Source organism: Mesocryomonas fontinalis (assembly GCF_055730125.2).
The window spans coordinates 1-115,343 of record NZ_JBUZWG020000007.1 but is presented as its reverse complement, the minus strand read 5'-3'; the positions used below and the strand labels follow the sequence as shown (position 1 = coordinate 115,343).

90 protein-coding genes and 5 pseudogenes (1 of these 95 running past the window's edge) are annotated in these 115,343 nt (G+C 66.2%); 42 read left to right on the top strand and 53 right to left on the bottom strand.

Going from position 1 to position 115,343, the window contains the following annotated elements; translation table 11 throughout:
• Together ACZL02_RS17460 and ACZL02_RS17455 are read right to left on the bottom strand one after the other, a co-directional pair.
• Positions 1 to 80, bottom strand: the 5' portion of a protein-coding gene (locus tag ACZL02_RS17460) for a 3'(2'),5'-bisphosphate nucleotidase CysQ (protein WP_472940171.1). Its footprint begins 730 nt before the window's first position; the window shows 80 of its 810 coding nt (coding positions 1-80); it begins with the start codon at positions 78 to 80; its stop codon lies off the left edge, out of view.
• On the bottom strand, positions 80 to 1,417 hold the full coding sequence (locus tag ACZL02_RS17455; protein WP_472940170.1) for a TldD/PmbA family protein: 1,338 nt from the start codon (positions 1,415 to 1,417) through the stop codon (positions 80 to 82). The genes ACZL02_RS17460 and ACZL02_RS17455 overlap by 1 nt, the downstream gene beginning before the upstream one ends.
• Before the next feature lie 138 nt (positions 1,418 to 1,555).
• Between ACZL02_RS17455 and ACZL02_RS17450 the strand changes: the two genes are divergently transcribed.
• Positions 1,556 to 3,415: a monovalent cation:proton antiporter-2 (CPA2) family protein gene (locus tag ACZL02_RS17450; RefSeq protein WP_472940169.1), complete on the top strand. Its 1,860-nt coding sequence runs from the start codon at positions 1,556 to 1,558 to the stop codon at positions 3,413 to 3,415.
• A gap of 43 nt (positions 3,416 to 3,458) precedes the next feature.
• Here the strand turns inward: ACZL02_RS17450 and ACZL02_RS17445 are convergent, their stop codons facing one another.
• Positions 3,459 to 3,674 carry a hypervirulence associated TUDOR domain-containing protein gene (locus ACZL02_RS17445; protein WP_472940168.1) on the bottom strand — a complete coding sequence of 72 codons (216 nt, stop codon included), beginning with the start codon at positions 3,672 to 3,674 and terminating at the stop codon, positions 3,459 to 3,461.
• A gap of 279 nt (positions 3,675 to 3,953) precedes the next feature.
• On the opposite strand from ACZL02_RS17445, the gene ACZL02_RS17440 reads away from it, so the two are divergent.
• Positions 3,954 to 4,991 (top strand): DNA topoisomerase IB, encoded by a 1,038-nt coding sequence (locus ACZL02_RS17440; RefSeq protein WP_472940167.1) that lies wholly within the window; start codon positions 3,954 to 3,956, stop codon positions 4,989 to 4,991.
• 128 nt (positions 4,992 to 5,119) lie between these two features.
• Here ACZL02_RS17440 and ACZL02_RS17435 read toward each other — a convergent pair whose 3' ends face one another.
• The 12 genes from ACZL02_RS17435 to pgi form a co-directional block, all read right to left on the bottom strand.
• A complete protein-coding gene (locus ACZL02_RS17435; RefSeq protein WP_472940166.1) occupies positions 5,120 to 5,506 on the bottom strand; it encodes a DoxX family protein in 387 nt (128 codons plus the stop codon).
• A gap of 120 nt (positions 5,507 to 5,626) precedes the next feature.
• On the bottom strand, positions 5,627 to 7,015 hold the full coding sequence (gene fumC / locus ACZL02_RS17430; protein WP_472940165.1) for a class II fumarate hydratase: 1,389 nt from the start codon (positions 7,013 to 7,015) through the stop codon (positions 5,627 to 5,629).
• A 16-nt stretch (positions 7,016 to 7,031) separates the two neighbouring features.
• Complete coding sequence (locus ACZL02_RS17425; RefSeq protein WP_472940164.1) at positions 7,032 to 7,694, bottom strand: multiheme c-type cytochrome; 663 nt, start codon at positions 7,692 to 7,694, stop codon at positions 7,032 to 7,034.
• An 11-nt stretch (positions 7,695 to 7,705) separates the two neighbouring features.
• Positions 7,706 to 9,862, bottom strand: coding sequence for a xanthine dehydrogenase family protein molybdopterin-binding subunit (locus ACZL02_RS17420; RefSeq protein WP_472940163.1), 2,157 nt, complete (start codon positions 9,860 to 9,862; stop codon positions 7,706 to 7,708).
• A 3-nt stretch (positions 9,863 to 9,865) separates the two neighbouring features.
• Positions 9,866 to 10,324 carry a (2Fe-2S)-binding protein gene (locus ACZL02_RS17415; RefSeq protein ID WP_472940162.1) on the bottom strand — a complete coding sequence of 153 codons (459 nt, stop codon included), beginning with the start codon at positions 10,322 to 10,324 and terminating at the stop codon, positions 9,866 to 9,868.
• 233 nt (positions 10,325 to 10,557) lie between these two features.
• Positions 10,558 to 12,426 (bottom strand): DNA mismatch repair endonuclease MutL, encoded by a 1,869-nt coding sequence (gene mutL, locus ACZL02_RS17410; RefSeq protein ID WP_472940161.1) that lies wholly within the window; start codon positions 12,424 to 12,426, stop codon positions 10,558 to 10,560.
• Positions 12,427 to 12,542: 116 nt separating this feature from the next.
• Complete coding sequence (glgX, locus tag ACZL02_RS17405) at positions 12,543 to 14,612, bottom strand: glycogen debranching protein GlgX (protein WP_472940160.1); 2,070 nt, start codon at positions 14,610 to 14,612, stop codon at positions 12,543 to 12,545.
• 26 nt (positions 14,613 to 14,638) lie between these two features.
• Complete coding sequence (locus tag ACZL02_RS17400) at positions 14,639 to 16,267, bottom strand: alpha-D-glucose phosphate-specific phosphoglucomutase (protein ID WP_472940159.1); 1,629 nt, start codon at positions 16,265 to 16,267, stop codon at positions 14,639 to 14,641.
• On the bottom strand, positions 16,264 to 17,718 hold the full coding sequence (glgA, locus tag ACZL02_RS17395; protein ID WP_472940158.1) for a glycogen synthase GlgA: 1,455 nt from the start codon (positions 17,716 to 17,718) through the stop codon (positions 16,264 to 16,266). Before glgA ends, ACZL02_RS17400 begins: the two co-directional genes overlap by 4 nt.
• Complete coding sequence (glgC, locus tag ACZL02_RS17390) at positions 17,715 to 18,983, bottom strand: glucose-1-phosphate adenylyltransferase (RefSeq protein WP_472932274.1); 1,269 nt, start codon at positions 18,981 to 18,983, stop codon at positions 17,715 to 17,717. Before glgC ends, glgA begins: the two co-directional genes overlap by 4 nt.
• A 320-nt stretch (positions 18,984 to 19,303) precedes the next feature.
• Positions 19,304 to 21,826, bottom strand: coding sequence for a glycogen/starch/alpha-glucan phosphorylase (locus tag ACZL02_RS17385; protein ID WP_472940157.1), 2,523 nt, complete (start codon positions 21,824 to 21,826; stop codon positions 19,304 to 19,306).
• Between the two features lies 1 nt (position 21,827).
• Positions 21,828 to 23,477, bottom strand: coding sequence for a glucose-6-phosphate isomerase (gene pgi, locus ACZL02_RS17380; RefSeq protein ID WP_472940156.1), 1,650 nt, complete (start codon positions 23,475 to 23,477; stop codon positions 21,828 to 21,830).
• Between the two features lie 295 nt (positions 23,478 to 23,772).
• On the opposite strand from pgi, the gene ACZL02_RS17375 reads away from it, so the two are divergent.
• Positions 23,773 to 24,108, top strand: a complete 336-nt coding sequence (locus ACZL02_RS17375) for a hypothetical protein (RefSeq protein WP_472932277.1) — start codon at positions 23,773 to 23,775, stop codon at positions 24,106 to 24,108.
• A 105-nt stretch (positions 24,109 to 24,213) separates the two neighbouring features.
• On the opposite strand, the gene ACZL02_RS17370 is transcribed toward ACZL02_RS17375, so the two are convergent.
• From ACZL02_RS17370 to ACZL02_RS17355, 4 genes are all read right to left on the bottom strand, one after another.
• The gene (locus ACZL02_RS17370) at positions 24,214 to 25,575 is read right to left on the bottom strand and encodes an NAD-dependent succinate-semialdehyde dehydrogenase (RefSeq protein ID WP_472940155.1); all 1,362 of its coding nucleotides are present in this window, start codon (positions 25,573 to 25,575) and stop codon (positions 24,214 to 24,216) included.
• 133 nt (positions 25,576 to 25,708) lie between these two features.
• Entirely contained in the window at positions 25,709 to 31,987 is a 6,279-nt protein-coding gene (locus ACZL02_RS17365) for a translocation/assembly module TamB domain-containing protein (RefSeq protein ID WP_472940154.1), read from the bottom strand.
• Positions 31,988 to 31,989: 2 nt separating this feature from the next.
• Complete coding sequence (locus ACZL02_RS17360) at positions 31,990 to 33,984, bottom strand: autotransporter assembly complex protein TamA (RefSeq protein ID WP_472940152.1); 1,995 nt, start codon at positions 33,982 to 33,984, stop codon at positions 31,990 to 31,992.
• Positions 33,985 to 34,299: 315 nt separating this feature from the next.
• Complete coding sequence (locus ACZL02_RS17355) at positions 34,300 to 34,773, bottom strand: BA14K family protein (protein ID WP_472940151.1); 474 nt, start codon at positions 34,771 to 34,773, stop codon at positions 34,300 to 34,302.
• Positions 34,774 to 34,979: 206 nt separating this feature from the next.
• On the opposite strand from ACZL02_RS17355, the gene ACZL02_RS17350 reads away from it, so the two are divergent.
• Both ACZL02_RS17350 and ACZL02_RS17345 read left to right on the top strand, forming a co-directional pair.
• On the top strand, positions 34,980 to 36,221 hold the full coding sequence (locus tag ACZL02_RS17350; protein WP_472940150.1) for a putative DNA modification/repair radical SAM protein: 1,242 nt from the start codon (positions 34,980 to 34,982) through the stop codon (positions 36,219 to 36,221).
• A gap of 126 nt (positions 36,222 to 36,347) precedes the next feature.
• Positions 36,348 to 37,829: a UdgX family uracil-DNA binding protein gene (locus tag ACZL02_RS17345; protein ID WP_472940149.1), complete on the top strand. Its 1,482-nt coding sequence runs from the start codon at positions 36,348 to 36,350 to the stop codon at positions 37,827 to 37,829.
• 40 nt (positions 37,830 to 37,869) lie between these two features.
• Here the strand turns inward: ACZL02_RS17345 and ACZL02_RS17340 are convergent, their stop codons facing one another.
• On the bottom strand, positions 37,870 to 38,091 hold the full coding sequence (locus tag ACZL02_RS17340) for a hypothetical protein (protein WP_472940148.1): 222 nt from the start codon (positions 38,089 to 38,091) through the stop codon (positions 37,870 to 37,872).
• Between the two features lie 124 nt (positions 38,092 to 38,215).
• Between ACZL02_RS17340 and ACZL02_RS17335 the strand changes: the two genes are divergently transcribed.
• The 4 genes from ACZL02_RS17335 (at position 38,216) to ACZL02_RS17320 (ending at position 42,947) form a co-directional block, all read left to right on the top strand.
• Positions 38,216 to 39,502, top strand: a complete 1,287-nt coding sequence (locus tag ACZL02_RS17335; protein ID WP_472940147.1) for a glycerate kinase type-2 family protein — start codon at positions 38,216 to 38,218, stop codon at positions 39,500 to 39,502.
• A 60-nt stretch (positions 39,503 to 39,562) separates the two neighbouring features.
• Positions 39,563 to 40,249 (top strand): D-lyxose/D-mannose family sugar isomerase, encoded by a 687-nt coding sequence (locus ACZL02_RS17330; protein WP_472940146.1) that lies wholly within the window; start codon positions 39,563 to 39,565, stop codon positions 40,247 to 40,249.
• Entirely contained in the window at positions 40,249 to 41,295 is a 1,047-nt protein-coding gene (locus ACZL02_RS17325) for an alpha/beta hydrolase (RefSeq protein ID WP_472940145.1), read from the top strand. The genes ACZL02_RS17330 and ACZL02_RS17325 overlap by 1 nt, the downstream gene beginning before the upstream one ends.
• A gap of 140 nt (positions 41,296 to 41,435) precedes the next feature.
• Positions 41,436 to 42,947, top strand: coding sequence for a helicase HerA domain-containing protein (locus ACZL02_RS17320; protein ID WP_472940144.1), 1,512 nt, complete (start codon positions 41,436 to 41,438; stop codon positions 42,945 to 42,947).
• A 3-nt stretch (positions 42,948 to 42,950) separates the two neighbouring features.
• On the opposite strand, the gene ACZL02_RS17315 is transcribed toward ACZL02_RS17320, so the two are convergent.
• Together ACZL02_RS17315 and ACZL02_RS17310 are read right to left on the bottom strand one after the other, a co-directional pair.
• Positions 42,951 to 43,244, bottom strand: a complete 294-nt coding sequence (locus ACZL02_RS17315) for a type II toxin-antitoxin system RelE/ParE family toxin (RefSeq protein WP_472940143.1) — start codon at positions 43,242 to 43,244, stop codon at positions 42,951 to 42,953.
• Positions 43,244 to 43,480 carry a CopG family ribbon-helix-helix protein gene (locus ACZL02_RS17310; protein WP_472940142.1) on the bottom strand — a complete coding sequence of 79 codons (237 nt, stop codon included), beginning with the start codon at positions 43,478 to 43,480 and terminating at the stop codon, positions 43,244 to 43,246. The genes ACZL02_RS17315 and ACZL02_RS17310 overlap by 1 nt, the downstream gene beginning before the upstream one ends.
• A 332-nt stretch (positions 43,481 to 43,812) precedes the next feature.
• Between ACZL02_RS17310 and crtY the strand changes: the two genes are divergently transcribed.
• The 3 genes from crtY to ACZL02_RS17295 are packed head-to-tail and all read left to right on the top strand — an operon-like array spanning position 43,813 to position 47,604.
• Positions 43,813 to 44,994: a lycopene beta-cyclase CrtY gene (crtY, locus tag ACZL02_RS17305; RefSeq protein WP_472940141.1), complete on the top strand. Its 1,182-nt coding sequence runs from the start codon at positions 43,813 to 43,815 to the stop codon at positions 44,992 to 44,994.
• Positions 44,994 to 46,496, top strand: coding sequence for a phytoene desaturase (locus tag ACZL02_RS17300; RefSeq protein WP_472940140.1), 1,503 nt, complete (start codon positions 44,994 to 44,996; stop codon positions 46,494 to 46,496). Before crtY ends, ACZL02_RS17300 begins: the two co-directional genes overlap by 1 nt.
• On the top strand, positions 46,489 to 47,604 hold the full coding sequence (locus ACZL02_RS17295) for a phytoene/squalene synthase family protein (protein WP_472940139.1): 1,116 nt from the start codon (positions 46,489 to 46,491) through the stop codon (positions 47,602 to 47,604). The genes ACZL02_RS17300 and ACZL02_RS17295 overlap by 8 nt, the downstream gene beginning before the upstream one ends.
• Before the next feature lie 112 nt (positions 47,605 to 47,716).
• On the opposite strand, the gene ACZL02_RS17290 is transcribed toward ACZL02_RS17295, so the two are convergent.
• Positions 47,717 to 48,670 (bottom strand): polyprenyl synthetase family protein, encoded by a 954-nt coding sequence (locus ACZL02_RS17290; protein WP_472940138.1) that lies wholly within the window; start codon positions 48,668 to 48,670, stop codon positions 47,717 to 47,719.
• A 168-nt stretch (positions 48,671 to 48,838) separates the two neighbouring features.
• Here ACZL02_RS17290 and fni point away from each other — a divergent pair, with 168 nt between their 5' ends.
• Positions 48,839 to 49,900 (top strand): type 2 isopentenyl-diphosphate Delta-isomerase, encoded by a 1,062-nt coding sequence (fni, locus tag ACZL02_RS17285; protein WP_472940137.1) that lies wholly within the window; start codon positions 48,839 to 48,841, stop codon positions 49,898 to 49,900.
• Positions 49,901 to 49,963: 63 nt separating this feature from the next.
• On the opposite strand, the gene ACZL02_RS17280 is transcribed toward fni, so the two are convergent.
• A complete protein-coding gene (locus ACZL02_RS17280; RefSeq protein WP_472940136.1) occupies positions 49,964 to 50,908 on the bottom strand; it encodes a LysR family transcriptional regulator in 945 nt (314 codons plus the stop codon).
• Between the two features lie 129 nt (positions 50,909 to 51,037).
• Between ACZL02_RS17280 and ACZL02_RS17275 the strand changes: the two genes are divergently transcribed.
• The 10 genes from ACZL02_RS17275 to ACZL02_RS17230 all read left to right on the top strand — a co-directional run bounded on the left by ACZL02_RS17275 (position 51,038) and on the right by ACZL02_RS17230 (position 64,227).
• The gene (locus ACZL02_RS17275) at positions 51,038 to 52,072 is read left to right on the top strand and encodes a class 1 fructose-bisphosphatase (protein ID WP_472940135.1); all 1,035 of its coding nucleotides are present in this window, start codon (positions 51,038 to 51,040) and stop codon (positions 52,070 to 52,072) included.
• Between the two features lie 35 nt (positions 52,073 to 52,107).
• Positions 52,108 to 52,983, top strand: a complete 876-nt coding sequence (locus tag ACZL02_RS17270) for a phosphoribulokinase (RefSeq protein WP_472940134.1) — start codon at positions 52,108 to 52,110, stop codon at positions 52,981 to 52,983.
• Positions 52,984 to 52,999: 16 nt separating this feature from the next.
• Complete coding sequence (gene tkt / locus ACZL02_RS17265; protein WP_472940133.1) at positions 53,000 to 55,009, top strand: transketolase; 2,010 nt, start codon at positions 53,000 to 53,002, stop codon at positions 55,007 to 55,009.
• Positions 55,006 to 56,214: a phosphoglycerate kinase gene (locus tag ACZL02_RS17260; RefSeq protein ID WP_472940132.1), complete on the top strand. Its 1,209-nt coding sequence runs from the start codon at positions 55,006 to 55,008 to the stop codon at positions 56,212 to 56,214. Before tkt ends, ACZL02_RS17260 begins: the two co-directional genes overlap by 4 nt.
• Positions 56,215 to 56,231: 17 nt before the next feature.
• Positions 56,232 to 57,314 carry a class II fructose-bisphosphate aldolase gene (gene fba, locus ACZL02_RS17255; RefSeq protein ID WP_472940131.1) on the top strand — a complete coding sequence of 361 codons (1,083 nt, stop codon included), beginning with the start codon at positions 56,232 to 56,234 and terminating at the stop codon, positions 57,312 to 57,314.
• Between the two features lie 138 nt (positions 57,315 to 57,452).
• Positions 57,453 to 58,913, top strand: a complete 1,461-nt coding sequence (locus tag ACZL02_RS17250) for a form I ribulose bisphosphate carboxylase large subunit (RefSeq protein WP_472940130.1) — start codon at positions 57,453 to 57,455, stop codon at positions 58,911 to 58,913.
• 116 nt (positions 58,914 to 59,029) lie between these two features.
• On the top strand, positions 59,030 to 59,452 hold the full coding sequence (locus ACZL02_RS17245) for a ribulose bisphosphate carboxylase small subunit (protein ID WP_472940129.1): 423 nt from the start codon (positions 59,030 to 59,032) through the stop codon (positions 59,450 to 59,452).
• Between the two features lie 179 nt (positions 59,453 to 59,631).
• Entirely contained in the window at positions 59,632 to 60,576 is a 945-nt protein-coding gene (cbbX, locus tag ACZL02_RS17240) for a CbbX protein (RefSeq protein WP_472940128.1), read from the top strand.
• 42 nt (positions 60,577 to 60,618) lie between these two features.
• Positions 60,619 to 61,299 carry a ribulose-phosphate 3-epimerase gene (rpe, locus tag ACZL02_RS17235; protein WP_472940127.1) on the top strand — a complete coding sequence of 227 codons (681 nt, stop codon included), beginning with the start codon at positions 60,619 to 60,621 and terminating at the stop codon, positions 61,297 to 61,299.
• Between the two features lie 435 nt (positions 61,300 to 61,734).
• Positions 61,735 to 64,227, top strand: a complete 2,493-nt coding sequence (locus ACZL02_RS17230) for a heavy metal translocating P-type ATPase (RefSeq protein ID WP_472940126.1) — start codon at positions 61,735 to 61,737, stop codon at positions 64,225 to 64,227.
• Between the two features lie 163 nt (positions 64,228 to 64,390).
• Here ACZL02_RS17230 and ACZL02_RS17225 read toward each other — a convergent pair whose 3' ends face one another.
• The 3 genes from ACZL02_RS17225 to ACZL02_RS17215 all read right to left on the bottom strand — a co-directional run bounded on the left by ACZL02_RS17225 (position 64,391) and on the right by ACZL02_RS17215 (position 68,612).
• Positions 64,391 to 66,445 carry an FAD-dependent oxidoreductase gene (locus ACZL02_RS17225; RefSeq protein WP_472940125.1) on the bottom strand — a complete coding sequence of 685 codons (2,055 nt, stop codon included), beginning with the start codon at positions 66,443 to 66,445 and terminating at the stop codon, positions 64,391 to 64,393.
• 96 nt (positions 66,446 to 66,541) lie between these two features.
• Entirely contained in the window at positions 66,542 to 67,402 is an 861-nt protein-coding gene (gene mmsB, locus ACZL02_RS17220) for a 3-hydroxyisobutyrate dehydrogenase (RefSeq protein WP_472940124.1), read from the bottom strand.
• 70 nt (positions 67,403 to 67,472) lie between these two features.
• Positions 67,473 to 68,612, bottom strand: coding sequence for an acyl-CoA dehydrogenase family protein (locus ACZL02_RS17215; protein ID WP_472940123.1), 1,140 nt, complete (start codon positions 68,610 to 68,612; stop codon positions 67,473 to 67,475).
• A 282-nt stretch (positions 68,613 to 68,894) separates the two neighbouring features.
• On the opposite strand from ACZL02_RS17215, the gene ACZL02_RS17210 reads away from it, so the two are divergent.
• The 3 genes from ACZL02_RS17210 to ACZL02_RS17200 all read left to right on the top strand — a co-directional run bounded on the left by ACZL02_RS17210 (position 68,895) and on the right by ACZL02_RS17200 (position 73,102).
• The gene (locus ACZL02_RS17210; RefSeq protein WP_472940122.1) at positions 68,895 to 70,259 is read left to right on the top strand and encodes an ethanolamine ammonia-lyase subunit EutB; all 1,365 of its coding nucleotides are present in this window, start codon (positions 68,895 to 68,897) and stop codon (positions 70,257 to 70,259) included.
• Entirely contained in the window at positions 70,256 to 71,053 is a 798-nt protein-coding gene (gene eutC, locus ACZL02_RS17205) for an ethanolamine ammonia-lyase subunit EutC (RefSeq protein WP_472940121.1), read from the top strand. The genes ACZL02_RS17210 and eutC overlap by 4 nt, the downstream gene beginning before the upstream one ends.
• A gap of 144 nt (positions 71,054 to 71,197) precedes the next feature.
• Complete coding sequence (locus tag ACZL02_RS17200) at positions 71,198 to 73,102, top strand: CASTOR/POLLUX-related putative ion channel (protein WP_472940120.1); 1,905 nt, start codon at positions 71,198 to 71,200, stop codon at positions 73,100 to 73,102.
• 122 nt (positions 73,103 to 73,224) lie between these two features.
• On the opposite strand, the gene ACZL02_RS17195 is transcribed toward ACZL02_RS17200, so the two are convergent.
• From ACZL02_RS17195 to ACZL02_RS17185, 3 genes are read right to left on the bottom strand one after another with little or no spacing between them, the layout of a single operon-like run.
• Positions 73,225 to 74,325 carry an ABC transporter substrate-binding protein gene (locus tag ACZL02_RS17195; RefSeq protein ID WP_472940119.1) on the bottom strand — a complete coding sequence of 367 codons (1,101 nt, stop codon included), beginning with the start codon at positions 74,323 to 74,325 and terminating at the stop codon, positions 73,225 to 73,227.
• Complete coding sequence (locus tag ACZL02_RS17190; RefSeq protein WP_472940118.1) at positions 74,322 to 75,671, bottom strand: sensor histidine kinase; 1,350 nt, start codon at positions 75,669 to 75,671, stop codon at positions 74,322 to 74,324. Before ACZL02_RS17190 ends, ACZL02_RS17195 begins: the two co-directional genes overlap by 4 nt.
• Entirely contained in the window at positions 75,664 to 76,335 is a 672-nt protein-coding gene (locus ACZL02_RS17185) for a response regulator transcription factor (protein WP_472932312.1), read from the bottom strand. The genes ACZL02_RS17190 and ACZL02_RS17185 overlap by 8 nt, the downstream gene beginning before the upstream one ends.
• Positions 76,336 to 76,560: 225 nt before the next feature.
• Here ACZL02_RS17185 and ACZL02_RS17180 point away from each other — a divergent pair, with 225 nt between their 5' ends.
• Complete coding sequence (locus ACZL02_RS17180) at positions 76,561 to 76,746, top strand: hypothetical protein (protein WP_472940117.1); 186 nt, start codon at positions 76,561 to 76,563, stop codon at positions 76,744 to 76,746.
• A gap of 144 nt (positions 76,747 to 76,890) precedes the next feature.
• Here the strand turns inward: ACZL02_RS17180 and ACZL02_RS17175 are convergent, their stop codons facing one another.
• From ACZL02_RS17175 to ACZL02_RS17145, 7 genes are all read right to left on the bottom strand, one after another.
• Positions 76,891 to 77,541 carry a YjbE family putative metal transport protein gene (locus tag ACZL02_RS17175; protein ID WP_472940116.1) on the bottom strand — a complete coding sequence of 217 codons (651 nt, stop codon included), beginning with the start codon at positions 77,539 to 77,541 and terminating at the stop codon, positions 76,891 to 76,893.
• 117 nt (positions 77,542 to 77,658) lie between these two features.
• Entirely contained in the window at positions 77,659 to 79,266 is a 1,608-nt protein-coding gene (locus ACZL02_RS17170) for a tripartite tricarboxylate transporter permease (protein WP_472940115.1), read from the bottom strand.
• A gap of 12 nt (positions 79,267 to 79,278) precedes the next feature.
• Positions 79,279 to 79,743 carry a tripartite tricarboxylate transporter TctB family protein gene (locus ACZL02_RS17165; protein WP_472940114.1) on the bottom strand — a complete coding sequence of 155 codons (465 nt, stop codon included), beginning with the start codon at positions 79,741 to 79,743 and terminating at the stop codon, positions 79,279 to 79,281.
• Positions 79,744 to 79,760: 17 nt separating this feature from the next.
• Entirely contained in the window at positions 79,761 to 80,714 is a 954-nt protein-coding gene (locus ACZL02_RS17160; protein ID WP_472940113.1) for a Bug family tripartite tricarboxylate transporter substrate binding protein, read from the bottom strand.
• A 360-nt stretch (positions 80,715 to 81,074) separates the two neighbouring features.
• Positions 81,075 to 81,434: a hypothetical protein gene (locus ACZL02_RS17155; RefSeq protein ID WP_472940112.1), complete on the bottom strand. Its 360-nt coding sequence runs from the start codon at positions 81,432 to 81,434 to the stop codon at positions 81,075 to 81,077.
• Between the two features lie 141 nt (positions 81,435 to 81,575).
• Positions 81,576 to 82,490 (bottom strand): sugar kinase, encoded by a 915-nt coding sequence (locus tag ACZL02_RS17150; RefSeq protein WP_472940110.1) that lies wholly within the window; start codon positions 82,488 to 82,490, stop codon positions 81,576 to 81,578.
• Positions 82,483 to 83,208, bottom strand: a complete 726-nt coding sequence (locus ACZL02_RS17145; RefSeq protein ID WP_472940109.1) for a GntR family transcriptional regulator — start codon at positions 83,206 to 83,208, stop codon at positions 82,483 to 82,485. The genes ACZL02_RS17150 and ACZL02_RS17145 overlap by 8 nt, the downstream gene beginning before the upstream one ends.
• Before the next feature lie 107 nt (positions 83,209 to 83,315).
• On the opposite strand from ACZL02_RS17145, the gene ACZL02_RS17140 reads away from it, so the two are divergent.
• From ACZL02_RS17140 to ACZL02_RS17120, 5 genes are all read left to right on the top strand, one after another.
• A complete protein-coding gene (locus ACZL02_RS17140; protein ID WP_472940108.1) occupies positions 83,316 to 84,797 on the top strand; it encodes a mannitol dehydrogenase family protein in 1,482 nt (493 codons plus the stop codon).
• Positions 84,798 to 84,881: 84 nt separating this feature from the next.
• Positions 84,882 to 85,940 (top strand): peptidase M14, encoded by a 1,059-nt coding sequence (locus tag ACZL02_RS17135; RefSeq protein ID WP_472940107.1) that lies wholly within the window; start codon positions 84,882 to 84,884, stop codon positions 85,938 to 85,940.
• A 125-nt stretch (positions 85,941 to 86,065) separates the two neighbouring features.
• Positions 86,066 to 86,971: an oxygen-dependent tRNA uridine(34) hydroxylase TrhO gene (trhO, locus tag ACZL02_RS17130; RefSeq protein ID WP_472940106.1), complete on the top strand. Its 906-nt coding sequence runs from the start codon at positions 86,066 to 86,068 to the stop codon at positions 86,969 to 86,971.
• Positions 86,972 to 87,084: 113 nt separating this feature from the next.
• Positions 87,085 to 87,510: a type II 3-dehydroquinate dehydratase gene (gene aroQ / locus ACZL02_RS17125; protein WP_472940105.1), complete on the top strand. Its 426-nt coding sequence runs from the start codon at positions 87,085 to 87,087 to the stop codon at positions 87,508 to 87,510.
• A gap of 565 nt (positions 87,511 to 88,075) precedes the next feature.
• Positions 88,076 to 88,726: a Crp/Fnr family transcriptional regulator gene (locus ACZL02_RS17120; RefSeq protein ID WP_472940104.1), complete on the top strand. Its 651-nt coding sequence runs from the start codon at positions 88,076 to 88,078 to the stop codon at positions 88,724 to 88,726.
• Positions 88,727 to 88,814: 88 nt separating this feature from the next.
• On the opposite strand, the gene ACZL02_RS17115 is transcribed toward ACZL02_RS17120, so the two are convergent.
• From ACZL02_RS17115 to ku, 3 genes are all read right to left on the bottom strand, one after another.
• Positions 88,815 to 89,318: a MarR family winged helix-turn-helix transcriptional regulator gene (locus ACZL02_RS17115; protein ID WP_472940103.1), complete on the bottom strand. Its 504-nt coding sequence runs from the start codon at positions 89,316 to 89,318 to the stop codon at positions 88,815 to 88,817.
• Positions 89,319 to 89,937: 619 nt separating this feature from the next.
• A complete protein-coding gene (gene ligD / locus ACZL02_RS17110; RefSeq protein ID WP_472940102.1) occupies positions 89,938 to 92,610 on the bottom strand; it encodes a DNA ligase D in 2,673 nt (890 codons plus the stop codon).
• A 1-nt stretch (position 92,611) separates the two neighbouring features.
• Positions 92,612 to 93,580 carry a non-homologous end joining protein Ku gene (ku, locus tag ACZL02_RS17105; protein ID WP_472940101.1) on the bottom strand — a complete coding sequence of 323 codons (969 nt, stop codon included), beginning with the start codon at positions 93,578 to 93,580 and terminating at the stop codon, positions 92,612 to 92,614.
• 228 nt (positions 93,581 to 93,808) lie between these two features.
• Here ku and ACZL02_RS17100 point away from each other — a divergent pair, with 228 nt between their 5' ends.
• Complete coding sequence (locus ACZL02_RS17100; protein WP_472940100.1) at positions 93,809 to 94,255, top strand: MarR family winged helix-turn-helix transcriptional regulator; 447 nt, start codon at positions 93,809 to 93,811, stop codon at positions 94,253 to 94,255.
• 117 nt (positions 94,256 to 94,372) lie between these two features.
• On the top strand, positions 94,373 to 95,791 hold the full coding sequence (locus ACZL02_RS17095; protein WP_472940099.1) for an MFS transporter: 1,419 nt from the start codon (positions 94,373 to 94,375) through the stop codon (positions 95,789 to 95,791).
• Between the two features lie 22 nt (positions 95,792 to 95,813).
• Here the strand turns inward: ACZL02_RS17095 and ACZL02_RS17090 are convergent, their stop codons facing one another.
• The 3 genes from ACZL02_RS17090 to hisN all read right to left on the bottom strand — a co-directional run bounded on the left by ACZL02_RS17090 (position 95,814) and on the right by hisN (position 97,780).
• Entirely contained in the window at positions 95,814 to 96,479 is a 666-nt protein-coding gene (locus ACZL02_RS17090) for a MarC family protein (protein WP_472940098.1), read from the bottom strand.
• A gap of 290 nt (positions 96,480 to 96,769) precedes the next feature.
• Positions 96,770 to 96,937: a DUF2256 domain-containing protein gene (locus tag ACZL02_RS17085; protein ID WP_472940097.1), complete on the bottom strand. Its 168-nt coding sequence runs from the start codon at positions 96,935 to 96,937 to the stop codon at positions 96,770 to 96,772.
• A 42-nt stretch (positions 96,938 to 96,979) separates the two neighbouring features.
• Complete coding sequence (gene hisN, locus ACZL02_RS17080; protein ID WP_472940096.1) at positions 96,980 to 97,780, bottom strand: histidinol-phosphatase; 801 nt, start codon at positions 97,778 to 97,780, stop codon at positions 96,980 to 96,982.
• Here hisN and ACZL02_RS17075 point away from each other — a divergent pair.
• The 3 genes and pseudogenes from ACZL02_RS17075 to ACZL02_RS17065 all read left to right on the top strand — a co-directional run.
• Entirely contained in the window at positions 97,779 to 98,534 is a 756-nt protein-coding gene (locus ACZL02_RS17075; RefSeq protein WP_472940095.1) for a hypothetical protein, read from the top strand. The genes hisN and ACZL02_RS17075 overlap by 2 nt on opposite strands.
• 518 nt (positions 98,535 to 99,052) lie before the next feature.
• Positions 99,053 to 99,190, top strand: a complete 138-nt coding sequence (locus tag ACZL02_RS17070) for a hypothetical protein (protein WP_472940380.1) — start codon at positions 99,053 to 99,055, stop codon at positions 99,188 to 99,190.
• A gap of 39 nt (positions 99,191 to 99,229) precedes the next feature.
• Positions 99,230 to 99,500: pseudogene (locus tag ACZL02_RS17065) on the top strand (DDE-type integrase/transposase/recombinase); the annotation flags it as partial.
• A 57-nt stretch (positions 99,501 to 99,557) separates the two neighbouring features.
• On the opposite strand, the pseudogene ACZL02_RS17060 reads toward ACZL02_RS17065, so the two are convergent.
• A pseudogene (locus tag ACZL02_RS17060) lies at positions 99,558 to 99,853 on the bottom strand (transposase); the annotation flags it as partial.
• A gap of 961 nt (positions 99,854 to 100,814) precedes the next feature.
• Complete coding sequence (locus tag ACZL02_RS17055) at positions 100,815 to 101,327, bottom strand: hypothetical protein (protein WP_472940093.1); 513 nt, start codon at positions 101,325 to 101,327, stop codon at positions 100,815 to 100,817.
• 255 nt (positions 101,328 to 101,582) lie between these two features.
• On the opposite strand from ACZL02_RS17055, the gene ACZL02_RS17050 reads away from it, so the two are divergent.
• Positions 101,583 to 102,419, top strand: coding sequence for an IS5 family transposase (locus tag ACZL02_RS17050; RefSeq protein ID WP_472940371.1), 837 nt, complete (start codon positions 101,583 to 101,585; stop codon positions 102,417 to 102,419).
• Between the two features lie 559 nt (positions 102,420 to 102,978).
• Here the strand turns inward: ACZL02_RS17050 and ACZL02_RS17045 are convergent.
• The 5 genes and pseudogenes from ACZL02_RS17045 to ACZL02_RS17025 form a co-directional block, all read right to left on the bottom strand.
• Positions 102,979 to 103,506, bottom strand: a complete 528-nt coding sequence (locus ACZL02_RS17045) for a PilZ domain-containing protein (RefSeq protein WP_472940092.1) — start codon at positions 103,504 to 103,506, stop codon at positions 102,979 to 102,981.
• 374 nt (positions 103,507 to 103,880) lie between these two features.
• Positions 103,881 to 104,635 (bottom strand): IS5 family transposase gene (locus tag ACZL02_RS17040; RefSeq protein WP_472940091.1). Its coding sequence is split into 2 segments (ribosomal slippage): positions 103,881 to 104,302 and positions 104,302 to 104,635, totalling 756 coding nucleotides; the frame shifts between segments, so codons are not numbered across the junction.
• A gap of 1,301 nt (positions 104,636 to 105,936) precedes the next feature.
• Positions 105,937 to 106,434, bottom strand: a pseudogene (locus ACZL02_RS17035) (transposase); the annotation flags it as partial.
• A gap of 36 nt (positions 106,435 to 106,470) precedes the next feature.
• Positions 106,471 to 107,711 (bottom strand): IS3 family transposase gene (locus ACZL02_RS17030; RefSeq protein WP_472940090.1). Its coding sequence is split into 2 segments (ribosomal slippage): positions 106,471 to 107,351 and positions 107,351 to 107,711, totalling 1,242 coding nucleotides; the frame shifts between segments, so codons are not numbered across the junction.
• A 115-nt stretch (positions 107,712 to 107,826) separates the two neighbouring features.
• The gene (locus ACZL02_RS17025; RefSeq protein WP_472940089.1) at positions 107,827 to 108,006 is read right to left on the bottom strand and encodes a transposase; all 180 of its coding nucleotides are present in this window, start codon (positions 108,004 to 108,006) and stop codon (positions 107,827 to 107,829) included.
• A 238-nt stretch (positions 108,007 to 108,244) separates the two neighbouring features.
• On the opposite strand from ACZL02_RS17025, the gene ACZL02_RS17020 reads away from it, so the two are divergent.
• Together ACZL02_RS17020 and ACZL02_RS17015 are read left to right on the top strand one after the other, a co-directional pair.
• Positions 108,245 to 109,660, top strand: a complete 1,416-nt coding sequence (locus ACZL02_RS17020; protein ID WP_472940088.1) for a phosphomannomutase — start codon at positions 108,245 to 108,247, stop codon at positions 109,658 to 109,660.
• Between the two features lie 543 nt (positions 109,661 to 110,203).
• Positions 110,204 to 110,364: pseudogene (locus ACZL02_RS17015) on the top strand (IS3 family transposase); the annotation flags it as partial.
• 58 nt (positions 110,365 to 110,422) lie between these two features.
• On the opposite strand, the pseudogene ACZL02_RS17010 reads toward ACZL02_RS17015, so the two are convergent.
• Together ACZL02_RS17010 and ACZL02_RS17005 are read right to left on the bottom strand one after the other, a co-directional pair.
• Positions 110,423 to 110,578 (bottom strand): annotated as a pseudogene (locus ACZL02_RS17010) (IS66 family transposase); the annotation flags it as partial.
• A gap of 223 nt (positions 110,579 to 110,801) precedes the next feature.
• Positions 110,802 to 111,053: a hypothetical protein gene (locus tag ACZL02_RS17005; RefSeq protein WP_472940087.1), complete on the bottom strand. Its 252-nt coding sequence runs from the start codon at positions 111,051 to 111,053 to the stop codon at positions 110,802 to 110,804.
• A 1,286-nt stretch (positions 111,054 to 112,339) separates the two neighbouring features.
• On the opposite strand from ACZL02_RS17005, the gene ACZL02_RS17000 reads away from it, so the two are divergent.
• Together ACZL02_RS17000 and ACZL02_RS16995 are read left to right on the top strand one after the other, a co-directional pair.
• Complete coding sequence (locus ACZL02_RS17000; RefSeq protein ID WP_472940086.1) at positions 112,340 to 112,822, top strand: hypothetical protein; 483 nt, start codon at positions 112,340 to 112,342, stop codon at positions 112,820 to 112,822.
• A 595-nt stretch (positions 112,823 to 113,417) separates the two neighbouring features.
• Positions 113,418 to 114,314, top strand: coding sequence for a UTP--glucose-1-phosphate uridylyltransferase (locus tag ACZL02_RS16995; protein WP_472940085.1), 897 nt, complete (start codon positions 113,418 to 113,420; stop codon positions 114,312 to 114,314).
• Positions 114,315 to 114,589: 275 nt separating this feature from the next.
• Here ACZL02_RS16995 and ACZL02_RS16990 read toward each other — a convergent pair whose 3' ends face one another.
• Complete coding sequence (locus ACZL02_RS16990; protein ID WP_472940084.1) at positions 114,590 to 115,180, bottom strand: transglutaminase-like cysteine peptidase; 591 nt, start codon at positions 115,178 to 115,180, stop codon at positions 114,590 to 114,592.
• Between the last annotated feature and the right edge of the window lie 163 nt (positions 115,181 to 115,343).

The following is a 115,343-nucleotide window of genomic DNA, read 5'->3' as shown; positions in this document are numbered from 1 at the left end:
TAGCCGAGCGCGATGCGTCCGGCCTCGCGCGCCGCGGTTGCGAGGAGGGCGAGGTCCTGTTCGGGGCTGGCGAGCGCCATCAGCTCCCCGCGACGGTCAGCGCGCCGAGGCCGAGCGTCGGGGCGACGAGGGAATAGCGCAGGTCTAGATCGTCGGCGGCGACGAGCTGCTTCAGCATGTCACCGAGATTGCCGGCGATGGTGACTTCCGACACCGGGAAGGTCAGCGCGCCGTTCTCGATCATGAAGCCGGAAATGCCGCGGCTGTAGTCGCCGGTCACCATGTTGACGCCCTGGCCGATCAGCTCGGTGACGTAGATGCCGTTGCCGACGTCGCGGATGAGCTCCTCCGGCGTGACGGTGCCCGGCGTCACCACGACATTCGTCGAGGACGGCGAGATGCCGCCGGACGAGCGCGAACCGCGGCCGTTGGTGGCAAGTCCAAGCTCGCGGCCGGTGGCGCTGTCGAGCAGCCAGCTTTTCAAGACGCCGTTCTCGACCAGCGTCAGCGGCGCACCGCGCACACCCTCGCCATCGAAGGCGCGCGAGCCCGGACGCCGGGTAAGCAGCGGCTCGTCGGTGATCGACATCGTGGCCGGCAGGATCGCCTCTCCCATCCGGTCCTTCAGGAAGCTCGTCTTGCGGGCGATGGCGGCGCCGTTGATCGCGCCGATCACATGGCCGATCAGGCCGCGGGCGACGCGCGGATCGAAGACGATCTGATACTTGCCGGTCGGCACCATGCGCGGGCCATGCCGGCGCACGGCGCGTTCACCTGCCCGGCGGCCGATCTCGGCGCAGTCCTCGAGATCGGCCCAGTGGATCCGCGAGTCGAAGTCGTAGTCGCGCTGCATCTTGACGCCTTCGCCGGCGATGACGCTGACCGAGCGCGAGAAGCCCGAACGCATGCGCCAGCCGGAAAAGCCCGACGAGGTCACCAGCACCAGGCCGCTGATGCCGATCGACGCGCCGGCACCGCCCGAATTGGTGACGCCGGCAACCGACCGCGCCGCGTCCTCCAGCGCCATCGCCTCCTCGACCAGCGTCTCGCTGGAGATGTGCGTGTCGTCGTAGAGGTCGAGTTCGATCTCGTCCGTCGCCAGGAGGGCGGGGTCGGCAAGCCCGGCATAGGGATCCTCGGGCGAGACCTTCGCCATCGCGACCGCCCGCTCGACCAGCGGGCCGATGTCGGCGCGGATATCGGCGGAGACGGTCGCGACGCGCCGGCCGACGAAGACCCGGAGCGACACGTCCTCGCTCTCGGCCGACTCGGTGTCCTCGACCTTGCCGAGCCGCACCGAGGCGCCGCGCGAGCGCGAGCGCACGACGGCGGCGTCCGCCGCATCGGCGCCGGACCGCAACGCCTGGTCGATCAACCGCCCCGCCGCGTCGAGGAGCCGCTGCGTCTCGTGATCCATGGGATTGCCTGCTGGGGGATTGCCTGCTGGTTTCTGCATCTGGAACATTTATGGTGCGGCGCGCCGGAAGCCAAGCGGCGGCGGCGGCTTTTCGTCCCGCCGGCGCGGCCAACCGGCGCTCCTTCGCCTCGAAACGAGATGGTCCGTCCCGTGGAAGCCCCGACGTCGATATTTCTGGAAGCCGTCCTGCTGCTCGGCGGCGGCATTCTCGCCGGTACGATCTTCAAGCGCGTCGGTCTTGGGACGGTGCTCGGCTACCTCTTCGCCGGCATCGTCATGGGCCCCATGCTTCGGCTGATCGACGGCGATGGCGAGGAGATCCTGCATGTCGGCGAACTCGGCGTGGTGTTCCTTCTCTTCATCATCGGCCTCGAGCTGAAGGCAAGCAGGCTCTGGGCGTTGCGCCGCCAGATCTTCGGCCTCGGCCTCACCCAGGTCGTCGTCACCGGCGCGCTCCTGATGCTCGCCGCCGTGCTGCTCGGCATCGACTGGCGCGCGGCTTTCGTCATCGGTTTCGGTCTTGCCCTGTCCTCGACCGCTTTCGGCCTGCAGGTGCTGGAGGAGGCGGGGGAAACCAACACGCGGCACGGCCAGGCAGCGTTCTCGGTGCTGCTGTTCCAGGACCTCGCTGTCGTGCCGCTCCTGGCGCTGCTGCCTTTCCTCGCGCCATCGACCGGGGAGGCGGCGCATTTCGACCTTGCACGCTTTGCGCTGTCGATCGGCGCCATCGTCGCGCTGCTCGCCGCCGGACGTTACCTCCTCAACCCGCTGTTCTCGTTCATGGCGCGCTCCGGCGCGCGTGAGGTGATGATCGGGGCGGCACTGTTCGTGGTGCTGGGATCGGCTCTGCTGATGCAGGCGGCGGGCTTCTCGATGGCGATGGGCGCGTTCATGGCGGGCGTCATGCTGGCGGAATCCTCTTACCGGCACGAGCTCGAGGCCGATATCGAGCCGTTCCGCGGCATCCTGCTCGGCCTGTTCTTCATCGGTGTCGGCCTGTCGCTCGATCTCGGCGTGATCCTCCGGCACTGGCCGGCGATCCTCCTCGTCACGCCGGCGCTGCTCCTCGCGAAATCGGCGGTGCTCTATGCCGCCTCGCGCTTTTTCGGCGAGACGCAGGACACCGCCGCGCGGGTTGCCGCCCTCCTGCCGCAAGGCGGCGAGTTCGCCTTCGTGCTGTTCGCCGCCGCGGCCTCGGCCGCAATCTTTCCGCCGGAAACCTCGTCGCTGCTGGTCGCCATCGTCACCCTCTCGATGGCGCTGACGCCGCTGACGGTATGGCTCGGCGGCCGGCTGTCGCCGGAGGCCGAGGCCGAACAGCTCGACGAGGACTTTGCCGGCGCCGGCTCCTCGGTCCTGATGATCGGCTTCTCGCGCTTTGCCCAGATCACCGCGCAGGTGCTTCTGACCAACGGTACCGACGTGACCATCATCGATTCGTCGGCCGAGCGGATCCGCAATGCCGCCCGCTTCGGCTTCCGCATCTACTTCGGCTCGGGCCTCCGCCGCGACGTGCTGGAAGCCGCCGGCATTCGCAAGGCCAAGATCGTCGCCGTCTGCACCAACCATCAGGAGACCACCGACCAGATCGTCGATCTCATCCGGTCGGAGTTTCCGAATGTGCGGCTCTACGTGCGCTCCTACGACCGCAACCATTCGCTGTCGCTGCTGTCGCGCGGCGTCGAGTACGAAATCCGCGAGACGCTGGAGTCGGCGCTGGTGTTCGGCGGGGAGACGCTGCAGGGGCTAGGCGTCAACGACGAGGCAGCCGAGGCGATCGTCGACGACGTCCGCCGCCGGGATATCGAGCGGCTGAAGCTGCAGCAGGCGGAGGGCATCTATGCCGGCGATACCGCTGCTCCCGGACGAAAGGCGACGCCCGAGCCACTGGTGCCGCCGAAGCTCAAATCACCTGCGGGCGAGAGCAAACCCGCCACCCGCCGCCGCCCGCGTTTCACCACGCGCCTCAGCAACCGGCAGGCGGCGAAGAAGCAGTAGAGGCGGCCGGCGTTCCGTCCAGTGGACGCCGGCCGTCCTGTGACTAGGCCTTGTCGAGCTCGGTCTCGCTCTTCAGCGCCTTGCCGCCGTCCTCCTGCTTGACGAGGTAGGCTGGCTTGTCCTCGTCGGCATTGCGGGTGACCTTCTTCCCGTGGATCATCTTCGTCACCTTGTCGGTGAAAGTCTCGGCGACCTCGCCTTCGGCCTTGCCCTTGCCCCAGGACCAGGTGACGTCGTCGCCCTTCTTGAACTCGGTCATGTCGTCTCTCCCTTGGCTGACGTGCCCAGTTGTCGTGCTGGTTGGTGCCGGCTCAATGCACGGTGGACAAAAGCTGTTCCGCCTTGCCAAGGCGCGTGCGCACCTGTCGCAGCCAGCCGCCGGGAACCCCGCCGGAAAACTGCCGTTGACCCCAGAGTATTCTGCGATGGGACGGACTGATCCGATCGAAGAAAGATCTATGTAAGTCAAAGAGATAGAGCGTCGTTTCGTGCGTCCTTCCGGGCGTCCGGCGCTCTCGGACAATGCCTGACGGACGCCATGAACAAGCATCTTTTCCGCCACGCCGAACGGATCGGCCTCCAGATCGTCGACCCGCAGGATTTCGGCATCGAGCGCCTGCACCACGAGGATGGCCCGCGGATCTGCTTTGCCGCTGGCGACGAGGTCGCAGACCCGACGCTGCGGGCGCGCATCGACGCGCTGGTGATCCCGCCGGCCTGGCAGGACGTGAAGATCTGCATCGAGGCGAACGGCCATATCCAGGCGATCGGCCGTGACGAGAAGGGGCGGCTCCAGTACCGCTACCACGACGACTGGGTGAACGTCCGCAACGCGGTGAAGACCGAGCGGCTGCTGCGCTTCGGCAAGGCGCTGCCGAAGCTGCGCCGGCGGATCGACAAGGACATCCGGCGCAAGGACTTTGGCGAGGCCGCCACCGCTGCGACCGCCGCACGGCTGATCGATCTCGCCGCGATGCGCCCGGGGCACGAGAAATACGCCGCCGACGGGGGACGCGGGGTGGCCTCGCTGCGCAAGCAGAACCTGCGCATGACGCCGAAAGCTGCCGTGCTGAATTTCATCGGCAAGTCCAACAAGCCGCACCGCATCGACATCGCCGACCGGCCGGTGCTGCGCTCGCTCGCGCGGCTGCGCAAGCTGAAGGGCCCGCGGCTTTTCGCTTTCCGGAATGGCGGGCTGAAGCCGAAGCTGCTGACCGCGACTCTGCTCAACGGCTATCTTCGCGACGCAGCCGAAGCGCGCGTTTCCGCCAAGGATTTTCGCACCTTCCACGGCTCCGCGGAGGCGCTGCGGTTCTTGATCGAGGAGGCCGGGGTGGAGCAGACCAGCGACACCAAGCGCAAGCGGGCGGTAGCCGCGGCGATGAAGGCGGCGAGCGAACTTCTGCGCAACACGCCGACGGTCGCCCGCGCTTCCTATGTCCACCCCGAGATCGTCAGCGCCTATGAGGAGGAGCGGCTTGATCCAGACCTCCTGAAGGGTCGATCGCGCCAGGGCTTGACCCGCGTCGAGACCGGACTGATGCGGTTCCTCGAGGAAGTCGCGACGCGGCCGTAGGCCGTTGTGCCGCGATTTAAATGCCGCCAGCGGCGCCATCTCGGCTTATGGCCCAGATCATCCAGCAGATAGGCAAAAAGGGCGACCCGAGGGCCGCCCTTTCTTTCGTCGGAGAGATATCCGAAGCGTCAGTAGCGCGAGACGCGGGCCGGCTTCGGGCCGACGGCATAGGCACCGGCGCCATGGGCGGCAAGGACGAGGAAGCCGCCGGCAAGGCCGATGTTCTTCATCAGCGCGGTCGCATCGCCGATATGGGCGATGTAGCCGGTCATCAGGCAGAACAGCGCCAGCAGGATGCCGACGATGCGGACCTGGAAGCCGATGAGGACGCAGACGCCGCCGACTAGTTCGCAGAGGCCGACGAGGTAGGCCATCGCCAGCGGCTGCGGCAGGCCCATGCCGCCGAGCATGCCGGACAGACCCTCGGCGCCACCGGTGAGCTTGCCGAAGCCGGCGACGATGAACAGGATCGACAGGAGAACCCGGCCGATGAGGAGGAGGACATTGGAATTCATGGTGGGTTTCCCGGAAAGTTGATCCGACGTGGATAGCCTAAAAACGCGGCCGCCGCAGGACAATCCCACGGCGACCGATCGTTCACTGAAATCGACGTAAAAGTCTAAGCTTCCTGGCGATCAGCCCGGGCGGGTCATCGCCGCGGGATCGACGATCCGGGCATAGTCCTCGGCGGAGACCAGACCCGAGGCAACCGCCTCCTCGCGCAGCGTGGTGCCGTTGTGGTGCGCCGTCTTGGCGATCTTGGCCGCATTGTCGTAGCCGATGGTCGGCGCCAGCGCCGTCACCAGCATCAGCGACTGCTCCATCAGCGCCTTGATGCGGTCCTCGTTCGCCTTGATGCCGTCGACGCAGTGCTCGCGGAAACTATCCATCGCGTCGCCGAGGAGGCGGATCGACGAAAGCACCGCGTTGGCGATCACCGGCTTGAAGACGTTGAGCTCGAAATGGCCCTGGCTGGAGCCGACGGTGACGGTCGTCTCGTGCCCAAACACCTCTACGGCGACCATGGTCATCGCCTCGGCCTGCGTCGGGTTGACCTTGCCTGGCATGATCGACGAGCCCGGCTCGTTCTCCGGCAGCGACAGTTCGCCAAGGCCCGAGCGCGGTCCCGAGCCGAGGAAGCGGATGTCGTTGGCGATCTTGAAGAGGTCGGTCGCCAGTGCGTTGAGGCTGCCGTGGAAGAAGGTGAGGGCGCCATGCGAGGCCAGCGCCTCGAACTTGTTGCCGGCGGTGCGGAACGGGTGGCCGGTGAGGCTCGCGATCTCCGCGGCGATCGCCGTGTCGAAGCCGACGGGCGCGTTGAGGCCGGTGCCGACGGCGGTGCCGCCCTGTGCCAGCGCGAGCACGTCGCCCAGGGCCTGCTCGATCCGCCGGCGGCCGAGGTGAAGCGCTGCGGCATAGCCGGAGAATTCCTGGCCGAGGGTGATCGGCGTCGCATCCTGGGTGTGGGTGCGGCCGATCTTGATGATGTGGTCGAATTCCTTGGCCTTCGCGTCGAGCGAGGCATGCAGGGCGTCGATCGCCGGGAACACCCGCTTCATCGTCTCCACGACGACGGCGACGTGCATCGCGGTCGGAAACACGTCGTTCGACGACTGGCCCATGTTGACGTGGTCGTTCGGGTGGACCGGCTTCTTCGAGCCCATCTCGCCGCCGAGCATCTCGATCGCCCGGTTCGAGATGACCTCGTTGACGTTCATGTTGGTCTGGGTGCCCGACCCGGTCTGGTAGACGACCAGCGGGAAGTGATCGTCGAGCGCGCCGGAGATCACCTCGTCGGCGGCCTTCTCGATGGTCTCGGCAAGGCTCGAGTCGAGCTTGCCCATGCGGGTGTTGACGCGCGCGGCCGCCTTCTTGACGAGGGCGAGAGCGTGGATCAGCGGCAGCGGCTGGCGGTCGGTGCCGATCTTGAAATTGTGCAGGGAGCGCTCGGTCTGCGCTCCCCAGTAGCGGTCGGTGGCGACCTCGATGGCCCCGATGGAATCGGTCTCGCGGCGTGTCGTCATGTCCCAGCTCTCCGGTTCAGGAGGATGGGCAATGCGCTCCGGTCGCAGCCCAGGCCTCGTACAGCGCGCCGAATTCGGCCTGGGTGCCGGCGACGGGCTCGCGCCCCTTGCCGGGGTTCCAGCCCCATCCGACGAGATCGTCCTTTGCCATGTGCTCGACGAGTTGGGCAAGCGTCTTGCCGCCGTTTCTGTTCTGGTCCTTGATCTGCACGCAGATCTCGGCGAGCGTCTTGCCCTCCCAGGCCATCTCGATCGGCGCGAGGTGCCAGTTGGGATTGCCGGGGATCGACTTGATCGTCGCGGCCTGGCCGACGACGTCGACATTGGCCGGGCCGTGGCAGGTGGTGCACTGCATGCCGGCCATGCCGAAGTTCGCCTCGCCGCGCGACACCGGCGGCTGGTGCTTGACGAGGTTGTTCTGCAGCGGGCTGTCGCCCCTCGGATGGCAGTTGACGCAGCGCGGGTCGAGGAGAACCTTGCCGGTCTCCTCGAAGATCGCGATTGAGCGTTCCTTTTCGTCCTTGATGCTGTCGAAGGCCGAGACCGGCTTCAGCGTCTTGGCCTCGGTGGTCTTAGGCGAGGTGGTCTTCTCCTGAGCATTGGACAGGGTCGGGGCCATCAGCGCGACGGCGATGGCAATGGTCGCGGCAAGGCCCGCCAGCACGAGGATAGGCTTCACGTTACGCACCTTCAGGAGACCACGACATTGACGATCGGCAGCTGCCGCACCGGCGAGCCGGTCAGCTTGCGCCAGGCATTGGCCACGGCCGGGCCGACGGGGGGCACGCCCGGCTCGCCGACGCCGGTCGGCGGTTCGGTCGAGGGGATGATCGAGACCATCACCTCGGGCATCTCGTTGATGCGGATCGAGCGGTAGTCGTGGAAGTTCGACTGGACGATGCGCCCGCCGTCACCCAGCGTCACCGCGTCGAACAGGACGGCACCGAGGCCGTAGCCGACGCCGCCCTCCATCTGCGCGGTGATGACGTTCGGGTTGATCGCGACGCCGCAATCGACGGCGACCCAGACCTTGTGGACGCGCGGCAGCTTGTCCTCGCCGATCGAGGCCTCGACGATCTGCGCGACGAAGGTGCCGAAGCTCTCGACCACGGCGACACCGCGCTCGCGGCCTGCCGGCACCGGGGCGCCGCCCCAGTCGGCCATCTCCGCGACCTTCTTCAGCGTCGCGACGTGGCGCGACTTCGGGTCGAGCAGCGCCAGACGCCCCTCGACGGGATCCTTGCCGACCTTTTCCAGGAGCTCGTCGACGAAGGTCTCGACGGCAAAGCCGGTATGGGTGTGGCCGACCGAGCGCCACCACAGCGCCGGCACCGGCAGCGTGGTGTTGTGCGATTCGACCTTCAGGCTCGGAATGGCATAGGGCAGGTTGGAGGCGCCCTCGACCGAGGTGCTGTCGAGCGTCGCCTTGGCCATGATCGACTGGCCGACGATCACCTGATGCCAGCCGGTGATCTCGCCCGCCCGGCTGACGGAGGCCTTCATGCGGTGGGCGTACATCGGACGGTAGTAGCCGCCGCGGATGTCGTCTTCGCGGGTCCACATGTGCTTGACCGGACGGTTGCCGCCGGACGCCTTGAACACCTCGGCGGCCTCGCGCATGTAGGGCGAGCCGAACTGTGCACGGCGGCCGAAGCTGCCGCCGCCGAGCTGGGTGTTGACGCGGATCTTCGCCTCATCGATGCCGAGCACCTGGGAAAGCGCCTGGCGGTCCTGGCCGGGGAACTGCGCGCCGTTGTAGCAGTCGATCGAGCCATCCTCGTTCTTGACGATGACGGCGTCGAGCGGCTCCATCGGCGCATGCGCAAGGAACGGGAAGACGAGATCGGCTTCCAGCGTCTGGGCGCCCTCGGCGGTGAAAGCCTTCTCGACGTCGCCCTTGTTGGTCGCCTCGAGGCCCTTCTCGGCGAACAGCTTGGTGTAGTCGGCGGTAATCTCGCGGCTCGAGCGGGTCTCGGCCTTGGCGAGGTCCCATTCGATCACCAGCGCATCGCGGCCCTTCAGGGCGGCGAAGGTGTTCTCGCCGTAGACGGCGACGCCCTGCGGGATCTGCTTGACGTCGACGACGCCCGGCACCTTCAACGCGGCTGCGGCATCGAGGGACTTCACCGTCGCGCCAAAATGGTCGGGATGGGCGACGACGGCAACGAGCATGTTGTCGGCATGAACATCAAGCGTGAAGATGGCCTTGCCGGTCGACTTCGCTTGCGTGTCGAGCTTCGGCAGCGCCTGGCCGATCAGGATGAAGTCCTTCGGGTCCTTCAGTGTCGGCTCGGCCGGCGGTGTCTCGGTCGCGGCCTTTTCGGCGAACGCGCCGAAGCCGCTTTCCTTGCCCGAGGCGGCATGCGCGATGCGGCCCTTGGAGACCGTGATCTCGGCAGCGGGAACGCCCCACTCCTTGGCGGCAGCGGCGACCAGCATGGCGCGGGCGGTGGCGCCGGCCTTACGCAGCTGATCGTAGGAATTGAAGATCGCGGTCGAGCCGCCGGTGCCTTGCAGGCCGAAGGCGAGGTTGGCGTAGATCTTGTCGTCGGCCGGCGCGTGCACGGCGCGCATCTGGCTCCAGTCGGCGTCGAGCTCCTCGGCGACGATGGTGGCAAGGCCGGTGAACGGACCCTGGCCGAACTCGATGTGCTTGGAGAGGATCGTCACCGTGTCGTCGGCGGCGATCTTGACGAAGGCGTTGAGCTCGCGGAGCTCAGCCCCGCCGCCGGCCTCGACGCCGTTCGCGGTCATGCCGCGGGCAAAGCCCTTCGGCGCCAGAGCGAGACCAATGACAAGGCCGCTGCCGAGGAGGAAGCTGCGGCGGGTGGTGGTGTGGATGGTCATCGCTCAGCCCTCCAGCGTGCCGGCAGCATTGTGGATCGCCTGGCGGATGCGTTGATAGGTGGCACAGCGGCAGATGTTGCCGGCCATGGCGCCGTCGATATCGGCGTCCGTCGGCTTCGGCACGGTCTGCAGCAGCGAGACGGCGGACATGATCTGCCCGGACTGGCAGTAGCCGCACTGCGGCACGTCGATCGCCACCCAGGCGGCATGCACGGCCTCGGCCTCGGCACCCTCGACGCCCTCGATGGTGATCACCTCGGATCCCTCGACGGTCGAGATCGGGGTAATGCAGGAGCGGCGGGTCATGCCGTCGAGATGCACCGTGCAGGCGCCGCACTGGGCGACGCCGCAGCCGTATTTGGTGCCGGTGAGCTTCTCGGCGTCGCGGATCACCCACAGGAGCGGGGTATCGGGATCGCCGTCGAAGGTCTTTTCCTGGCCGTTCAGCGTGAAGGTGATCAAGGTGCCGCTCCCTCGGAGAGTCCCGGCGCCACGGGGTCGGGCCGCAGGCTGCCGGCGTCTAATTTGGGGCAATTCTAATCTGCGGTGGGAAAAGCGTCTACTGCCCGGCGTGGTCCCTGGGACCGAAACGTACCGTCCGGTAGTCTAAATGCCCTGCGGCGCTTACATTTCGCGGCTGAAAATAAAGTTCGGAAGGGTAAGCACCGACACGGACGCCAGCCCGCTGCAGGCTATCAGCGCCGACCGAAAAGCCGCTCGATATCGGCAAGCTTCAGCTCGATGAAGGTCGGCCGGCCGTGGTTGCAGGTGCCCGAGCCCGGCGTCGCTTCCATCTGGCGCAGGAGCGCGTTCATCTCCGCCGGCCGGAGCGTGCGCCCGGCCCGGACCGAGCCGTGGCAGGCCATGGTGGCGGCGACATGGTCGATCCGCCGCAGCAGGCTCTCGGCGCTGTCGCAATCGGCGAGCTCATCGGCAAGGTCCTGCACCATCCGGGCCGTATCGACCTGGCCGAGCATCGACGGCGTCGCGCGCACCGCGACGGCGCCCGGCCCGAAGCGTTCGAGGAACAGGCCGAAGCGCTCGAACGCCGGGGCATGCTCCGACAGGCGATCGGCGTCCTCCTCCGGCAGATCGACGATCTCCGGCAGCAGCAGATGCTGGGCGGCGAGCGGCTTCTCGTGGATCGCCGTCTTCAGCGCCTCGTAGACCAGGCGCTCGTGCGCCGCGTGCTGGTCGACGATGACGAGGCTGTCCCCGGTCTCGGCGACGATGAAGGCATCGTGCAGCTGCGCCCTTGCCGCGCCGAGCGGGTAGCCGCGGGCGAGATCGTCGCCGTCACCCTCGGTGCGGGGGACAGCGGGGCGGGCATAGGGGGCAAGGCCCTCGAAGCCGCCGGCGCGGTCGGCAAGGCTCTGCGGCGGCGGTGGCGCGCCATCACCGAGCGGGCGGAACGGCGACTGGCCGGGATCATAGGGGGCCTGCGCGCCCTGCGAGAAGCCGCCGCCCCGGTTCGCGCCGCCCCAGGCGGCTGCGGTCATTGCCGGCGCCGCGCCGCCCGGCCGGAAGCTCGACAGCATGGCATCCGCACCCTCGGTGGAGGCGCGCATGCCGGCTGCCGCCAGCGCCTGCCGGATGGCGCCGATGACGAGGCCACGGATCATGCCGGGATCGCGGAAGCGCACATCGGCCTTCGCCGGGTGGACGTTGATGTCGACGAAGGCCGGGTCGATCTCGAGGAAGAGGACGGCGATCGGGTGCCGGTCGCGCGCCATCACGTCGGCATAGGCACCGCGCAGCGCCGAGAGTAGCATCTTGTCCCGCACCGGCCGGCCATTGACGTAGACATACTGGAACTGCGCATTGCCACGGCTATAGGCGGGAATGCCGGCAAAGCCGGTGAGCCTTGCGTTCTCGCGGCCGGCCTCGATCGGCAGGCTGTTTTCAGCGAAATCCTTGCCGACGACCGCCGAGATGCGCCCGATCGGCGTCGCGGGCTCGAATACCAGCTCGCTGCGGTCGCTGCCGGCCAGCGCGAAGCGCACGGCGGGGAAGGCGATGGCGATGCGCCGAATGACATCGGTGACCGCCGCAGCCTCGGCCCGCTCGCTCTTCAGGAACTTCAGCCGGGCCGGCACGGCATGGAAGAGGTCGCGCACCTCGACGACGGTCCCGCGCGACAGCGCCGCGGGCCGGGGGCCCTCGACCTTGCCGCCGTCCACCAAGATTTCATGTGCGCCCTCCGCGCCCTCCGCGCCCTCCGCGCCGTCGCGGCGCGAGCGCAGCGACAGCCGGGCCACCGAGCCGATCGAGGGCAGTGCTTCGCCGCGAAAGCCGAGCGTCTGGATGAGATGGAGATCGTCGACGAGCTTCGACGTGCAGTGGCGGCGGACCGCCAGCGGCAGTTCGCCGACGGGAATGCCGCAGCCGTCGTCGGTGATCCGCAGCAGGCCCTTGCCGCCGGCGGCGGTGACGATCCCGATCCGCGTGGCGCCGGCGTCGAGGGCGTTCTCGACCAGTTCCTTGACGACGCTCGCCGGCCGCTCGACCACCTCGCCGGCGGCGATCTGGTCGATGACGGTCTCGGAGAGCTGGCGGATCGGCATGAAGCGGGGCCCGTAAAACAGAGTCACCCGCCCGGAGCCCGGGCGGGTGACGACGTGATAGTCCTTCGGCCGGACCGGATCAAACCGGCGAGGTCAGGTAGGACTGTGCTGGCCGATCAGGCCGGCGCGCCCTTTTCCTCGAGCATGATGAAGACCGAGCGGCCCTTCACCACGATTTCCTCGGTGTGGTCGACCTTGCGCGGCTCCAGATCCGGCCAGTCGGACTGGATGTAGAGCTGGAAGTGTGAACCGGCGCGGGGCTCCGGCAGCCGCACGTTCGCATCGTCGTGGCTACCGTTGATGTAGATGACGGCGCGTTCGCTGTCGAACTCGTCGCCTTCTTCGCGCGGCGCGTAGACGCTCATGCCGAGGAAGCGGCGCGACCCGTCGTTCCACTCGTCCGGCGAGAGCTCGTTGCCGTCCTCGCGCAGCCACTGCACGTCCGGCATGTCGCCGCCGCGCACCGTGTCGCCCGTCAGGAACGCGTCGGCGTTGAGGGCCGGATGCGCCCGGCGGAGATGCGCGAGCTTGGCGGTGAAGTCCATCAGCAGTTCGTCGGCATGCTCCCAGTCGAGCCAGGTGATCTCGTTGTCCTGGGCATAGCCATTGTTGTTGCCGCCCTGGGTGCGGCCGAACTCGTCGCCGGCGACGATCATCGGGTTGCCGCGGGAGACCATCAGCGTTGCCAGCATGGCGCGGATGTCCTTGCCGCGCGCCTGGATGATGTCGGGATTGTCGGTCAGACCCTCGACGCCGTTGTTCCAGGAGTGGTTGGCATCGTGGCCGTCGCGGTTGTCCTCGCCGTTCGCCTCGTTGTGCTTTTCCTCGTACATCGCGATGTCGGCGAGGGTGAAGCCGTCATGCGCGGCAAGGAAATTGACGCCGACCGACGGCGTGCGGCCGTCATGGTTGTAGAGGTCGGCCGAGCCGGAGAGGCGGGTCGCCAACGCGCCAAGCATGCCGTCCTCGCCTTGCCAGAACTTGCGGATGTCGTCGCGGAACTTGTCCTGCCACTCGAACCAGGGCTTCGGGAAGTTGCCGACCTGATAGCCGCCGGGACCGACATCCCAAGGCTCGGCGACGTGGATGCGGTCCTTCAGGACCTCGTCCTCGGCGACCATCTTGAAGAACGGCGCGTCATGGCTGAATCCGTCCGGCAAGCGGCCGAGCACGGTGCCGAGATCGTAGCGGAAGCCGTCGATGCCGGTGGTCTGGACCCAGGTGCGGAGAACGTCGACGAACATCTTCGCCACCGGCGGCTTGTGCGTCGCGAACGTGTTGCCGGTACCGGTATCGTTGAGGTTGAACTCCGGCTGGCCTTCGGGATGACGGTAGTAGAGGAGGTTGTCGAGGCCGCGGTAGCAGATCGTCGGGCCGACCTCGGAGCCTTCGCCCGAATGGTTGAACACCACATCGAGCAGCACGCGGATGCCGCGCTCGTGCATTGCCTCGACCGCGCGGCGCACCTCGGCCAGACCGCCCGGCGACAGCCGCGGATCGGGCGCCATGTGGGTGATCGGGTTGTAGCCCCACGCATTGGTGAGGTTGTTCAGCATCAGGTGGCCTTCGTCGATCCAGGCGGCGAGCGGCATGAACTCGACGGTGTCGACGCCGATGCGCTCGAGATGGTCGAGGAAATGCGGCTCGGCGAGCGCTGCGACGGTGCCGCGCAGTTCGCTGGAAATGTCCGGATTGCGCTGCGAGAAGGCGCGCACCGACAGCTCATAGGTGAAGCCCGGCGCCTTGAACGGCAGCGGCGAGGCATCGCGCAGCGGATCGATGACGACGGCACGCGGAATGAAGGCGGCGCTATCGAGCTCACGCTCCGGCGGGGCGGTGAGCCCCGGCTGGTAGATGAACGGACGGTCGAGCTGGATCGCATAGGGATCGACCAGAAGCTTCGAGTAGTCGAACCGATGGCCTTCCTTCGGCGCGAAGGGGCCCCTGGCGCGCAAGCCATAGCGGGCGCCGACGGCTAGGCCCGGCACGAAGCCGTAGCGAAAGCCCTCGCCGTCGAGGCCTTCGAGGGTCAGCCTATCGGTTTCCTGCGTGCCGGCCTCGTCGAAGAGGCAGACCTCGATGGCGTCCGCGTTCTCGGAGTAGACGGCGAAGTGCACGCCGTCGGCGTCGATCGTGGCACCCAGCTCAGCCGGCTTGCCACGTTCGGTCGTGATGGTGTTCGACATGGAGGTCCCGCGAGAAGGAGAGAAGATCAGGTAATCACGTCAGGCGCTGTGCGCTTGGTACGTTTGGTGATCTCGCCGATAACATCAGCGGTCTCGATGAGTTCCCGCAGCACGGTTTGCGGTGCAGCATCGAGCTTGGACGGATCCGGCTGGTAGGCCTCGATATAGACCCGCAGCGTGGCGCCCTGGGTGCCGGTGCCCGACAGGCGGTAGACGATGCGCGCCCCGCCGGAGAACAGAATCCGCACGCCCTGGCCGGTGGAGATCGAACCGTCGATCGGATCCTTGTACGAGAAATCGTCGGCTTCCGAGACCACCAGCGTGCCGAAGCGCTGGCCGGACATCGAGGCCAGGCGGTCACGCAAGGAGCCCATCAGCCCGGCGGCGGCCTTGCTGTCGATCTCCTCGTAGTCGTGCCGCTGGTAGTAGGTGCGGCCGAACTCGCGCCAGTGGCTGGAGAGGATCTCGGCGACGCTCTCCTTGCGGACGGCGAGGATGTTCAGCCAGAGCAGCACGGCCCAGAGCCCGTCCTTCTCGCGCACGTGGTCGGAGCCGGTGCCGGCGCTCTCCTCGCCGCAGATCGTCACCTTGCCGGCGTCGAGGAGGTTGCCGAAGAACTTCCAGCCGGTCGGCGTCTCGTAGAGCGGCAGACCGCGCTTGGCGGCGACGCGGTCGGCGGCCTGGCTGGTCGGCATCGAGCGCGCGATGCCGGCGATGCCCCTGGCATAGCTCGGCGCCAGGTGCGCGTTGGCGGCGAGCACCGCGAGCGAATCCGAGGGCGTCACCACGACGCCGCGGCCGACGATCAGGTTGCGGTCGCCATCGCCGTCGGAGGCCGCGCCGAAGTCCGGACCGTCCGGCGCCATCAAGAGCTCGATCAGCTCGTGCGCGTGGACGGCGTTGGGATCGGGATGGCCACCGCCGAAATCCTCCAGCGGCACGCCGTTCATCACCGTGCCCGCGGGGGCACCGAGGAGGCCCTCGATGATCGCCTTGGCGTAGGGGCCGGTGACCGCATGCATGGCGTCGAACTTGATGCGGAAGCCGCCGGCGATCAGCGCGCGGATCGCGTCGAAGTCGAACAGCGTCTGCATCAGCTTGGCGTAGTCGGCGACGGGGTCGACCACCTCGACCACCATGTCCTCGATCGTTGTCTCGCCGAGGACGGAGAGGTCCGGGGAGGGCGCGTCGGAGATCTTGTACTCGGCGATTTCCTTCGAGCGCGTGAAGGTCGCCTCGGTGATCGCCTCGGGGGCCGGGCCGCCATTGGCGATGTTGTATTTGATGCCGAAGTCGCCGTTCGGGCCGCCGGGGTTGTGGCTGGCCGAGAGGATGATGCCGCCGGCGGCCTTGCGCTGGCGGATCATGTTGGAGGCGGCGGGCGTCGAGAGAATGCCGTCCTTGCCGACGACGACGCGGCCGAAGCCGTTGGCGGCGGCCATGCGGATCGCGGTCTGCACCACCTCGCGGTTAAAGAAGCGGCCGTCGCCGCCGATCACCAGCGTCGCGCCGGGCGCGCGCTCGGCGACGTCGAAGATCGACTGGATGAAGTTCTCGGCATAGTGCTTCTGCTGGAAATGCGGGACCTTCTTGCGCAGGCCCGAGGTGCCTGGCTTCTGGTCGTCGAAGGGCCGGGTGGCGATCGTCTCGATCATGGCGTCTGCTCTTTCGTCAGGGACCGGTAGAGTTCGGCGTAACGGGCGGCGCTGGCCGTCCAGCCGACATCGGTGGCCATGCCGCGCTTTTGCATGGCTTGCCAGAGGGGGGGATCGGCGTAAAGCCGGTTGGCCTTGTGCACCGCGTCGAGCAGCGCGTCGCGGTCGACGGGCGAGAAGATCAGCCCGGTGGCGACCGCCGCCGTCATCGCCGCGAAATTGCTGTCGATCACCGTGTCGGCAAGGCCGCCGACGCGGGCGACGATCGGGATGCAGCCATAGCGGAGCGCATAAAGCTGGGTCAGGCCGCAGGGCTCGAAGCGCGAGGGGATCAGCAACGCGTCGGCACCGGCCTGGACCTTGTGCGACAGCGTCTCGCTGTAGCCGATGCGCACGCCGATGCGACCGGGATTCCGGGCATGCGCCGCGTGGAAGGCGCCCTCGATCAACCGGTCGCCGGAACCGACGATCGCCAGCCGCGCGCCGCTGGCGACGATCTCGTCGCAAAGCGCCACGAGCACGTCCATGCCCTTCTGCCAGGTGAGGCGGCTGACCACGGCATAGATCGGGCCTGCCTCGTGCGCGAAGCCGAACTCGGTCTCCAGCGCGCGCTTGTTCTGGGCGCGGGCCTTTAGGGCGCGCAGGCTGTAGGTCTTGGCGATGCTGGCGTCGGTCGCGGGGTTCCAGGTGTCGGTATCGATGCCGTTGACGATGCCGATCAGCCGGTCGCCGCGCCCCCGCAGCAGGCCGTCGAGCCCCATGCCGCCCTCGGCCGTGAGGATCTCCTCGGCATAGGTCGGGCTGACCGTGGTGACGGCGTCGGCGGCATGCAGGCCGCCCTTCAGGAAGCCGACGCTGCCGTAGTATTCGACGCCCTCCAGCGACCAGGCGGACCCGGGCAAGCCGAGCCTGGGGAAGATCTCGAGCGGGTAGCTGCCCTGAAAAGCGAGGTTGTGAACGGTGACGACGGTCTTTGGCCGCCGCCGACCCCGGCCGAAAGCGAGATAGACCGGCGCCAGGGCCGCTTGCCAGTCGTGCGCATGCAGCAAGTCCGGCGCATAGCCGTCGATTGCCCCCTCGCCGACAAGGGCGCCCGCCTTGCCGAGCGCGGCAAAGCGCGCCCAGTTGTCGGCGTGCTCGTGCCCGTCATTGCCGATGTAGGGGCCGCCGGCGCGGTCGTAGAGATGCGGCGCGTCGAGGAGCAGGAGGTCCAGCCCCTCGGCCTTCGCCGCCAGGATCCGCGCCGACCCGCCGAACAGCTCGGGGATGACGAGAACGCTCTCCGCCGGCCCGACCGCCCGCATCACGTCGGGATAGGCCGGCATCAAGGTGCGAACCCCGATGCCGAGCGCGCCGAGCGCCAGCGGCAAGGCGCCGGCGACGTCGGCGAGCCCGCCCGTCTTGATGAAGGGGAAGACCTCCGAGGCGACGGAGAGGACGTTGAGGCTCATCGGTAGTTGAGCCGGTCGATCATCGATTTGGTGACGAGGCAGATGCCGTTCTCGGTGCGGCGGAAACGCTGGGCGTCGAGCTCGGGATCCTCGCCGATGACGAGGCCGTCCGGGATCGCGACGCCGCGGTCGATCACCGCCCTCGTGATGCGCGCGCTCCGGCCGATGGTCGCGTGCGGCAGCACGACGGCATGGTCGAGGCTCGAATAGGATCGCTGACGAACGCCGGTGAACAGCAGCGAGCGCATCAGCGAACCACCGGAGATGATGCAGTCGCCGGACACCAGCGAGGAGATCGCCTGGCCACGGCGGCCATCCTCGTCATGCACGAACTTCGCCGGCGGGGTGATCTCGGAATAGGTCCAGATCGGCCAGTTGCGGTCGTAGATGTCGAGCGGCGGGACGACGTCGGTGAGATCGATGTTGGCCTGCCAGTAGGCGTCGACCGTGCCGACATCGCGCCAGTAGGCGTCGTACTCGTTCTCCGAGCGCACCACCGAGCGGTTGAACGAATGCGCCTGCGCCGTGCCGTGCTTGACGATGTGCGGGATGATGTCCTTGCCGAAGTCGCGGCTCGACTTCGGGTCGGCCGCGTCGCGGCGCAACTGGTCCATCAGGAACTTGGTGTCGAAGACGTAGATGCCCATCGAGGCAAGCGCCGTGTCCGGCCGGCCGGGAATTGCCGGCGGATCGATCGGCTTCTCGACGAAGGCGGTGATGCGGCCGGTATCGTCGACGTGCATGACGCCGAAGCCGACCGCTTCCATGCGCGGGACTTCCAGGCAGCCGACGGTGACGTCGGCGCCGCTGTCGACATGCTGCTGCAGCATGATCTCGTAGTCCATCTTGTAGACGTGGTCGCCTGCCAGGATGACGATGTACTGCGGTGCGTAGTCCTCGATGATATCGATGTTCTGGTAAACGGCGTCTGCGGTGCCGGCATACCACTGGTCCTCCGACACGCGCTGGCTGGCCGGCAGCACGTCGAAGCTCTCGTTGCGCTCGGGCCGCAGGAAGTTCCAGCCGCGCTGCAGGTGGCGGATCAGGCTGTGTGCCTTGTACTGCGTGGCAACGCCAATACGCCGGATGCCGGAATTGATGGCGTTCGACAGCGCGAAGTCGATGATGCGGGTCTTGCCGCCGAAGTACACCGCGGGCTTGGCGCGGTTGTCGGTCATTTCCATCAGCCGGCTGCCGCGGCCACCAGCGAGGACATAGGCCATCGTGTCGCGTGAGATCGGCGCATGGCGCTTGCGGTCGGTCATCGTTCATCCTCCCAGTATGCCATCGGAGGTGCGCGGCCCTCCCAGGCCGCCGCCCTTCCGGAGCGCTTGTTGTCGTCGCGTCTGTTGTCTTTGTCCGCTTGCCGGTATGGCGGCGGACAGTCGCCAGAGATAGCGCCGTGCCGCCATGCTTCTACAAGCCAAGGGCGCGCCGCAAGGGGCTTTTTCCACTATTCCTGGTCTGGCTGAAGCCTTGCCACGCCGTGCGCCGGGGATGTCCGGGCGCCGCCGCACAACCCTGGCGCGCCGGCGGAAAACCTAGGCCGTCACAGGACGGTCTAGGTTGCACCAGTGCGGCGAGTTTACGAGCGCCGGGGCTCGGTGCCCGGTCCCGCATGCCAGATGTCCTTGGCGTATTCGCGGATCGAGCGGTCCGAGGAGAACCAGGACATGCGCGCGGTGTTGCGCACCGCCTTCTCGCCCCAGGAAGCGCCGTCCTGCCAGGTCGTGTCGAGCTGGCGCTGGGTGTTCCAGTAGGCCTCGAAGTCGGCGGCGATCATCCACCAGTCGTTGTTGTAGATGTTGGAGACGAGGCTGGCGTAGCTCTCCTGTCCTTCCGGCGAGAACACACCCTTGACGATCGATTCCATCGCCCCGCGCAGCAGCCGCGAGTTCTCGATGATCGAGCGGCCGCTGTGCGCCTCGCGCCGGCGCTGGGCCACCTCGGAGGCGGTGAGGCCGAAGATGAAGATGTTCTCCGCGCCGAGGTGCTCGAGCATTTCGACGTTGGCGCCGTCGAGCGTGCCGATGGTGAGGGCCCCGTTCAGCGCGAACTTCATGTTGCCGGTGCCGGACGCCTCGAGGCCGGCGGTCGAGATCTGCTCGGACAGGTCGGCCGCCGGCATGATGATCTCGGCAAGGCTGACGTTGTAGTTCGGAATGAACACGACCTTCAGGAGGTTCTGCACCGAAGGATCGGAGTTCACGACGCGGGCGACGTCGTTGATGAGGTGGATGATCTCCTTGGCCTGCGCGTAGCTCGGCGCCGCCTTGCCGGCGAACACCTTCACCCGCGGCTGCCAGTTCATCTCGGGATGCGAGCGGATCTGGTCGTACAGCGCAATCGCCTCGATGATGTTGAGGAACTGGCGCTTGTACTCGTGGATGCGCTTGACCTGGATGTCGAACATTGCCGTCGGGTCGACCGAGATCGCCAGCCGGTCCTCGATAACCTTGGCGAGCCGCTCCTTGTTCTGCCGCTTCACCGCCATGAAGCGCTCGCGGAAGCTGGAGTCGGTGGCGAGCTTGTCGAGATCGGCGATGCGGTCGATGTCGTCGAGGAAGGCCGGGCCGATCGCATCGGTGATGAGGTTGGTCAGGCCCGGATTGCACTGCATCAGCCAGCGGCGCGGGGTGACGCCGTTGGTCTTGTTCTGGATCCGCTGCGGGTAGAGCTCGTGCAGCGAATGGAACACGGTCTCCTTCATCAGCTCGGTGTGCAGCGCCGAGACGCCGTTGATCGTGTGCGAGCCGACGAAGGCGAGCTGGCCCATGCGCACGCGGCGCCCGTTGTTTTCGTCGATCAGCGACATGGCGGTGATCTTGCCGCCGTCGAAGCCGAGCTTGCCGGCCTCGCGGATCACCTGCGCGTTGATGGCGTAGATGATCTGCATCTGCCGCGGCAGCAGCCGCTCGAAGAGGTTGATCGGCCACGTCTCCAGCGCTTCCGGCAGCAGCGTGTGGTTGGTGTAGGAGAAGGTCTTCTGGGTGATGCTCCAGGCATCGTCCCAGGCGAAGCCGTGCACGTCGATCAACAACCGCATCAGCTCGGCGACCGAGACCGCCGGATGCGTGTCGTTCAGCTGGATCGCCACCTGCTCATGCAAGTTGGAGAGGTCCGGATTGGTCCGCAGGTGCTCGCGGATGATGTCCTGCAGCGAGGCGGAGGAGAAGAAGAACTCCTGCCGCAAACGCAGCTCCTGGCCGGCCTGGTGCGAGTCGGCGGGGTAGAGGACGCGGGTGATCGCCTCGGCCTTGTTGGCCTCGCGCAGCGCGCCGATGTGGTCGCCCGAGTTGAAAGCGTCGAGCAGGATCGGGTCGAGCGACTGCGCGCTCCACAGTCTGAGCGTGTTGACGTGCTCGCCGCGCCAGCCGACGATCGGCGTGTCGTAGGCCACCGCCAGCACGCGCTCGGCCGGGCGCCAGATCTGCCGCGGCGGCTTGCCGGGCTCGTCGATCGAGGAGACCTTGCCGCCGAAGCCGATCTCGTAGGAGCTCTCGCGGCGCTCGAATTCCCACGGATTGCCGTGCGCCAGCCAGTTCTCCGGCAGCTCGACCTGCTCGCCGTCGACGACTTCCTGGCGGAAGAAGCCGTGGACGTAGCGGATGCCGTAGCCGAAGGCGGGCACGCCGGTCGAGGCCATGGATTCCATGAAGCAAGCGGCGAGGCGGCCGAGGCCGCCATTGCCGAGCGCGGCGTCGGGCTCCAGTAGCTCGATCATGTCGAGGCTGACGTCGAAGCCGGCGAGGGCTTCGGTGACGGCCTCGGTGAGGCCGAGATTGCTGATCGCGTCGCGCAGCAGGCGCCCGATCAGGAACTCCATCGAGAGATAGCAGACGCGCTTCTCGCCGCTCTCGTAGATGTGCTGGCGCGACGCCAGCCAGTGGTCGATGATCCGGTCGCGCACGGCGAGCGTCGTCGCCTCCAGCCAGTCGTGGCGGCGGGCGGAGGCGGGATATTTGCCGATCGAATAGGTCAGCTTCTCCAGGATTTCGGAGGCAAGCGTATCCCGGTCGTTCAGCCGCGGCTCGGCCTTGGCGAGGACGGTCGGCGACTCTTCGGCCTGGATGGCGTCTGCCTTAGCTTCTTCAAGTGCGGAGCTCATGTCAGTTCCTCATGTCGCGGATGGCGGTGACGAGACCTCGGGTGGAGCCGTCGCGCCCGGAGGCGTCGGCGTCCCCGGTGACGACCGGCAGAAGGCCGGTGGCGAGCTCCTTGCCGAGCTCGACGCCCCACTGGTCGAAGGCATTGATGCCGAACAGCTGGGCCTCGACGAAGACCCGGTGCTCGTAGAGCGCGATGAGGCGCCCGAGCGTGAACGGATCAAGACGGGCGTGGAGGATGGTGATCGACGGGCGGTCGCCGGAGAACTCACGGTGCGGCGCGATGCGCTCGGCTTCCGCTGCGGGGGCGCCCTTGTCCAGCATCTGCTGGCGTGCCTCCTCGAGCGTCCGGCCGCGCATCAGCGCCTCGCTCTGCGCCAGGCAGTTGGCGAGGAGCAAGTCGTGGTGCTGCTTGAGGGCTGGCTCGTGGCTGTTGGCGGCGACGATGAACTCGGCCGGGATCGCCCCGGTGCCTTGGTGGATCAGCTGGTAGAAGGCGTGCTGGCCATTGGTGCCGGGCTCGCCCCAGACGAGCGGGCCGGTCACCGTCGGCGTGCGGCGGCCGTCGAGGCCGACATGCTTGCCGTTGGATTCCATGTCCAGCTGCTGGAGGTAGGCGGGAAAGCGCGCCAGCCGCTGGTCGTAGGGCAGGATCGCGCGCGCCGAGTAGTTCTGCGCGACCCGGTGCCACCAGCCGACGAGGCCGAGCAGCACCGGCAGGTTCTCCTCCAGCGGCGCGGTCTTGAAGTGGCGGTCGAGGCTGCGCGCGCCCTCGAGGAAACGGCGAAAGTTCTCCGGGCCAACGGCGAGCATGATCGGCAGGCCGATCGCCGACCAGAGCGAGTAGCGCCCGCCGACCCAGTCCCAGAAGCCGAACACCCGTGCCTCGTCGATGCCGAAGGCTGCGACCTTGTCGAGCGCGGTGGAGACGGCGCAGAAATGCGCGGAGACCGCATCTTCGCCCAGCGCCTTCGCCACGAAGGCGCGCGCGGTGGCGGCATTGGTCATGGTCTCGGTGGTGGTGAAGGTCTTCGACGCGACGATGAAGAGCGTCGTCGCGGGATCGAGCCCCTTCAGCGTATCGGCAATATGGGCGCCATCGACGTTCGAGACGAAATGCGCCCGCGGCCCGTCGTGGAAGGGGGAAAGCGCAAGCGTCGCCATCGCCGGCCCAAGGTCCGAACCGCCGATGCCGATGTTGACGACGTCGGTGAATGGCTTGCCGGTGGCGCCAAGGGTCGTGCCGGCGCGGATGCCGTCAGAAAAGCCCGTCATCGCCGCCAGCACCGCCTCGACGTCGGCCCCGACGGGCTCGCCGGCGGCGGCAAAGCCGTCCGACGGCTGACCGCGCAAGGCGACATGCAGGACCGAGCGCCCCTCCGTCGCGTTGATCTCAGCGCCGGCGAACATCGCGTCGCGCTTGGCCTCGAGCTCCATCTCGCGGGCGAAGGCGAAGAGCGCAGCGAGGTCGTCGGCACCAAGCGCGGTCTTCGAGACGTCGAGGAGCAGGTCGTCCAGCCGCGCCGACATCGCGTCGAAGCGCTGCGGATCGGCGGTGAAGCGGGCGGCAATGCCTTCGGATTTGGCGCGTTCGCCACGCTCGACGAGGGCCGTGATGGCCGGGCTGGGAGTGGCGGCGGTCTGTGCGTTCACGTCAACGTTCCATGGTCGGTTGCAGGTGGCGGTCTCGGTGCCGGATGCCGTCGCCGGCAGGATAGGGCCATACCGGGCAATGATCGAGGGGAGCGGCCATTATTTCCTGTCGCAGTGCAGCAAGAAGGTTTCGGCGCCTACCCCTCACAGGCACGTGACAGGTATTGATGGCGAGATCCGGAACGGCCGGCGACGGCGCCCATTCATTCACCATCACGCCCCACGGAAAGCGTTTTCCCCGAGTGCCTGTATCGGTTTCTACCGACGCGAAGCCGGGGCTTAGAGGAGAATGAAGATGAAGAAGTTCGTGATCGCCAGCGCCGTTGCCGCCATGATCCTGCCCTCCCTGGCATTCGCCCAGGAAGCCACGCCGGCGACGGGCATGCAGGGCATGTCGACGCCTGCCGCCAGCGACTACACCATCGAGATCAAGACCAATCTCGACGTCGCCACCGGGACCGACAACACCGATTCCAGCATGAACCGCAACACCGACCCCGCCGCCATCCAGCGGACGATCGACGCTAATCCGGGTCTAGCCGAAAAGCTGGCATCCGAGGGCGTGAAGATCGAGGACATCGGCAACCTGTCGGTGCAGCCGGGCGGCAAGGTCGTGGTCTACAAGTCCTGAGACGTCTGAACGGCCGGCACAACAGTACGGCCTGAGAGAAAAAAAGGCGTCCTTCGCAAGAGGGGCGCCTTTTTCGCGTCGATCGCCGGAGGTCGAGACGGCGCGTCAGTCGATGGTAACGGTCTTGACGTTGACGAACTCGTGGATGCCCTCGTGCGAAAGCTCGCGGCCATAGCCGGAGTTCTTGATGCCGCCGAAGGGGAGGCGCTGGTCGGAGGCGGTCATCCGGTTGATGTAGGTGCCGCCGGCCTCGAGTTCGCGGGCGAAGCGCTCCTGCTCGGCCGGCTCCTCTGTCCATGCCGAGCTCGACAGGCCGAAATCGCTGTCGTTGGCGAGCGCGATCGCCTCATTGATCGAGTTCACCTTGAAGAAGATCGCCACCGGTCCGAACAGTTCCTCGCGGTAGGCCGGGGCGTTCTCCGGCACGTCGGCGATGATCGAGGGCTGGTAGAAATAACCCGGACGGTCGACGGCGGCGCAGCCGGAGACGCGTCTGGCGCCCATCGACAGGCTCTTCTCCACCTGTCCGGCGATCTCGTCGCGGATTTTGGCGGTGGCGAGCGGCCCCATGTCCGTGCCGGCATCCATCGGGTCGCCCACCACCATGGCGTCGACCTTGGCGCGATAGCGTTCGAGATAGTCGTCGTAGACGTCGGCATGGACGATGAAGCGCTTGGCGGCGATGCAGCTCTGGCCGTTGTTCTGCATGCGGGCGCGCACGCCGACCTCGGTCGCCTTGGCAAGGTCTGCCGAGGGCATGACGATGAAGGGATCGGCGCCGCCGAGTTCGAGGACGGTCTTCTTCAGGTGCGCGCCGCACTGCGCGGCGACGGCCCGGCCGGCCGGCTCGCTGCCGGTCAGCGTCGCGGCCTTGATGCGGGGGTCGGTGACGATCGATTCGACCTTGGAGCCGGCGACCACCAGCGTCTGGAACACGCCGGCGGGCGCGCCGGCGTCGGTGAAGATCTTCTCGATCTCGAGCGCCGAGTGCGTGACGTTGGAGGCGTGCTTCAAGAGGCCGACATTGCCGGCCATGACCGCGGGCGCGGCAAAGCGGAAAACCTGCCAGAACGGAAAATTCCACGGCATGATGGCGAGCACCGGGCCGAGCGGGCGGTAGGCGACGAAGTTCTTGCCCGCCGGCCCCTCGCGCACGCTGTCGGCGAGGAAGCTGGGTGCGTTCTCGGCGTAGAAGCGGCAGCCGGCCGCGCATTTCTCGATCTCGGCCTTCGCCTCGGCAAGGCGCTTGCCCATCTCCGCGACGGCGATTTCAGCCAGACGGTCGCGGCGCTCGTCGAGGATGTCGGCGACCCGCAGGAGAAGAGTGGTGCGCTCGGCGAAGCGCGTCTGGCGCCAGTCGCGAAAGCCGTGCTCGGCTTTTACCAGCGCTGCCTCGATCTGCTCGGGCGTATGCTCGGCGTAGTCGGCGATCGTCTCGCCGGTGGCGGGGTTGATGCTGCGGGCCATGCTGACGCTTCCTTTCGGCGGTTTATGCCGAGAGGGCTATGTCGCCGGGACGGGGCGCGTCAAGCCGCCCCGTAACAGCATGGACGACGGCGCGCGTTGCTGATGCCGGGCGCGCCAGTTGTCCGCCGGGCGATCAGTACTCGTTCTCGTAGAACACGCCGACCTCGCCGCCACCGCTCGCCGAGACCGCGCCGCGGGCTTTCAGGCCCTTGCCGAGGTCGAGGTCGATCGACACCCGGCCGGTCGAGTCGACGCCGAGATAGGCATTGTCCGTCAGATACTTGCCGACGCCAACCGCGGTCTGTCCATCGGCATTGGTCTTGATGTCGAGATCGTCGACACCGAGCTGTGCGCGAAGGTTCTCCAGGAGCCCGTTCGAGCCGCCGACGCCCGCCAGCTGCGAGGCGGCCTCGGCTAGCTGGGCGATCTGCAGTGGCGACAGGTTGGCGGTGCCCTGGCCGAAGATCAGCCGCGCCAGCACCTCGTCCTGCGGCAGCGCCGGGGTCGAGGAGAAGTTGAAGGCCGGATCGTTGGCCGGACCGGTGACGGCGACGCTGACGGTGACGCCACCGCTGTCGGAAGTCGCGAGAAGATCGAGCGTCGGCAGGAGGTCGCCGGTGAAGGTCAGGCGGCCGCGTTGGAAATCCAGCCGGTTCGACAGGATGTTGAAGCGCCCGCGCTCCAGCTCGAAGCCGCCGGTGATGGTCGGGGCCGACGCCGAGCCGGCGATCCGCACCGAACCGCCGAGCTCGATGTCGAGGCCGCGGCCGCGCACGAAGACCCGGCTGGGAGCGCTGAACGTCACGTCGAGCAGCAGGCCCGCGCTGGAGGAGGCGCCGCTCGCCGCCTTCGGTTCGATCTTCTTGGCCTGTTCGAGCACTGAGCGGGGTGCGTTCTTGTGCTGCACCTGGATACGGGCGAGCGAACTCGGCAGGCGCTCGGGCACGAGGACGTCGATGCTCGTGGCATCGATCCGGCCGGCCAGCAGCGGACTTCCGGTGAGCGGCCCGGTGATCGTCAGATTGGCGCCGAGCCGGGCGGCGATCAGTTCGCCATCATTGTACCGGCCATTGGCCAGCTGGATGCGGATGTCGGCGGGAAAGCCGTTCGCCAGCCCGACCGTGCCACCTATCGTGATGGTGCCACCCGCCGCCAGCGAGGCCTGGAACGACCGGATGGTGGCCGTCTGCCCGCTGAGAACGATCGTCGCCGAGATCCCGTTGACGGCGACGTTGGCGCCGGTGTCGGTGAAGCTCGCCCCCGACGTCGAAATGGTGCCGTTGACGTCCGGTGCCGACGGCGTGCCGCGCACGGTGGCGTTCACCGCGACGGTCCCCTTCACCGAGCGGCCGCCCTCGGCAAGGATGGGGTTGGCGATGGCGAGCGGCACGGTGCCGTTCAGGGCCAGATCGAGCTGCGGCGTGCCGGCGAGATTGACCGAGCCGCTGGCCTGGAAGGCGAGGCCGCTGCCGGAAAGGCGGGCATCGAGCCCGAGCCGCTTGTCGGCGAACCGGCCGGTGGCGTTGATGTCGACCGGGCCCACGCCGGCATGGCGTGTCTGGGCGATGCTGAGGCCGCCGGCTCTGAGGTCATAGGTGACGTCCGGATTGGTGGCGGCGCCAGCGGCGCGGACGGTGCCGTTGATCGAGCCGGCCGGATCGATGCCGGGGGCTGCCGCTGCGGCGAGCGAGGCCGGCAGATCGTCGATGGCGACGGTAAGATCGAGGTTCTGGCCGGCCGTGCCGGTGACCGTCACCGTGCCGCCGCCGACGGTGATCCGCGCGGTCTCCAGCGCGACGCCGGCATTGCGGTAGGTACCACGCGCGATCGCATCGATCGCGGGCGCGCCGGCCTGCCGGGTCTGCGCGACGGAGACGTCGTTCGCGGCGATGTCGAAGCGCGCATCGGGGCTGGTCAGGGAACCGGTGGCAGTGGCGGTGCCAGACAGCGTCCCGCGGGCGCCGAGATCGGGGACGAAGCCGTTGGCAAGGCCGACCGGGAGCCGGTCGATCTTCAGGTCGACGTCGAGCTGCTGGCCGATGCTGCCGGTGGCCGACAGCGAGCCCTCGCCGATCCTGGCACGCGCCGTCTCCAGCGTCGCGGTGCCGGCGGCATAGCGGCCGGCGACGTCGAGGTCGATCGGCGCGACGCCGGAGGCCTTCACCTGCGCCGCGGTGATGCCAGCGCCGGTGATCTTGAACGTTGCGGCGGGATCGGCGAGCGAGCCGGTCGCCTTGGCGCTGCCCGAAAGCGTGCCGGCGGCCTTGAGGTCCGGAACAAAGCCGTTGACGAGGGCGACCGGCAGAGCGTCGAGCACGACGTCGAGGTCGAGCGCCTGCCCGATGGTTCCGCTGGCGACGAGCGAGGCCTTGCCGATGTCGGCGCGCGCCGTTCGGATCGTCGCGTCCCCGCCGGCATAGCTGCCGTCGACGTTCAGTTGGATCGGCTCGATCCCGGCGGCCTTCACCTGCGCGGCGGTGATGCCGGTGCCGGTGAGTTGGAAGCTGGCGTTCGGATCGCTGAGCGAGCCGGTCGCCCGGGCATTGCCGGAGAGGGTGCCTGTCGCGTCGAGATTGGGCACGAACCCATTGACGAGGCCGACCGGCAGCTTGTCGAGCGCGACGGTGAGGTCCAGGGCGTCGCCCACGGTGCCGCTGGCGTTGAGCGATCCGTCGCCGACGAGGACGCGGGCGGTCTCGATCGTCGCGGTACGCCCGGCGACGCGACCGGCGACGTCGAGGCTGAGCGGCGCGATGCCGGACGCGGCTATCTGCTCGGCGGTGATGCCGGTGCCCGTGAGGTTGAACGTCGCGTTGGGGTCCTGGAGCGTTCCCGTTGCAGTGGCGGTGCCGGAGATCGTGCCGGAGGCCTTCAGGCCGGGCACGAAGCCGTTGGCGAGGCCGACCGGGATGCGGTTGAGGACGACGTCGAGGTCGAGCGCCTGCCCGACGCTACCGGAAGCGGTCAGCGAGGCATCGCCGAGGTTGGCGACGGCGGTCTCGAGCGTCGCGGTGCCGTCGGCGAAGCTGCCGGCGAGCCGCAGCGTCATCGGCGGGACGCCGCCGGCCTTGACCTCGGCCGCGGTGATGCCGGTGCCGCTGATGTCGAACGTCGCCTGTGGTGCGGTGCGCGGGCCGGTCGCCGTGGCGGTGCCCGAAAGCGTGCCCGACGCCTTGAGGCCGGGCACGAAGCCGTTGACGAGGCCGACCGGCAACTCTGTCATGCGGACCTCGAGGTCGAGCGTGTCGCCGGCGGTGCCGGTGGCCTCCAGCGAGCCACTGCCGACCGTCGCGCGGGCGCGCTCCAGCGTCAGCAGGTTTCCGGCGAAGTTGCCGGCGACGTCGAGTTCGACCGGCGGCACGCCGCTGGCGGCGATCTCGGCGGCGGTGATGCCGGTGCCGGTGAGGGTGAAGCTTGCCGTCGGCGCCGCGACCGTGCCGCCGGCGCGGGCCGAGCCCGAGATCGTGCCGGAGGCGTTCAACCCGTCGACGAAGCCGTTGGCCAGCGCCACCGGGACATTGTCGAGCTCGGCATTCATCGCCAGTGCATCGCCGATGCGGCCGGAAGCGGTGATCGAGCCGTCGCCGAGATCGACGTTGGCGCTCTTGAGGTCGAGCGTACCCTTGGCGAACTGGCCTTCGGCCATCGCCGTCACCGGCTTGAGTTTTGCGGCGCGGGTCTGGCTGGTCTCGATGCCGGTCGCGGCGATCTCGAACTGGGCCTGCGGATCGCCCGACGTGCCGGAAACCGCCGCATTGCCGTTGATCGTGCCGGCGGCATCGAGGTTCGGAACGAAGGGGTTGGCGACGGCGGCTGGGACATTCGTCAGGTTGGCGGTCAGGTCGAGCGCGGCACCAGCCGTGCCCGAGATCGCGACCGAGCCGGCACCGACATTAAGGGTCAACGCGTCCAACTTGGTCGTGCCGTCGGCGATCCAGACGGTCGCACGCTTCGCCAGCGCGATCGCGGCATTCGGGATCTCTGCGGTGAGGCTGTCGAGCGCGACGATCGTCTCCGCAGCGGTGATCTGTGCCTGGCCGGACAGGGCGACCGGGATGCCGTTGGTGCGGGCTCGGGCGTCGATCTGGGTGTAGGCGCCGCGACGGGCGAGATCGATCGCCGCCGCCTCGACGGTCGCGCCACCGGCCACCAATTGCTCCGCGCGGATCGTGCCGGCGGGGAAGGGCGCGCCGAGATAATCCTCGACCGCAAGCTTCAGGCCGAGGCCGTTCAGCGTGTTGCCGGCAAAGGTCAGGCTCTTGGAGGCAAGGTCCATCGTCGCGACGGGAAACTCGCGCTCGTTGACCGACAGGGCGATCGTGCCGTTGAGGTCTCCCGACATGCTCTGCAGCGCCAGCGCCGCCAGCGGCCCGACATTGCCGAGCGCGACGTCGAGCTTGCCGACCGGGCCGGTCTTGCCGAGCAGGACTTGGCCGGTGATGTTGTTCGGACCCTGGCGGATCTCGAGCCCCGACAGGTCCAGCTCGCCGGAGGCAAGCGTCGTCAGTCGCGCATTGCCGGACAACGGCTCGCCGTCGAGTTCGCCGGAAAGCTTCAGCGTGCCGGACGGGGTGTCGGAGGTCACCTCGCCGCGCGCCTCGACCTTGAGGTTGGCGAGCTCGCGGCCGTTGACCTTCAGGCCTTGGCTGGTCAGCGAGATATCGACGTCGGGTTGGATCGTGGGACCGCGGGCGGTGAGCGCGAACTGCGCCTTGCCGGAGATCGCGGCGTTGTTCACCGCCTGCGCGTCGAACGTGCCGTTGATGTCGGCGGTGACCTGCCCGTTCGCCACCGCACCGCCGCCGGTGATCGAGAGACTGGTACCGTTCACCACCAGATTGTCGGCGGTGAAGGCGTCATCGGCGCTCCGGACCACGTGGCCGGCGACCGAAAGCCGGGTGCCGGCGAGCGGCACCAGCGGGGCGGACAGCGCCAGCGTGCTGAAGTCGCTGGAGAGCGAGATGTCGAAGGTCGAAAAATTATACGCCGCAGTGCCGGTGATCGCGGCATTGGCGACCTTGGTCGTGATCTTGCTCTGGCTGACGGACAGGCCATCGGGCGTCAACGCACCGAGCGCCGATATGCTGATCGGGCCCTTCAGGAAACGGTCGGCGACGCCGGCAGGCGCGGCCATCGAGCCAGCGGCAAGGTCGATCTGCAGCGGGCCTTCGAGACCCGAGAGGTTGAAGCCCTGGGCTTTCACCGAGGCGGAGAGGTCCTTCGCGACGTATTCGCCGAAGCCGGCGGTCGGCAGGCGCGCGGTGAGGTCGAGATTGGCGGCGACCAGCGCGCCGGCGAGCTTCGCCTTCAGCTCGGTAACGTCGAGGACCGTCTGGCTCGGTGCCGTGCCGAAGCGCAGCGGGATCGTGCCGCCGTCGCGCGCGGCGATGGCGACATCGAGCGCGGTCTGCGGCCCCGCCCGGTCGAGCGTGCCGGTTACGTTGGCGCGGATCTGGCCGGAGGCGAGCTGCGCCTGGTCGATGCCGATGACGCCGTCCGGCCGCAGCAGCAGCTGCACGTCGAGATCGGCGCCGCCGTCGACATAGGCGCGGTAGGCGTCGGGCACGAAGCGCTCGGCGGCGACGTTGAGCGTCGCGGTGACGCGGCGCCCTTCCGGCTGGTCGGCGACGCGGGCGGTGAGCATCGCAGCGGACTCGCCGCCGACGCTAAGCTGACCGTTGGCCATGAAGTCGGCAAGCGGGCCGCTGCCGTCGATCGTCAGCGCGACCGGCGGCGCGCCCGGCAGCTTCAGGAGCGTCGCGACCAGACCTCCGGCGGGCTCGCTGGCGTTGACCTTGACGGCCAGACGGTTGTCGGCCGGCGCGAAGACGACGTTCGCCGCGATCGTGCCGGGCTGGTCGAGCCGCTCGATGTCGATATTGGCCTCGACGTTGGTCGGGTCCTTCTCGAGCTTCAGGCGGGCATTGGCGGAGAGGCGTGCGCGGGTGCCGGCGATCGCCTCGCCGAGGATGATCTCCTGGATCGCGATCTTCTGGATGTCGGCGGTGATGTTCGGCAGGCCGGAGGACGGCGCGGCATTCGGATCGGCGGGGGCGCTTTCGGGCAGCCGCTCGAGCACGATCTGTCCGGCGGTCAGCGCCTCGACGTCGATGCGCGAGCGCACGACGGCGAGCGGCGACCAGTCCATCGCCAGATCCTTGGCGGTGAGGAACACGCCCTTGGGGTCGGAGACGGTGACGCTGTCGATGCGCAGGTTCCCGGTCAGCGCGCCGCTGAGGCCGGTGATCTCGACCTTCATCGTGTCGGTCGAGATGAGGTTCTGGATCTGGTTGGCGAGGAACTGCTGGGCCGATGCCGGGCGCACGCAAGCCTGCGCGACGAGGACGGCCAGCAGCGCGATGGCGCCCAGGCGGGCGAAGGCGGCGATACGGAAAATGGGAGGAAGCCTCATCGTCAAAACGCCTGTCCGATGCCGGCATAGATCTGGTAGCTGGCGTCGCGCGAACTCGGATCGAGCGGGAAGCCGACGTCGACCCGGATCGGTCCGAAGCCGGTGAGATAGCGGGCGCCGACGCCGACGCCGATCTTCATCTCGCCGAAGTCCGGCACGAGGTCGTTCGAGACCACGCCGGCATCGACGAAGGGGACCAGCTGGATCTTCTCGGTGATGCCGATGCGCACCTCGGCCGAAGCCTCGAACAGCGACAGGCCGCCGGTCGGCGTGTCGTTGAAGCTGTTGTCGCCGCCCGGCCGGTCGACGTCCGGGAAGAACGGGCCGATGGTCTGGAACTGGTAGCCGCGGACCGAACCGCCGCCGCCGGCATAGAAGCGGCGATCGTTCGGGATGTCCTGGAGGTCGGCGCCGAAGATCGTGCCATAGGCGACCCGGCCGGCGAGGACGAAGCGGTCGCTCTGCGTCAGCGAGAGATAGGTCGAGGCATCGGCGCGGGTCTTCACGAAGGCGGTGCCCTCGTTGATCTCGTAGGATGGCTCGGCCATCAGCTTGGCGAAGAAGCCCGAGGTCGGGTTCAGTTTGTCGTCGCGGCCGTCATAGGTGTAGGTGATCGGCAGCGAGGCGATGATGAAACTGGCATCGCCGAGATAATCGGTGATGTCCTCGTATTCGCCGCGGATCCGCGCCTCGATCGTCTGCGTCTTCGACAGCTTGTACTGGACCCCGGACGTCGCGGCGAAGGACTGGCGGTCATAGGCGAGCGGATGCTCCGTCACCGCCTCGACCGAGCCGATATAGACCGAATCCGGCCCGAGCACGCCGGGCTTCTTGAACACCGCCGCGAGCTTGTAGTCGAACTCGTCGGTCTGGCGGACGGTGTCGTCCAGCGCCGATGCGCCGATGCGCGATACCGCGGCGTCGATGCGCAGGCTTTCGGCCCGGCCGAACAGGTTGCGGTGGCCCCAGTAGCCGGAGACGCCGGCGCCCTCGGTGTTGGAGTAGGTCGCGCCGACGCCGTAATAGCGGAACTTGCGCTCGCCGACCTCGACCTGCACCGGCAGCGTGCCGTCCTCGGCCTGCCCGCGGCCTTCCTTGACGGTGACGCTGGAGAAGACGTCGAGCCCGAGCAGCCGGTCGCGCGCATCCGCCATGTCCTCGGGCGAGAAGATCTTCCCCTTCTCGATGCCGGTCATGTAGGCGATGAAGCCGGGGTCGACGTCCTTGTTGCCGTCGACGTAGAGGTCGCCGAAGGGCACCGGGGCGCCGGGCGAGATCGCCAGCCGGTAGTCGAGCTTGCCGGTCGCACTGTCGGCGACGACGTCGCGGTCGGTAACGGCGACGAAAGGCCGGCCCTCGTTGCGAAGTGCCTCCAGCACTTTGGCTTCCTGGGAGAGAATCCGGGTCGAAGCCGCCGAGGAGCCGCCGGCGAGGTCGAAGCTCGCGGGATCGATCGGCACGCCATTGGCGGTGATGTCGACCTTGCCGAGGGTGAACGCCTGGCCGGGATCGACCATGATGGCGACCGGCACGGGCCGCGAGGTATCGAACTCCGCGTCGGGCGCGAGGTCGTCGATGTTCTTGCCTTCGATCAAGACGGTGACGACGCCGTCATAGCGACCGTTCTCGTAGAGCGAGGCGACGAGGCGCTTGCGGTCGTTCTTGGCCTTGGCAAGGAGGCCGAGCGAGCCGGAGACCGGCTGGTCGACGTCGGCGACGAGAGTCGAAGCGGTATCGAGTTCGTCCTTCAGCCCGTCGACATCCGGCATCACGCCAAGCGTTACGGTATAGCGGATGGGATCGACGATCCCCTCGACGGCCTTGTCCTTCTTGCTCTCGAAGATCGTGATCCCGAAGATTTCCAGCGCCTGTGCGGGCGCTGCCGAAAACGGGACCGCCACGCCGGCACAGCCGAGCGCCAGGACCAGCGCCCGCGGTGCCCGACGGCCGGCAGCACAGAGCTTTCGCGAGGGAAAAGGCAGCTTCGGAAAGATCAAACGCACCTCGGACCTGTCACCGTCAACGCGCTTCGGGGAAGGCGACCGACGGAACCAGGCCGCGCCGATCCCCCGATGACGCCGGGTCTAACAAGCCGATAAAACATTAAATAACAACACATCTCGCTGGGGTGAGCCTGACCATCACGTGATCCCCGCCATTCTGCTGCCGGCTGTTGTGGGGCGGTCACAGCGATGGAGGGGAGAGGCGGCAGGCCGTTGCGCCCATTGCCTCCAACGCGAAAGCGCCCGGTTCGAGATCGAACCGGGCGCCCGTCGAAAGAAGGGTTTTTCAGCCCTCAGAGCTGGAGCTGATTAAAGCCGGCACTGGTGGGCACGGCCGTCATTACCGATGAAGGTGTTCAAGCGGGCGTCATAGGTGCGGTAGCGTGCCGCGCAGGCATCGACCCGGTTGTAGCCGCCGCGATAGACCGGCGCCGGGCGGTAGGCGCGGTTCACCGGGCCCTCGTTGACGATATAGCCACCCCGGCCGTAGTAGCCGTTGTCGTAGGCCCTCGGTGCAGCAAGCGCGCCGCCGATGAGAGCGCCAACACCAAGGCCAACTGCGCCTGCAGCCAGAGCGTCACCGTGCCCGCGGTGATGATAGCGGCGACCACCATCATAGCCGCGGTAGTAGCGGCGCCCGCCATCGTAGTAGCCGCGATGGCCGCCATCGTAATAGCCCCGGTGGTGGCGGTAGTAGCCGTCCGCCGATGCGGTGGTCGCCGTTGCAAGAGTGCCGGTCACCAGCATCGCGACCGTGCCGAGCGCTGCGAAGAAAGTCTTCATGGCTTGCCTCAAAATTGGGATGGCGGACAAAACCGCAATGAAAGCTAGATGGAGTTGAATGCGCGCGATGGCGCCAAGGTTCCGCCGAGACCTCAGGCGCCGCTCGTGCGACCGGCCTGAGCCTTAATCGCTATCGATCTCGCAAATGCGGGGCTCGCACGCAGAAGTCACTGGCACGAACGAAGCGGGAACGCTACATCCCTGCAATGGCCGCACCGACCCTCATGCAAAAACTCGCCATCCTCAGCGACGCCGCGAAATACGACGCGTCCTGCGCCTCGAGCGGCACCACCAAGCGTGACAGCGCCAAGTCCGGCGGCATCGGCTCGACCGAGGGGCACGGCATCTGCCACGCCTACGCTCCGGACGGCCGCTGCATCTCGTTGCTCAAGATCCTGATGACGAACTTCTGCGTCTATGACTGCATCTACTGCGTCAACCGCTCGTCCTCGAACGTCGCCCGCGCCCGCTTCAGCGTCGACGAGGTGGTGAAGCTGACGATGGAGTTCTACAAGCGCAACTACATCGAGGGCCTGTTCCTCTCCTCCGGTATCATCAAGAACTCCGACCACACGATGGAGCAGATGGTGGAGATCGCCCGCAAGCTGCGGATGGTCGAGAACTTCGCCGGCTACATCCACCTCAAGACCATTCCGGACGCCGCGCCGCATCTGATCGAGCAGGCCGGGCTGTTCGCCGACCGCCTGTCGATCAACATCGAGCTGCCGACCGATCTCTCGCTGTCGGCGCTGGCGCCGGAGAAGGACGCGCGCGACATCCGCCGCTCGATGGGGCACCTGCGCGCCAAGATCGAGGAGCACAAGGGCGAGAAGAAGGACCGGGCCAAGCCGAAGAAGTTCTCGCCTTCCGGCCAGTCGACGCAGATGATCATCGGCGCCGACGCCTCCGACGACAACGACGTCCTGTCGCGCTCGGAGAATCTCTACGGCTCCTACCAGCTGAAGCGCGTCTACTACTCCGCCTTCTCGCCGATCCCCGACGCCTCCAGCCGCCTGCCGCTGTCGCGCCCGCCGCTGGTGCGCGAGCACCGTCTCTACCAGGCCGACTGGCTGATGCGCTTCTACGGCTTCGGTCGCGACGAGATCGTGTCGGGCGGCGAGGGCGGCATGCTGGATCTCGCCATCGATCCGAAGCTCGCCTGGGCGCTGAAGCACCGCGCGCGCTTCCCCGTCGACGTCAACCGCGCCGACCGCGAGATGTTGCTGCGGGTGCCCGGCCTCGGGACCAAGGCGGTGGCGCGCATCCTGACGACCCGGCGGCATCGCACGCTGCGGCTCGACGACGTCGCCAAGCTCTGTCAGTCGATCACCAAGGCGCGGCCGTTCATCGAGGCGCTGGACTGGACGCCGGGCGGCCTCACCGACAGCGCCGGCTTGCGGGCGACCATGTCGCCGAAGCCGAAGGCGGAGCAGCTGTCGCTGTTCTGAACAAGTCGGCTTCGGCACGCGGCGGCTGGCCTTTCGCTCGCGCCCTTAGGTCCTGGCTCGCGGCAGCCTCCGCCCGTCGATGCAACCGCCGCCGCTCCCGGCGCTTGTCCGGAAAAGGAGGCTCTCATGTTTCATGCCCGGCTCGACCATCCCGCCGACTTCGACGGCTGGCGCACGGCGGCGCGGACCGCGGTAGAGCTCGGCATCGCGCCGGCCGAGATGAGCTTCACCGTCGGCGACGACGCGCCGGGCCTGTTCGCCGAACCACTTCCGCCGCGGCCGACAAGCGCCAAAGCGATCACCGTCTCGAAGGCGTTTCCCGACCTTGCGGGCAAGATCGTCTGCCACGCCGATCCCGCCCGCTTCGACCTCGCCTACCGCCTGCTCTGGCGGCTGCAGACGGAAAGGAAGCTCCTGGAGATCGCCTCGGACGCCGATGTGCTTGCGGCGACCGAGATGGAGAAGGCGGTCCGCCGCGACAGCCACAAGATGAAGGCCTTCGTGCGGTTTCGCGAGATCGAGGTGGGGTCCGACACCGCGGCGCCGACGAAGCACTACATCGCCTGGTTCGAGCCCTTCCACCACGTCGTCGAGCGCACCGCGCCGTTCTTCGCCCGGCGCTTTGCCGGCATGGTCTGGTCGATCCTGACGCCACTCCGCTCGGTGCACTGGGACGGCACGACGCTCGCCTTCGCCCCCGGCGCTTCCATCGCCGACCGCCCGGCGGACGACGACATGGAGGCGCTGTGGCTCACCTACTACGCCTCGATCTTCAACCCGGCGCGGCTGAAGGTGAAGGCGATGCAGTCGGAAATGCCGAAGAAATACTGGCACAACCTGCCCGAGGCCGTGCTGATCGAGCCGCTGATCCAGGGCGCCGATGCGGCTGCCCGCCGCATGCTGGAAACCGCGCCGACGCTGCCGAGTTTACGCCACGCAAAACAGGCGGAGCGTGACGAGATGGCCCGGCAGGAAACGGTAGTGCGGCGGCAAGGCAACCAGCCGCAGACGATCGATGTGGCGCGGGCCGAGGCCCAGCACTGCAAGGCCTGCCCGCTGTGGGAGCCGGCGACGCAGACGGTTTTCGGCAAGGGTCCGGACAATGCGCCGGTGATCTTCGTCGGCGAGCAGCCGGGCGATCAGGAGGATCTGGCGGGCGAACCCTTCATCGGCCCGGCAGGCAAGGTCTTCGACGCCGCCCTCGCCGAAGCCGGCATCGACCGCGGCCAGGCCTACGTCACCAATGCCGTGAAGCACTTCAAGTTCACCCCGCGCGGCAAGCGGCGGATCCACCAGAAGCCGAACATGGGCGAGGTCAAGGCCTGCCGCTTCTGGCTGGAGCTCGAGCGCGACCTGGTGCGGCCGAAACTGATCGTGGCGCTCGGCGCGACCGCCGCGGCCTCGGTGCTCGGCAAGACGGTGACCATCCGCGACACCCGCTCGCGGCTGATCGATCTCGACGAGAACACCAAGCTCCTCGTCACCGTCCACCCCGCCTACATCCTGCGGCTGCCCGACCCCGAGGCGCAGGCGCGGGAGACCGAGCTGTTCAACGCCGACATGGCGCGGGTGCGGGACTACGTCCCTGAAATCGCGCTCGCGGCATAGGGCATCCCCGGCGCGCGTCCTCGCACCGGGCACGGCGCCATCAGGCGATGCTCACCGCGCGCAGGGCGAAGACGAGGAAACCGATGAGCGCGATGGCGAGGCACACCATGCCGCCGATCAGCAGCACCTTGCGCTGCCAGGACGGCGGGGCAATCGGGGTCTCGTCGCGTATGGGAGGGCGGGGCAATCGGATCTCCTTCGGGGGATGGCTGCCTCTCATATAGGCCGGCACGATCAGCCGCACCCGGACAAACCGTCCCATCGCTACATCCCGCCGGAGAGTTAGGGGTCGCGCGCCGCCGGTGCTTTCAGTATGCCGGATGAGGGCAGGAACGGCGCTGGGTCTGCGGGTCACGGCAGAGAGCGGGGATAACGGGATGGACGGCATGGACGGCAAAGGCGGCGAGCGACGGGACCTGGAGGAGATTTTCGCGGCGGTGGTGGCGGCTGCCCATCCCGGCGCGGTCCTGGCGCGCCATCTGCCGGAGCCGCCCACCGGCCGCGTGATCGTGCTCGGCGCCGGCAAGGCCGGAGCCAGCATGGCCGCCGCCGCCGTCCGCTTCTACCAGGCCAAGGGCCTCGGCGATGACCGCGTCACCGGCATCGCGGTCGCGCGAGACGGCTATGGCTGCGATGCCGGGCCGGTCGACGTCGTCGAGGCCGGTCACCCCCTGCCGAACGCCGCCGGCCTTGCTGCGACGCGCCGAGTCCTCGATTTCGCGCGGGGCGCGGGGCCGGGCGACCTCGTGCTGGCGCTGATCTCCGGTGGCGGTTCGGCCAACTGGCTTCTGCCGCGCGGCGATATCACGCTCGCCGACAAGCAGGCGGTGACGAAGGCGCTGCTGCGCAGCGGCGCTGGCATCGGCGAGATCAACTGCGTGCGCAAGCACCTCTCCGAGATCAAGGGCGGGCGCCTTGCCGTCGCTTGCGGCGATGCCCGGCTGGTGACCCTCGCCATCTCCGACGTGCCCGGAGACGATCCGAGCGTCATTGCGTCCGGGCCGACCGTCCCGGACCCGACGACGCTGGCCGATGCGCGCGAGATCGTCCGCCGCCGGGGAATCACCTTGCCTGAAAGCTGCCGACGGGCGCTCGAGGATCCCGCCAGCGAGACGCCGAAGCCCGGCGATGCCGCTTTCGACGGCCGGCCCTACACGATCGTCGCCACTCCGGCCACGGCGCTTGCCGCGGGCGTGGCCGCCGCCGAGGCGCTCGGCTACCGCGCGGTCATGCTCGGCGCCGATCTGGAGGGCGAGGCGCGCGATGTCGCCCGGTCGCATGCCGCCTTGGCGCTCGCGGCAAAGCGGAATGGCGAGCGGCTGGCGATTCTCTCCGGCGGCGAGCTAACCGTGACGATCGCCGGCGAGGGACGCGGCGGCCCGAACCAGGAATACGCGCTGGCGCTGGCCCTGGCGCTCGGCGGCGCGCCGGGAATTCACGCGCTCAGCGCCGACACCGACGGCACCGACGGCGGGACCGGCCTCGCGACAGATCCCGCGGGGGCCTTCGTGGGACCGGAGACGCTGGAAGCGGCCCGCGCCGCCGGCATCGATCCGGCCGCAGCGCTCGCGGACAATGATTCCACCGGCTTCTTCGCGGCGATCGGCGGGCTGTTCGTGCCGGGACCGACGCTCACCAACGTCAATGACTGCCGCGTGATCCTCGTCGGCTGAGGCTTGGCGGCGGCGGGCGCCGAGGCTAACGTCCCGCCGCAAACGCCTGGGGAGAGACCGATGAAACGCAGCCGAGTGAACGCCATCCTGCAGGAAGGCGACGCCTTCATCCGCTCCTTCGGCTACGTCATGCCGCCCTTCGCCTATTTCAGCCCCGCCGAGATGCAGGCCCGCAGCGACCTCGCTCTGCTCAAGCAGCGCCAGATGGGCTGGGACGTCACCGACTTCGGCAGCGGCGACTTCGACCGGATCGGGCTGTTCCTCTTCACCGTGCGCAACGGCGACAACGCCGACCTCGCGGCCGGCCGCGGCATGCTCTACGCCGAGAAGATCATGATCTCGAAACAGGACCAGGTCACGCCGATGCACCGGCACGACCTGAAGGCCGAGGACATCATCAACCGCGGCGGCGGCACGCTGACGCTGGAGCTCTTCAGCCGCGCCCCCGATGGCGGGATCGACGAGACGGCCGATGTCGAGGTCTACTGCGACGGCATCGCCCGGCGCATGGCGGCCGGCGACAAGCTGCGGCTGACCCCCGGCGAGAGCGTCACCTTGCTGCCGCACCACTGGCATTCTTTCTGGGGCGAGGGCGCCGACGTGCTGGTCGCCGAGGTCTCGACGGTCAACGACGACCGGACCGACAACATCTTCCGCGAGCCGGTCGGGCGCTTCGCCGAGATCGAGGAGGACGAGGCGCCGATGCACCTCCTCGTCGCCGACTACGACGCCTGGCTGAAGGGCTGATGCCGCTCGCCTCCGCCGGGTTGCGGCCCGCGGCGCGGCGGTGGCGGCTCGGGCTCGTGGCCCTACTGTCCGGCATGGTCCTGACGGCGGTCGCCGCGTCCGCCGCTTTGGCGGGCGAGATCCGGGACTTCGCGTTCTTCTCGCCGGCGCTCGGCAAGGCGCAGTCGGCGCGCGTCTATGTGCCCGATGGTCCAGCGCCGCAGGGCGGCTGGCCGGTGCTCTATCTGCTGCACGGGCTCGGCGGCAACGCCCATGACTGGCAGCGGGCCGGCGGCATCGACGCGACGCTCGACCGGATGATCGCTGCCGGTGAGATCCGGCCGCTGCTGGTGGTGATGCCGGACGCCAATGACTCCTGGTACGTCGATTCCGCCGAGGTCGGCGGGCCCGGCAACTATGCCGCGCTGGTCTCGATCGATCTTCCGGCGGCGGTCGAGAAGGCCTTTCCGGTGGGCCGGGATCTCGCCCACCGCGCCATTGCCGGCCTGTCGATGGGCGGCGCCGGCGCGCTGCGGCTGGCGCTGACCTTGCCCGAGCGGTACGGCGCCGTGGCCGCGCTGTCGCCGGCGATCTGGCAGAACGTGCCGGCGGAGGATTTCGGCAGAAGCGCTGCCGAACTCGCGGTGATCCGCGACAGCCGCTATTTCCACCGGATCGATCCCGATACGATCGGCACCGGCATCGACATCCCGCCGGAAGGCCTGCACTTCGGCGGCGCCTTCGGCACGCCCTTCCAGCCGCAGCGGTTCAACGCCAGCAACGTCTTCACCTTGCTGTCGGAGGCGATCATGGCGAAGGCCGCGCTGCCGCCGATCTTCGTGACCGTTGGCGACGACGACAGCCATCTTCTGTGGCGCGGCGGCATCGCCTTCTTCGAGACCATGCGGGCCGACGATCGGCCGATGGAGTTCCGGATGACGGACGGCGACCATACCTGGGATCTCTGGCGGGTCTCGATCGTCGACGCGCTGCGCTTCATCGATGCTTCCATCGACCGGCCGGCCGTCGCCGGCCCAAGCGATCCGCCCCCGCTGGCGCCGGAATAGGGTCGCGCATCACGGCTTTCGCACAGAGGCCGGAGAATCTGCGCGAAGCTGTGGAGAAGACGGCTTTTCCTCCGACTCCTGACGGCCCCGCGGTGATAGGGAATGCCTCTGTCCCCCTCTCGCCCGAAGGAGCGCCATCGATGAAAGTCGCCGTCGACCTCGGCACCACCGCCACCGGCGATCCCGCCGAGATGGATCTCGAGGAACTGCTGTCGACGCGGCTTCTCGTGCAGGGCAATTCTGGCTCGGGCAAATCGCACCTCCTTCGCCGGCTGCTCGAGCAGAGCGCCGAATGGGTACAGCAGGCGATCATCGATCCCGAGGGCGACTTCGTCTCCTTCGCCGAGCGCTATGGCCACATCGTCGTCGACGCCAACCGGACGCCCGCCGAGCTGCAGCGCATCGCCGCGCGCATCCGCCAGCACCGCGCCTCGGTCGTCCTCAACCTCGAGGGCCTCGACGCCGAGGTGCAGATGCAGTGCGCCGCGGCCTTCTTGAATGGCCTCTTCGACGTCGACCATTCGCTCTGGTTCCCGATGCTGATCGCCGTCGACGAGGCGCAGCTTTTCGCCCCCGCGATCGCCGGCGATGTCTCGGACGACGCGCGCAAGGTGTCGCTCTCGGCGATGACGAACCTGATGTGCCGCGGGCGCAAGCGGGGCCTTGCCGGCATCGTCGCAACGCAGCGGCTGGCAAAGCTTGCCAAGAACGTCGCGGCCGAGGCCTCGAACTTCCTGATGGGCCGGACTTTCCTCGACATCGACATGGCGCGCGCCGCCGACCTCCTCGGCATGGACCGCCGCCAGGCCGAGCGGTTCCGCGACCTCGAGCCCGGGCATTTCGTCGCGCTGGGGCCGGCCTTGTCGCGCCGGCCGGTGCCGATCCGCATCGGCCCGGTCGAGACATCAGGCCGCACCGGGCGGCCGACGCTGATGGCGCGGCCGGAAATGGCGCCGGAGGACATGGCGGACCTCATCTTCAAGGGCGGCAACGACGCGCCGGCGCCGATGATGGCGCGCGCGCCGGCGCCGATCCGCGACGTGCTGGAGCGGGTTTCCCAGCCGAAGCCCGAGCCCGACGCCGATCCCCGCTCGGCCGAATCGCGCCAGGCGCTGGTCGAGGACATCTTCGCCGAAATGCTGGCCGACCCCGAGGCGGCCTTCCGCCCGGTGCCGATCCTCTACCAGGATTTCCTCGTCCACTGCCGGCTGAAGCGCCTCGGCGGTGCCGAGACCGGCATGCCGGCCTTCCGTCGCCGCCTCTCGCTCGCCCGCGCCGGGGTGTCGGAAGAGACCGAGGACGAGGACTGGCTCAGCGTCATCCAGCGCTCCGAGGCCCTGCCGGAGGAGATGCAGGGGGTCTATCTCATGCTGGCGCGGGCCGCCCGCGACGGCGAGGAATGCCCGTCGGACGAGGCGCTGGCGCGCGCCTATGGTAGCCGCTCGCCGTCGCGCGGCCGCTTCCTGCTCGGCTTCATGGCCGAGCGAGACTTCATCACTGCCGAGGCCGATTTTCGCGGCAACCGCGTCGTGACCATCACCGGCACGCCGTGGCGCGCCTCCCAGCGCGGCAATCTGCCACCCCCGCCAGCGGCGCCGACGCCGCTCGACGAGGCGAGGGCCCGGCGGGCCGCGCGGCTGTCGGGGCGGTAAGGACTACTGCAGCCGCAGATCCTCTGGCCAATCCTGCGCCGTGTGAACGACCGCCAGAACCTCGATCTGCTCGTGAACCCGGTAGACGACGATATAACTGGTGCGCGCTAGAACGAGCTCACGGGTTCGCTTGTCCCGCCCTTGCCGTCCGAGCAGTGGATTGATCGACAGGAGCCTTTGGGTTCGCTGGAAAATGTCCCGAACGACCCGGTGAGCCGTCCTTGGGCTGTCCTGCGCAATATACGCCTGTATCTGGTCAAGCTGGCGGAGCGCAAAACGCGTCCAGGCCACCCGCATCAGCGGGCGCGATGCCGGTTCAGCACCAGTTCGACCTCCTCTGGCGTCGCAAACTCTCCGGCGTCAGCTGCTGCAATGCCAGCCGCGACGGTGTCGAGAAACCGCTCCTGCCACTCCAGCGAACGGCCGTTCTCCAGCGCATCGGCGACCACTTCCGATGCCGTCAGACTGGATCGCGCGGCGATCGCTTCGATGCGGGCGCGCAAGTTCGGGGGAAGAGATAGGGTCGTGTCCATCATGCTATCTTGGATCCACGCGGCCGGCCTTGCAATCGCTGCGGACGTCAGATCACTGTCATGCCTTCCAATTCGCCGCGACTATGGATCGGCGCGGTAAGTTCTGGAAAACGATAGATCGAACGGGCAGCGGCGAATTGGCGCATCGCAGTGGCTGGATGGCGCCGGTTCTGCTCGGGAAGGCCGGGCTGCCGTTTTCCAGTCCGCTTTTGCCTTGGCCTGCTCTCTGCGTCCCGTCCTCCGCTTGAACTTTTTGTGCGGAACGGCGCCCTTGTAGGATAGGCTGTGGCGGCTAATTCGAGGCGGGTGAATGGCATCGCCGGGGAGACAGAGTGGTAAGGCAGGATCGGGACGGGGTCGACATCGTGTTCGTCGGTGGCGGGCTGGCGAACGGGCTGATCGCCTATCGCCTTGCGAAGCTTCGTCCGGACCTCAGGCTGTTGCTGCTGGAGGCGGGGGATCTGGTCGGGGGAAACCATACCTGGTCTCTCCACGATGGCGACCTGACAGCCGATCAGCAGGCGTGGCTCGAGCCCTTCATCGTCCACCGCTGGCCTGGCTACTCCGTCCGCTTTCCCGAACGCGCGCGTGATCTCGCCACCGGCTACCGAAGCGTCACATCTGAGCGCTTCGCCGAAATCCTGGCCGAGACGCTCGGGCCCGCCATCCGCTGCGGCGAGAAGGTCGCGGCCGTCAGCGCGAACGCCGTCACGCTGGCCAGCGGCGAGCGGATCGAGGCGGGCTGCATCGTCGACGGGCGGGGAACGGCGCCCAGCCGGCACCTGACGCTCGGCTTCCAGAAATTCCTCGGCCAGGAGATCGAGCTGACGGCGCCGCACGGGCTGCAGCGGCCGATCATCATGGATGCGACCGTTCCGCAGCAGGACGGCTACCGCTTCGTCTACACCTTGCCTTTCGGACCGAAGACGTTGCTGGTCGAGGACACCTACTACGCCGACGGCCCGGCACTGGAGCCCGAGCGGCTGCGGGCGGAAATTGCGAGCTATCTCGCCCGCCAGGGCTGGACGGCCAGGACGGTGCTGCGCGAAGAGGCGGGCGTCCTGCCGATCGCGCTCGGCGGTGACATCGATGCGTTCTGGGACGACAAAGCCGGGGTCGCCTCGACCGGTCTCGCCGCGGCGCTCTTCCACCCGACCACCGGCTATTCGCTGCCGGATGCCGTGCGCCTCGCCGACCGCATCGCGGCTCTCCAGGACTTCTCGGCCGAAGCGGTGTTTTCAGCGACGCGGGCGCATTCGCTGAAGGCCTGGAGGGCGCGCGGCTTCTTCCGCATGCTGAACCGCTTCCTGTTCCTCGCCGGCCTGCCGGGCGAGCGATACCGCATCCTGCAGCATTTCTACCGGCTGCCGACGCCCCTGGTGGCGCGCTTCTATGCCGGCAAGCTCAATCCGCTCGACTGGGCCCGCATCCTCACCGGCAAGCCGCCGGTGCCTTTCGGCAATGCCATGCGCGTGCTCGCGCAACCCTCCCATACGAAGAAGGCGCGCGCCTGATGCTGCAGAAACTCTCGCCCAGGACCGCCGTCGTCGTCGGCTCCGGCTTTGGCGGCCTTGCCCTCGCGATCCGGCTGCAGGCCGCCGGCATCTCCACCACGCTCGTCGAGAAGCGCGACAAGCCCGGCGGCCGAGCCTATGTCTACGAGGACCAAGGCTTCACCTTCGACGCCGGGCCGACGGTGATCACCGACCCCTCGGCGCTGGAGGAACTGTTCGAGGTCGCCGGCAAGCGGCTGTCGGACTACGTCGAGCTCTTGCCGGTCAGTCCGTTCTACCGGCTGTGCTGGGAAGACGGCTACGCCTTCGACTACGTCAACGACCAGGCCGAGCTGGACCGCCAGATCGCCGCGAAGAACCCGGCCGATCTCGAGGGCTACCGGAACTTCCTCGCCTATTCCAAGGCGGTGTTCGAGGAGGGATACCTGAAGCTCGGCACCGTGCCCTTCCTGAACTTCAAGGACATGATCAAGGCCGGACCGGCGCTCGCCAAGCTGCAGGCGTGGAAGAGCGTCTATGCGAAGGTCGCCGACTACATCAAGGACGAGCAGCTGCGGCAGGCGTTCTCCTTCCACTCGCTCCTCGTCGGCGGCAATCCGTTCGCGACATCCTCGATCTATGCGCTGATCCACGCGCTGGAGCGGCAGTGGGGCGTCTGGTTCCCGCGCGGCGGGACAGGGGCTCTGGTGCGGGGCATGGTGCAGCTGTTCGAAGACATCGGCGGGACGGTGCATCTTTCCGCGGAAGCCGAGCGCATAGAACTCGCCGATGGCCGCGCGACCGCCGTGGTGCTGAAGGACGGCCGGCGCTTTGCCGCCGATCTCGTCGCCTCCAATGCCGACGTCGTCCACACTTATGCGACGCTTCTTGCCGGCACCAAGCGCGGCGAGGCGGCAGCCAAGAGCCTGAAGCGCAAGAAGTTCTCGATGTCGCTCTTCGTCATCTACTTCGGACTGAAGAAGCACCGGCCGGACATCCAGCACCACACCGTCTGCTTCGGCGCACGCTACCGCGAGCTGATCGGCGAAATCTTCAACGGCGCCGAGCTGCCGGCGGATTTCTCGCTCTACCTCCACAACCCTTGCGCCACCGATCCGTCGCTGGCGCCGGAGGGGGCTGGCAGCTTCTACGTGCTGTCGCCGGTGCCGCATCTCGGCAATGCCGACATCGACTGGGAAGTCGAGGGGCCGCGCTACCGCGACCAGATCTTCGACTATCTCGAGAAGCACTACATGCCCGGCCTGAAAGAGGATCTCGTGACCTCCCGCATCTTTACGCCGCTCGACTTCCGCGACGAACTGAACGCGCATGTCGGCTCGGCCTTCTCGCTCGATCCGGTGCTGACGCAGAGCGCGTGGTTCCGGCCGCACAACCGCGATGATGCCATCCCTAACCTCTACATCGTCGGTGCGGGAACGCATCCCGGCGCTGGCGTGCCAGGCGTCGTCGGCTCCGCCAAGGCGACGGCGGGCCTGATGATCGCGGATGCCGAGCGTGCCTGAACGCGTCGCCGCAGCGGCGGACGAAAGGCTGGTGGGTACCCCCGGCACGGTGAACAGGGCGGGCGGCAAGGCAGAAGCGATACGCGGGCAGGTACGGGGCGGCAGCCCGGCGACAGGGCAGGCGGCTCTGGCGGCGGTGGACGAAGAGGCCATCGCAGAGATGGCGGCCGCGACCATCGCACGGGGATCGCAAAGCTTTGCCGCAGCGGCAAAACTGTTCGACCCGGTCACGCGGCAAGGTGCCATGCTGCTCTACGCCTGGTGCCGGCACTGCGACGACGTGGTGGATGATCAGGACCTCGGCTTCGCCCGCGAGATCGTTGCCGCGACGCCGTCCGCCCAGCGAGCGACTTCGCTCGCTAAACGGGCGACGTCGCCGGCGGAGCGGATCGCCGGCCTGGAAGCGACGACGCGCGCCGCCTTCGCCGACGAGCCGGTGTCCGACCCGGCGTTCCGCGCCTTGCAGCTGGTGGCGCGCCGGCATGGCCTGCCGCTCGGCCTTGCGCTCGATCATCTCGAAGGTTTCCGGATGGACGTCGACGAGCGGCAGTACCGGACGAGCGAAGACCTCCTCGACTACTGCCACCATGTGGCCGGGGTCGTCGGCGAGATGATGTCGATGGTGATGGGGGCGCGGGATGCGGGGACCGTCCAGCATGCTGCCGATCTTGGCCTGGCCTTCCAGCTCACCAACATCGCCCGCGACATCGTGCCCGATGCGCGCGTCGGCCGCGTCTATCTGCCGGCGACATGGCTGGCGGAGGTCGGGCTCGATGCGGCCGGCATCACCCGGCCCGAGCGACGCGGGGATGTCGCGGTCCTCGCGGCGCGGCTGGTAGCGATGGCCGAGCCTTATTACGCCTCGGCTCGGATCGGCGTCGATGCCTTGCCGCGCAGGTCGGCCTGGGCCGTGGCGACGGCGCTCGGGGTGTACCGCGAGATCGGGCTGCGGGTGGTGGCGCTCGGGCCGCGCGCCTGGGATGCGCGGGTATCGACATCCAAAGCCGACAAGCTCGGCCATGTCTTCAAGGCCGCAGCGGTGGCGTTTGGCCCGCGCAGGGCAGGTTCGTCTGCACGGCCCGACGGTCTCTGGCGTCACGCCGACTGAGGCGGGGGACCAGGCGACCAGTGGACGACACTCTCGTTCGTCCGGATCCATGCGTCCATGCCGAAGACGGCCGCAAGGGTAGGGACGATCGGGAAAGGCCTCTCTTGAACCCTCAGCGGGCGCCGATTTCCTGGCCCAGTCCGCCCGGCATGTCGTCATTGCTGAAGGCGGCGGCAAGCGGGGCAGGCAAGGCCTGTTCAACGATCGCCGACACCAGCCCGTGCAGCCGGCTGCCCGTGCCGAAGATCTCGTCCAGCGCCTGCTGCGCCTTTTCGATGTGCCGGTCGATGCGGCGGCGGGCGGAGTCGCGTCCGACGATCGAGAGGATCGTCGATTTGCCCTCGTCCTTGCCAATGTCCTTGCCGGTAAGGCCTGGGTTCGCCGCAAGGTCGAGAAAGTCGTCGAGCAGCTGGAAGGCGTGGCCAAGCTCTTCGGCGAAGCTGCGCAACTTGGAGCGGGTCGCCGCATCGGCTCCGGCTATAACGCCGCCGATCTCGACGGCGGCCGAAAACAGCGCGCCGGTCTTCAGCCCGTTGGCGGCCTGGATCTCTGCCACCGCGCGCCGCGTCTTGCCGCGGCGAAGATCGTCGAACTGACCGCCGACGAGGCCGGCGACGCCCACCGCCTTCGCCAGGATCGAGATGGCGTCGAGCCTCACGGCGGCCGGGATCTCGGAGATTTCCGAGATCAGCTGGTAGGCGAGGCTCACTGCCGAGATCGAGACGAGAACGGCGATGTCCTCGCCATGGCCGACATGAACGGTCGGCAGGCCGCGCCGGAGCTTGGCGTTGTCCATGCAAGGCAGGTCATCGAGCACCAGCGACGCCGCGTGCACCAGTTCGACGGCGCAGCCGGCGTCGATCGCGGAGAGGGCGTTGCCGCCGAGATCTTCGGCCGTCAGCACCGTCATCAGCGGCCGCAGCCGTTTCCCGGGCGCCAGCACGCCGTCGCGCATCGCCGCGTCGAGGGCTGAATGGCCGGGCAGCACGGGCGGCAGCAGGGCGGCAAGGCGCAGGTCGATCTGACGGCGATAGAGCGTCAGGCCCGTCGTCGCATCCACGTTCATTGCCGACTTCTCGCTTCGCTCTGTCTCATCTGAGCCTTTTTACCAGTTGGCCCCTATACTTGACCCTTGCAGCCGCGGTGCCAAGTGCCGAAGCTGTGGGGCAGATGGGTTTTACCACGCCGTGCGAGCGGGCAAGGCGCCGCGAGCGCCGGCTGTACGCCCCGAGAGATGAAGGATTGCAGGGCGTTGACCAGCCAGAGCGAGACCGGCAGGGCGGACGATATCGGCGCCCGCAAGAGTGACCATCTCGATATCGTGTTGTCGCCCCGGCTTGCTGCGCGGCACGCCGATGCCGGGTTCGACGCCATCCGATTCGAGCACTGTGCCTTGCCGGAGCTCGATCTCGGTGCGATCGATCTCTCCTCACGCTTCCTCGGCAAGCCGCTCGCGGCGCCGCTCCTGATCTCGTCGATGACCGGCGGGCCCGCGCGGGCCGCACGGATCAACGCGCATCTGGCGGAAGCGGCGCAGGCGCTCGGCATCGCTCTTGGCGTCGGCTCCCAGCGCATCGCCCTCGAGGGCGCCGCTTCTGGGGGCCTCGACCGGTCACTCCGCGCGCTGGCGCCGGACGTCGTCCTGCTCGCCAATATCGGCGCCGCGCAGCTGCTTGAGGGCGGGCTCGACGTGGCGCGGCGGGCGGTGGCGATGATCGAGGCGGATGCGCTGATCGTCCATCTCAATCCGCTGCAGGAGGCTGTGCAGGCCGGCGGCGACCGCGACTGGCGCGGCGTCCTCGTCGCGATCGGTGATCTCGTCCGCAGCCTCGGCGTGCCGGTGGTGGTCAAGGAGGTCGGCGCCGGCCTGTCCGCCTCGGTCGCGCGGCGGCTGGTCGAGGTCGGCGTCGCGGTCATCGACGTCGCCGGCGCCGGCGGCACCAGCTGGGCGGCGGTGGAGGCGGAACGGGCGGCGAGCCTTGCGGAGCGCCGCACGGCGCTGATGTTCGCCGACTGGGGCATCCCGACAGCCGAGGCGATCGCCGCGGTGCGCGCCGCCTGCCCGGATGTCGTGCTGGTCGGCTCCGGCGGGGTCCGCTCCGGGCTCGATGCCGCCAAGGCGATCCGGCTCGGCGCCGACGTCGCCGGACAGGCGGCGGCAAGCCTTGCCAGTGCCGATGTCTCGACGGATGCGGTGGTGGCGCATTTCTCCGAGGTCATCGATCAGCTGCGGATCGCCTGCTTCTGCACCGGCTCGGCGGATCTCGCAGCCCTGCGGCGGGCCCCGCTTCTCTAGAGCATCCTGCGATAGACTATTCTCGCTCCATTCTTTCGGATGGATAAGCGCCGGCCGCGCGCATCAATCGATCGCCGGGCCGTCCGGATAGAGCCGTGCCAGCAGCGGCAGGAACTGGGCGCCGCGCTGGGCGAGGAAATCGGTGAAGGCGCGCTCGGCCGGAGCGGAGGCGTGGTCGCTGCGCGATACCGCGAACCATTGCCGCCGGATCGGCATGTCGGCGACGTCGAGCACCGCCAGCCGGTGCATCTCGACCTCGAACTCGATGGTGTGGGCGGAAATGAAGGCGATGCCGAGCCCGGCCATCACCGCCTGCTTGATCGTCTCGTTGGAGCCCATCTCCACGACCTTGTTCTCGAGCGCGTCGGGAATGCCGGCGAAGAAGCGCTCGAGCGAGGAGCGGGTGCCCGAGCCCGGCTCGCGGATGATGATCGTCTCCTCGAGCAGCCGCGGCTTGTCGATGGAACGCGCCGTCACCAGCGGATGGTCGGGCGCCGAGATCATCACCAGCGGGTGATCGCCAAAGGCGCTCGCGGACACCTGGAACTCACGCGGCGGGCGGCCCATCAGGGCGATGTCGAGCTGATAGTTCCGCAGCTTTTCGACGATCTCCTCGCGGTTGCCGACGAGCAGCTTGATCTCGATCGCCGGAAAGTCCCGGGCAAAGCCCGCGATCATCCGGGGCGCAAAATACTTCGCCGTCGAGACGACGCCGAGCCGGATCGAGCCGTGTCGCAGGCCCTTGATCGCGTCGATGTCGTCCTGCAGCGTCTGCAGCACGGTCTCGATCGCGTTGGCCGCGCGCAGGGCCGCCCGTCCGGCCTCGCGCAGCTGCATGCCGTCGCTGGTCCGGTCGAAGAGGGCGACGCCGAGATCCTCCTCGACCTGCTTGATCTGCAACGTGATGGCGGGCGCCGTGAGGCCGAGCTTGCGGGCGGCGGCGGCGATCGTGCCATGCTGGTAGATGGCCTGGACCGAGCGAAGCTGGCGAAGGGTGAGGGTGCGCATTCCCCATCCATAATAAAACTGACTGCGCATGTAAATAGAATAAATTTTACTAACGGCATCGCGCCGGCCATAGTCTGAGGGTAATCGGTGAACGGGGACGAAGAGCCCCGAACCGACAGGGAGAAATGCATGGCATCGTCGTTAGACGCGCATCTCGGCTCATATGCCGGGACCGATCCGCTTCGGCTGAAAGTCGCCGAAACCCTCCGTCATCTCGCCGGGGCCGCCATCAAGGTCCGCAACACCATCATCGCCGGTGGCAGCGGCGACCATTTCGGCCAGTCCCGCGACGTCGCCAATGCAGGCGGCGACATCCAGAAGGAACTCGACGTCGTCGCCGACAAGGTGTTCCTCGAGGCCGCCACCGCATCGGGCATCGCCTTCTACGGTTCGGAAGAGCAGGAGGAGCCGGTTCGGCTTGCAGAGGGCGGCGCGCTGGCGCTGGCGATCGATCCGCTGGACGGCTCGTCCAACATCGAAACCAATGTCTCGATCGGCACGATCTTCTCGATCCTTCCGGCCGAGGGAATGGATGCCGCCAGCGTCTTCTGCCAGCCGGGCTCGAAGCAGCTGGGCGCCGGCTTCTTCATCTACGGGCCGCAGCTGCTGCTCGTCGTCAGCGTCGGCAACGGCACGCACATCTTCACCTTCTCGCCGTCGTTCGGCGGCTTCGTCGAGCTGAAGGCCTCGGTCTCCATTGCCGACCGGGCGCATGAATTCGCCATCAACGCCTCCAACTACCGCCATTGGGACGAGGCGATGCGGCTCTACATCGACGATTGCCTGGCCGGCGCCGAGGGACCGCGCGAGCGCGACTTCAATATGCGCTGGATCGCCTCGATGGTCGCCGACTGCTACCGCATCCTGATCCGCGGCGGCATCTTCCTCTACCCCGGCGACGGGCGAAAGGGCTACGCCAAGGGCCGCCTGCGGCTCTGCTACGAGGCCAACCCGATCGCCTTCTGCATGGAGAATGCCGGCGGCAGCGCGACCGACGGCGTCACCCGCATCCTCGACATCGTGCCGGAGAGCCTGCACGTGCGCACGCCGCTGGTCTGCGGGTCGAAGCGCGAGGTCACCCGCGTCACCCGCTACCTGACAGACCCCTCGGGCATTGGCGAGCGATCGCCGCTGTTCGGCAAGCGAAGCCTTTTCAGGGCCTAACATTCGACGTCGACGGCTTCTGGGAGGAACCGAGCATGTCCGCAAAGCATCCGATCATCGCGATCACCGGCTCGTCCGGCGCGGGCACGACATCGGTCAAGAACACCTTCGACCAGATCTTTCGGCGCGAGATCGTCAACGCCGTCTACATCGAGGGCGACGCCTTCCACCGCTACGACCGCCAGGCGATGAAGGACAAGATTGCCGAGGAGGACGCCAAGGAGAACCGGCACTTCTCGCATTTCGGCCCCGAGGCCAACATCCTGGAAAAGCTCCAGGAGGTGTTCGAGGAATACGGACGCAAGGGCCGGGGCGAGACGCGCCGCTACATCCACGACGATGCGGAGGCCAAGGTCTACGGCTGCGCGCCAGGGACGTTCACCGACTGGTCGGCATTCTCCGACGAGAGCGACCTCTTGTTCTACGAGGGCCTGCACGGCTGCGTGCGGACCGGCACGGTGGACCTTGCCGCCCATGTCGACCTGAAGATCGGCGTCGTGCCGGTCATCAACCTCGAATGGATCCAGAAGATTCACCGGGATAAGGCGTCGCGCGGCTACTCCACCGAAGCGGTCATGGACGTGATCCTGCGCCGCATGCCGGACTACATCAAATACATCTGTCCGCAGTTCGCGCTGACGGACATCAACTTCCAACGCGTGCCGATCGTCGATACATCGGATCCGTTCATCGCCCGGTGGATCCCCACCGCCGACGAATCAATGATCGTGATCCGGTTTGCCCGTCCGCGGGGTATCGACTTTCCGTATCTGCTCTCGATGATTCCGAACTCGTTCATGTCGAGAGCGAACTCCATCGTGGCCCCGGGCAACAAGCTCGACCTCGCCATGCAACTGATCCTGACGCCGCTCATCCTGCAGCTCATCGAGCGCAAGCGCCGCGCGGCCTGAGACCCGAAAGAGACAGATGTCCACCACCTCAGCCAAGCCTGATCCGAAGACCGTCGACCAGGACGCCCGCGACATGGCGAACGCCATCCGCGCCCTGACGATGGACGCCGTCCAGAAGGCCAATTCCGGCCATCCCGGCATGCCGATGGGCATGGCCGACGTCGCCTCGGTGCTGTTCCGCGACTTCGTCAAGGTCGATCCCTCGAACCCGACCTGGCCCGACCGCGACCGCTTCATCCTGTCGGCCGGCCACGGCTCGATGCTCCTCTATGCCGTCCATCACCTGCTCGGCTATTCCGACATGGACATCGACCAGCTGAAGAGTTTCCGCCAGATCGGCTCGCGCACCGCGGGCCATCCGGAATACGGCCATGCGCTGGGCATCGAGACCACCACCGGCCCGCTCGGCCAGGGACTTGCCACCGGCGTCGGCATGGCGCTGGCCGAACGGCTCGCCAATGCCCGCTTCGGCGACGCGATGGTCGACCACCACACCTATGTCATCTGCGGCGACGGCTGCCTGCAGGAGGGCATCAGCCACGAGGCGATCGATCTTGCCGGGCACCTGAAGCTGAACAAGCTGATCGTGCTCTGGGACGACAACAACATCTCGATCGACGGCCGCACCTCGCTGTCGACCTCGATGGACCAGATCAAGCGCTTCGAGGCGGCCGGCTGGACGGCGGTGTCGATCGACGGCCTCGACGACGACGCCATCCGCGACGCCATCGCCACCGCGCGCAACTCCGACAAGCCGGCGCTGATCGCCTGCCGCACCATCATCGGCTATGGCGCGCCGAAGCTGCAGGGCACCGAGAAGACGCATGGCGCGCCGCTCGGCGCCGAGGAGATCGCCGGGGCCCGCAAGGCGCTGATCTGGGAGTCCGAGCCGTTCGTCCTGCCGGAGGCCGTGGTCAAGGGCTGGCGCAAGGTCGGCGAAAAGGGTGCCGAGGCCCGCGCCGAATGGGAGAACCGCGTCGACGGCTCGAACCGGGCCGAGGAGTTCCGCCGCCACGCCGCGACGACGTTGCCGCACGATTTTGCCGAGACCATGCAGGCTTTCCGCGAGAAGCTCTCGACCGAGCAGCCGAAGATCGCGACCCGCAAGTCCTCCGAGGCGACGCTGCAGGTCATCAACGACGCCACCGACATCACCATCGGCGGCTCGGCCGACCTGACGCACTCGGTGTTCACCCTCACCAAGAGCATGACCTCGGTCACTCCCGGCGACTATTCCGGCCGCTACATCCACTACGGCATCCGCGAGCACGGCATGGCCGCGGCGATGAACGGTCTCGCGCTGCACGGCGGCTTCATCCCGTATGGCGGCACGTTCCTCGTCTTCTCCGACTATGCCCGCGGCGCGATCCGGCTCTCGGCGCTCATGGGGCTGCGCGTCATCTACGTCCTGACGCATGACTCCATCGGCCTTGGCGAAGACGGCCCGACGCATCAGCCGATCGAGCACCTCGCGATGCTCCGGGCGACGCCGAACCTCCTCGTCTTCCGCCCGGCGGATGCGATCGAGACGGCGGAAGCCTGGGAGATCGCGGTCACCGAGACCAAGCGCCCGTCGGTGCTCTCGCTGTCGCGCCAGAACCTGCCGACGCTGCGCGGCGGCGACGTTGCCGAGAACCGCACCGCCAAGGGCGCCTATGTCCTGCGCGAAGCGGAGGGCGGCGAGCGCCAGCTGACGATCCTTGCCACCGGTTCGGAGGTCGAACTCGCCATCGCCGGCGCCGAGAAGCTGAAGGCCGAGGGCATCCGCGTCGCCGTCGTCTCCATGCCGTCCTGGGAACTCTTCCTCGAGCAGGACGACGCCTACCGCGCCTCGGTCCTCGGCACCGCGCCGCGCATGGGCGTCGAGGCGGCCGCCCGCTTCGGCTGGGACCGCTGGATCGGCGATAACGGCCGCTTCATCGGCATGAACTCCTTCGGTGCCTCGGGTCCGGCACCGCTGCTCTACGAGCACTTCGGCATCACCGCCGAGGCAATCCTTGCCGCCGGCAAGGAGCTGGTGGCTTGAGCGGCGGCCAGCTCCGCCCGATCGACGGCGTCGACGTCGCCGGCAAGACCGTGCTGATCCGCGCCGACGTGAACGTGCCGATGAAGGACGGCGTCATCACCGATGCGACGCGCCTCGAGCGCTTCGCCCCGACGGTCACGGCACTCACCGAGCGCGGCGCGAAAGTCGTCGTGCTCAGCCATCTCGGCCGGCCGAAAGGCGAGGTGAACCCGCACTTCTCGCTGCGGCCGGTCGCCGAAAAGCTCGGCGAGATCCTTGGGCGGCCGGTGCAGTTCGCGGCGGACTGCGTCGGCATCGAGGCCGAGAAGGTCGCGGGCGTGCTGAAGGATGGAGAGGTCGCCGTCCTCGAGAACCTGCGCTTCCACGCGGAAGAGGAAGCCAACGACAAGACCTTCGCGCTGAGGCTCTCGGCGCTCGGCGATCTCTACGTCAACGACGCCTTCTCCTGCGCCCACCGGGCGCATGCCTCGACCTACCAGCTGGCGACGATCCTGCCGGCCTATGCCGGTCCGTCGCTGATGGCCGAGGTGAAGGCGCTGGAAGCCGCGCTCGATACGCCGAAGCGGCCGGTGGCCGCGCTCGTCGGCGGGGCGAAGGTGTCGTCGAAGATCGGCGTCCTGGAGTTCCTGGTGCCGAAGATGGACCACCTCGTCATCGGCGGCGGCATGGCGAACACCTTCCTCGCGGCGCAGGGCCACGATGTCGGCAAGTCGCTGTACGAGCCGGACGCCATGGAGACGGCGAAGAAGGTGATGGCGATGGCGGAAGGCGCGGGGTGCACGCTGCACTTGCCTGTCGACGTCGTCGTCGCCCGCGAGTTCAAGGCGAATGCCGCGAACGAGACGGTCGCCATCGACTCTATCCCTTCGGACGCCATGGCGCTCGACGTCGGGCCGAAGACCGTTGCCGCGATCAACGCGGCGCTCGAGACCTGCGCCACGCTTCTGTGGAACGGACCGCTCGGCGCCTTCGAGATCGAGCCGTTCAACGCCGCCACCAATTCGGTGGCGCAGGCCGCAGCGGCCCTCACCAAGGCCGGCCGGCTGATCACGGTCGCCGGCGGCGGCGACACGGTGGCGGCGCTGAACGCTGCCGGCGTCGCCGACGACTTCACCTACCTGTCCACGGCGGGCGGGGCCTTCCTCGAATGGCTCGAGGGGCGCGACCTGCCGGGGATCGAAATCCTGAAGACCCAGTCAACATGACATAGGAGTACCCCGCGATGGCCAAGATCACACTTCGCCAGCTTCTCGACCATGCCGCCGACTACGACTACGGCGTTCCTGCCTTCAACATCAACAACATGGAGCAGGGCCTCGCCATTATGAAGGCGGCGGCGAAGTGTGATGCCCCGGTCATCCTCCAGGTGTCCCGGGGCGCCAGGGCCTATGCCAACGACATCATGCTGTCCAAGATGATGGACGCACTGGTGGAGATGTACCCGACCATTCCGGTCTGCATCCACCAGGACCACGGCAATGACGAGGCGACCTGCCTCACCGCGATCCGGCACGGCTTCACCTCGGTGATGATGGACGGGTCGCTCGAGGCCGACATGAAGACGCCGGCCTCCTACGACTACAATATCGCGATCACCGAGCGGGTGACGCGGATGGCGCACTGGGTCGGCGCCTCGGTCGAGGGCGAGCTCGGCGTGCTCGGCTCGCTGGAGAGCGGGACCGGCGAGGCCGAGGACGGCCACGGCGCGGAAGGCGTGCTCAGCCACGACCAGATGCTGACCGATCCCGACCAGGCGGTCGACTTCGTCCGCCGCACCGGTGTCGACGCCCTCGCCATCGCCATGGGCACCTCGCACGGCGCCTACAAGTTCTCCCGGCAACCGGATGGCGACATCCTGGCGATGGGGATCATCGAGGAGATCCACCGCAAGCTGCCGAACACCCATCTCGTCATGCACGGCTCCTCCTCGGTGCCGCAGGCGCTGCAGGACGTCATCAACCGCTATGGCGGCGAGATGCCCCAGACCTGGGGCGTGCCGGTCGAGGAGATCGTGCGCGGTATCCGCCACGGCGTGCGCAAGGTGAACATCGACACCGACTGCCGCATGGCGATGGCCGGGCAGTTCCGGAAGATCGCGATGGAACGGCCGCAGGAGTTCGACCCGCGCAAGTTCCTGCAGCCGGCGATGGATGCGCTCGAGGCGCTCTGCGTCGACCGCAACGAGCAGTTCGGCACCGCCGGCAAGGCGTCGATGATCCGCTGCATCGGCCTCGACGCGATGGCGAAACGCTATCAGCGCGGCGAACTGGATCCGCAGACAGGGCTGCAGCAAGCGGCCGCCTGAGAGCATCTGCGGCCCGCCGCAGCCGACACAACCGAAACCTACCTGCGGCATGCCGCAGCTTCACCGTCGAGCCCGACCGCGGCCCCGCCGCGGAACGACCCGTCACGTCTATGCACTGGGCATTTGGAGGAAACGACCATGCAAGAGAAGTCACAGACCGTTACCGGCAAGGACCGCTACAAGTCTGGCGTCATGGAATACAAGAAGATGGGCTACTGGGAGCCAGACTACGTCCCGAAGGAGACGGACGTCATCTGCTGCTTCCGGATCACGCCGCAGGATGGCGTCGACCCGATCGAGGCCGCGGCGGCCGTCGCCGGTGAATCCTCGACCGCGACCTGGACGGTGGTCTGGACCGACCGCCTCACCGCCGCCGAGAAGTACCGGGCGAAGGCCTATCAGGTCGATGCGGTGCCGAACGCCGAAGGCAGCTACTTCGCCTACATCGCCTACGACATCGACCTCTTCGAGAACGGCTCGATCTCCAACCTCACCGCGTCGGTGATCGGCAACGTCTTCGGCTTCAAGCCGCTGAAGGCCCTGCGGCTGGAGGACATGCGGCTGCCGACGGCCTACGTGAAGACCTATCCTGGCCCGCCGACCGGCATCGTCGTCGAGCGCGAACGCCTCGACAAGTTCGGCCGGCCGCTGCTTGGCGCCACCGTCAAGCCGAAGCTTGGCCTCTCCGGCCGCAATTACGGCCGCGTCGTCTACGAGGCGCTGAAGGGTGGGCTCGACTTCACCAAGGACGACGAGAACATCAACAGCCAGGCCTTCATGGATTGGCGCGAGCGGTTCCTCTACTGCATGGAGGCGGTCAACAAGGCGCAGGCCGCCACCGGCGAGATCAAGGGCAGCTACCTCAACGTCACCGCGGCGACGATGGAGGACATGTACGAGCGCGCCGAATTCGCCAAGGAACTCGGCTCGACCATCATCATGATCGATCTCGTCATCGGCTGGACGGCGATGCAGTCCATGTCGAAGTGGGCGCGGCGCAACAACATGATCCTGCATCTCCACCGCGCCGGACACTCGACCTACACGCGGCAGAAGAACCATGGCGTCTCCTTCCGCTGCATCGCCAAGTGGTCGCGGCTGGCGGGCGTCGACCACATCCATGCCGGCACCGTGGTCGGCAAGCTGGAGGGTGATCCGGCGACGACGAAGGGCTATTACGACATCTGCCGCGACGAGTTCACGCCGAAGAACCTTGGCAATGGCATCTTCTTCGACCAGCCCTGGGCCTCGCTCAACAAGGTCATGCCGGTCGCCTCGGGCGGCATCCATTGCGGCCAGATGCACCAGCTCCTCGACCTCCTCGGCGAGGACACCGTGCTGCAGTTCGGCGGCGGCACGATCGGCCATCCGATGGGCATCGGCGCCGGCGCCACGGCCAACCGCGTCGCGCTGGAATGCATGGTCCTCGCCCGCAACGAGGGTCGCGACATCGTCAACGAAGGGCCGGAGATTCTGGCGACTGCCGCCAAGACCTGTACGCCGCTGCGTCAGGCGCTGGATACCTGGAAGGACGTCACCTTCAACTACGCCTCGACCGACTCGCCGGACTACCAGGTCTCCGCGACGGCCGCCGCCTGATCTCTGCCGGGCGGTCCTGCCGCCCGGCACCGACGGCCCACCGCAACCTGTTTTCCGTGCCACGACCGCTCGCGCCGCGACGGCCGACAGCCAAATCCTTCGAGAGGAACGACGCCATGCGTATCACCCAGGGAGCCTTCTCCTTCCTGCCCGACCTCACCGACACCCAGATCTCCGCGCAGATCCAGTACTGCATCGACAATGGCTGGGCGGTGAACATCGAGTTCACCGACGACCCGCACCCGCGCAACACGTATTGGGACATGTGGGGCCACCCGATGTTTGACGTGCCGGATGCGGCCGGCGTGATGATGGAGCTGGCCGAATGCCGCAAGGTCTACGGCGGCCGCTACATTCGCGTCTCCGCCTTCGACTCGACGCATGGCTGGGAGTCGGTGAAGCTGTCCTTCATCGTCAACCGCCCCGCGGTCGAGCCCGGCTTCCGCCTTCGCCGCCAGGAAGGCGACGGCCGCACCATCCGCTATTCGACGGAGGGGTATTCCGTCGACCTGCCGGAGAGCGAGCGCTACCCGGCTTGAGGCTTTGGGGCGGCGCTCTACGGCGCCCCCCTCTGCCTGCCGGCATCTCCCCCTCGGGTGGGGAGATCGGCTCGTCGCCGGCCGCAACTGCCGATCTCCCTCATTAAGGGGGAGATGTCCGGCAGGACAGAGGGGGGCGAGCTGCCGCCCCCTTCGAACGATATCCCAAGGAGCGAGTCATGAGCACGACCACCGCTGATCCGACCACCGCCGAACCCGCGTCCCCGCCCCAGACCGTCGACCTCCGCCGCGAATACGAGGAGGCCGGCGTCGGCGAGGTGCTGGAAGAGCTCGACCAGTCGCTGGTCGGCCTGAAGCCGGTGAAGCAGCGGATCAAGGAGACGGCGGCGCTGCTGCTGGTCGAGCGCGCACGCAAGGCGATGGGCCTCGCGCACGACACGCCGACGCTGCACATGAGCTTCACCGGCAATCCCGGCACCGGCAAGACCACGGTGGCGATGAAGATGGCGAACCTCCTCCACCGTCTCGGCTACATCCGGAAGGGCCATCTCGTCTCGGTCACCCGCGACGATCTGGTCGGCCAGTACATCGGCCACACCGCGCCGAAGACCAAGGAGATCCTGAAGAAGGCGATGGGCGGCGTGCTGTTCATCGACGAGGCCTACTATCTCTACCGGCCGGACAACGAGCGCGACTACGGCCAGGAGGCGATCGAGATCCTCTTGCAGGTGATGGAGAACCAGCGCGACGATCTGGTGGTGATCCTCGCCGGCTATGCCGACCGGATGGACAAGTTCTTCGAGAGCAATCCCGGCTTCCGCTCGCGTGTCGCCCACCACATCGACTTCCCAGACTACTCCGACGGCGAGTTGCTGACCATCTCGGAGGGCATGCTGTCGCGCCAGAACTACACGCTGAGCCCGGAGGCGAAGGCGGTGCTCGAGCGCTATATCGGCGAGCGGCGGCAGCAGCCTCACTTCGCCAATGCCCGCTCGATCCGCAACGCCCTGGACCGGGCGCGGCTGCGCCAGGCGAACCGGCTGTTCGAAAGCGCGACCGGCCCCCTTAACGCGGCGCAATTGTCGTGTATCGAAGCGGTGGACATCTCGGTGAGCCGGGTCTTCGACGCCTCGCGCCGGCAGGCCCCTGCCGAAGCGGAATAGCCGAAGCAGACGAGCCGAAGAAGCATCAGGGAAGGGAACACCATGGACCTCATCATCGCCCCGTCGATCCTTTCGGCGGATTTCGCCCGCCTTGGGCCCGAGGTGACGGATGTCGACAAGGCCGGCGCCGACTGGATCCACCTCGACGTCATGGACGGCCATTTCGTGCCGAACATCACTTTCGGCCCCGGCATCGTGAAGGCGATCCGCCCGGCCTCGGCGAAGCTGTTCGACTGCCATCTGATGATCGAGCCGACGGACCTCTATCTCGAGGCGTTCGCCGAGGCCGGGGCAGACCTCATCACCGTGCATGCCGAGGCGACGCGGCATCTCGACCGCTCGCTGCAGGCGATCCGCGGGCTCGGCAAGAAGGCCGGCGTTGCGTTGAACCCGTCGACGCCGGAGAGCGTCATCGCCTACGTGCTTGACCGCGTCGACCTCGTGCTCCTGATGACCGTCAATCCCGGTTTCGGCGGCCAGGCCTTCATCCCTGCGGTCGTCGACAAGGTCCGGCGGGTCAAGGCGATGATCGGCGACCGGCCGATCCACATCGAGATCGATGGCGGCGTGACGCCCGAGACGGCGCCGCTGGTGGTGGAAGCGGGCGCCAACGTCCTGGTCGCGGGATCTGCAGTCTTCCGCGGCGGCACGCCGGCGCATTACGGGGCCAACATGAAGGCGATCCGCGACAGCATCGCCGGGGTTCCCCGCCAAGCGGCCTGACGTCCTCCCCGTTGGGCCGCTCTTGCCGCGCCGTCCGAGAATGGGCCGCGCGGCTTTTTTCTGGTGGCGGAGGATGACGGGAGGGCAGCGGTGTTCCCATGCGGAATCACCGATCGAAGAACCATCGTCCTTGGGGGGGCGGCGAGAGCGTAAAACCGTACCTCTCGTCATCCTCGCGCGCAGCGCGGGGATCCATGCCAAGCCGTCGAACAAGTGCGGGCTGGAGAAACATTCCCTCCACCCTGAAGCGGACCGACGCGTCACTGGGGTGGCATGGGTCCCCGCCCTGCGGCCGAGGATGGCGACCGCAAGCGGGGGAGACGTTCTTGAAAGTCCCGATGACCATTCAAGACGTTGGGCTGCGGTGCACCAACACCCCTTGACCTTCCCGTGGCTGGAAGCCCCATCTCTTGAGTTAGAGCTTGGGAGCCGTACATGAACGCCCACCATCATCCCCATGCCACCGATGCCGGTGTCACCCGCGATCCCGTCTGCGGCATGCTGGTCGATCCCGCAGCGGGCAAGCCCACAATCGAGCGGGAAGGGCGGGTCTTCCACTTCTGCTGTGCCGGCTGCCGCACGAAATTCGAGGCCGATCCGCAGGCCTATCTCTCGGCCGTCGACCCGGTCTGCGGCATGACGGTCGACCGGGCGACGGCGGCGCACATGGCCAAGCACGAGGGCCAGCGGTTCTACTTCTGCTCCACGGGCTGCCGGCAGAAGTTCGAGGCCGAACCGTTGGCCTATCTTGGCGACCGCCCGGCGCCGGCACCGGTGCCAAAAGGCGCGCTCTACACCTGCCCGATGCACCCCGAGGTGATCAGCGACCATTTTGCCGATTGTCCGAAATGCGGCATGGCGCTGGAGCCGATGGGCGTGCCGGCCGCCGATGCCGGGCCGAACCCGGAACTTGTCGACTTCACCCGCCGTCTCTGGGTCAGCGTCGCCTGCGCCGTGCCGCTGCTGGTCGTGTCGATGGGGCCGGTGCTGGGCTTGCCGGTGCGCGGCTGGATCGGCGAGCGCGCCGCCCTCCTCGCCGAATTCGCACTGGCGACGCCGGTGGTGCTGTGGGCCGCTATCCCCTTCTTCCGCCGCGGCTGGCAATCGCTGCTCAACCGCTCGCCCAACATGTGGACGTTGATCGCGCTCGGCGTCGGGGCGGCCTATATCACCTCGGTCGTCGCGACCTTCCTGCCCGGCCTGTTCCCAGCCTCGTTCCGGCAGGGCATGGCGATGGGGGAGGGCGGCGAGATGGGCGGCACGGTGCCGGTCTACTTCGAGGCGGCGGCGGTGATCGTCGCGCTCGTCTTCGTCGGTCAGATCCTCGAGCTGAAAGCGCGCGAGCGCACGGGATCGGCGATCCGGGCACTGCTCGACCTCGCGCCGAAGACGGCGCGGCGGCTGTCGGCAGACGGCAGCGAGGCGGACGTCGCGCTGGAGACGGTGGTGACGGGCGACCGGCTGCGGGTGCGGCCGGGCGAGAGCGTTCCGGTCGACGGTATGCTGGTAGAAGGCCGCTCGTCGGTCGACGAGAGCATGCTGACCGGCGAGCCGCTGCCGGTCGAGAAGGCCGTTGGCGACAAGGTTTCCGGCGGCACGCTAAACCGGACGGGCGGCTTCGTCATGGCCGCCGAAGCGGTCGGTTCGGACACCGTGCTGCAGCGGATCGTCGCGATGGTCGCGACCGCCCAGCGCTCGCGGGCGCCGATCCAGGGCCTTGCCGACCGAGTGGCCGGGGCTTTCGTGCCGGCCGTGGTGGCGGTGGCGGTGCTCGCCTTTGCCGCCTGGGCGCTGCTCGGCCCGGCACCGGCGCTCGCCCATGCCGTGGTCGCCGCCGTGTCGGTGCTGATCATCGCCTGCCCCTGCGCGCTGGGGCTGGCGACGCCGATGTCGATCATGACCGCCACCGGCCGGGGCGCGCAGGCCGGCGTCCTGGTGAAAAGCGCCGAGGCGCTGGAGCGCTTTGCCGGCGTCGACACGCTGATCATCGACAAGACGGGCACGCTGACCGCGGGGCGCCCGGCGCTGACCGACGTCGTCGCGCTCGACGGCAAGAGCGATGCACTGCTGCGGCTGGCCGCCAGCCTCGAGCGCGGCTCGGAGCATCCGCTGGCCGAGGCGATCCTCGCCGGTGCCGCCGAAAAGGGGCTGACGCTGGCCGAGACGGCGGACTTCGAGGCCGTGACGGGCCAGGGCGTTCGCGGCCGGATCGACGGCAAGGCGGTGTGCCTCGGCAACCGCACGCTGATGGAGGATTGCGCGGGGCCAGGTTTTGCCACGCTGAACGAGAAGGCCAAAGCGCTGGAAGGTCTCGGCCGAACCGCGGTGTTCGTTGCGGTCGATCGCGCCGTCATCGGCCTTGTTGCGGTCGCCGATCCCATCAAGCCGGGCGCGGCCGAAGCCGTCCGGGCGCTGCAGGCGGAAGGTCTGCAACTGGTCATGGCGACCGGCGACGCCGAGGGCCCCGCCCGGCATGTCGCCCGGCAACTCGGCATCGGCGACGTGCATGCCGCCCTGCGGCCCGAGGACAAGCAGGCATTGGTGGCCCGTCTGCAGGCCGCTGGGCGCCGGGTGGCGGTGGCCGGCGACGGCGTCAACGACGCGCCGGCGCTGGCGGCGGCCGAGGTCGGCATTGCCATGGGCACCGGCGCCGACGTTGCCATCGAAAGCGCCGGGATCACGCTGGTGAAGGGCAATCTCGACGGCCTGCTGCGTGCCCGCCGGCTGTCCGAGGCGACGATCGCCAACATCCGGCAGAACCTGTTCTTCGCCTTTGCCTACAACCTCGTCGGCGTGCCCGTGGCGGCCGGCGTCCTCTATCCCCTCTTCGGCTGGCTGCTGTCGCCGATGCTGGCGGCGGCGGCGATGAGCCTGTCCTCCGTGTCGGTCATCGCCAACGCCCTGCGGCTGCGGACGGTGAAGCTGTAGCGGCGCAAACGGCGGACGCCGCAAACGCCGATGCGGGGCTTCGGCATCCGGTGACCCATCCCGTCTGGCGTCGACGCTTCCCGTGTCTGGCGCCGCCGAAAATCGGGCGTAGGCCGTGTCCGCGCCGGGGCCGTTCTGAGGCGACGATAGAACCCGATGCGGCCTACAGCAGCATGGCGTAGCGCAGGCCGTCGTAGATCGCGGCGTGGATGTTGCGCGACTCCACCGCATCGCCGATCCGTACGAGGTGGAAGCTGCCGGCCGGGTTGCGGTCCGGCAGCGGCCAGCGGCCGGCGATCAGCGCGTCGTAATCGACGGCGCCGAGGTTGCGGGAGGCGGGCTTCAGCTCGAAGTACAGCTCCTCCATCGCCGAGGTGCCGTGCTCGACGACGACCTGCGCCACCTCGCGCTCCTCGGGATGCCCCGGTGCCCAGTCGCTGTCGAGCACGGCGACGAGACCGTTGCCGCGCCGCTTCACCGATTTGAGGCGCTTGGCGATGGTGATGCGCGTTCCCGTCTCCGCGAAAGCCTTCGCGAAGGGCACGTGGTTCATGCCGCCGACGTCGGGCGCGAAGTTGCGCTCGGGGGTGACGAATTCGAGGGCGACGCCCGCGCGTACGATCATCTCGGCGGCGCTGAGGCCTTGGTGGGCACCGTTGTCGTCGTAGAACAGCACTGGGCCGTCCGGCTTCACGGTGCCGGCGAGGATGTCCCAGCTGGAGACGACGAGGTCGGCGCCTTCTTCGAGCGGCGGGTTCTGCGGCAGGCCGCCGGTGGCGACGAACACCATGTCGGGGTTCTCGGCCGTGACGTCGGCGCCTTCGGCATAGACGTTGTAGCGGATTTCGACGCCGAGCCGCTCCAGCTCGGCAAGCCGCCAGTCGATGATCCCCGCCATCTCGCGCCGGCGCGGCACGCGGGCGGCAAGGCTGACCTGTCCGCCGGCCTGGCCGCTCGCCTCCAGCACGACGACGCTGTGGCCGCGCTCGGCGGCGACGCGCGCGGCTTCGAGGCCCGCAGGTCCCGCGCCGATCACCACGACGCGCTTGCCGGGCGTATCGGAGCGCTTCAACAGCTGCGGCATGAACTCTTCGCGGCCGGTCGCGGCATTGTGGATGCACAGCGCCCCGCCGCCCTCGTAGATCCGGTCGAGGCAGTAGGTCGCGCCGACGCAAGGGCGGATCTCGTGCTCCCGGCCGGACATGATCTTGCGCACGATGTGCGGGTCGGCGATGTGGGCGCGGGTCATGCCGACCATGTCGAGCTTGCCCTCGGCGATGGCGTGCCGCGCGGTGGCGACGTCGGCGATCCGGGCGGCGTGGAACACCGGATACTTCGTCGCCGCGCGCACCTCACCGGCGAAATCCAGATGTGGCGAGGCCGGCATGCCCTGGATCGGGATGACGTCGGTCAGGTCCTTGTCGTGGTCGAGATGGCCGCGGATGACGTTGATGAAGTCGATCTTGCCCGACGCCACCAGCCGCCGGGCGATCTCGACGCCCTCGCGCTTCGACAGGCCGATGTCCCAGGCCTCGTCGGCGACCATGCGGGTACCGACGATGAAGTCCGGCCCGACGGCGGCGCGCACGGCGTCGACGATCATCCAGGTGAAGCGCAGCCGGTTGTCGAGCGAGCCGCCGTGCTCGTCGTCGCGCTGGTTGGTGGCGGGCGACCAGAAGCTGTCGAGGAGGTGGCCATAGGCCTCGATCTCGACACCGTCGAGCCCGGCCTCCTTCATCCGGGCGGCGGCATCGCCGTAGTTCTTGGCGATGCGCTCGAGGTCCCAGTCCTCGGCAGCCTTCGGAAAGGCCCGGTGGGCCGCCTCGCGCACCGGCGAGGCGGAGACGACGGGCAGCCAGTCGGCCTTGTTCCACGAGGTTCGGCGGCCGAGATGGGTGATCTGGATCATCACCGCGGTGCCATGCTCGTGACACTCGTCGGTAAGCCGCTTCATGTGCGGCACGATCTCGTCCTTGTAGGCGTGAAGGTTGCCGAAGGAGGCGGGCGAATCCGGCGAGACGATCGCCGAGCCGGCGGTCATCGTCATGGCGATGCCGCCCCTGGCCTTCTCCACGTGGTAGAGCCGGTAGCGGTCCTTCGGCATGCCGTCTTCGGAATAGGCCGGCTCGTGCGCCGTCGACATGATGCGGTTGCGAAGGGTCAGGTGCCTGAGCTGGTAAGGCTGCAGGAGGGGATCGTTCGACGCTGACGCTGACATGGCCCACCGCTTGATTGGAATGCCGCCATCATGCGCTTCGCCGCGACGGCCGTCGATCCGCCTGAGACGGAAGCTGGCCTGATCGCGACGTCGAGGCTAGCGGGCCGACAGATGCTCCAGCATGGCGGAGAAGTCGCGGCCCCGGCCGCCCTCGGCATCGAACGCGACATAGAGCGCGCGGGCATGCTCGCCGAGCGCGGTATGGGCTCCGGTCGCTTGCGCCGCCTCTGCCGCCAGCGTCAGGTCCTTCAGCATCAGCTCGGTCGAGAAGCCCGGCTGGTAGCCGTTGTCGGCCGGGGTCTTCGGGCCGACGCCGGGGGCGGGGCAATAGGTGTTGAGCGACCAGCAGGCGCCCGACGAGGTGGAGGCGACGTCGAACAGCGCCTGACGGGAAAGGCCGAGCTGGTCGGCGAGGTGGAAGCTTTCGCAGACCGCGATCATCGAGATGCCGAGGATCATGTTGTTGCAGATCTTCGCCGCCTGTCCGGCGCCGGCCGAGCCGCAATGCACCGCCTTCGACCCCATGATCTCGAACAGCGGCCGCGCCAGCTCGAAGGCTCCCTCTGCGCCGCCGACCATGAAGGTCAGCGTGCCCGCCGCCGCGCCGCCGGTGCCGCCGGAGACCGGGGCGTCGAGAGCGATGAGGTCAGCCTCCATCGCGGCATCGTTGACGGCGCGGGCGCTCTCGACGTCGATGGTCGAGCAGTCGATGAGGAGGGCCATCGGCCGGGCCGCCTCGATGATCTCGGCATGCACCGCGCGCACGATCGCGCCGTTCGGCAGCATGGTGACGATCGCCTCGGCCTCGCGCACGGCGTCGGCGAGCGAACCGGCCGGCGCGACGCCTTCCACGGTGACGCCCGCCGCGTCGTAGCCGGTGACGGCATGGCCGGCCTTTGCAAGGTTCGCCGCCATCGGCGCGCCCATGTTGCCGAGGCCGATAAAGCCGATCTTCATGTCCGTTCCTTTCGAGAGATGGTGTCGTACGACGCGCTCGGGCCCGACCCTAAGCGGTTTGGGCTCGCTGTCATCCCTCGCCGAGCAGCGCCCGCGCGGTGATCAGCCGCATGATCTCGTTCGAGCCTTCGAGGATCTGGTGGACGCGGAGGTCCCGCACGATCTTCTCGATGCCGAAGTCGGTGAGGTAGCCGTAGCCGCCATGCAGCTGCAGCGCCTGGTTGGCGACCTCGAAGGCGGCATCGGTGACGAAGCGTTTGGCCATGGCGCAGAAGGTGGTGGCGTCGGCCGCCGAGGTGTCGAGCTTCCAGGCCGCCTGCCGCAGGAAGACGCGCGACGCCTGCAGCGCCGTCTCCATGTCGGCGAGGCGGAAGCGCAGCGCCTGCAGATCGGACAGCGGGCCGCCGAAGGCCTGGCGCTCCCGGAGGTAGCGCACCGACTTGTCGAGCGTCGCCTGGGCCGCGCCGAGCGCGCAGGCGGCAATGTTCAGGCGGCCGCCGTCAAGACCCTGCATGGCGTAGACGAAGCCTTGTCCTTGCGTGCCGAGGAGGTTCTCCGCCGGCACCCGGCAGCCGTCGAAGCGCACTTCGGCCGTCGGCTGGGCGATCCAGCCCATCTTGCGCTCCTGAGCGCCGAAGGAGAGGCCGGGCGCGTCCTTCTCGACGAGGACGGCCGAAATGCCTTTCGGCCCCGGCCCGCCGGTGCGGCACATCACGACATAGACGTCCGCGGTGCCGGCGCCGGAGATAAAGGCCTTGCTGCCGTCGAGGACGAGGTCGTCGCCGTCGCGCCGAGCCGTGGTGCGCAAGGCCGCCGCGTCCGAGCCCGAGCCCGGCTCGGTCAGGCAGTAGCTGCCGATCTGGCGCATCGCGGCGAGCCCCGGCAGGAACCGCGCGCGCTGCGCGGCGCTGCCGTGGCGGTCGATCATCCCGGCGACGAGGTTGTGGATCGAGAGGAAAGCAGAGACCGAGGGGTCGCCATAGCCGAGCGCCTCGAAGACGAGCACGCAATCCTGCCGGCCGAGGCCCGAGCCATAGTCGTCGCCGACGCAGATCGCCGCCATGCCGAGCCCCGCGAGTTCGGAGAGGACGTCGCGCGGCAGCGCCTTGGCGTCCTCCCAGTCCTGCGCGAAGGGCGCCATCTTCGTCATAGCGAAGCCGCGCGCCATGTCGAACATGGCGGCCTGTTCGGCACTCAAGGCGAAATCCACCGGCCTTCCTCCCGTCGCCCTGACGGCGATCTCTCCGACAGGGGTAGCCGAGGCCGCGGTCGGCGTCGATTGGCCAGAGGTCGCAGCCGGACTGCAGAGACCGCATTGCTTTCAAATTGACCAGCCGAAACGAATGGCGTCTGATACGGCAGGTGTCGACGATGACGGCCTTCTGCCTTCCCGGCCGATACGGGATGGCGGGAGGATTTCTATGCAACGACCGACCGGCAGAACCCTGACGGTTCTTGCGGGCCGGTCTGCGCCGGAAGCGAAAGGAGCTCCATGTCCCCCGAGACCTTGCGAACGCTGATGGCGTATGCCACGCCGCCGCGCTCCGGCGATTTTCTGGCCGGCCTTGCCTGCGAAAGCCAGGAGGCGCGCGTCAAGGCGCAGCGCCGGCTCGCCGATACCGGCCTTGCCGAGTTCCTCGAAACGCCGCTGGTCGACCCCGAGACCGACGAGGTGTCGCGGCTGATCCTCGACCGGCACGATGCCGCAGCCTTCGCCCCGGTCGCTGGCCTCTCGGTCGGCGGGTTCCGCGACTGGCTGCTGTCGGAGGCGGCGACGCCCGAGACGCTGTCGGCGCTGAAATGGGGGCTGACGCCGGAAATGGTCGCCGCGGTCTCGAAGATCATGCGCAACCAGGACCTCATCGCCGTCGCCCGCAAGCGCCCCGTGGTCACCGCCTTCCGGACTACAGTCGGCCTTCCCGGCCACCTTTCGGTGCGCATCCAGCCGAACCATCCGACCGACGACCCGAAAGGCGTCGCCGCCTCGATCGTCGACGGGCTGCAGTTCGGTTGCGGCGACGCGACGATCGGCATCAACCCGGCGACCGACAGCCCCGATGCGATGATCCGCCTGCTCGACCTCATCGAGGAACTGCGCCTGCGCCTCGGCTGCCCGGTGCAGAGCTGCATCCTCGCGCATGTCACGACGGCGATCGCGGTGATGGAGCGCGGCGCACCCGTCGACCTCGTCTTCCAGTCGGTGGCGGGGTCCGAGGCGGCCAACGCCTCCTTCGGCATCGACCTTGCGGTGCTCCGGGAGGCGCATGCGGCGGCGCAGGAACTCGGCCGCGGCACGGTCGGCCAGAACGCGATGTATTTCGAGACCGGCCAGGGATCGGCGCTCTCGGCCAACGCCCATCACGGCCTCGACCAGCAGACCATGGAGACGCGGGCCTATGCGGTCGCGCGCGAGTTCGACCCGCTGCTGGTCAACACCGTCGTCGGATTCATCGGGCCGGAATATCTCTACGACGGCAAGGAGATCATCCGCGCCGGGCTGGAGGACCACTTCTGCGGCAAGCTGCTCGGCCTGCCGATGGGGGTGGACGTCTGCTACACCAACCACGCCGAGGCCGACCAGGACGACATGGACACCCTGCTGACGCTGCTGGGCGTCGCCGGCGTCAACTTCGTGATGGGCGTGCCGGGCTCGGACGACATCATGCTGAACTACCAGTCGACCTCGTTCCACGACGCCGCCTATATCCGCGGCGCGCTGGGCCTGCGCGCCGCGCCGGAGTTCGAGCGCTGGGCACAGGATTTCGGCATCTTCGACGCCAAGGGTCAGCTCGCGACGGGGGCGGTCGACCGCTCGGCAGCGCTCCTCGAGCGCTCGCGCCTGCTGGAGGCCTCATGACCGACAAGCCCGTCCCGCTGCACCCTATCGCCGCGCTCCGCCGGCACACCGAGGCCCGCATCGGCCTCGGGCGCTTCGGCGCTGGCCTGCCGACATCGGCGCATCTCGATTTCGCCGAGGCGCATGCCAAGGCCCGCGACGCCGTGCATGCCGGCTTCGAAGCCGATGCGATCGCCGCCGCTCTTGCCGAGGGCGGTGTTGCCGCCGTGCAGGTGGCGAGCGAGGCCGGGGACCGCGCGACCTATCTCCGCCGACCCGACCTCGGCCGCCGCCTCAGCGATGCGTCCCGCGACGCGCTGACGGCCCTCGACGGGGAGGGCGCTCCGGACCTCTGCCTGATCATCGGCGACGGGCTATCGGCGCATGCGGTCAACACCTATGCCGCCGAGACCGCGCTCGGCGTCCTGAAGCTCCTGCCGGGCGAATGGCGCGTTGCCCCCGTGGTGCTGGCGACGGGCGCGCGCGTCGCCTTGTCGGACCCCATCGGCGTCGCGCTCGGGGCGCAACTGGTGCTGATGCTGATCGGCGAGCGGCCGGGGCTGTCGGCCGCCGACAGCCTCGGCGCCTACCTGACTTTCGGCCCCCGCATCGGCAAGACCGATGCCGACCGCAATTGCGTCTCCAACATCCGTGCCGGCGGTCTTCCGCCGCCGCTCGCCGCCGCCAAGCTTGCCGGCTTTCTGACGCGGGCGCGGGCGCTCGGCTTCAGCGGTGTCAAGCTGAAGGACGACGAAGGACTGATCGAGGCCGAAGTCCGCCCGTCCGCGCTGCCGCCGGCCGAGACGCGCCGCTGACGAAACGGCGTTGCCACTGCCGATCGGGCTTTCCAAACCCCGGCGATCCTGCGATGCCTTGGTTTACCCAGCGGAACCCCTGACCAGCAGCGGCCCCCCGGGCACTTCCTGCTGACAGAAGGACCGCCTCGAGGCGGTGGGGCCATGAAGCGACAGGCAGGTTGGGCCGAGCGGCTCCGGTATGAATTCGACAAGTCGATGGCCGCCGGGCCGATCGCCCTCATCGGCTGGCTGTCGGTCGCCTCGCTCATCATCATCCTTGCAGCCGGGCTCTTCCTCGCGGTCACCGAGGTCGCGCCGGAAGGGGCGGGTCCGCTCGGCTTCGTCGAGGCATCCTGGGAGACCTTGATGCGGACGATGGACGCCGGCACCATGGGCGGCGACACCGGCTGGCCGTTCCGCCTGGTGATGCTGGTGGTGACGCTGGCCGGCATCTTCATCTTCTCGGCGCTGATCGGCATCCTGTCGACCGGCATGGACGCCAAGCTCGGCGAGCTGCGCAAGGGCCGCAGCAACATCCTCGAGACCGGCCACACCATCATCTTCAACTGGTCGCCCTCGATCTTCGACATTCTTTCCGAACTCGCCATCGCCAATGCCAACCAGAAGCGGCCGCGCATCGTCATCATGGCGGCGCGCGACAAGGTCGAGATGGAGGACGAGATCGCCGCCAAGGTCGGCAAGCTCGGCCGAACCAAGGTGATCTGCCGCAGCGGCGACCCGACCGACCTCTACGACCTCGCCATCGTCAACCCGCAGGGCTCGAAATCGGTGATCGTGCTGTCGCCGGCCACCGACGATCCCGATTCCGACGTCATCAAGACCATCCTCGCGCTGGTCAACGATCCGCAGCGGCGGCCGGCGCCCTATCAGATCGCCGCCGAGATCCGCCTTGCCCGCAATGCCGACATCGCCCGCGCGGTGGGCGGCAGCGAGCTGCAGATGGTGCTCGCCGACGACCTGATCTCCAAGATCGTCGTCCAGTCGAGCCGACAGTCCGGCCTGTCCGCTGTCTATTCCGAGCTGCTCGATTTCGACGGCTGCGAGATCTATGCGCTCGCCCAACCGCTGCTGTCGGGAATGCGCTTCGGCGATGCCATGCTGTCCTACGAGACGTCGACGCTGATCGGCCTCTGCGACCCGTCCGGCCGCGTCCGCCTGAACCCGCCGATGGACACGCCGATCACCGCCGACATGCGGGCCATCGTGATCGCCGAGGACGACGACACCATCAAGGTGACGAAACCGAACCCGGCGCATTTCAGGCTGTCGAGCATTCGGGCCCCGCAGCCGGCTTCGGCGGGGCCCGAGCAGACGCTGCTGCTCGGCTGGAACCGCCGCGGGCCGATGATCGCGCGCGAGCTGGCGCAATATGTCCAGCCGGGCTCGCTGCTGACGGTCGCCGCCGATACGCCGGGGCTCGAGGCCGAGCTGCGCGCGCTGCAGATCGACGGCGACCGGCTGCATGTCGAGCTGTGCAGCATCGACACCGCCCACCGTCCCGCGTTGGAATCGCTGGAGATCCCGGGTTATGACCGCGTCATCGTGCTCGGCTATTCCGACCACATGGCCGCCCAGTCCGCCGATACCCGCACGCTGGTGACGCTGCTCCATCTGCGGCGCATCGCCGAGGCCGCGGGCCGGCACATCGGCGTCGTCAGCGAGATGACCGACGTGCGCAACCGCGCGCTCGCCGAGGTCACCCGCGCCGACGATTTCGTGGTCAGCAACAAGCTGGTGTCGCTGATGCTGGCCCAGGCGTCGGAGAACCAGCATCTTGCCGCGATCTTCGACGAACTGCTCGACGAGCACGGCGCCGAAATCTACATGCGCCCGGTCGAGGACTATGTCGCCATCGACGCACCGGTGACGTTCTACACCATCGCCGAATCGGCACGGCTGCGCGGCGAGGTCGCCTTCGGCTACAGCCGGCCGCGCGAGGGCGCTGCCGATCCGCGCAGCATGGGCGGCGTGGTGCTCAACCCGCCGAAATCCGAAAGGCTGGCCTATGTCGGCGGCGACAAGGTGATCGTCCTCGCGCACGGGTGATGCCGGCCGGTACGGCGGCGACGGCAAACGCCATGATCGGGGCCATGCCTGTTTCGCACCCGCCGGCTAGGACATCAGCGCCAAGCGGAGGCGTCTGCGTTGCCGCCGCTGTGCTGGCTCGCTCAGTCGGTTCGCAGGCTCGGCGGCATGCCGGAACGGACGATGCGGATCGACTGGTTCCAGAGGTCCAAGAACAGCCGCCGCTTCTCCTTGTCGAGCCCGACCAGCAGCACCGGCGAGAAGGTGATCGGTCGAAGGTTCGGCATGCCGTCGAGCGAGGGGCCGATGCCGCCGCCCTCCTCGGTGAAGGAGACCATCAGCGACGCCGTGGCGAGGATCCGCTTGCCTTCCTCCGACAGCGTGAAGTCCAGCAAGGCGCCTGCCATGGCCGGGTTTGCCGCGGCTTTCGGGATGAAGGCGGCGCGCGAAAGGACCAGCGTGTAGTCGCTGGGCGCGACGATGCCGATGCGCTTGTCCGCGGCTGCGCGCGCCAGCGCGTAGGAGGAGAACATGTTGTAGGCGAGGAGGTATTTGCCGGCGGCCACGCCGTCGACGATCTCCTTGAAGCAGCAGGTCGCCACCACGTCGTTGCGGCCGAAAGCCTCGATCAGCCGGCCGAAAGTCGTCGCCTGCTGCGAATCGGCGAAGGCGAGGAGATAGCCGACGCCGGAGGCCTCGATGTCGTAGGTGGCGATGCGGCCGGTGAAGATGTTGTGGTCCGGCCGCAGGAAGTCGATGAGGTCGAAGCGGGACGTCGGCACCTTGTCCGGCGGCACGAGGTCTCGGTTGTAGACCATGACGATCGGCTCGAAGGTCAGCCCGAACAGCTCCTCGCGCCAGCTCGCCCAATCCGGCATGGTCGCGGTGGCGCTCGACGCATAGGGCTGCGCGCAGCCGTCGTTGACGAGCTTCACCTGCTGGTCGACCGAGGAACTGACGACGAGGTCCGCCGAGGGGATCGTCCCCGCGCAGGCCGAAGCGGCGAGGCCGTTCAGGGCGTTGGTGGTGATGTCCTCGTAGACGATATGCAGCCCCGGATTGAGCTCGGCGAAGCGCCCGAGCAGCGCTGCGAAGAACTCAGGGTCGGTGGCGCCCTGAACGCGCAGCGTTTCCGTCGCCTCCGCGGCCGGGGTGCCGTATTGCGACACGCTGTCCGGCTCGACGGCGGCGGACGGCGCGGCAAGGGCGAGGACGACGGCAAGGGCGAGCGCCAGAGACTTCATGCCGGCGGCCTGACCAAGGGGAGCCGGAGTGCGGCGCGAAAGCCGCCCCCGGCGGGCTGCGACAGCGCCAGGCTGCCTTGATGGCTCGCCGCTACCGCATCGACGATCGCAAGGCCGATGCCGGCGCCGCCCGCAGGATTGGCCCGGGCGAAGCGCCGGCCGGCAGCGCCGGGGTCGGGGATGCCGGCGCCGCGGTCGAGCACGGCGATCTCGGCCGCTCCATCGGTGCGCTCGACCACCAGCGACACCGGCTCCACCCCGTAGGCAAAGGCGTTGTTGACGAGGTTCTTGACCGCTTCGGCGAGGCTGAAGGCATCGCCGGCGATCCAGACCGGCTCCTCCGCCAGCACCAGCCGCAGCGCGCTGGCGGGCATGAGATCGTCGATCTCGTCGGCGACCCCCATCGCGACTTCCCTGAGGTCCAGCGTCTCGGCCGCCTGTGCGTCGCCGCGGTGGACGACCAGCGCCTGGTTCAGCAACTGGTCGGCGAGCCGCCCGAGCCCGATGGCGCGGCGGTGGATCTTCTCGGCGATGGCCTTCAGCGCGCCCGGATCGGTCTCCTCGCCGGCAAGCTGCGCCTGCGCGCGCAGAGCGGCGATCGGCGTGCGCAGCTGGTGCGCGGTATCGGCGATCAGCGTCTGCATGCCGGTCACGCGGCGCTGCAGCCGGTCCATGAAACGGTTGATCGCCGCCACCAGCGCCTCCACCTCGCGCGGCGTCGAGACGGCGAGCGGCGACAGGTCCTTCGGATCACGTGCCGCCAGCGCCTGCTCGATGCGGGCAAGGGGCGCCAGCGAGGAGCGGACCGCAAACAGCGTCAGCGCGGCGATGACGAGGCCGGCGGCGAGCACCAGCAGCATCGCCTTGGTGGCGATGTCGCGCGCCAGGGCGTCTCGGGCGCGGGTGGTGTGGCCGACCAGCACCTCGACGTCACCGCTATAGGCCTGCTCGGCGAAGCGCCGGCGGGTGGCGGCGAGCCGCACCGTCTCGTCGCCGAAGGTCGAGGTATAGAAGCTGAGGTCGCCTTGCGTATCGGTCGGCGGGCGGACGCTGTCATAGCCGGTGACGGTCGCGCCGTTGCGGTCGATCACCCGGTAGACGACGCGGTCGCCGGTGGCGAGCGCCAGGAGCTCGAAAGCCGAGACCGGTAGGTCGACGGTCAGCCGGTCGGCCGAGACCGAGATCGACTGGGCGATCTGGAAGGCGGCGCCGGCGAGCAGCCGGTCGTAGGCGGCCTCTGCCGCCTCGCGGCCGTAGGCGTAGGCGGCGAGCGTCACCACCACGCCGCTGGCCGAGAGAATGAGCGCGATGGTGACCGCGAGGCGGCCGGCAAGCGAGTTAGTCATCGACGGCGATCTGGTAGCCGATGCCCCGCAGCGTGACGATCTGCACGCGCGAGCCCTCGATCTTCTTCCGCAGCCGCGCGACGTAGAGCTCGATGGCGTTCATACCGACATCCTCGTCGGCAAAGCCGAACAGCTTCTCGAACAGCCGCGCCTTCGGCATCACCCGGCCGCGGTTGACGAGGAGGATCTCCAGGAGGCTGAACTCGCGCCGGGCGAGCGTCACCGGCTGGCCGCCGATGCTGAGCGCCCGGCCGGCCGGGTCGAGCACGAGGTCGCCCACCTCGATCGTACCGGCGCGCTCCTCGCTCCCCCGCCGGATCAAGGCGCGCGCCCGGGCCTCGAGCTCGCGGAGGTCGAAGGGCTTGGTCAGATAGTCGTCGGCGCCGAGGTCGAGCGCCTCGATGCGGTCCTCGACGTCGATCCGCGCCGTCAGCATCAGCACCGGCGTCGCCCGCCGTTCGCGGCGGAGATCCCTCAGGATGTCTATGCCCGAGCCGTCCGGCAGGTTGATGTCGAGGATGACGAGGTCGTAGGCCTGCACCGACAGGAAGTCGCCGGCGGCGGCGGCGGTCGCGGCATGGTCCAGCGCATGGCCGCGCTTGGCGAAGCTCGCGACGATTGCCGAGGCGACGTCGAGTGTATCCTCCACCAGCAGAACCCGCATTGACCCATCGCCTCCTTGGCGCACCTCGTCGAAAAACGCCGGAGAAGGCAAGCGCCGAGCGGCTGATACCGCTTTTCAGCATTAAGGTTTTGGTAACGATCTGCGCCAGGGGCTGGTCACTGTTGCCAGCTATTCACTGGTTGCATGCCTGCGCTGCGAAGTCCGCACTTCATATTGCGGCGCAACATCCGCATATTAAGGTCAACAACAACCCAGGAGACTTCAATGACCCGCGCTGCTGCCGCCCCGACCCGCCGCTCGATCCGCTCGACCCTCGCGTCGATCGCCGACATCATCGGCGGCGCCGGCGCCTGCGCAGCTGCTGCCGAGAGCGGTCATCGCCCGAACAGCCGCGCGCTGAACGCCGTCGGTATCTCGGGCGCCTCCTGGGACGCCATCGGCAGGATCTGATCTGCCGCGGCTGGCCGTAACAGGCTAGTCCAAATAATGCCAAAAGGCCCGTGACGCTGAGCGTCGCGGGCCTTTTGCTTGTCGGGGATTGTTCTCATCAAAAACCGCAGGGATCCCCTGACGGGAGATCCCTGCGGTAACGGTTCAGCCGTGGAACGGCAGCCAGGCGAAGGTGCCGGGCCAGACCGCTTCGGAGCCGTCGACCAGCATCTTCAGCGCGACGTAGAGGATGATGACGAGGCCGACATAGGCGATCCAGCGGTGCTTCTGCAGCAGCGCGGCGATGTAGTTGGCGGCAAGGCCCATCAGGCCGATCGACAGGACGAGGCCGACGATCAGCACCCAGGTGTGCTCGCCCGCCGCGCCCGCGACGGCCAGCACGTTGTCGAGTGACATAGAGACGTCGGCGATGACGATCTGCCAGGCGGCCTGCGCGAAGGTCTTGCGCGGCGCGCCGCTGACGGCGTCGCCATGCAGCGCGGCATCGGCATTCTCGAGGTCGTGCTGCGAGGTCCGCAGCTCGTGCCACATCTTCCAGCAGACGTAGAGCAGCAGCAGGCCGCCGCCGATCAGCAGGCCGCCGCCGAGCGTCAGCAGGAACTGCGTGCCGGCGGCGAAGATGATGCGCAGCACGGTCGCGGCGATGATGCCGACGAGAATCGCCTTGGTCCGAAGATCCTTCGGCAGGCCGGCGGCGGCGAGGCCGATGACAATGGCATTGTCGCCGGCGAGCACCAGGTCGATCATGATGATCTGGGCGAGCGCGGTCAGCGACTCGCTGGTGATGAAATCCATACGTCAGTCCTCAGGCATGCCGGGTGGTGCGGCGGATCAGGCGGCGGCACGCCGCATCGGTACGGGTTGCCCCTATGGGGGACCGGCCGGCGGCAGGGGAAACCTGCCGCCGGCCGGTCAGTCTTCGTTGGCGGCGAGCTGCGAGAGCACCTTGCCGCGGCCGCGGGCCCGGAGGATCAGCGGCACGACCAGCGCTGCGAGCGCCAGCAGCAGCAGGATGATCGCCAGCGGCGAGTGCACGAGCACCGTCACGTCGCCCTGGCTGATCGCCAGCGCGTTGCGCAGCTGCTTTTCCGCCATCGGCCCGAGGATCAGGCCGACCACCACGGGGGCGATGGGGTAGCCGAAACGCCGGAGCCCATAGCCCATCAGGCCGAACAGCAGGAGCATGCCGAGCTCCACCGCCGAGGGGTTGGCACCGATCGTGCCGAGCGTCGCGAACACCAGGATGCCGGCGTAGAGCCACGGCCGCGGAATGGTCAGCAAGCGGACCCACAGGCCGATCAGCGGCAGGTTGAGCACCACCAGCATCAGGTTGGCGATGAGCAGCGAGGCGATGAGGCCCCAGACGAGGTCCGGCGAGTTGACGAAGAGCAGCGGGCCCGGCTGCAGGCCGAACTGCTGGAAGCCGGCCAGCATGATGGCCGCGGTCGCCGTGGTCGGCAGGCCGAGCGTCAGGAGCGGCACCAGCGTGCCGGCGGCGGACGCGTTGTTCGCGGCCTCCGGTCCGGCCACGCCCTCGATCGCGCCATGGCCGAATTCCTCCGGCTTCTTGGCGAATTGCTTTTCCGTCGCATACGACAGGAAGGTGCCGATCTCGGCGCCGCCCGCCGGCATGGCGCCGATCGGGAAGCCGATCGCGGTGCCACGCAGCCAGGGCTTCCACGACCGCTTCCAGTCCTCCTTGCTCATCCAGAGCGAGCCCTTGATCGCCTCAACCTTGTCCGGCGTGCGGTGGCCGGCGGCGGCAACCGACAGCGTCTCGCCGATGGCGAAGAGCGCGACGGCCAGCGTGGTGACCTCGATTCCGTCGAGGAGGGCCGCCGAGATGTCGCCGAAGAAGCCGGCGAGCCAGAGGTAGATGCCGGTGAAGGCGCTGGGCTCGGCGGCAAGGTTGGTGAAGAACGGACCGACATTGCTGAAGGTCAGGCGCGCCTGGCCGGTCTGCAGGTCGATGCCGATCAGGCCGAGGGTCAGGCCGACGGCGAGCGCCGACAGTCCGCGCAGCGTCGAATCGCCGAAGGCCGCCGATACGGTGACGAAGGCGAGCACCATCAGCGCGAAATACTCGGCCGGGCCGAACGACAGCGCGAAGCTGACCACCCAGGGTGCGAGGAAGGCGAGCGCCAGCGTGGCGATCAGGCCGGCGACGAACGAGCCGATCGCCGCGGTGGCCAGCGCCGGTCCGCCGCGTCCGGCACGCGCCATCTTGTTGCCCTCGAGCGCGGTGACGATCGAGGCGCTTTCACCCGGCGTGTTGAGGAGGATCGAGGTGGTCGAGCCGCCATACATGCCGCCGTAGTAGATGCCGGCGAACATGATCAGCGAGCCGGCGGCGTCGAGCTGGTAGGTGACGGGCAGCAGCAGTGCGACGGTCAGCGCCGGGCCGATGCCCGGGAGCACGCCGACCGCGGTTCCCAGCGTCACGCCGATCAGCGCGTAGAACAGGTTCATCGGCTCCATGGCGGTCAACAGACCGTTGCCGAGCAGAGCGAAGGTATCCATCGGTTTCCCCGTTCAGCGGAACAGCTGTTCGAGCGGACCGGCCGGCAGCGACAGCTTGAGGAGAAGGGTGAAGATCAGCCAGATCACCAGGCTGACGACGATGCCGATCGGCACGGTCATCCACAGCGGCCCGCGGCCGAAGCCCTTGGCGGTCGCGGCGAACAGCAAGCCGGTGGCGATCGAGAAGCCGACGGTCTCCAGCAGCATCAGCTGGGCAACCAGTCCGCCGACGATCCAGAGGATCGGTGCCGGTTCGTCGTGCTCGCGCTCCGGAAACTGGCCGCGCAGGCCGGCGACGATCGTCCAGACCGAGAGCACCGCCAGGGCGGCGGCGATCGCATAGGGAAAGGCTGCCGGGCCGATACGGGAGTAGCCGCCGCCGACGAGGCTCGAGGTGTTCCAGGCGATGACCGCGGCGATCACGCCGAGGCCGACGCCGATGCCCACCGCCGCCTGATCCGGGCGGCGGTGGGTCATTTCAGCGGGTGTTTCCGTCATTTCTGGACGAGACCGATGTCCTGGAGAATCGCCTTGGTCGCCGTGATGTTGGAGGCGAGCTCGGTCTTGAACGCGTCGCCGGCGAGGAAGGTGTTCTCCCAGCCATTGCGCTCCAGCACGGCCTTCCACTCGGCGCTCTCGACCATCTTGGTGATGTCGGCGGTAATCGTGGCCTTCTCTTCGTCGGTGATGCCCGGCGCGGCAGCGACCATGCGCCAGTTCTGGATCACGACGTCGAGGCCGGATTCCTTCAGCGTCGGCGCGTCGACACCGTCGATGCGGGCGTCGCTGGTGACGGCGAGCAGGCGCAGCGTTCCTGCGGCCACCTGGCTCTCGAACTCGCCATAGCCGGAAATGCCGGCGGCGACCTGGTTGCCGAGGAGGGCGGCGAGGGCTTCGCCGCCACCGGAGAAGGCGATGTAGTTGATCGTCTTCGGGTCGAGGCCGGCCGCCTTGGCGACAAGGCCTGCGGTGATGTGGTCGGTGCCGCCAGCCGAGCCGCCGGCGATCGAGACGGCGCCCGGATTGGCCTTCATCGCGGCGGTGAAGTCGGCAAGGGTCTTGAACGGCGAGGCCGCCGGCACGACGATTGCCTCGTATTCGCCGGTGAGGCGGGCGATGGGCGTGACCTGGTCGAGCGTGACCGGGGAGTTGTTGGTAAGGATCGCGCCGACCATGACGTAGCCGCCGACCATCAGCTTCTCGGCATTGCCCTTGTCGCGCGAAACGAACTGAGCGAGGCCGATCGTGCCGCCGGCGCCGGTGACGTTGACAACCTGGACGTCGCTGGCGACCTTCGCCGCGGTCATCGTCGCCTGCATGGCGCGGGCGGTCTGATCCCAGCCGCCGCCGGGCGATGCAGGGGCCATGATTTCGTAGGAAGCGGTCTGGGCCATGGCTGAGCCGGACAGAAGGCCGAACATCAGGGCGGCCGCGAGCAGTCTCTTCATAAAATGATCCCTCCCGATCATACCGGCCGCGGTTCCCTGCCGGACGTCGCGTCCAGCCCTCTGCGGCCGTGTTCAATTGTTCCAAGACGGCGGCATCCAGCTCCCGGGATGCGGCCACACAGTCCGGCGGTTCCGTGAGATCCGGCCGCCTGCTTCTTGTTGCCGGACACACCCGGTCCGGCACAGCCTAGGCCGGCTTTCCTGTCGCAATCCTGTCAGCCTGGCCCGACGCCTCCTCCGGGGCATCGACTCGGCCCTCGTCTTGCCGCAAGCCAGAGCGCGCGACAAGCGCGGCGCCCGGCCGAAGTCGCAGCCGACGGCTTTACCAGTCGCGTGCGGCTCGGGACGCCCCCTGTCGGCCTATCGCTTCAGCGTGAAGGCCTGTGTGCAGGCATAGGTGATCTTCACACGCGGCGTGCCTGTCCGGCTTTCGTTGATCGTCTCGGTCATCTCCTTGCCGGAGGTCGTCACCGTGATGATGGCGGTGCCGGATCGGCGTTCGCACATCACGCCGCCGGCAAAGGGAAGGCACGGCAAGGTCTGATGCGGCATTTTCGTGCCGTCGATGGTGCCGCCGAGCTGCATGGCATTTCCCTGCAGGACCACCGTCCGTTCGGCGGTGACGGTGCCGCCGTCGATCTTGCCGTCGACCGACGTGCAGTCGGCGGCAAGCGCCGTTACCGGGCAGAGGAGGAGGGTGAACAGGATGAGCTGGCGCATGCCGGCGAGGATAGCGCTGGAACGGGGGCGCCAGCAACCGGCCGCGGCACCGCTCGAAAAGCCGAGAGTGGCTCGCCATCGAGACCCGCTGGCGCGGAAAAAAGGCGGGGCCGGCCGGGCGGGAGGCGACAGGATGGGCGGCTAGCGGATCAAGGCGCCATAGTGCCGGACGACTTCGCCGGCCAGCCGGTGCCCGCGGTGCATGGCGTCGGCGGGGCTGGCGCCGGAAAGCCGGGCTGCGACGTAAGCGGCGCCAAAACTGTCGCCGGCGCCCGTGGTGTCCACGGCATCGCCGACCTCCGGCGCGGGAATGACCTCCGAATGTCCGGGGATCGCGATGATGGCGGGATCTCCGCCGTTCTTGACGACGACCTCGTTCGCACCGAGCTCCAGATAACGTGCGGCGCTTGCCGCGGGGGTCGCGTCGCCGAAGGCCTCGCGTTCGTCGGGATAGCTCGGCAGGCAGATGCTGGCGGCAGCGGCTCCGGCCTCGATGGCGCGCCGCATCTCCGAGGCGTCCGGCCAGAGCCGCGGCCGGATGTTGGGGTCGAAGGCGACCGGCTTGCCGGCGGCCTTGGCGGCGGCGAGGTGCCGCAGCAGCCGTTCGCGCGCCGCAGGCGGCAGGATGGCAAGGGTGATGCCGGAGAAGTAGAAGGCGTCGCCCTCGGCGAAGGCCTGTTCCAGATGGGCGTCGTCGTCGGCCAGGGATTTGGCTGCCGAGGTGTCGCGCCAGTAGGAGAAGCGCCGCTCGGCGCCGTCGAGATGGATGAGGTAGAGCCCGGGCATCCGCCCCGACAACTGTCGCACGAGGTGGGTGTCGATGCCGCCTTCCTGCATGAAGCCGAGCATGGCTGACGAGGTCTCGTCCGTGCCGACCGCCGAGAGATAGGCGATCTGCCAGTCCGGCCCGAGCTCGCGCCGCAGGTACCAGGCGGTGTTGAAGGTGTCGCCGGCAAAGCCCATGCGCAGCAAGCCGCCGGAGGCGCCCGAGAGTTCCACCATGCACTCGCCGATCGAGATCAGGCGTTTGGGTCTGTCGGCCGTCTGGTCAGTCATGGATGTCCTCGGCCGCCGGCAGAGCGGGGCTCTCGTCCTGGAAATAGGGGGCGAACTCGCGGCGCAGACGGGCGAGGATGGCGGTGATGCAGCCGAGATGCCGGTGCATCGCCGCTTCCGCCGCCACCGGGTCGCGCGCCTCGATGGCGGCGAAGATGCGGCCGTGATCCTCCAGCGCCGCCGGCTGGCCGAAGGCCAGCGACAGGAAGCGGACGCGGTCCATCTGCGCCTTCTGCTCGTCGATCAGCGGCCAGGCGAAGCGGCAGTCCGCCGCCTCCGCCACCGCAAAATGAAAGGCATCGTCGTGCTGCTGGAAGGCGTTGCGGTCGTCGCGCTGCTGGGCCGCCGCCTGCAGCGCCATCAGGGCGCTGAGGCGCTCGAGTGCGGCGTCGTCGCGGCGCTCGGCCGCCTTGCGCACGACGGCGATCTCCAGCGCCTCGCGCAGGAACAGCGCGTTCATCACCTCCTGTGGCGAGATCTTCACCACCTCGGTCGCCTTTTGCGGCTGGATCCGCAGGTAGCCGGCGCGGGCGAGCCGCGAAAACGCCTCGCGCACCGGCTGGCGGGAGACGCCGAGCTGCTTGGCGACTTCCGCCTCGGAGGTCCGTGTGCCCGGCGGCAGGCGCACTTCCAGGATGGCACGGCGCAGCTCGTCGAACACCGCGTCGGCGATGGTGCTCCGGGGCGCGGCATCCTGCAAAGCGAGATCGAGCGGCATGGCGAACCCTTGTTGTCAGTCTCGGCATACTAGCATACCACCGGCTTGCAAAGCGCGGTTCGTCCGCACCTACAAGCTTTCCCGCCCTCCCTCAACCGGTGAGCCGCATGACCGCCAGACTGTCCCTCGCTACGCTCGACCAGCTTCCCGCCGACGTCGGCCGCCCCGCCTACGACGTTGCCGCCACGACGGTCGGCATCGTCCACCTCGGCATCGGCGCCTTCCACCGCGCGCATCAGGCGGTCTGCCTCGACGACATCCTCGCCACCGACCCACAATGGGCGGTCGCGGGAGCCTCGCTCCGCCGCGCCGACATGCGCGATGCGCTGGCGCCGCAGGACAATCTCTACACCCTGGCGATCCGCTCGGGCGAGGGCACGCGGCTGCGGGTCATCGGCGCCATCCGCTCGATCGACGTCGCACCGGAAGATCCCGCGGCACTGCTGGAGCGCATGGCCGATCCGGCCGTCCGCATCGTCTCGCTGACCGTCACCGAGAAGGGCTATTGCCACGATCCCGCCACCGGCGATCTCGACGTCAACCATCCCGACGTGAAAGCCGACCTCGCCGATCCCCGCCGCCCGGTCTCGGCGCCCGGCCTCATCGCCGAGGCGCTGCGCCTTCGCCGCGACCGCGGCATCGTGCCATTCACCGTAATGCCCTGCGACAACCTGCCGTCGAACGGCCCGACCGTCCACCGCATCGTCGCGCAATATGCCGGCCTCATCGATCCCGAATTCGGCCGCTTCGTCGAGAACGACGTCGCCTTCGCCGGCACCATGGTCGACCGGATCGTGCCGGCGACATCGGACGAGGACATCGCGACCATCGACGCGGCGCTCGGCCTGCACGACGCCTGGCCGGTGGTCGGCGAGCCCTTCCTGCAATGGGTGATCGAGGATCGCTTCCCGACCGGTCGACCGGATTTCGCCAGCGTCGGCGCGCAGATGGTGGCCGACGTCGAGCCCTTCGAGCGCATGAAGCTGCGCATGCTGAACGGCTCGCACTCGACGCTCGCCTATCTCGGCTACCTCGCCGGCCACGAGACCGTCTCCGCCGCGATGGCCGACGCGCCTTTCGCCCGTCTCGTGCACGGGCTGATGACCGAGGAGGTGATGCCGACGCTGGAAATCCCGGTGGCCGAGCTGTCGGCCTATCGCGACGCGCTGATCGAGCGGTTCCGCAATCCGGCCCTGAAGCACCGCACCTGGCAGATCGCCATGGACGGCTCGCAGAAGCTGCCGCAGCGCCTGCTCGGCACCATTCGGGATCGCCTGGCGGCGGGGGCGCCGGTCGACAGGCTTGCCCTCGGCGTCGCCGCCTGGATGCGCTACGTCGGCGGTACCGACGAGACGGGCGCCGCGATCGACGTGCGCGATCCGCTGGCGGAAAGGCTCCGGCGTCTCGGTACGGAGGCCGGCTCGGATCCCGCGACGCTCGCCGCCGTCTATCTCGGCGTCACCGCGGTGTTCGGCACGGACCTTGCCGGCAGTGCGGTGTTCGTCGCCGCGGTAGAGAAGGCGCTGGCCTCACTGATGGACAAGGGTGCCGCCGCCACCGTCGCGGACTACGCCGGCAACCCTGCCTAGTCTCGTGGCCATCGGCTTGGGCATGGCTTGCCTTTGCCGGCCTCCTGTCCGAGGTATCGCCCACATTCCATCCGGAGGCAGGCCGTGCAGAAGACCGTCGAGATCATCAAGGGCGATACGCCGGGCACCGAATGGCGCTTCAGCGTGCTGCGCTTTGCCGGCAGCGATGCGGCGGCGCCGACCGCATACCTGCAGGCGGCGCTGCACGGCAACGAGCTGCCGGGCGTCGTCGCCTTGCATTACCTCGTGCCGATGCTGGAGCGGGCGGAAGCCGAGGGGCGGCTGCGCGGCAGCATCACCGTCCTGCCGCACGCCAATCCGATCGGCGCCGGCCAGCACTTCTTCCAGCAGCACATGGGGCGGTTCTCCTTCGCCACCCGCGCCAATTTCAACCGCGACTTTCCCTTGCTCGATACCGAGGACACGTCCGGACTGCCGGATGACGACGCGCCGATCGCTGCCGAGAAGCGGCTGAAGGCGAAGCTGACCAGGCTGGCCATCGGACACGACATCGTCCTCGACCTCCACTGCGACGACGAGGGGCCGTCCTATCTCTACATCGCGCGGGCCTACTGGCCGCACATGCAAGATCTCGCCGCGAGCCTCGGCTCTGCGGCGGTTCTGCTCTGGGACGAGACCTCGGACGGCGCCTTCGAGGAGGCCGCGTGGGCGCCCTACCGGCATCTGCCGGACGCCGATCCGAGCTGGCAGCGGCGGGCGGTGACGACGGTGGAGTTTCGCGGCGAGGCCGACGTCACGCCGGAATTTGCCGAGAGCGATGCGGCCGGCCTCTACCGTTTCCTCGTCGCGCGCGGCGTCATTGCCGACGAGACGCTGGCGCCGCTGCCGGAATGGCAGGGAATGGTCACACCGCTCGAGCAGGTCGAGATGGTGCGGGCGCCGGTCGGCGGTGCCGTGCTCTACCACGTGGTGCCGGGCGACCGGGTCGAGGCCGGCGACCGGCTGGTCAGCATCCTGACCGCGCCTGGCGAAGCCGGCGGCGAGACCTTGGTGCTGGCGCCGCAGGCCGGGCTGATTCTCACCCGCAAGTCGAACCGCCTGGCGCGGACCGGCGACGACCTTTTGAAGCTGCTGGGCAGCGCCCGCTCGGCGACGGCGAAGGCCGGAACGCTGGAATCCTGAGACGGATTGCCGCCTCCCGTCCTTGCTGTTCGGTGGGTGGGGCAAGGCATAAAGGGCCGCGCCTTCCGCACCGCCAAGGCCCGCCAACTTTTGAAAACCTGCGGCGGTTCGGCTATGACGGCGGCATGACCTGGTCCGTTGCCGCCCTCTACCGTTTCGTCGCGCTTGCCGACCTACCCGCTTTGCAGGCCGCGGCGCGCTCAGCCTGCGATGCCGCGGACGCCTGCGGAACCCTTCTGGTCGCGCCGGAGGGCGTCAACGGCACGCTGGCGGCACCCGAGGCCGCCATGCCGGCGCTGGTCGAGGCGCTCGACGCGCTGTTCGGCGTTCGGCAGGGCGAGCTGAAATTCTCTTCCGCCAGCAAGAAGCCCTTCGTCCGCCTGAAGGTGCGGCTGAAGCGCGAGATCATCACGATGCGCGCGCCGGAGGCCGACCCGACCCGGCGCGCCGGCACCTATGTCGCGCCGACCGACTGGAATGCCGTGATCGCCGATCCGGATGTCGTCGTCGTCGACACCCGCAACCGCTACGAGACGCTTGTCGGCAGCTTCGAGGGCGCGATCGATCCGGGTATCGACACCTTCACCGAGTTCAAGGATTTCGTTGCGGCAAAGCTCGATCCCGCAAGGGACAAGAAGATCGCGATGTTCTGCACCGGCGGCATCCGCTGCGAGAAGGCGTCGTCCTATCTCCTGGCGCACGGTTTCGAGGATGTCGTCCATCTGAAGGGCGGCATCCTGCAGTATCTGGAAGACGTGCCGGCGGCCGAAAGCCTGTGGCAAGGCGACTGCTACGTGTTCGACAGCCGCGTCGCGGTCGGGCAAGGGCTGTCCGAGACGGACTGGGACCGCTGCTTCGGCTGCGGTGCTCCGCTGGCGCCGGAAGACCTTCTCGAGCCGCATTACGAAAAAGGCGTCTCCTGCCGCCATTGCGCCGATGCGCTGACGCCCGAGCGCGCGAGCGCTTTTCGCACCCGCCAGGCACAGATCGCCGCGAGCGGGCGCGCGACCAAGGCCGACCCTCTGCCATAGCGGCGCCGACGTTCCCTTGCGGGTCCCGTCGCGATAGGATCGGGCAGGGTGGGCGGTGCCTTTTCGGTAGCCTCGTCCGCAGATTTCAACGCACAGCCCGGCAGGACAGTCGCATGCGCCAGATCCTCGTCCTCAATGGACCCAATCTCAACCTCCTCGGCGTTCGCGAGCCCGGCATCTACGGGTCGCAATCGCTCGCCAGCATCGAGGCCGACCTCCGCGTTCATGTCGCAGGCCGCGCGGAGCTCGAGTTCCGCCAGTCGAACCATGAGGGTGATCTCGTCACCTGGATCCAGGAGGCAGGGCTTGCCGGCACCGGTGTCGCGCTGAATGCCGGCGCCTACACCCATACATCGCTGGCCATCCGTGACGCGATTTCCGGGGCCAAGGCCGTGGTGGTGGAACTGCACCTGTCCAACGTGCATGCCCGCGAGGCGATCCGCCATCACTCGATGCTGGCGCCGGTCTGCAAGGGGATTATCGCCGGCTTCGGCCCGCTGTCCTATCAACTGGCCGTCGACGCGTTGATCGCGCTCTGATCGTTTTTGCATCGCTTCGCGAAGCCAGTCCGGCAACGGGACGCCGGGACGGAGCCTCGTCCCTGTTTTTCCAGCAAAGCGAGGCTTGAAGCGCCGTGCGTCCGGCAGGACGCACAGAGGACGCTCTATCTCATTCTATACAAAGCATCTTTCTCTGACTGGCTGCGGCTGCCCAATGGCCGGAGGCTCTGGAGGTCGGGAAAATACAGCGTAAGCCTTGGTAATTTGGATCGACGCTGTTATGCCGGTCTTTAGAATACCAGGAGCAATTCTGAATATCTCTTTTCAGACGAATTGATTTCCCTATGAAATCTGATGGCTACGGATGTTTATTCGTAAATAGACAGCAGCCGGCAACGGAAAAAATGTCCGAAATCGTACAGTGGCGCGCGACTCGTGTGCAGGCTCTGATTTATCGGGCATAGGCCTGTCGTCGCTTGATCAAGTCTAGGTCACATGCGACGAAAAGTTCTCTCTTCCCTACAAAGGGATACATATGTCGTCGCCAGTTCAGGCCAGCGTTCGTAACCAACTGCTGCAAGCAATGCACCCGGAAGATTTCGAGGTGATTCGGCCTCATCTCGCCTTCGTCGACCTTCGGCTGCACGATGTCATGGTGCAGTCGGGGTCGCGGATCGAGCATGTTCATTTCATCGAGAGCGGCATCGCGTCCATCGTTGCCAACGGCGCGGAAGGCAAGCAGATCGAACTGGGGCAGGTCGGCCGCGAGGGGATGGCCGGGCGTTCGATCCTGCTCGGCGTCGACATCACGGCGGACATGATCTTCGTCCAGGTGCCGGGCTCTGCCTATCGCATGCCGGCGGCACGGCTTGCCGAGGCAATCGACGGCAACAGCCGGCTTCGGTCGTTCCTGCTGCGCTATGTCCATGTCAACGAGGTGCAGATTGCCGGGACCGCGCTGGCCAATTCGCTCTACACCATTCACGAGCGGCTCGCCCGCTGGCTGCTGATGTACCACGACCGGCTGGACGGCGACGATCTGGCGATCACGCACGAATTCCTGTCGCTGATGCTGGGCGTGCGGCGCGCCGGGATCACCAGCGAGCTGCATGTGATCGAGGGTCTTCACATCATCCGGGCGACGCGCGGCAATATTCGCGTGCTCGACCGCAAGAAGCTCGTCGAAATCGCCGGCGAGAGCTACGGACTTGCCGAGCGGGAATACGAGCGGCTGCTGAAGTTCGAACGCGTCTGATCTGGGCTCGCTGGGCTGTGGAAGAAGGTCTTCCGGCTCGGGGCTCCAGGCTCTAGGCTCGGGACTCTGGGTGGTGCGTGCGCGCAAGTTACCGAAGGCGGGCCATCCGCGATGCCAGGAGGCCATCGACCCTTTCAAGCTCCTTGCGCAGCGATTCGATGTCGCGCGAATGCAGCGCCTTGGTCAGGTCCAGTTCGAGGGCATGCCAGATGCTGGCCACCAGCCGCTGCTGGTGGTAGCCGAGCGGCGTCAGTTCGACGAGGGTCGTGCGGGCGTCGTTCGGGTCCCGCAGCCGCTGCATGAGGCCCTTTTCGATCAGCCGGTCGACCATTTTCGAGACGGTGGACGGCCGCACCGAAACCGCATTGGCCAAGGTCGAAATGCTGGCGCGGCTGGTATCGTTGAAGACAGCCAGCAACTGGTCCTGTCCGGCACACAGGTCGATCTCGGCGAGCTTCAGTCCGAGCATGGCGCGCGTAAGCTTGGAGATCGACAGAAGCCGGCTGACGATCGGAACCGGGTCGCTCGACGGCATCGCCGAGTGCAGAGCGGCGCCAGTATCCCTCTGCGCTTCCATGGCGTGAAGTGGCATGTCCCGATCCCCCTGTTTGCAACACTAGGTCGTGCCCGTTCGATGGGTGCGACCAATAGCTGGCAAAACCTTATCCACCGGTACAGCAAGATTTACTAAATTAGAATAGGCTGTACGAAATCGTACATCTTCCAAACTGATTTCAGTATAGCAATTTACAAAATACTACCGAATGATCTGTTTATGAAAGTAATAATCCTCTAGCTTGGTAAGCATTGACTTCGTAGTTCGCGTTGGCGAAATATACAAAAAATTTTGGATCGACCAATATTTTTATATTTTCAGATTGCCTTAAAGCGGCGGATCTATTTTTGGTGATGTAAATGTGGTGCGGTGTTTGCGAATATCTTCAGTGCAGGCCAATGCAGTGATATCGTAGATCTACAGAAAGGTTTGGCATACTCTGAAATATCTGTGGAGCGGATGCAATTATCCTGACCCGTTGTCTCAATATTACGGATGCGCATATCGATGCCGGCTTTGGCTCAGCTTACTTTGACGTGAGCCTCAGCCCTCGGCCTAGCGTCTACCTTTGCCATCCGGTCATCCACGCAGGTCTGGCGGCAGAGGAATCCCCGGTCCGTTTGCGCTGTCGTAACGGTCCGAGGCTGGTCGTCGTTCAGCCCGCCATCTTTTTCAGGATGGCCTGCGTCAGGGATTGCTTCACCGCGCTGTATCCGGCCCAAGGGTCCGGGTCCGCCAAGCGTTTCAGCACGTCGGCGGGGTGGAAGAGGTTCGCCGCGCCGAGGCCCTGCAGTTCGTCCCAGCTGACGGGCACCGCGACCGGGGCATTTTCGCGGGAGCGGGTGGAGTAGGGGGCGACCGCAGTGGAGCCCCGCTCGTTTCGCAGCCAGTCGACGAAAATCCGTCCCTTGCGCTTGGCCTTCGACATGGTGGCGACGAAGCGTGCCGGCTCCTCCCGCTCGAGAAGATGGGCCATGTCGCGGGCAAATCCCTTGACCACCGGCCAGGCCTGCCTCCGAGACAGCGGCACCACGACATGCACGCCCTTGCCGCCGGTCACGAGGGCAAAGCTCTCCAGCCCCATCTCCTGCAAGCGGTCGCGCATGTCGAAAGCGGCAGCCTTTACATCCGCGAAGGCCAGGCTTTCGTCTGGATCGAAGTCGAAGACGACCCGGTCCGGCTTCTCGACGTCGCGGATGTCGGCGCCCCAGATGTGGAACTCGAGCGTGTTCATCTGGACGGCGGCGACCAGTCCCGCGGCGTCCGCCACGTAGAGGTAATCCGCCGTCCCGCCGTCCTTCTCCTCGATCGCGATCTTCCGGATCACGTCGGGAAAGCCGCCGGAATCATGCTTCTGGAAAAAGCAGGCCTTCTGACGCCCGCCGGGACAGCGCACCAGCGACAGCGGCCGGCCGCCGGCATAGGCCAGCATGCGGTCTGCGACGGCCGCGTAGTATTCCGCGAGATCGAGCTTGGTCACCGCCTGGCTGGCGAAGACCACCCGCTCGGGATGCGACAGCGTGATGCCCGCGACCTTCGTCAACACCGCCTTCGCGCCGCGGGAGGCTACCTTGGGCGGCGTCGCCGGAGGCGGTGTAGCGTCGGACGGCGGAGGCACGGATGACTCGGCGTCGATTTTGTTTGCCGGTTTAGCTGCCTCGTCGGTGACATCGCCTGCCGGCTTGTCTTCCCGCAATCCCTTGAAGACCCCGTGCCGAACCTGTCCGTCTGCGGTGATCTCGGCGAAGTCGATTTCCGCGACCAGCTGCGGCGCGACGTATTTCGACGTCCGCGCAATCGGTCGTGGAAGATCGGCGAAGGGCGAGGTGTCGCGCCCCAGCGTTTTGAAGCGGTTCGCCAGATCGGTCAGCGTCGCGTCGTCGAACCCGGAGCCGACGCGTCCGCGGTAGCGAAACTTTCCGTCCTCATTCACCCCGATGAGGATGGAGGAGAAGGCCCGTCCCTTCTTGTCCGACGGTGAGAAGCCGCCGATGACGAATTCCTGCCGCCGGGTGCATTTCGCTTTCACCCAGCCCGTGCTGCGGCCGGCGCGGTAGGGGGCGTCGGCGCGTTTGGCGATGAGGCCCTCATGCCCCGCCGCGCAGATCTGTTTCAGCATGGCCGGGCCGCTTCCTCGGATGTGCTCGCTGTAGAGCAGAACCGGTTGTTCGTGGCCCTTCAGGAGCTGCTCCAGCGCTGCCTTGCGTGCGGTCAGCGGCTCGTCCTCCAGGTCGACCCCATCGAGCATCAGGAGATCGAAGCAGAAGCAGGCGAGGTCGCCCCCGTCCTTCAAATGCCGCTGCAGCGTCGAGAAATCGGTCTTGCCGTCGCTGTCGAAGGCGACAAGCTCGCCGTCGATCAGGGCGCTGTCACAAGGCAGTCCGGCGATCGCCGGCAGAAGGAACGCAAAACGGTCTGTCCAGTCGAGCGCATTGCGGGTGTAGATCTTGGTCTTGCTGCCGCCGATGGCGATAAGAATGCGGTAGCCATCGTATTTCATCTCGTTCAGCCACTCGCTGCCGGACGGCGCGGCATCGACGAGGGTCGCGAGCTGCAGCGGCCTGAACTCCGGCACCTTCTTGCTGCGGCCGGCTTTGGCAGGCTTGGCCGCCTGGTTGCTGGGGGCCTTCGCGGCGGCCGGATCTTCCGCCTTCTCGGCTTTCGCCTTGTCAGCTGCCTTGGAGGCGACCTTCGCCTTCGGCGCGGCCGCCTTTGCCTTGACGGGGGAAGCCGTCGGCCGGGTCCACTCCTCGTCGCCATCGGCGATCTCCGCCAGGGACCGGCCGGTCTTGACGCTGCGGTCCTCGGTGAGCACGTCGTGGCCCGCGTCGGCGAGCTCGTCCTTCTCCTTGATCAGCAGCCAATTTTCGCGCTTCTCGCCGGGCCGCGGCTTCATGCGGATCAGCGCCCACTTCCCCTTCAGCTTCTCGCCGTGGAGGATCATCTTGAGGTTGCCGGCCTCGAGCTCGGCTGCGGCATTGCCTTGCGGCTCCCAGGTGCCGCGGTCCCAGAGCATGACCGTCCCGCCGCCATAGGCGCCTTTCGGGATCGTGCCTTCGAAGTCGCCATAGTCCATCGGATGGTCTTCGGTGCGCACCGCCAGCCGCTTGTCGGAGGTGTCGTAGCTCGGACCGCGCGTCACCGCCCAGCTTTTCAGGACGCCCTCGAACTCGACGCGAAAGTCGTAGTGCAGCCGCGTCGCGTCATGCTTCTGGACGACGAAGGCGAGACCCTCCCCCTTGGCTGCCGATGCCTCTCCCGAAGGCTCCCGCGTTCGCGCGAAATCACGCTTTTGCCGATAGGTCTTCAGCAGCGCGTCGACTGCCATGTCAGGCGGCCGTCTTGCGCTTGCGCGCCGGCGCCTTCGCAGCAGAAGCCTTGGCAGCAGGGGCCTTGGCCGCCGGCGTCTTGGCCGCCGGCGTCTTGGCGGCTGACGTCTTGGCGGCGGGTTTCGGCTTCTCGTCGGCGACCGCCTTGCCCTTTGCCTTGTCGTCGACCGGCCCCCCGCCTTCGAGGCTCTTCTTCAGGCTCGCCATCAGGTCGATGACATTGCTCTTGGTCTTCGGCGCCGCCGTGTCGTCGTCCTCGATCACCAGGCTGCCTTCGCCGCCTTGCTGGCGCTTCTCGGCAATCAGTCGCTTCAGCGCCTCGGTATAGTGGTTCTTGAAATTCTCGGCCTTGAACGGCGAGGTCTTGCGCTTGATCAACTCGCTCGCCACCGCCAGGAGGTCCTCCTCGGCGGTCTCATCGGAAATGTCCTCGAAGATCGTGTCGGCCTTCTGGATCTCGTCGGCATAGTGCAGCGTCTCGAGGAGAAGGCCGGAGCCGCAGGGCCGGAGCGCGACAAGATACTCCTTTCCGCGCATGGCAAGCTGGCCGAGCCCGGTCTTCTTGGCGCCGCGCAACGCATCGCGCACGACGCGAAAGGCATCCTCGGCCAGATCGTCCTGGGGCACGACGTAGTACGGCTTGTCGTAATAGAGCGGCGGGATATCATTGCTGTCGACGAACTGGACCAGCTCCAGCGTCTTCTTGGTCTCGAGCTTGACGCCCTCGATTTCCTCGTCCGTCAGGAGGACGTATTCGTCCTTGGCGAACTCATAGCCTTTGATGATCTCGTCGGCATCGACGGGGCCGATCCCCTCCGCCACCTTGTCGTAATGGATGCGCTTGCCGCTCTTGCGGTGGATCTGGCGAAACGAGATCTGCGCTCCCGATTTGGTGGCGGCGTAAATCTCCACCGGTATCGACACCAGCGACAGGCGGATCTGGCCTTTCCAGACGGGACGGGATGCCATCTCAACAATACTCCGGACGAGAGGAATTGCCGACTCAACGCCGCTTTGTCCTGCCCGTTCCGGATCTCCGGAGCGGGTTGTTTGGCTGTCGCACGGCTTGCCGCTGCCGGACTTTGTGCACATCGATCCCGCAGGCCGGCAACGCCATCACGCGGTCCTGATCTTCCGGCCCCGTTAAATCTGAAGGATGCCTTTGAAGTCTGCCTTCATACCCTTTATATCAGGCGCATGACAGCCGAGAAGAACCAGCCGGAAGCAACGCTCGCCCTTGCCGCAGAGCTGCGCGCGGTCACTGCACGGCTGCGGCGACGGCTGCGCGAGCAGGCGCATCTGGGCGAGATCACGGGGACCCAGATGGCCGTGCTCGGTCGTCTCGAGCGGGAGGGGCCCGCGACCGTCACCGTGCTCGCCAAGGCCGAGGCGATGCGGCCGCAGTCGATGGGGGCCAACATGGCGGCGCTGGAGGCGGCTGGCCTTGCGGTCGGCGCACCCGACCCGGACGACGGACGCCAGACGCTGTGGTCGGTCACCCCCGCCTTTCTCGCCCGCATCAAGGCCAACCGGGCGGCGCGCGAGGACTGGCTCTGCCACGCGCTCGAGAAAGCCCTGTCGCCGCCGGAACAGGCCGAACTGGCGCGTGCGATCCGTCTCCTCGATCGCCTGGTCGACACCTAGAGGCGCCCACCTGCATCCGGATACGCCAGCCCTGGCCGAAGGGCCTTCTCCCTTTTCATCCCCGCTTGCCTCGCACGAGACGAAAACGCCCCGCGCCGAGACCTCTCGGAGTTTCGCATGACCGACCGCTTCGTCTCGACAGACCCCGTTCCGCCGGATCCCGTTTCATCCGCCATCCTGCAGCAGCAGGCGACGGCACCGGAGGGCGGTGCCGGCTTGCCGCTTCATGCCTCCGGCCTGGATGAACCCGCGGAACCAGCGCGCGCCGACGCCAGCGGGCGCGGCCGTTTCCGGTCGCTGCGCAACCACAACTACCGCATCTGGGCCGGCGGGGCGCTGGTCTCCAATGTCGGCACGTGGATGCAGCGGGTCGCGCAGGACTGGCTGGTGCTGAGCCAGTTGACCGACCACAGCGCCACGGCCGTCGGCCTCGTGATGGCGCTGCAATACGGCCCGCATCTGCTGCTCCTGCCGTTCACCGGCTTTGCCGCCGACCATTTCGACCGCCGCCGCATGCTGATGGCGACGCAGGCCGGTCTCGGCGCGCTGGCGCTCGGCCTCGGGCTTCTCACCGTCAGCGGGCTCGTGCAGCTCTGGCACGTCTATATCTTCGCCTTCCTGCTCGGCTGCGTCGCCGCCTTCGACGCCCCGGCGCGGCACACTTTCGTCTCGGAACTCGTCGGCGAGAGGGACCTCTCCAACGCCGTCGCACTCAACTCGATGTCGTTCAACGTCGCGCGGATTATCGGCCCGGCGGTGGCCGGGGTGACCATCGCCGCCGTCGGCTCCGGCTGGTCCTTCGTGCTGAACGGCGCCTCGTTCTTCGCCGTTCTCGTCTCGCTGTCGCTGCTGCGGATCGGCGAGCTGCACCGAAGCGCCCGCGCCGTGCGAACGCGCGGCAGTCTCGTCGAGGGTTTCCGCTATGTCTGGAAGCGTCCGGATCTCCGGGCGGTGTTCCTGATGCTTTTCCTGATCTCGACCTTCGGGCTGAACTTCCCGATCTTCATCTCCACCATGTCGGTCGCCGTCTTCCATGGCGATGCCAGCGGCTACGGGCTCCTCACCTCGACCATGGCGATCGGCACCGTGCTCGGTGCGCTGTTGGCGGCCGGGCGCGAGAAGCCGGGCCTCGCGCCGCTGTTCACCGGTGCCGCGGTGTTCGGCGTCGGCTGCGCGCTGGCCGCGGTGATGCCGAACGCCGTCCTGTTCGGCCTGGCGCTGATCGTCGTCGGCGTCTCCGCACTGACCTTCACCAACACCACCAACAGCCTCGTCCAGCTCTCGACGGAGCCGAGCATGCGCGGCCGGGTGATGGCGATTCGCCTTGCCATCGCCCTCGGCTGCACGCCGATCGGTGCGCCCATCATCGGCTTTGTCGCCGATGCCTTCGGCCCGCGCTGGGCGATCGGCGTCGGGGCGGCCTCCGGTTTCGGCGCCGCCCTCGTCGCCCTCGTCTATCTCGTCCGGCACCGCCATCTGCGCCTGTTCATGGAGGCGGGGCGGCCCCGCTACCGTCTCGACCCCGCCACCTCCTGATCCGTTGCGGCCGTGGACCGCGCTACCGCCCGCCGGCCATCGCCACGGCGTCGAGCACGCCGCTCAGCGTGATCTGCGTGCCGACGCAGAGCAGCAGGAAGGCGGCGAGGCGGGAGACGATCTGGACGCGGGTCTCGCCGAGCAGTGCGGTGATGCGGTCGGCCCAGCGATAGGCGAGCCAGATGATCACCGCGATCACCGCCGCGGCAGCCGAGGTGCCGAGGAAGAAGGCGAGGAAAGCCGTGCCGCCCTCGGGCCGGCTGGAACCGAGGGCGATGGCGACGGAGATCGTGCCGGGGCCGGTGGTCAGCGGCATGGTCAGCGGGAAGAAGGCGACGTCGGCCTCGCCGACCGCCTCGTCCGCCTGGCGCTGCTTGCGCTCTTCCCGCCTTTCCGGCGCCGAGAGCAACTGCCAGGCGAAGGCCCCGACTACCAGCCCGCCGGCGATCCGCAGCGCGGCAAGGCTGACCCCGAAGAAGCTCATGACATAGGTGCCGCCCCATATCGCGCCGAGCATGACCAGGAGGGAGTACAGCCCGATCCGCCCCGCCAGCGCGGCGCGTTCGCCATGCGAGCGCTCTGCGGTGACCTGGCTGAAGATGAACGCGGTGCCGATCGGGTTGACGATCGAAAACAGCGCGGAGAAGGCGAGCAGAAAGCTCTGTACCCATGGCACTCCGTCCTGCATGGCATCGCCCCTTCCATTTTTCGCGCCCACCGGCGTCAGGTTTATCACGGCCTTCCGGCAAGCCTGTGCAGCATGTCCGAGGGAGGAACTTTACCTCATCATGACCCGATGCGCCTGAACGTGGAGATGAAGCATCCTCCGGGCATCCGGTTCAACGCTCGGCTTTCCAGCGATATCGCCCTTGGACGGCACGGCCACCGCTCCAACGATAGAAGCGAGGTGCCGTCGCCGGCGCGTCTTGGGGGAAGGGTGCTTCGAGGATCCGCGGTCGCCTGCCGAGCACAGCGTCCTCAGGCCTCGGGCTTTGCCGCCTTACGCCGGAGATCGCCCTTGCAGCGCTCCGAACAGGTCTTCACCGCATCCCAGTCGCGGGCCCATTTCTTGCGCCAGGCAAACGGCCTGCCGCAGGCCTGGCAGATCTTCTGCGGGAGATGCGTCTTGGTCGGGCGGTTCGCCATGTCTCGTCCGGAGCTTCGTTATCTTATCGGCCGCTCTGATAATCAGGCTCGATTGATCCCGGCTTGTTCGCGGATCTTCGCCAGTACCTCGGCGTGCAGCGCGGGTGTCGAGCAGGCGAGGACATCGCCGGCCGAGCCGATCGACAACTCGCCGCCCGCCCAGTCGGTGATGACGCCGCCGGCGGCTTCGATCACCGGCACCAGCGCCATGAAGTCGTACGGCTGCAGCCCCGTCTCCATCACGAGGTCGCAATGCCCCGACGCCAGCAGCCCATAAGAGTAGCAGTCGCCGCCATAGCGGCGCATCAGCGCCTTCTGGGCCACGTGCTGGAAGGTGCCGAGCGCCTTGCCATCGAAAAGTTCCGGCGAGGTCGCGTAGAGGCGGGCATCCGACAGCTGCGTACGCGGGCTGGTCGCGGCCGGCTTGCCCGCAAAATCGGCGCCGAGCGGCGAGCCGGTCCAGCGTTCGCCGGTGGCAGGAATGTCGATCAGGCCGACGAAGGGCCTGTCGTCGGACGCGAGGGCGATCAGGGTGCCGAACAGCGGCAGGCCGGTGATGAAGCTGCGGGTGCCATCGATCGGGTCGAGCACCCAGGTTAGGCCATTGCCCGCGCGAACCCCGAATTCCTCGCCGTAGATCCCGTGCTCGGGATAGCGTGCCTCGATCATCCGGCGCATCTCCGCCTCGATCGTCCGATCGGCGATCGTTACCGGGCTCTCGTCCGCCTTGCTGTCGACGTCCAGCGGCGTGCGGAAGTAGCGCAAGGCGATCGGCCGCGCTGCATCGGCAAGCTCGGCGGCAAAGGCCAGCGCCTCGGCGGGATCGAAGGGAAAAGCGGGCATGGCCGGCGGTCCTCTCATGGGGATCTGTCGGCCGTCTTATAGGCGTTTCGCGGCAAGGGGGAAGCCGGCGGTTTTCATCCCGGGCAACAGCCCTAGTTCGATCTCCAGCATAAGGAGACGACAAATGGCGGTAGACTTCAGCGAAGACGGACGGCAGGCGATCTCGGAGATCGCTTCGCGACATGGTTTCGGCGTCGAGGCGGCGGAAGCGATGGCCGAGGCGCTGCTGGCCGGCAATGGCCGCATGGCGCAGTTCAGCCACCCCGAACTCGGCGGCATGGGACAGTGGTCGCAGGGCGGCATGCTGATGATCGGCGACATGTTCAACAGCGACCTCAAGGCGCGCGTCGGCCGCCTTGCCGACGATCTTGCAGCGGCCATGGCGGACGGAAGCTTGGCGAGGAAGACGGGCGCTGGAAGCGGAAACGGCACGGATACCCCGGACCATCATCCCGACGATCAGAACCAGGATGCGGCGGCCGGCGCTGCCCCGGTGCAATCCGACAGCAGCGCTGCATGGCCGGCTCACCTTGGGACACCGAGTGCCACCGGCTCGCAGAACGGCCGACGCTACGCAATCTTTGCGGCGACCCATCGCCTCGCTGTCGAGGAAGACGGGAAGGTCAGGCTCTACGATACGGGCGAGCATGAGATTTCCGGCGTTTCTCAATCACAGAGCTCGGTAAACACGCTGCGTCTCAGCGCGCGAACTGGCAATGTTGACCTTTCCGAACTGGAAGAAATGAAATGCTGATCGCTCGTTAAATGAAACCATTCGATTAAGCGCAGCAAACTCGGGAAGATCCCGGCTATTTGTTTGTTCAGTCCCAGCATTAGTTGGGTTGTACTGACAATACAAGTTGAGCCAGCTCTGAAGGCAAATTCTCAGTTGTTCTCTAGATAGCAATTCACAAAGAGTAGGGCGGTTTCAATATGTTGTGTTTCTGTCATGCTGAGAGACAAGATGGAGCGCGACAATGCGCTGGACAGAGACCTTATGGTGCAATTATACGCGCCTAGGGGAACCGATCTTCGAGTGATCTCACCGATCGGGAATAGGCGCTGACCTTACCGTTCCTGCACAAGCCGCCGCCGATAAAGTGTCCGCGGACGACGGACCTTTGCGAAGTCGTCAATACCGTCCTCTATCTCACCTAAAGCGTCTTTGCTTTGTCGCTTATGGCCCAAGAGTTTCTGCCTTTCGCGACGGTCCAACGCCTTTTATGACTGGTGGGACCTTGGCTTGCTGTGTAGGATCAGGGGCGTCTCACCATGGCGGCGCAAGAACTAGAGGGCCGTGAGGCGAGCCCGAGCGCCGGGGTCATCGACAGCCGGATCGCCAAGACCGCCGAAAGCGGCGGCATCCGGGGCTTTGATGCCGGCAAGAGGATCAAGGGCCGCAAGTCCTAAACGATGGCTCTTAACTTCGGCTGAGATCGGAAATATCCCAATCATCCCTGTTCCTACGACTTCGTCGAGGATCGCACGCACAACGGACTGAAGTTCCGAATGCCTGCCGCCAAACGCTCTGCGTTTGGGCCGATGTCAACGACGAGTGCAGCAGGGAATGCCTTGCTATCCGGATCGACCAGAAGCTGAAGTTCAAGGATGTCATCGACGTCCAGTCCAATCTCTTCATCCTGCGGGGTGTGCCTGGGTATGTTCGGTCGGACAATGGTCCGGAGTTCGTCTTGAAGCGGTGCAGGAGTGGATGACAGCGGGTCGGAGCCAAGAACGCCACCTTATCGGGGAAAGCCACCGCAACCGCATCCCGTTGCTGGTGGACGCGGACGCAGGAACTTTCGATCATTAAGATGTCGCCGTCATAAGCCTTTGATACGCTTTCCACCAGACAGTCTCAGACACCGGCGGCCCGCCACCGGCTCAAGCGGTTGTAGGGTGTCGCGGCCCGTACCGCTCGGGAACATCCCGCGAGGACGATCCGGTCCGGAACCGCCAGAGGATCCCGTAGAGCAGCCGACGATCGTTGACGCGGGCGACCTCGCGGCTGTTGTTCGGCAGAAGCGGTGCAATGATTGACCAGTCCTCATCGCTCAGTTCATGACGGCGCATCGCAACCTCCCTCACGAGAGATTGAATCAGCCAAAGATTCTGGAGGGAAGCCGATTATGGAGACGCTCCCTAGCGCCGGCTGCTCTTGGTCAATCCGCCATCTGCTTCTGGCAGGCCTACTATCGGGCCTTGAGGTCGGCCTGCCGGCGATTATCTGGCCGATGTCGTGCGTGGGCGGAGCGGACTGGCACCTGAAGCTTTACCTTGTACTTATCGACCTACCCTGGGTGCCGCGACAGATGGACCATAAAAATTTAAGGAGTTGCTCGCCTCGTATCCGACTGATTGATTAAAACTCGACGGAAGTTAAACTTCCGCACCAGGGAGGAACTGCTATGCGCACACCATTCCCAGCCGACCGACGTCTTCAAGTCGCCGCTCATCCGCTTCAAACTGCTGAAGGACTAATGCTTGGATGTAGCCTTGCAGCATTGTTTTGGTCCAGCCTCTGCCTTTTCGTCGGGTAGCGAAGCGCACTAAAGCCAGCTGGCTATCGTCCCGCTGATAAACTCAAAGCACCAAAAAAGAACGACTGCCCACGCGACGAGGATAGTGACGGCGATGATCCCAAATATGGCGAGCTTGGCGATCTTGGCTGGCGACGTCCCGCCTCGACACTCTCGACCGGAGGGATTGCCTCAGAAATCATGGCAATTGTTTCATTCTGATCCGGCGAATTCATCGACATGGTCTCTCTCAGATGCGCTGCCTACTAGATGCAGCTTTCGTGCCGTTAAAATGACACTCCCGCATCGGCGAATTTGAACAGGATCGAGTGCCTCCTGTTCCCGCGCAACTTAGTTATCAATCGAAATTACCAAGACCCGCTAAGGCAGGTCTTTTTCATGAACGAAGCAAGTTCATGGTGACAATTCTCGCACCATCCTCGGCATCGCTTTGTCAACGTTGATGTGGGCGGGCGTCATAAGAATGCCTCTGGTCAGGCAATCTAAAAAAAGTTTTAGTCCCGCCTGAGCATTCGGCGCGTTCGCATATAATAGTCGACATCCGATTTTGCCGCTGGATCGCATTGCTTAATGCCAACGGCAACAGTTCGAACATCGGACGCAGGAAATGAAGGTGTCAGCGGGACATCCCGCGCAATGATCCGGTTCGGAACGGCCACCCAATTTTGATAAAAAATCCCAATCTGGCGGTTTCGATCATCGAGAAAGAGTGCGACTGCGCAGACGTTGTCCTTATCCAGAGCGTCCTGATTATCTAGCTTAAACCGGGCGGTAAAGGCGTTCGCTTGAGTCTCTAGTCTCAAGCTGAAAGAGAAATACTGCATTCGCTTCCAATCCCACCTTTTTGTCGCGATCTCGCAAAATCCGTGATCGTCTTTAACCTCGCATGTGTCAGCAGGACGGACGTGCCATACATAACCCTTCCAGCCATCCGCGTCGGCAGTTGGAACGTGATCGCTGCCAAGTAAGCCGATGGCAACCGACAATTCTTTGAGCAGTGATGTCATTGGTTCCTTGGGTTGGCGGGGATTGGCCGATCTTTGAATCGCTCCGATAGATCATGATCATGCTCATAAGCGGTAGATTTTATTTTCGCAAAGGCCGCTCGCAGCGGCCTTTTCATGCCTAGAGAATTCCATGGGGCTCGGGACGCGAGCCGCCATGCTTGGCGCCTTAATTATCTAAGAGCCCGAGCGAAAAGGAGTTGAGCGATATCAGCAGGTTGTGATTCCCGTACGTTGTCGAGACGATGGGGAATGGAAATGGCCTGGGATGATACCGCTCGGCTTGAGCATAGCCGCAGATGCGTTCGCTATCCAAGCGATCTGACGGAAAGGGAATGGGCGCTGATTGCGCCGATGCTGCCATCGGCCAAGCGTGGCGGCAGGCTGCGGACGACCTGCCTACGGGAGGTAATGAACGCCATCCTTTACGTTGCCTCGAGTGGTTGCCAATGGCGAATGCTGCCTGCCGATTTTCCGCCGGCCTCGACTGTTCGCGGCTATTTCTACGGCTGGCGTGACAGCGCACTGTTGTCGACGATCAACGGCCTTCTGGTCATCGGCGCTCGCGAGTTGGAAGGGCGTGAGGCCAGTCCGACAGCCGGCGTGATCGACAGCCAAAGCGTCAAAACCACCGAAAGCGGAGGGGTTTGCGGGTATGACGCGGGCAAGAAAATCAAGGGACGCAAGCGCCACATCATCACCGACACACTCGGCTTCATGCTCGTTGTCGTCGTTCATGGCGCCGACATTCAGGATCGCGACGGGGCGACAACGGTGCTGAAGTTCTTGAGTTACCGGTTTCCCTGGCTGCGCAACATCTTTGCCGATGGCGGCTATGCCGGCGATAAGCTGCGAGGCTCGCTGCGCGGACACGGTGATTGGACGATTGAGATCATCAAGCGATCGGACACGGCCAAGGGCTTTACGGTTCTGCCGCGTCGCTGGGTGGTTGAGCGAACCTTCGCTTGGCTTGGCCGGTGCCGTCGTCTTGCCAAGGACTGGGAACGATCAATTGAAAGCGCGACTGCCTGGACGCTCATCGCCAGCATCCGAATGCTCACCAGGCGCATCGCAAGATATTGGATTTACTCGTGAACTTTTGAATCGGGCTCTAAGCGTTGTAGGCAGTAGCAAAACGACCCCGGGCATGATGCGGTCGGTTGCCCAAATCCCCTTTGGGAAAACACTTGCGTTCCATGCGAACACTCGTAGCCAAAAGTGTCGGCTGCCGAGTTCCATAAGCGCAATGCTTTCAAGCGTTTCTGCGTCAGCGACGATGTAGCGGCGCATATGCTCCCGATCCGGGCACCAGCTTCCAAGCCCTACCAAACAAACCTCTCTGATCCTCGTTCCAACTTGGAGCGATCGATTGAGAAGCTCGGACGCTCACTCCGGCTTCAAGCGGGCCACCCCACTTGCGAACCGTGCGCAAGCAGATCCCGCCGCAGTCGCAGCAGTTATAGCAGAATTTCCGCCAAGTATCGGTTGTACCCAACGCTCTGTACCGCGTGGTGTCAAACTGGTATCCTTATAAACGTTCATCTGGCCCGCCGCTGGGTTCGTAAGCATCGCAGCCGCAGCTTTCTGGAAAAGACTGAAAACGTATTGAGGGCTCATATCTAAATATCCGAGAAGTTAAATTGGCTAAATCAAATTAACGTATAATGTACAGGCTTAACGCTGTCCAAAAAATTAAACAAAATCCAATTGAAATAATTCTTATTTTGCTGCTGGTTGCGCCGTTTAGTAAAACATTGACCGTCGGCCCTTGCCTTTCTGACAAGAATTCTTCTCGGTAACGAGTTGCTCCTGAATATAAAGAATCAACGCTCTCCATTTCTTCGATAACGGTAACTGGATCCATTAATTGAGGAGGGGCCCTTAGGACAGTAGCACTTACAGATGACTTCGATATCTCCTCAGAGAACTTGCAGCCGAAAAATTGGCCGCTACCCCAGGTCACCTGTGCGAGTTTAAGTCCTGCATCGGGGATATCGACGTGCAGCCATTCGCCAATTTCAATTCTTTCTTTTGTCTCGATTAGAATACCCGCTTCAGATAAGTCATGTATGACAGCCTTAGACTGTCCATTATGGATTTCTGCGTTTACGAGTAGGCGCAGTGTACGGCGAGATCTTTTTCGGGAGTCTATTTCCTCAAAGAATGCGTTTTTTGATTGCATTGTTACTGTGGCCTCAAGGGGTTAATATTAAGTATTCTAATGTTAGAGGGCCCAATCTAGAACAAAAATATGAAATACAGGTAAATCTTATAACAACAATTTTCATTAAATCGTAAAATATAATTTAGATAAAATAAGGAGACGTTGTGGCCGTATGGGTTGAAAGAAAATATTCAGCGGCATAATAATAATAAAAAGATGTCCATATTTGTAATAGCAAATTTCGAAAAAGCCTTTCTATTTGGAACCTCCATTAGCCCTAGATCTGTCAAAATCCCGCACATGCTCCTGGCGGGCGAGCCTGCTGCGGAATCTATGGATGGATGACTCAGAGCACTGCAAAGGACTAGGCGCTTAGCCTCAGGACTCATTGATCAAAGCCAGAAGATGACGGCGGCAGCGATGCAGATTGCCGAGAAGAAGGTGTGGGCGCATCTGTCGTAGCGGGTGTGGATGCGGCGCCAGTCCTTAAGCCGGCCGAACATGATCTCAATCTTGTGGCGCTGGCGGTAGAGCACGGCGTCGTGGGCCACGGGCGCCTTGCGCTTAGCACGGGCGGGAATGCAGGCGGCGATGCCGCGCAAAGCGAGCGCCTGGCGGAACCAGTCGGCGTCGTATCCCTTGTCGGCCAGCATGACCTTGGCCTTGGGTAGGCACTCCAGCATCAGGGCCGCGCCGTTGTAGTCGCTCATCTGGCCTTCCGACAGACACATGACGAGCGGGCGGCCTTCTCCGTCGCACACGGCGTGCAGCTTGGAGTTCAGGCCGCCCTTGGTGCGTCCGATGCGTCGGGGAACATCCCCTTTTTTAGAAGGCTCGCCGCCGTGCGGTGGGCTTTCAGGTGCGTGGCATCGATCATGATCCGCTCCGGCCTCGGCCCTTCGCCCGCCAGTGCGGCAAAGATCCGGTTGAACACACCGAGCCGGCTCCAGCGGATGAAGCGGTTGTAGAGCGTCTTGTGCGGACCGCAGGCTTTCGGGGCATCCTTCCACTGAAGACCGTTGCGGATGACATAGACAATGCCGCTCACCACTCGCCGGTCATCCACCCGCGGCACCCCATGCGCCAAGGGAAAGTGCGGCGATATCCGCGCCATCTGGCGCTCGCTCAGCAAAAAAAGATCAGACATCCAAATCTCCTCCAGGGAGATTCTGAATCACATCTCAATCGAGTTTAATAGGTCCTGAGCCTAGGGCCAAGGAGGAGTCCCCAATCACGCGCTGACTGATTCAAGGCTGATCTTTGCGGAGGGCGGTGTTCTTCGAGGTTTGAAGTCGGATGCGGAATGGGCCTTCTTAGAGCCTGTCGTGGTCAAGAGGGGGGGGGGGCTTCGCGACTGAAGATCTAGTTTCGCCGCACTGCTAAAAGCCTGACTGTAGCTATCAGGCTGAGCGGCGGTGAGGTCTCCGATATGAAATGCCATGCGCCGGTCAGGGACCAGCCCAGTCCCAAGCCCTGTGTCCTGCTCGCCGTCAAGGAATACGACGCCTACCTAATCCTTGCCGACCTCAAGGCAAGAGGCGTTGCCGCGGTCATTCCGGCTAAGCGATACCGCAAGCTTTGTATTTATGGAAATAACGTCCAACTTTTCCTTTGCCGAGCTTCAACTTAAAGCCAAGATAATAGTAGTAGCTTTAAAAACAATAAAAATTAGCGTGACGCCGTAATATATAAGCTATAAAGTTATTGAAAATAAAGGCTTTAATCTAAGAAATTTAAAATGTGATCGATTTGCATTTAAGGACTAATTTAATTGGATATGAGATAAAACGGTTTTAAATATTGCATGACGAAAGCAGCTATTTTCCGACCTGCGGGCAGGGAGGACTAATAAACCTTGCGATTAAGGATGCGGACGCCAAGCACTTTCACCTTGTCGCTCACGCATAACTGCGACTTTACCTTGCTGGGCTTCATCGACACCTACAACTTCGGTGGAACATTGAAAGCGATCGAAGACCTCACACCATACGAGTTCATTTAAAAATAATGGAAATCAAAGCCGGAATAACTCGCGTACGGTCCAGTATATCAAATGACGGAACTGAATGCCTAATATTGCTCCAATGCCCCTCGTAGACGCTGCCGCAATTGCCCGCTAAGTGTAGACGATAAATATTGCCGCCAGCGCAATCCAAAAAATTGCCGATAATGCTGACCCAACAATTATACCCTTTGCAGGACTAGGCTGCATTTTAGACGTAGCGGCGGGCTTTGAGTCCTGTCGTGCGAAGTCAACTATAATACTCATAATCAGATCCTCCCGTAGCGGAATTTTTTCCGTCTGAATGGATCAAATCACAGAAAATGCAGATAACCAAATGATAAATAGCAACCTAAGTCAGCAGCTCAGTGAGCAAAATTTGCACATTGAATAGGGACCCGTAATCAACAATAGCGGCTAAGATCCTTAGAGCCTGACTCAAAGCTCTATGAGGAATAGCGATACCTTGCGACGCGTCGGTTGAAGAGACAAGGGTTGGCGACGAGGATCCAGGCCTCGGCACTGTCGATGGTTTATTGAAGTCCTTGGCCAGCCTGCGGCAGCGGCCGAGCTAGGCAAAGGTCAGCTCCACCAACCTTCGGCGCGGCAGGATCTCGAAGCCTTTGATGGCGATGGCGGATCGAGGCGAGGACAGGGACGACATCGTTCCGATCCTGGATGTCAAGGCCGTGAACGACGAGCCCGACCATCAAGCCAAGCGTATCGGTGACGATGTGGCGCACTTGGTCCTTGATCTTCTTGCCGGCATCAAAGCCCCGGATGCCGCCGCTTTCGGTGGTCTTGACGATCCGGCTTTCGATGGCGCCGGCGCTCGGGACCGCCTCACGGCCCTCCAGTTCGCCCGCCGCCATGGTGAGATGGCCGCTGATACTGCGCAGCAAGCCACGGCCTTACCAGTCATAGAAATATCGTTGGACCGTGGAATGGACCCCATTTCGCCGGACAGGCGGCGGTTGGGTCTAAGCACTAAGCCTGATGAACTCGCGGGGCGAGTGGAACTTCAGACCTGAGTGCGGGTGGACCTCGCAATAATCCTCGATCCAGTCGGGGAGCAAGGCGAGAATGGTGGCGGCAACGGGCAGAACGGTGATGCTGGCGTAGTCCCGTTTTAGCGTTTTGACGAAGGCCTCGGACATGCCGTTCGACTCCGGGCTGCGCACGGGCGTGAAGAGCAGCGTCAGGCCAAGGGCGCGGGCGGTGTCGGCAGAGTCATTGGCGATGTAGGAGCTGCCATTGGCCGACAGCCATTCGACGGCATGCGGGACCTTGGTCGTGCCGAAGCGGCGCTCGACGGCGGTGACCATGAGGTCGCGCACCATCTCGCCGGAGATGCCGGCCTGCGCCACGGCCGACCAGGCTATAATCTCGCGGTCGCAGGCATCGAGCACAAAGAGGATGCGCACGACCTCGCGGTTGCGGGCATGGATCTCCAGATGGTCGGAGCACCAACGCACGTTGGAGCGCAGCGCGATGACGATGCCGTCATTCGTTCGGCCGGGCCGCCGTGCGGTATGGCGCTCCAGCGTCAGGCCGTGATGCTGCATGATCCTCAACACCCGTTTGGCATTGACCGTCGGCTGCCCCTCCGCCCGCAGGCGACGGTTCAGCAGCGCGGTGACCCGTCGGTAGCCATAGGTCGGCCGAGCGTCGACGATGGCACGGATCGGCGCGAGGAACTCAGCATCCTTCGCCTTGCGATACGGCCCCCGCAGCTTCACCGCCCTGCCGCGTCGCTCGTTGATGTGGGAACGAGCGACGTCCAGCGTCCGCGCCACGGTGCTCACCGGGAACCGTCCGTCGGATCGCTCCAGGACAGCAAGGGCGATGTCCGTTTTTTTGGGCGAGCGACGTCGAGCGCCTCCTTGAGGATCTCGTTCTCCATCGTCTTGCGGCCGAGCAGCCGCTCGAGGTCGCGGACCCGCTTCTCCAGATCGCGGACTCTCGACGTGCCGACGACATCCTCGTCGGCCTGGACGGCGGCATGGCCGCCCTCCAGCATCCGGCGCTTCCAGGCAAAGAGCTGCGACGGGGAGACACCCGCCTGCCGCGCCACGAAGGACACGCTCATTACCGGCTGCATCGCCTCATCGACGAGGCGGACCTTCTCGGCCGTCGACCATCGCCGCCGGCGCTGCACAGAGGTGATCACTTCAACCCGAGAAAACGGGCCATCAGGAGCTTTCGACATAGTCGTACTCATATGCGGATGCCTATGCCTTATCGGCTATGCAACCTGTCCGGTCTAAATGGGGTGCGTTCCAGACCGTCGCGAAAGGCGGAAACTCTTGGGGCATCAGCGACCAAGCACAGCCGCTTTAAGTGAGATACAGGACGGCATTGACAACCTCGCGAAGGTCCGTAGTCCGTGGACGCTTGATCGGCGGCGGCTTCGGCAGGAACGGCGCGATCTGCGCCCATTCCCGATCGCTGAGACCACTAAAATAGCGCTTCCCACGGCGCCTATAGGCGCGCCGGGCGGTTTTGGTCCAGGCCATCGTCGACTCCATCCTGTATCGCAACCTGATGGGGTCACAACCTACTGAAACCGCGTCATACTTTTCGGGTTAGGCTCTAAACGAGTTGATGCCCGGCAAGTACGACTACCCTACCGCGGAGTAAGGCTGCGACGATTGGAAGAGAGCCTCGGTCCACCGATACGCCTAGCTTTTTTGTTTAAAGCTGCGAAGCGATGGTGTAGCCAAAAGCCCGGCACGACCAGCAAGAGGATCCCGCGTGAGCAGCCTAAAATTCGGAACCAGCGGCCTGCGCGGCCTCGTCGTCGATCTTCTCGGCTCGCCGAGCTACGCCTTCACCCTCGCCTTTCTCCACCATGACTCGCAGGGCGACTCACCGCGAAAAGTGCTGATCGGCCGGGATCTGCGGTCGTCGAGCCCGGCGATCGCCGCCCTTTGCATTGCCGCTGCACGCGATGCCGGCTACACGCCGTTCGACTGCGGTGCGGTGCCGACCCCTGCGCTCGCACTTGCCGCCATGGAACTCGCCTGTTCCGCGGTGATGGTAACCGGCAGCCACATCCCTGACGACCGGAACGGATTGAAATTCTACCGGGCAGACGGCGAGATCACCAAGGATGACGAGGCGTGCATCCTCGCGGCCTTAGACGATCTCGGCGCGCTCGATACCGTCGTTCCGACCAGTGCCGACGACGCGACGCCACATGCGGCGCTCGACGCCTATGTCGCTCGCAGCCTCGACTTCTTTGCGCCGGATGCCCTCGCCGGCCTCACCGTCGGCATTTACGAGCAGAGCACCGTCGCCCGAGATGTAATAAGGGAGGTGCTCAAGGGCCTAGGCGCCAAGACGGTCAGCCTTGGCCGCTCCGAGTCCTTCATTCCTGTCGACACCGAAGCGCACCGCGAAGAGGACAAAGCACTGATCGCCGGCTGGGCGAAGGGCGGCGGCTTTGACGCGTTCGTCTCGGCCGACGGCGACGCCGATCGGCCACTCGTTGCTGACGAGACCGGCGCCATCCTGCGCGGCGATATCATTGGCCTCTTGACTTCGGCGTATCTTGGCATGGGCACCATCGTAACGCCGATCACCTCCGCCTCGGCGATCGAACGCACCGGCATCGCCAAAACCGTGATCCGCACCCGCGTCGGCTCGCCCTTCGTGATCGCCAGGATGGCGGAAGCTGACGCTGCCGGCGGCGTCATCGGCTTTGAGGCGAATGGCGGCGTTCTGCTCGGTACCGACGTCGTTCGGGGCGGCCGGCTCTTGAAGGCCTTGCCAACGCGCGACGCCATGCTGCCAATCGTCAGTGTTCTTGCCAGCATCGCCGAGAAGAAGCAGGGTCTCAGCGCCATCGTTGCTGGCCTTGACGCTGGACATACCGCCTCCCATCGCCTTCAAGAGGTGCCGGCAGTCGCGAGCGGTGCCTTCCTAGCAAAGCTCTTGGACGATGCCGACTACCGGCACGCGTTCACGCAGGACATAGGCGAGGTGGTGGCCGTGGACCGCCTCGACGGCGCACATATGCGGCTCGCGGACAACACGGTGATCCACTACCGTGCCTCTGGAAACGCGCCGGAACTGCGCTGCTATGTTGAGGCGTCGAGTGCCAACCGTGCCAAGGCAGTGCTCACGTGGGGCCTCAAGCAGGCGGCGGATGCAGTCGGATCGGTATAGTGTCACCGATTTTCGTTGCTCTAGCGTCGGCCTATACGTTTCGTTATTTCAACTTTCAACTTTATAACAGCGCGTTGTGGTCTGCCCCCTCAAAAATGTCGCTAATCACGTTAGTCAAGCTGGCTAATTGGAGTCTGCGCACACTCTGGTTTCATGGTTCTCTCCGCGGTCGGTCTCGGTGGATCGCCGCATGTTGGCGTCAGATGGTCGGATCGACCGACGTAGTCCTCGTGGTTGCCGATGGCACCGCATTTTTAGGGACGGCCTGATCCGCGCCAAACGTCCCGGCGGGGACGCATCCGTCAAAGTCAGTTGAGCGACGTGGCAGTGGTTATGCCGCCGCCACCTGGCTCCAACGGAATGGGGTGTTGGTTTTCCACATGGTGTGTAGGATCACTGCCATCTTCCGAGCTACGGCGATCCTCGCCTTTTTAAACGCAAACGTCTTCGCCAACTTCAGGCCCCAGGCCTTGAGCGTCGAGAAGCGCAGTTTCCGCGTCGGAAGAGTCGTAGCCGCCTCGTATAGGTTTATCCTAGTTATTCTATCAATTCATCAATAGTCGCACCTACAACGGCTGGCAGTCCGAATGCTGAACGTGATAGACGAGTTCACCCGGGAATGCATTGCGATCCGGATCGACCGAAAACTCAAATCCACGGACGTCAGATACGTTCAGTCCAACACCTTCAAGCTGAGCGGCGTGGCACCGTCATCCCGCCCTTCAGACCTGATGAATGCCAATTACTTTGCCGTTGCCGGCTATGAACCGGATTTGCTCTAGCCTGCTCACGGCGTTCCCAGCGGTCACTCGAAGGCGGCATCGATGAATTGCGTGACGTCTTCTCTGGACGCTGAATTTTCAGCCCCAGATCCATAAACTCTTCCTCCGTAACCCGCTGCAAATCACCGCGATCCATCAGAAAATGGATCAAACATTTCGTACGGTGACAAGTTGGCGGGTAATTGCGACGCGTGCGACGCACAAATGCTATTACCTAATGCCCTGCTGCAAGCCGCGGCCCGGTGCATCCACCTCTTCACTAAATAGATTTTATACTAAATGTGCTCTTGGAGGAGTGCTCGGCTGCCACGACTAAAGATTAATCGATATTCGTTACAAGAAATTAACTTATCTACTGGTCACTGTTTTGTCAGGTGTTTTGAAGGCTGATGATCGCCGAATTTCGTATTTAGTGACTTAGTAATGCGATAGCCGACAAAGGATCCAAAGCCAGCGGCCATCATCAGAAGTATCAAGCCTGAAAAACCCTGTGCACCAGCTAAAGCAGTGAGTACACAGCCAATTGCGGCGCCGCCGCTTGATCCAATCGCGGCGACTGTAGGATCTTGAATGTGCCCTAGCACGCGGCTGAAGGTGCGTTCTTTGCTCATAGCGATCGCCTCCTCGAACTGATGCTGAGGATGGCACAGAATGCTGCACAGCAAAAGAACTTGCACCCGAAATCAACAATTTAGTTGTCATTTATACGGCCTATCGGTCGGGTTCGATTATGTTGGTGTGGCCGCCTTCGTACCGAATCCAGTTCTCGTTGGATGTCCGGGGTTAAAATTAGACCTTGGCCCATACTGACTATAAATCCCACACCCGGGCGTAACGTTTAGCCCCTAATCATCGGGGTTACTTCGGCATTCAGCGACGGCCACCCCGTCCCCTGCCGAGCCCATCTTCAGCTTTGCACCTGTCTAGTCGGTGACCACCCTCCCGCGGCCTCGATCAACCGGCACAGGCGCCATTTAGTCATAAGGTTGCAAGCCTCTCTCCGTCCTTAAATCGCAGTGGCCAGAGGCGAGTAAGCCTCGCAGTAGTAGTAGCCGCCATAGTGCGCATAAACGCCAGTTCGGCAACGCGCCTGAACGTGCTGAGCGTCTCACCGCTGAACAACTCCGGAGATGTAGCATAGGGCCGGGCGTCGAGCAGCGCTGTGCGTCCGATGGTGGCGACGGTTCTGTTTCCGAAGTTGGCGCCGAGCGGTGAACCAGTCCAGCGCTCGCCGGTGGCGGGAATATCGATCATCCGGAGAGGGGCGGGCCCTCAAAGGCGAATGCAATTAGGGTGCCAAATAACCGCAAACCGGTGATAAATCTCTTGCTGCTGCTGATTTAGTTAAACACCCAGGTTAGGCCACTGCCTAAACCTCACGCCGAACTCCTCGCTTTAGATCTCATTGCTGGGGATAGCGCGCCTCGATCATCCGTCGCATCCTGGCCTCGATTCGGTTGGCGACGGTAGCCGGGCTTTCGACGGCTTTGCTATCTACCTTCAGCGGCGTGCGGAATTAAAGCAGCGCGATCGGCCGCGTAGCAGCTGCTCGTCCAGCCGCCAAGGTAAGCGCCTCGGAAGGATCAAATGGGATAGCGGGCATGGCAGGCGATTCCTTGCGATAAAATCGGATGCCTACATAATTTTTTTTCCACAACTTCATGAAAGACGGTAGTTTTTCATTAACTTCAGCGGCTCTAGTTTACGACGGCGAAGCAAGAGATCTCTACGACAGAGCGTTGGACGGACGAAGTAGGCAAAGCGGTTTGGCGATGGCCGCACGGCACGGCTTCTGACTCGAGGCCACCGAATTGATGGCAGCGTCGATCCAGGCGTGAGGCGGCGGCCTCGCGCAGTTCAGCCATGCCGAGTCCTGCGGCAATGGTCGCAGGGCCGCATGCTGATCATTGGCGACATGTTTAACAACGACTGGAAAGCCCGTGTTGGCTACCTGGCGGAAAATCTTGTCGCGATGCTCGTCGACGGCCGGATTGTTGCCGACTACACTGCCGGAGGCGCCGTGCCCGAGCGCGTCCAACTATCCAAGACTGCAGACTGCAGGAAGCCTGCGCCCCCAACCTTCGCTTCCCGGCTCGGCGGGCGCGCCTGGTGGCCACGCCACCTAGGTGACCCTGTGTCCAGCGGCGCGCAGACCGGACGTCGCTACGCCGTCTTTTCAATTAGCCGTCGGGTATTGGTTGAAGATTGTGGCGACGTCCGCCTCTACGATGCCAGCGACCACCAAATTGGCGGAGTCGCGCAGGGGCAGGAGGCAAGAAAGATGCTGCGGTTCAACAGCCAGCACCGCAGCGTCGACCTTGTGGACATGACCGAGGTAACGGATGAGGCATCTCCTAAGCAGTCGCAACAGGTCGAGTAGCCTCATGCGACCTCCCTCGAGAATAGGTGCGGCAGCGCCGGCGCGCCTCGTCTCCGTTGCCGACGTTGCCACGGCTAGATCCGGTAGTGACCGAGTCTTGGCCGGCCGCTCGTTCGTCGCCGGACCCCGACATTCTCGCCACTCTGCGCCGTCTGTCAGAAGTGCGCGATGCAGCGGTGTTAAGTGACAACGAAATTCGCGGCCAAGAAGGGCGAGCTGGAGACGCGGCTTTGAAAGTCTCTTTTCGATTAAACCGACAGAATCGAGATGGTCGTTCAGCCGGGGTTAACCTGTAGTGAGGTCATGTCTCTCGGCGCCGACCGCCCGTCCTTATTGGAGATCGATCTTGCCCTTACTTCTGCACGGTTCCGGGACGACATGAATACGCTAACGTCCCCGCCGTTTCCCGCACGTGGATCTCGATAGGAGGGAGATGTCGTCCCCATCGCCCGGTGGCGAGAGCTTCGGAATTTGAATTCCGCTCTGACAGGCAAGCCGCTATGCTCGTACTGCAACCCACCATTCCGGACCGAACACGCCATCACGCGCGCTACGTATTATCCCCTTAGAACCATCCCCACGAGGAGCTACTTTGTTGAAGAAAGTCAGAAAGGCCGTCATCCCGGTCGCGGGCCTCGGCACGCGCTTCCTGCCGGCGACAAAATCTATGCCGAAGGAAATGTTGACCATTGTCGATCGCCCGGTCGTGCAATACGCAGTCGACGAGGCACTGGAAGCTGGGATCGAGCACATCGTCTTCGTCACCGGCCGCAATAAGGCAACAATCGAGGACTATTTCGATATCCAGCCGGAACTTTACGTCACGCTTAGCGAAAAGGGCAAGAGGGAACAGTTGAGCGCGTTGGAAAGCCTCCTGCCGCCGCCAGGTTCTATGAGCTTTACCCGCCAGCAATCGCCGCTCGGACTCGGTCACGCAATATGGTGCGCCCGCGACATCATCGGCGACGAGCCTTTCGCGGTGCTCCTTCCGGACATGGTGTGCTTCGGCGAAGAAGGCTGTCTGTCCGGCTTGATGAATCTCTACGGGATAACCGGTGGTAACGTCATTGCCGTCGAGCAGTGCGATCCGAGCCAAACCGGCAGCTATGGCATTGTCGGAAGAGGCGACGCCGTTGGGCCCGGCTTTGCGATCACAGAAATGGTCGAGAAGCCAGCGCCGGCTGTTGCGCCGTCGAACTTCTATATCAATGGCCGCTATATCCTTCAACCGGAAGTGTTCGGCATCCTTGGCACGCAGGCCAAGGGCGCCGGTAACGAGATCCAGCTGACCGATGCTATGCTGCGCCTGTCCGAAAACCAAAAGTTCTATGCGCGTCCTTACGAAGGCAAAACCTTCGACTGTGGCGCCAAGGATGGCTTCATTCAGGCTAACGTGGCTTTCGCCTTGGCCCGGCCTGACATCCGCGATCTCGTCTACGAGCCGATCAACGAATTAATCCGGGCCTCTGGCGGACACACCCAGGTTGCCTGAATGCTGGAGCGGTAGCGCTGCCATCTATGGCGGCGGCTACCGCTGCGTTGCAGACAAGACCTTGGTCAGCATGGGCTAACAGTGGGTGCAGCCTTCGCGCACATCTGAGAAGTACCGGCGATAGCGTAACAGACGCTATCGCCGGTCCGGGAGCAAAATCAGATCAGCTTGGTTTTCCGGTCTGGGAGTGCTCCGTTAGGACCACCCTGTCGAAGGACTCGGCCTTGGCCCTTCGTATCCGGCAGGCCGAAGCATTTTAAACACGTCGGACGTTCCTAGTAGACCGAGCGCCAGATCTTCGGATTGGTAGCCGAGGCTATTTTCTGCCAAGACAGGTCCGTCTTATGCCAAGCAAGTATGCTGTCGAAGCGATTATCCAGCACAACGTCACCCTCGTCTGTAGAGACCACGAGAACAGCGTGGCCTTCACCCGATGGCGTCAAAGCAACGGCCATCCGCAAAGCAGAGCCGGGAATGCCGAGCGCCAGTAGGTCGCGTCGCTTGGTCAGGGCGAAGTCTTCGCAATCGCCAGACTTCGGTCCGGCCGTCCAATTGTCGCCGACTTCGCTCACGCCCCTGATGCGGTGATTGACACGACGGTTTGCCAAAGCAACCAGCGCGCGGGTCGGCTTGTCCCACGTCAATGTCGCAGGGGCCGACGGCCGGCAGTCGTCCGGGTTGTCGACGCAGAAACGGATATAGGCAAACGGAGCGAGCGTGCTGCTGCCCTCGCTGATGCGGACGAAACTTCTAAGCGGAGTGCTTTGGCGCGTGAAGTCGATGGCGCCGGCGTTGGCAGTCGTCGTTATGGCGCTGCCGACTGTCAATACCGATGCGAAAATTCCCATCGTCCATTTGCTCAGCATTGGAAATGCTCCCGTGAATCGGCTCACGGTAATACAACACAGCGGCGCCTATCATCCGCTTCAGCAATTCAGTCAAACTTGAAAGGTCTTCGCAGTAAGCAGCACGAAAGCGAATAAATGTCAGACGAGGAAGATACGGCTCTGCCGATTTGCAACTGCCACG

Excerpts from the sequence above, each read along its gene's own strand:
- ACZL02_RS17115 (WP_472940103.1), bottom strand. The coding sequence starts at position 89,318 with ATGCCACTTCACGCCATGGAAGCGCAGAGGGATACTGGCGCCGCTCTG.
- ligD (WP_472940102.1), bottom strand. The coding sequence starts at position 92,610 with ATGGCAGTCGACGCGCTGCTGAAGACCTATCGGCAAAAGCGTGATTTC.
- ACZL02_RS17055 (WP_472940093.1), bottom strand. The coding sequence starts at position 101,327 with ATGACATCACTGCTCAAAGAATTGTCGGTTGCCATCGGCTTACTTGGC.
- aroQ (WP_472940105.1), top strand. The coding sequence starts at position 87,085 with ATGCGCCAGATCCTCGTCCTCAATGGACCCAATCTCAACCTCCTCGGC.
- ku (WP_472940101.1), bottom strand. The coding sequence starts at position 93,580 with ATGGCATCCCGTCCCGTCTGGAAAGGCCAGATCCGCCTGTCGCTGGTG.
- ACZL02_RS17025 (WP_472940089.1), bottom strand. The coding sequence starts at position 108,006 with ATGGCCTGGACCAAAACCGCCCGGCGCGCCTATAGGCGCCGTGGGAAG.
- ACZL02_RS17095 (WP_472940099.1), top strand. The coding sequence starts at position 94,373 with ATGACCGACCGCTTCGTCTCGACAGACCCCGTTCCGCCGGATCCCGTT.
- ACZL02_RS17355 (WP_472940151.1), bottom strand. The coding sequence starts at position 34,773 with ATGAAGACTTTCTTCGCAGCGCTCGGCACGGTCGCGATGCTGGTGACC.
- ACZL02_RS17175 (WP_472940116.1), bottom strand. The coding sequence starts at position 77,541 with ATGGATTTCATCACCAGCGAGTCGCTGACCGCGCTCGCCCAGATCATC.
- ACZL02_RS17435 (WP_472940166.1), bottom strand. The coding sequence starts at position 5,506 with ATGAATTCCAATGTCCTCCTCCTCATCGGCCGGGTTCTCCTGTCGATC.
- ACZL02_RS17400 (WP_472940159.1), bottom strand. The coding sequence starts at position 16,267 with ATGATCGAGACGATCGCCACCCGGCCCTTCGACGACCAGAAGCCAGGC.
- ACZL02_RS17310 (WP_472940142.1), bottom strand. The coding sequence starts at position 43,480 with ATGGACACGACCCTATCTCTTCCCCCGAACTTGCGCGCCCGCATCGAA.
- ACZL02_RS17455 (WP_472940170.1), bottom strand. The coding sequence starts at position 1,417 with ATGGATCACGAGACGCAGCGGCTCCTCGACGCGGCGGGGCGGTTGATC.
- tkt (WP_472940133.1), top strand. The coding sequence starts at position 53,000 with ATGTCCACCACCTCAGCCAAGCCTGATCCGAAGACCGTCGACCAGGAC.
- glgC (WP_472932274.1), bottom strand. The coding sequence starts at position 18,983 with ATGACCGACCGCAAGCGCCATGCGCCGATCTCACGCGACACGATGGCC.
- ACZL02_RS17070 (WP_472940380.1), top strand. The coding sequence starts at position 99,053 with ATGGCGGCGCAAGAACTAGAGGGCCGTGAGGCGAGCCCGAGCGCCGGG.
- ACZL02_RS17230 (WP_472940126.1), top strand. The coding sequence starts at position 61,735 with ATGAACGCCCACCATCATCCCCATGCCACCGATGCCGGTGTCACCCGC.
- ACZL02_RS17370 (WP_472940155.1), bottom strand. The coding sequence starts at position 25,575 with ATGGCCCGCAGCATCAACCCCGCCACCGGCGAGACGATCGCCGACTAC.
- ACZL02_RS17350 (WP_472940150.1), top strand. The coding sequence starts at position 34,980 with ATGGCCGCACCGACCCTCATGCAAAAACTCGCCATCCTCAGCGACGCC.
- ACZL02_RS17290 (WP_472940138.1), bottom strand. The coding sequence starts at position 48,670 with ATGAACGTGGATGCGACGACGGGCCTGACGCTCTATCGCCGTCAGATC.
- ACZL02_RS17090 (WP_472940098.1), bottom strand. The coding sequence starts at position 96,479 with ATGCAGGACGGAGTGCCATGGGTACAGAGCTTTCTGCTCGCCTTCTCC.
- ACZL02_RS17280 (WP_472940136.1), bottom strand. The coding sequence starts at position 50,908 with ATGCGCACCCTCACCCTTCGCCAGCTTCGCTCGGTCCAGGCCATCTAC.
- ACZL02_RS17270 (WP_472940134.1), top strand. The coding sequence starts at position 52,108 with ATGTCCGCAAAGCATCCGATCATCGCGATCACCGGCTCGTCCGGCGCG.
- ACZL02_RS17450 (WP_472940169.1), top strand. The coding sequence starts at position 1,556 with ATGGTCCGTCCCGTGGAAGCCCCGACGTCGATATTTCTGGAAGCCGTC.
- ACZL02_RS17045 (WP_472940092.1), bottom strand. The coding sequence starts at position 103,506 with ATGCAATCAAAAAACGCATTCTTTGAGGAAATAGACTCCCGAAAAAGA.
- ACZL02_RS17385 (WP_472940157.1), bottom strand. The coding sequence starts at position 21,826 with ATGAGCTCCGCACTTGAAGAAGCTAAGGCAGACGCCATCCAGGCCGAA.
- ACZL02_RS17275 (WP_472940135.1), top strand. The coding sequence starts at position 51,038 with ATGGCATCGTCGTTAGACGCGCATCTCGGCTCATATGCCGGGACCGAT.
- ACZL02_RS17160 (WP_472940113.1), bottom strand. The coding sequence starts at position 80,714 with ATGAAGAGACTGCTCGCGGCCGCCCTGATGTTCGGCCTTCTGTCCGGC.
- ACZL02_RS17145 (WP_472940109.1), bottom strand. The coding sequence starts at position 83,208 with ATGCCGCTCGATCTCGCTTTGCAGGATGCCGCGCCCCGGAGCACCATC.
- ACZL02_RS17335 (WP_472940147.1), top strand. The coding sequence starts at position 38,216 with ATGGACGGCAAAGGCGGCGAGCGACGGGACCTGGAGGAGATTTTCGCG.
- fni (WP_472940137.1), top strand. The coding sequence starts at position 48,839 with ATGAAGGATTGCAGGGCGTTGACCAGCCAGAGCGAGACCGGCAGGGCG.
- ACZL02_RS17075 (WP_472940095.1), top strand. The coding sequence starts at position 97,779 with ATGGCCGGCGGTCCTCTCATGGGGATCTGTCGGCCGTCTTATAGGCGT.
- ACZL02_RS17180 (WP_472940117.1), top strand. The coding sequence starts at position 76,561 with ATGACCCGCGCTGCTGCCGCCCCGACCCGCCGCTCGATCCGCTCGACC.
- eutC (WP_472940121.1), top strand. The coding sequence starts at position 70,256 with ATGACCGACAAGCCCGTCCCGCTGCACCCTATCGCCGCGCTCCGCCGG.
- ACZL02_RS17155 (WP_472940112.1), bottom strand. The coding sequence starts at position 81,434 with ATGCGCCAGCTCATCCTGTTCACCCTCCTCCTCTGCCCGGTAACGGCG.
- ACZL02_RS16990 (WP_472940084.1), bottom strand. The coding sequence starts at position 115,180 with ATGCTGAGCAAATGGACGATGGGAATTTTCGCATCGGTATTGACAGTC.
- ACZL02_RS17190 (WP_472940118.1), bottom strand. The coding sequence starts at position 75,671 with ATGACTAACTCGCTTGCCGGCCGCCTCGCGGTCACCATCGCGCTCATT.
- ACZL02_RS17225 (WP_472940125.1), bottom strand. The coding sequence starts at position 66,445 with ATGTCAGCGTCAGCGTCGAACGATCCCCTCCTGCAGCCTTACCAGCTC.
- ACZL02_RS17440 (WP_472940167.1), top strand. The coding sequence starts at position 3,954 with ATGAACAAGCATCTTTTCCGCCACGCCGAACGGATCGGCCTCCAGATC.
- ACZL02_RS17200 (WP_472940120.1), top strand. The coding sequence starts at position 71,198 with ATGAAGCGACAGGCAGGTTGGGCCGAGCGGCTCCGGTATGAATTCGAC.
- fumC (WP_472940165.1), bottom strand. The coding sequence starts at position 7,015 with ATGACGACACGCCGCGAGACCGATTCCATCGGGGCCATCGAGGTCGCC.
- ACZL02_RS17000 (WP_472940086.1), top strand. The coding sequence starts at position 112,340 with ATGCTGATCATTGGCGACATGTTTAACAACGACTGGAAAGCCCGTGTT.
- ACZL02_RS17245 (WP_472940129.1), top strand. The coding sequence starts at position 59,030 with ATGCGTATCACCCAGGGAGCCTTCTCCTTCCTGCCCGACCTCACCGAC.
- ACZL02_RS17330 (WP_472940146.1), top strand. The coding sequence starts at position 39,563 with ATGAAACGCAGCCGAGTGAACGCCATCCTGCAGGAAGGCGACGCCTTC.
- mmsB (WP_472940124.1), bottom strand. The coding sequence starts at position 67,402 with ATGAAGATCGGCTTTATCGGCCTCGGCAACATGGGCGCGCCGATGGCG.
- ACZL02_RS17005 (WP_472940087.1), bottom strand. The coding sequence starts at position 111,053 with ATGAGCAAAGAACGCACCTTCAGCCGCGTGCTAGGGCACATTCAAGAT.
- ACZL02_RS17365 (WP_472940154.1), bottom strand. The coding sequence starts at position 31,987 with ATGAGGCTTCCTCCCATTTTCCGTATCGCCGCCTTCGCCCGCCTGGGC.
- trhO (WP_472940106.1), top strand. The coding sequence starts at position 86,066 with ATGACCTGGTCCGTTGCCGCCCTCTACCGTTTCGTCGCGCTTGCCGAC.
- ACZL02_RS17420 (WP_472940163.1), bottom strand. The coding sequence starts at position 9,862 with ATGACCATCCACACCACCACCCGCCGCAGCTTCCTCCTCGGCAGCGGC.
- ACZL02_RS17375 (WP_472932277.1), top strand. The coding sequence starts at position 23,773 with ATGAAGAAGTTCGTGATCGCCAGCGCCGTTGCCGCCATGATCCTGCCC.
- fba (WP_472940131.1), top strand. The coding sequence starts at position 56,232 with ATGGCCAAGATCACACTTCGCCAGCTTCTCGACCATGCCGCCGACTAC.
- ACZL02_RS17100 (WP_472940100.1), top strand. The coding sequence starts at position 93,809 with ATGACAGCCGAGAAGAACCAGCCGGAAGCAACGCTCGCCCTTGCCGCA.
- cbbX (WP_472940128.1), top strand. The coding sequence starts at position 59,632 with ATGAGCACGACCACCGCTGATCCGACCACCGCCGAACCCGCGTCCCCG.
- ACZL02_RS17345 (WP_472940149.1), top strand. The coding sequence starts at position 36,348 with ATGTTTCATGCCCGGCTCGACCATCCCGCCGACTTCGACGGCTGGCGC.
- glgA (WP_472940158.1), bottom strand. The coding sequence starts at position 17,718 with ATGAGCCTCAACGTCCTCTCCGTCGCCTCGGAGGTCTTCCCCTTCATC.
- ACZL02_RS17165 (WP_472940114.1), bottom strand. The coding sequence starts at position 79,743 with ATGACCCACCGCCGCCCGGATCAGGCGGCGGTGGGCATCGGCGTCGGC.
- ACZL02_RS17185 (WP_472932312.1), bottom strand. The coding sequence starts at position 76,335 with ATGCGGGTTCTGCTGGTGGAGGATACACTCGACGTCGCCTCGGCAATC.
- ACZL02_RS17140 (WP_472940108.1), top strand. The coding sequence starts at position 83,316 with ATGACCGCCAGACTGTCCCTCGCTACGCTCGACCAGCTTCCCGCCGAC.
- ACZL02_RS17340 (WP_472940148.1), bottom strand. The coding sequence starts at position 38,091 with ATGGGACGGTTTGTCCGGGTGCGGCTGATCGTGCCGGCCTATATGAGA.
- ACZL02_RS17085 (WP_472940097.1), bottom strand. The coding sequence starts at position 96,937 with ATGGCGAACCGCCCGACCAAGACGCATCTCCCGCAGAAGATCTGCCAG.
- hisN (WP_472940096.1), bottom strand. The coding sequence starts at position 97,780 with ATGCCCGCTTTTCCCTTCGATCCCGCCGAGGCGCTGGCCTTTGCCGCC.
- mutL (WP_472940161.1), bottom strand. The coding sequence starts at position 12,426 with ATGCCGATCCGCCAGCTCTCCGAGACCGTCATCGACCAGATCGCCGCC.
- ACZL02_RS17195 (WP_472940119.1), bottom strand. The coding sequence starts at position 74,325 with ATGAAGTCTCTGGCGCTCGCCCTTGCCGTCGTCCTCGCCCTTGCCGCG.
- ACZL02_RS17050 (WP_472940371.1), top strand. The coding sequence starts at position 101,583 with ATGGCCTGGGATGATACCGCTCGGCTTGAGCATAGCCGCAGATGCGTT.
- ACZL02_RS17210 (WP_472940122.1), top strand. The coding sequence starts at position 68,895 with ATGTCCCCCGAGACCTTGCGAACGCTGATGGCGTATGCCACGCCGCCG.
- ACZL02_RS17170 (WP_472940115.1), bottom strand. The coding sequence starts at position 79,266 with ATGGATACCTTCGCTCTGCTCGGCAACGGTCTGTTGACCGCCATGGAG.
- ACZL02_RS17325 (WP_472940145.1), top strand. The coding sequence starts at position 40,249 with ATGCCGCTCGCCTCCGCCGGGTTGCGGCCCGCGGCGCGGCGGTGGCGG.
- ACZL02_RS17445 (WP_472940168.1), bottom strand. The coding sequence starts at position 3,674 with ATGACCGAGTTCAAGAAGGGCGACGACGTCACCTGGTCCTGGGGCAAG.
- ACZL02_RS17320 (WP_472940144.1), top strand. The coding sequence starts at position 41,436 with ATGAAAGTCGCCGTCGACCTCGGCACCACCGCCACCGGCGATCCCGCC.
- glgX (WP_472940160.1), bottom strand. The coding sequence starts at position 14,612 with ATGTCGAACACCATCACGACCGAACGTGGCAAGCCGGCTGAGCTGGGT.
- ACZL02_RS17315 (WP_472940143.1), bottom strand. The coding sequence starts at position 43,244 with ATGCGGGTGGCCTGGACGCGTTTTGCGCTCCGCCAGCTTGACCAGATA.
- ACZL02_RS17300 (WP_472940140.1), top strand. The coding sequence starts at position 44,994 with ATGCTGCAGAAACTCTCGCCCAGGACCGCCGTCGTCGTCGGCTCCGGC.
- rpe (WP_472940127.1), top strand. The coding sequence starts at position 60,619 with ATGGACCTCATCATCGCCCCGTCGATCCTTTCGGCGGATTTCGCCCGC.
- ACZL02_RS17150 (WP_472940110.1), bottom strand. The coding sequence starts at position 82,490 with ATGACTGACCAGACGGCCGACAGACCCAAACGCCTGATCTCGATCGGC.
- ACZL02_RS17250 (WP_472940130.1), top strand. The coding sequence starts at position 57,453 with ATGCAAGAGAAGTCACAGACCGTTACCGGCAAGGACCGCTACAAGTCT.